General features: G+C 36.2%; 126 protein-coding genes, 1 pseudogene and 2 riboswitches (1 of these 129 running past the window's edge). Of the genes and pseudogenes, 8 read left to right on the top strand and 119 right to left on the bottom strand.

The genetic code is table 11. The features are described from left to right. From dinG to ACK4M9_RS15715, 12 genes are all read right to left on the bottom strand, one after another. Nucleotides 1-126 carry the start of an ATP-dependent DNA helicase DinG gene (dinG, locus tag ACK4M9_RS15770; RefSeq protein WP_409852547.1) on the bottom strand. The gene continues 2,688 nt to the left of window position 1, outside the view, so only the first 126 of its 2,814 coding nucleotides appear in the window; its start codon is at nucleotides 124-126; its stop codon lies beyond the left edge, outside the window. 108 nt (nucleotides 127-234) lie between these two features. Beyond that, nucleotides 235-1,281 (bottom strand): tetratricopeptide repeat protein, encoded by a 1,047-nt coding sequence (locus ACK4M9_RS15765; protein WP_409852545.1) that lies wholly within the window; start codon nucleotides 1,279-1,281, stop codon nucleotides 235-237. A 68-nt stretch (nucleotides 1,282-1,349) separates the two neighbouring features. Beyond that, nucleotides 1,350-1,733 (bottom strand): aspartate 1-decarboxylase, encoded by a 384-nt coding sequence (gene panD, locus ACK4M9_RS15760; RefSeq protein ID WP_409852542.1) that lies wholly within the window; start codon nucleotides 1,731-1,733, stop codon nucleotides 1,350-1,352. Nucleotides 1,734-1,760: 27 nt separating this feature from the next. After that, nucleotides 1,761-2,609 (bottom strand): pantoate--beta-alanine ligase, encoded by an 849-nt coding sequence (gene panC / locus ACK4M9_RS15755; RefSeq protein ID WP_409852539.1) that lies wholly within the window; start codon nucleotides 2,607-2,609, stop codon nucleotides 1,761-1,763. Next, on the bottom strand, nucleotides 2,606-3,442 hold the full coding sequence (gene panB, locus ACK4M9_RS15750) for a 3-methyl-2-oxobutanoate hydroxymethyltransferase (RefSeq protein ID WP_409852536.1): 837 nt from the start codon (nucleotides 3,440-3,442) through the stop codon (nucleotides 2,606-2,608). The genes panC and panB overlap by 4 nt, the downstream gene beginning before the upstream one ends. 277 nt (nucleotides 3,443-3,719) lie before the next feature. Beyond that, nucleotides 3,720-4,694 (bottom strand): biotin--[acetyl-CoA-carboxylase] ligase, encoded by a 975-nt coding sequence (locus ACK4M9_RS15745; RefSeq protein ID WP_409852534.1) that lies wholly within the window; start codon nucleotides 4,692-4,694, stop codon nucleotides 3,720-3,722. After that, entirely contained in the window at nucleotides 4,684-5,841 is a 1,158-nt protein-coding gene (locus ACK4M9_RS15740; RefSeq protein ID WP_409852532.1) for a CCA tRNA nucleotidyltransferase, read from the bottom strand. Before ACK4M9_RS15740 ends, ACK4M9_RS15745 begins: the two co-directional genes overlap by 11 nt. A gap of 16 nt (nucleotides 5,842-5,857) precedes the next feature. Beyond that, the gene (gene bshA / locus ACK4M9_RS15735; RefSeq protein ID WP_409852530.1) at nucleotides 5,858-7,000 is read right to left on the bottom strand and encodes an N-acetyl-alpha-D-glucosaminyl L-malate synthase BshA; all 1,143 of its coding nucleotides are present in this window, start codon (nucleotides 6,998-7,000) and stop codon (nucleotides 5,858-5,860) included. Further along, on the bottom strand, nucleotides 6,997-7,713 hold the full coding sequence (gene bshB1, locus ACK4M9_RS15730; RefSeq protein ID WP_409852635.1) for a bacillithiol biosynthesis deacetylase BshB1: 717 nt from the start codon (nucleotides 7,711-7,713) through the stop codon (nucleotides 6,997-6,999). Before bshB1 ends, bshA begins: the two co-directional genes overlap by 4 nt. Further along, nucleotides 7,710-8,108 carry a methylglyoxal synthase gene (gene mgsA, locus ACK4M9_RS15725; protein WP_409852527.1) on the bottom strand — a complete coding sequence of 133 codons (399 nt, stop codon included), beginning with the start codon at nucleotides 8,106-8,108 and terminating at the stop codon, nucleotides 7,710-7,712. The genes bshB1 and mgsA overlap by 4 nt, the downstream gene beginning before the upstream one ends. A 16-nt stretch (nucleotides 8,109-8,124) precedes the next feature. After that, nucleotides 8,125-8,931 (bottom strand): 4-hydroxy-tetrahydrodipicolinate reductase, encoded by an 807-nt coding sequence (dapB, locus tag ACK4M9_RS15720; protein WP_409852632.1) that lies wholly within the window; start codon nucleotides 8,929-8,931, stop codon nucleotides 8,125-8,127. Between the two features lie 13 nt (nucleotides 8,932-8,944). Beyond that, entirely contained in the window at nucleotides 8,945-9,274 is a 330-nt protein-coding gene (locus ACK4M9_RS15715) for a nucleotide pyrophosphohydrolase (RefSeq protein ID WP_409852524.1), read from the bottom strand. Nucleotides 9,275-9,477: 203 nt separating this feature from the next. On the opposite strand from ACK4M9_RS15715, the gene ACK4M9_RS15710 reads away from it, so the two are divergent. Beyond that, complete coding sequence (locus ACK4M9_RS15710; protein ID WP_409852521.1) at nucleotides 9,478-10,353, top strand: YitT family protein; 876 nt, start codon at nucleotides 9,478-9,480, stop codon at nucleotides 10,351-10,353. Between the two features lie 146 nt (nucleotides 10,354-10,499). Here the strand turns inward: ACK4M9_RS15710 and ACK4M9_RS15705 are convergent, their stop codons facing one another. The 42 genes from ACK4M9_RS15705 to ACK4M9_RS15500 form a co-directional block, all read right to left on the bottom strand. Then, the gene (locus tag ACK4M9_RS15705; protein ID WP_409852519.1) at nucleotides 10,500-11,180 is read right to left on the bottom strand and encodes a zinc metallopeptidase; all 681 of its coding nucleotides are present in this window, start codon (nucleotides 11,178-11,180) and stop codon (nucleotides 10,500-10,502) included. A gap of 112 nt (nucleotides 11,181-11,292) precedes the next feature. Continuing rightward, nucleotides 11,293-12,081 (bottom strand): sporulation protein YpjB, encoded by a 789-nt coding sequence (ypjB, locus tag ACK4M9_RS15700; protein ID WP_409852516.1) that lies wholly within the window; start codon nucleotides 12,079-12,081, stop codon nucleotides 11,293-11,295. A 56-nt stretch (nucleotides 12,082-12,137) separates the two neighbouring features. Next, nucleotides 12,138-12,734 (bottom strand): DUF1405 domain-containing protein, encoded by a 597-nt coding sequence (locus ACK4M9_RS15695; RefSeq protein WP_409852514.1) that lies wholly within the window; start codon nucleotides 12,732-12,734, stop codon nucleotides 12,138-12,140. Nucleotides 12,735-12,843: 109 nt separating this feature from the next. Further along, nucleotides 12,844-13,620 carry a menaquinol-cytochrome c reductase cytochrome b/c subunit gene (locus tag ACK4M9_RS15690; protein WP_409852513.1) on the bottom strand — a complete coding sequence of 259 codons (777 nt, stop codon included), beginning with the start codon at nucleotides 13,618-13,620 and terminating at the stop codon, nucleotides 12,844-12,846. Nucleotides 13,621-13,656: 36 nt separating this feature from the next. After that, nucleotides 13,657-14,328, bottom strand: coding sequence for a menaquinol-cytochrome c reductase cytochrome b subunit (gene qcrB, locus ACK4M9_RS15685; RefSeq protein WP_409852510.1), 672 nt, complete (start codon nucleotides 14,326-14,328; stop codon nucleotides 13,657-13,659). 13 nt (nucleotides 14,329-14,341) lie between these two features. Further along, nucleotides 14,342-14,842, bottom strand: a complete 501-nt coding sequence (locus ACK4M9_RS15680) for a Rieske (2Fe-2S) protein (protein WP_409852507.1) — start codon at nucleotides 14,840-14,842, stop codon at nucleotides 14,342-14,344. 117 nt (nucleotides 14,843-14,959) lie between these two features. Next, nucleotides 14,960-15,436, bottom strand: coding sequence for a YpiF family protein (locus ACK4M9_RS15675; RefSeq protein WP_409852505.1), 477 nt, complete (start codon nucleotides 15,434-15,436; stop codon nucleotides 14,960-14,962). A 119-nt stretch (nucleotides 15,437-15,555) separates the two neighbouring features. After that, on the bottom strand, nucleotides 15,556-16,107 hold the full coding sequence (locus tag ACK4M9_RS15670; protein WP_409852502.1) for a ReoY family proteolytic degradation factor: 552 nt from the start codon (nucleotides 16,105-16,107) through the stop codon (nucleotides 15,556-15,558). A gap of 233 nt (nucleotides 16,108-16,340) precedes the next feature. After that, nucleotides 16,341-17,375, bottom strand: a complete 1,035-nt coding sequence (locus tag ACK4M9_RS15665; RefSeq protein ID WP_409852500.1) for an ASCH domain-containing protein — start codon at nucleotides 17,373-17,375, stop codon at nucleotides 16,341-16,343. A 185-nt stretch (nucleotides 17,376-17,560) separates the two neighbouring features. Next, a complete protein-coding gene (locus tag ACK4M9_RS15660) occupies nucleotides 17,561-18,826 on the bottom strand; it encodes a tetratricopeptide repeat protein (protein ID WP_409852497.1) in 1,266 nt (421 codons plus the stop codon). Nucleotides 18,827-18,952: 126 nt separating this feature from the next. Next, entirely contained in the window at nucleotides 18,953-19,882 is a 930-nt protein-coding gene (locus ACK4M9_RS15655; protein WP_409852495.1) for a hypothetical protein, read from the bottom strand. A 242-nt stretch (nucleotides 19,883-20,124) separates the two neighbouring features. After that, complete coding sequence (aroA, locus tag ACK4M9_RS15650) at nucleotides 20,125-21,411, bottom strand: 3-phosphoshikimate 1-carboxyvinyltransferase (RefSeq protein ID WP_409852630.1); 1,287 nt, start codon at nucleotides 21,409-21,411, stop codon at nucleotides 20,125-20,127. A gap of 112 nt (nucleotides 21,412-21,523) precedes the next feature. After that, nucleotides 21,524-22,630, bottom strand: coding sequence for a prephenate dehydrogenase (locus ACK4M9_RS15645; RefSeq protein WP_409852492.1), 1,107 nt, complete (start codon nucleotides 22,628-22,630; stop codon nucleotides 21,524-21,526). Nucleotides 22,631-22,705: 75 nt separating this feature from the next. Beyond that, nucleotides 22,706-23,794, bottom strand: coding sequence for a histidinol-phosphate transaminase (gene hisC, locus ACK4M9_RS15640; RefSeq protein WP_409852490.1), 1,089 nt, complete (start codon nucleotides 23,792-23,794; stop codon nucleotides 22,706-22,708). 74 nt (nucleotides 23,795-23,868) lie between these two features. After that, nucleotides 23,869-24,672 carry a tryptophan synthase subunit alpha gene (gene trpA / locus ACK4M9_RS15635; protein ID WP_409852487.1) on the bottom strand — a complete coding sequence of 268 codons (804 nt, stop codon included), beginning with the start codon at nucleotides 24,670-24,672 and terminating at the stop codon, nucleotides 23,869-23,871. Then, the gene (gene trpB / locus ACK4M9_RS15630) at nucleotides 24,659-25,864 is read right to left on the bottom strand and encodes a tryptophan synthase subunit beta (RefSeq protein ID WP_409852484.1); all 1,206 of its coding nucleotides are present in this window, start codon (nucleotides 25,862-25,864) and stop codon (nucleotides 24,659-24,661) included. The genes trpA and trpB overlap by 14 nt, the downstream gene beginning before the upstream one ends. Further along, the gene (locus tag ACK4M9_RS15625; protein WP_409852481.1) at nucleotides 25,861-26,493 is read right to left on the bottom strand and encodes a phosphoribosylanthranilate isomerase; all 633 of its coding nucleotides are present in this window, start codon (nucleotides 26,491-26,493) and stop codon (nucleotides 25,861-25,863) included. Before ACK4M9_RS15625 ends, trpB begins: the two co-directional genes overlap by 4 nt. 2 nt (nucleotides 26,494-26,495) lie before the next feature. Beyond that, the gene (gene trpC / locus ACK4M9_RS15620; protein ID WP_409852478.1) at nucleotides 26,496-27,245 is read right to left on the bottom strand and encodes an indole-3-glycerol phosphate synthase TrpC; all 750 of its coding nucleotides are present in this window, start codon (nucleotides 27,243-27,245) and stop codon (nucleotides 26,496-26,498) included. Continuing rightward, on the bottom strand, nucleotides 27,239-28,261 hold the full coding sequence (gene trpD, locus ACK4M9_RS15615; protein ID WP_409852475.1) for an anthranilate phosphoribosyltransferase: 1,023 nt from the start codon (nucleotides 28,259-28,261) through the stop codon (nucleotides 27,239-27,241). Before trpD ends, trpC begins: the two co-directional genes overlap by 7 nt. After that, nucleotides 28,254-29,774: an anthranilate synthase component I gene (trpE, locus tag ACK4M9_RS15610; RefSeq protein ID WP_409852473.1), complete on the bottom strand. Its 1,521-nt coding sequence runs from the start codon at nucleotides 29,772-29,774 to the stop codon at nucleotides 28,254-28,256. Before trpE ends, trpD begins: the two co-directional genes overlap by 8 nt. 404 nt (nucleotides 29,775-30,178) lie before the next feature. Continuing rightward, nucleotides 30,179-30,562, bottom strand: a complete 384-nt coding sequence (gene aroH / locus ACK4M9_RS15605) for a chorismate mutase (RefSeq protein ID WP_409852471.1) — start codon at nucleotides 30,560-30,562, stop codon at nucleotides 30,179-30,181. Between the two features lie 20 nt (nucleotides 30,563-30,582). Then, nucleotides 30,583-31,659, bottom strand: coding sequence for a 3-dehydroquinate synthase (aroB, locus tag ACK4M9_RS15600; RefSeq protein WP_409852468.1), 1,077 nt, complete (start codon nucleotides 31,657-31,659; stop codon nucleotides 30,583-30,585). After that, nucleotides 31,659-32,834, bottom strand: a complete 1,176-nt coding sequence (gene aroC, locus ACK4M9_RS15595; RefSeq protein ID WP_409852466.1) for a chorismate synthase — start codon at nucleotides 32,832-32,834, stop codon at nucleotides 31,659-31,661. The genes aroB and aroC overlap by 1 nt, the downstream gene beginning before the upstream one ends. 214 nt (nucleotides 32,835-33,048) lie before the next feature. Continuing rightward, nucleotides 33,049-33,822: a CheR family methyltransferase gene (locus ACK4M9_RS15590; RefSeq protein WP_409852463.1), complete on the bottom strand. Its 774-nt coding sequence runs from the start codon at nucleotides 33,820-33,822 to the stop codon at nucleotides 33,049-33,051. Nucleotides 33,823-34,019: 197 nt separating this feature from the next. Further along, complete coding sequence (ndk, locus tag ACK4M9_RS15585; protein ID WP_409852460.1) at nucleotides 34,020-34,463, bottom strand: nucleoside-diphosphate kinase; 444 nt, start codon at nucleotides 34,461-34,463, stop codon at nucleotides 34,020-34,022. A 254-nt stretch (nucleotides 34,464-34,717) separates the two neighbouring features. After that, nucleotides 34,718-35,689: a heptaprenyl diphosphate synthase component II gene (hepT, locus tag ACK4M9_RS15580; RefSeq protein ID WP_409852458.1), complete on the bottom strand. Its 972-nt coding sequence runs from the start codon at nucleotides 35,687-35,689 to the stop codon at nucleotides 34,718-34,720. Between the two features lie 15 nt (nucleotides 35,690-35,704). Next, on the bottom strand, nucleotides 35,705-36,559 hold the full coding sequence (locus ACK4M9_RS15575) for a menaquinone biosynthesis protein (protein WP_409852455.1): 855 nt from the start codon (nucleotides 36,557-36,559) through the stop codon (nucleotides 35,705-35,707). Continuing rightward, nucleotides 36,556-37,158 (bottom strand): UbiX family flavin prenyltransferase, encoded by a 603-nt coding sequence (locus ACK4M9_RS15570; protein ID WP_409852628.1) that lies wholly within the window; start codon nucleotides 37,156-37,158, stop codon nucleotides 36,556-36,558. Before ACK4M9_RS15570 ends, ACK4M9_RS15575 begins: the two co-directional genes overlap by 4 nt. Continuing rightward, entirely contained in the window at nucleotides 37,158-38,021 is an 864-nt protein-coding gene (locus ACK4M9_RS15565; protein ID WP_409852452.1) for a UbiA-like polyprenyltransferase, read from the bottom strand. The genes ACK4M9_RS15570 and ACK4M9_RS15565 overlap by 1 nt, the downstream gene beginning before the upstream one ends. A gap of 23 nt (nucleotides 38,022-38,044) precedes the next feature. Further along, a complete protein-coding gene (locus tag ACK4M9_RS15560; RefSeq protein ID WP_409852449.1) occupies nucleotides 38,045-38,740 on the bottom strand; it encodes a demethylmenaquinone methyltransferase in 696 nt (231 codons plus the stop codon). Nucleotides 38,741-38,743: 3 nt separating this feature from the next. After that, on the bottom strand, nucleotides 38,744-39,565 hold the full coding sequence (locus tag ACK4M9_RS15555; protein ID WP_409852447.1) for a heptaprenyl diphosphate synthase component 1: 822 nt from the start codon (nucleotides 39,563-39,565) through the stop codon (nucleotides 38,744-38,746). Nucleotides 39,566-39,976: 411 nt separating this feature from the next. Next, nucleotides 39,977-40,198, bottom strand: a complete 222-nt coding sequence (gene mtrB / locus ACK4M9_RS15550; protein WP_409852445.1) for a trp RNA-binding attenuation protein MtrB — start codon at nucleotides 40,196-40,198, stop codon at nucleotides 39,977-39,979. A gap of 260 nt (nucleotides 40,199-40,458) precedes the next feature. After that, complete coding sequence (gene folE / locus ACK4M9_RS15545) at nucleotides 40,459-41,028, bottom strand: GTP cyclohydrolase I FolE (protein ID WP_409852443.1); 570 nt, start codon at nucleotides 41,026-41,028, stop codon at nucleotides 40,459-40,461. Between the two features lie 231 nt (nucleotides 41,029-41,259). Further along, nucleotides 41,260-41,532 (bottom strand): HU family DNA-binding protein, encoded by a 273-nt coding sequence (locus tag ACK4M9_RS15540; RefSeq protein ID WP_409852441.1) that lies wholly within the window; start codon nucleotides 41,530-41,532, stop codon nucleotides 41,260-41,262. A gap of 458 nt (nucleotides 41,533-41,990) precedes the next feature. Beyond that, a complete protein-coding gene (spoIVA, locus tag ACK4M9_RS15535) occupies nucleotides 41,991-43,469 on the bottom strand; it encodes a stage IV sporulation protein A (protein WP_409852439.1) in 1,479 nt (492 codons plus the stop codon). A gap of 449 nt (nucleotides 43,470-43,918) precedes the next feature. Beyond that, a complete protein-coding gene (locus ACK4M9_RS15530; protein ID WP_409852436.1) occupies nucleotides 43,919-44,626 on the bottom strand; it encodes a hypothetical protein in 708 nt (235 codons plus the stop codon). A 26-nt stretch (nucleotides 44,627-44,652) separates the two neighbouring features. After that, nucleotides 44,653-44,850 (bottom strand): DUF2768 family protein, encoded by a 198-nt coding sequence (locus ACK4M9_RS15525; RefSeq protein WP_409852433.1) that lies wholly within the window; start codon nucleotides 44,848-44,850, stop codon nucleotides 44,653-44,655. A 572-nt stretch (nucleotides 44,851-45,422) separates the two neighbouring features. Further along, nucleotides 45,423-45,683, bottom strand: coding sequence for a stage VI sporulation protein F (locus ACK4M9_RS15520; protein WP_409852626.1), 261 nt, complete (start codon nucleotides 45,681-45,683; stop codon nucleotides 45,423-45,425). 108 nt (nucleotides 45,684-45,791) lie between these two features. Further along, nucleotides 45,792-46,808 carry an NAD(P)H-dependent glycerol-3-phosphate dehydrogenase gene (locus ACK4M9_RS15515; protein WP_409852430.1) on the bottom strand — a complete coding sequence of 339 codons (1,017 nt, stop codon included), beginning with the start codon at nucleotides 46,806-46,808 and terminating at the stop codon, nucleotides 45,792-45,794. Between the two features lie 19 nt (nucleotides 46,809-46,827). Further along, nucleotides 46,828-47,427, bottom strand: coding sequence for a glycerol-3-phosphate 1-O-acyltransferase PlsY (gene plsY, locus ACK4M9_RS15510; RefSeq protein WP_409852427.1), 600 nt, complete (start codon nucleotides 47,425-47,427; stop codon nucleotides 46,828-46,830). A gap of 54 nt (nucleotides 47,428-47,481) precedes the next feature. Continuing rightward, a complete protein-coding gene (gene der / locus ACK4M9_RS15505; protein WP_409852424.1) occupies nucleotides 47,482-48,795 on the bottom strand; it encodes a ribosome biogenesis GTPase Der in 1,314 nt (437 codons plus the stop codon). A 272-nt stretch (nucleotides 48,796-49,067) separates the two neighbouring features. Next, nucleotides 49,068-49,676 carry a YphA family membrane protein gene (locus ACK4M9_RS15500; RefSeq protein ID WP_409852421.1) on the bottom strand — a complete coding sequence of 203 codons (609 nt, stop codon included), beginning with the start codon at nucleotides 49,674-49,676 and terminating at the stop codon, nucleotides 49,068-49,070. Nucleotides 49,677-49,826: 150 nt separating this feature from the next. On the opposite strand from ACK4M9_RS15500, the gene ACK4M9_RS15495 reads away from it, so the two are divergent. Further along, nucleotides 49,827-49,958, top strand: a complete 132-nt coding sequence (locus ACK4M9_RS15495; protein ID WP_409852418.1) for a YpzI family protein — start codon at nucleotides 49,827-49,829, stop codon at nucleotides 49,956-49,958. 104 nt (nucleotides 49,959-50,062) lie between these two features. Here ACK4M9_RS15495 and fni read toward each other — a convergent pair whose 3' ends face one another. The 21 genes from fni to ACK4M9_RS15390 form a co-directional block, all read right to left on the bottom strand. Continuing rightward, the gene (fni, locus tag ACK4M9_RS15490; protein ID WP_409852415.1) at nucleotides 50,063-51,124 is read right to left on the bottom strand and encodes a type 2 isopentenyl-diphosphate Delta-isomerase; all 1,062 of its coding nucleotides are present in this window, start codon (nucleotides 51,122-51,124) and stop codon (nucleotides 50,063-50,065) included. Between the two features lie 12 nt (nucleotides 51,125-51,136). Continuing rightward, nucleotides 51,137-52,285 (bottom strand): 30S ribosomal protein S1, encoded by a 1,149-nt coding sequence (gene rpsA / locus ACK4M9_RS15485; protein ID WP_409852412.1) that lies wholly within the window; start codon nucleotides 52,283-52,285, stop codon nucleotides 51,137-51,139. Between the two features lie 69 nt (nucleotides 52,286-52,354). Further along, a complete protein-coding gene (locus ACK4M9_RS15480; RefSeq protein ID WP_409852409.1) occupies nucleotides 52,355-52,942 on the bottom strand; it encodes a lysophospholipid acyltransferase family protein in 588 nt (195 codons plus the stop codon). A 2-nt stretch (nucleotides 52,943-52,944) separates the two neighbouring features. Further along, complete coding sequence (gene cmk / locus ACK4M9_RS15475) at nucleotides 52,945-53,610, bottom strand: (d)CMP kinase (RefSeq protein ID WP_409852407.1); 666 nt, start codon at nucleotides 53,608-53,610, stop codon at nucleotides 52,945-52,947. A 191-nt stretch (nucleotides 53,611-53,801) separates the two neighbouring features. Further along, a complete protein-coding gene (locus ACK4M9_RS15470; RefSeq protein WP_409852403.1) occupies nucleotides 53,802-54,014 on the bottom strand; it encodes a DUF5359 family protein in 213 nt (70 codons plus the stop codon). A 65-nt stretch (nucleotides 54,015-54,079) separates the two neighbouring features. Beyond that, nucleotides 54,080-54,748, bottom strand: coding sequence for a flagellar brake protein (locus ACK4M9_RS15465; RefSeq protein ID WP_409852400.1), 669 nt, complete (start codon nucleotides 54,746-54,748; stop codon nucleotides 54,080-54,082). A 259-nt stretch (nucleotides 54,749-55,007) separates the two neighbouring features. Then, nucleotides 55,008-56,354 (bottom strand): germination protein YpeB, encoded by a 1,347-nt coding sequence (gene ypeB / locus ACK4M9_RS15460; RefSeq protein WP_409852398.1) that lies wholly within the window; start codon nucleotides 56,352-56,354, stop codon nucleotides 55,008-55,010. A gap of 14 nt (nucleotides 56,355-56,368) precedes the next feature. After that, nucleotides 56,369-57,478, bottom strand: a complete 1,110-nt coding sequence (locus ACK4M9_RS15455) for a cell wall hydrolase (protein ID WP_409852395.1) — start codon at nucleotides 57,476-57,478, stop codon at nucleotides 56,369-56,371. A gap of 150 nt (nucleotides 57,479-57,628) precedes the next feature. Then, entirely contained in the window at nucleotides 57,629-61,069 is a 3,441-nt protein-coding gene (metH, locus tag ACK4M9_RS15450) for a methionine synthase (protein ID WP_409852392.1), read from the bottom strand. 21 nt (nucleotides 61,070-61,090) lie between these two features. Further along, nucleotides 61,091-62,941 carry a bifunctional homocysteine S-methyltransferase/methylenetetrahydrofolate reductase gene (locus tag ACK4M9_RS15445; RefSeq protein WP_409852389.1) on the bottom strand — a complete coding sequence of 617 codons (1,851 nt, stop codon included), beginning with the start codon at nucleotides 62,939-62,941 and terminating at the stop codon, nucleotides 61,091-61,093. A gap of 42 nt (nucleotides 62,942-62,983) precedes the next feature. Further along, nucleotides 62,984-64,135, bottom strand: a complete 1,152-nt coding sequence (gene metC, locus ACK4M9_RS15440) for a cystathionine beta-lyase (protein WP_409852386.1) — start codon at nucleotides 64,133-64,135, stop codon at nucleotides 62,984-62,986. After that, nucleotides 64,128-65,249, bottom strand: coding sequence for a methionine biosynthesis PLP-dependent protein (locus ACK4M9_RS15435; RefSeq protein ID WP_409852384.1), 1,122 nt, complete (start codon nucleotides 65,247-65,249; stop codon nucleotides 64,128-64,130). The genes metC and ACK4M9_RS15435 overlap by 8 nt, the downstream gene beginning before the upstream one ends. A 101-nt stretch (nucleotides 65,250-65,350) precedes the next feature. Next, nucleotides 65,351-65,458, bottom strand: a riboswitch (SAM riboswitch). A 253-nt stretch (nucleotides 65,459-65,711) separates the two neighbouring features. Further along, nucleotides 65,712-65,879, bottom strand: a complete 168-nt coding sequence (locus ACK4M9_RS15430; protein ID WP_409852381.1) for a hypothetical protein — start codon at nucleotides 65,877-65,879, stop codon at nucleotides 65,712-65,714. An 84-nt stretch (nucleotides 65,880-65,963) separates the two neighbouring features. Further along, nucleotides 65,964-66,614: a glutamic-type intramembrane protease PrsW gene (gene prsW / locus ACK4M9_RS15425; protein WP_409852380.1), complete on the bottom strand. Its 651-nt coding sequence runs from the start codon at nucleotides 66,612-66,614 to the stop codon at nucleotides 65,964-65,966. A 98-nt stretch (nucleotides 66,615-66,712) separates the two neighbouring features. Beyond that, the gene (locus ACK4M9_RS15420; protein ID WP_409852378.1) at nucleotides 66,713-67,678 is read right to left on the bottom strand and encodes an asparaginase; all 966 of its coding nucleotides are present in this window, start codon (nucleotides 67,676-67,678) and stop codon (nucleotides 66,713-66,715) included. A gap of 354 nt (nucleotides 67,679-68,032) precedes the next feature. Then, nucleotides 68,033-69,298 (bottom strand): Glu/Leu/Phe/Val family dehydrogenase, encoded by a 1,266-nt coding sequence (locus ACK4M9_RS15415; protein ID WP_409852376.1) that lies wholly within the window; start codon nucleotides 69,296-69,298, stop codon nucleotides 68,033-68,035. A gap of 222 nt (nucleotides 69,299-69,520) precedes the next feature. Next, nucleotides 69,521-70,444: a D-alanine--D-alanine ligase family protein gene (locus tag ACK4M9_RS15410; protein WP_409852373.1), complete on the bottom strand. Its 924-nt coding sequence runs from the start codon at nucleotides 70,442-70,444 to the stop codon at nucleotides 69,521-69,523. Nucleotides 70,445-70,854: 410 nt separating this feature from the next. Then, nucleotides 70,855-71,448 carry a genetic competence negative regulator gene (locus tag ACK4M9_RS15405; RefSeq protein ID WP_409852371.1) on the bottom strand — a complete coding sequence of 198 codons (594 nt, stop codon included), beginning with the start codon at nucleotides 71,446-71,448 and terminating at the stop codon, nucleotides 70,855-70,857. Nucleotides 71,449-71,679: 231 nt separating this feature from the next. Beyond that, nucleotides 71,680-72,591: a MerR family transcriptional regulator gene (locus ACK4M9_RS15400; protein WP_409852623.1), complete on the bottom strand. Its 912-nt coding sequence runs from the start codon at nucleotides 72,589-72,591 to the stop codon at nucleotides 71,680-71,682. Between the two features lie 101 nt (nucleotides 72,592-72,692). Next, on the bottom strand, nucleotides 72,693-73,460 hold the full coding sequence (locus ACK4M9_RS15395) for a metallophosphoesterase (protein WP_409852369.1): 768 nt from the start codon (nucleotides 73,458-73,460) through the stop codon (nucleotides 72,693-72,695). A gap of 20 nt (nucleotides 73,461-73,480) precedes the next feature. Beyond that, the gene (locus ACK4M9_RS15390) at nucleotides 73,481-73,858 is read right to left on the bottom strand and encodes a hypothetical protein (RefSeq protein WP_409852367.1); all 378 of its coding nucleotides are present in this window, start codon (nucleotides 73,856-73,858) and stop codon (nucleotides 73,481-73,483) included. A 145-nt stretch (nucleotides 73,859-74,003) separates the two neighbouring features. Here ACK4M9_RS15390 and ACK4M9_RS15385 point away from each other — a divergent pair, with 145 nt between their 5' ends. After that, nucleotides 74,004-74,144: a hypothetical protein gene (locus ACK4M9_RS15385; protein ID WP_409852365.1), complete on the top strand. Its 141-nt coding sequence runs from the start codon at nucleotides 74,004-74,006 to the stop codon at nucleotides 74,142-74,144. Between the two features lie 126 nt (nucleotides 74,145-74,270). Here ACK4M9_RS15385 and ACK4M9_RS15380 read toward each other — a convergent pair whose 3' ends face one another. From ACK4M9_RS15380 to ACK4M9_RS15355, 6 genes are all read right to left on the bottom strand, one after another. After that, on the bottom strand, nucleotides 74,271-75,950 hold the full coding sequence (locus ACK4M9_RS15380; RefSeq protein ID WP_409852364.1) for a formate--tetrahydrofolate ligase: 1,680 nt from the start codon (nucleotides 75,948-75,950) through the stop codon (nucleotides 74,271-74,273). A 279-nt stretch (nucleotides 75,951-76,229) separates the two neighbouring features. Further along, the gene (locus tag ACK4M9_RS15375) at nucleotides 76,230-76,817 is read right to left on the bottom strand and encodes a 2-oxoacid:ferredoxin oxidoreductase subunit gamma family protein (protein WP_409852362.1); all 588 of its coding nucleotides are present in this window, start codon (nucleotides 76,815-76,817) and stop codon (nucleotides 76,230-76,232) included. A gap of 3 nt (nucleotides 76,818-76,820) precedes the next feature. Continuing rightward, complete coding sequence (locus ACK4M9_RS15370; protein WP_409852359.1) at nucleotides 76,821-77,567, bottom strand: thiamine pyrophosphate-dependent enzyme; 747 nt, start codon at nucleotides 77,565-77,567, stop codon at nucleotides 76,821-76,823. After that, complete coding sequence (locus ACK4M9_RS15365; protein ID WP_409852357.1) at nucleotides 77,567-78,628, bottom strand: 3-methyl-2-oxobutanoate dehydrogenase subunit VorB; 1,062 nt, start codon at nucleotides 78,626-78,628, stop codon at nucleotides 77,567-77,569. Before ACK4M9_RS15365 ends, ACK4M9_RS15370 begins: the two co-directional genes overlap by 1 nt. A gap of 43 nt (nucleotides 78,629-78,671) precedes the next feature. After that, a complete protein-coding gene (locus tag ACK4M9_RS15360; protein WP_409852354.1) occupies nucleotides 78,672-78,902 on the bottom strand; it encodes a 4Fe-4S dicluster domain-containing protein in 231 nt (76 codons plus the stop codon). Between the two features lie 13 nt (nucleotides 78,903-78,915). Further along, nucleotides 78,916-79,593, bottom strand: coding sequence for a hypothetical protein (locus tag ACK4M9_RS15355; RefSeq protein WP_409852351.1), 678 nt, complete (start codon nucleotides 79,591-79,593; stop codon nucleotides 78,916-78,918). A 310-nt stretch (nucleotides 79,594-79,903) separates the two neighbouring features. Between ACK4M9_RS15355 and ACK4M9_RS15350 the strand changes: the two genes are divergently transcribed. After that, complete coding sequence (locus ACK4M9_RS15350) at nucleotides 79,904-80,356, top strand: DUF2663 family protein (RefSeq protein WP_409852349.1); 453 nt, start codon at nucleotides 79,904-79,906, stop codon at nucleotides 80,354-80,356. Between the two features lie 41 nt (nucleotides 80,357-80,397). Here ACK4M9_RS15350 and ACK4M9_RS15345 read toward each other — a convergent pair whose 3' ends face one another. From ACK4M9_RS15345 to ACK4M9_RS15325, 5 genes are all read right to left on the bottom strand, one after another. After that, nucleotides 80,398-80,682, bottom strand: coding sequence for a hypothetical protein (locus ACK4M9_RS15345; RefSeq protein WP_409852347.1), 285 nt, complete (start codon nucleotides 80,680-80,682; stop codon nucleotides 80,398-80,400). Nucleotides 80,683-81,002: 320 nt separating this feature from the next. Beyond that, the gene (locus ACK4M9_RS15340) at nucleotides 81,003-81,305 is read right to left on the bottom strand and encodes a hypothetical protein (RefSeq protein ID WP_409852346.1); all 303 of its coding nucleotides are present in this window, start codon (nucleotides 81,303-81,305) and stop codon (nucleotides 81,003-81,005) included. A 48-nt stretch (nucleotides 81,306-81,353) separates the two neighbouring features. Then, the gene (locus tag ACK4M9_RS15335) at nucleotides 81,354-81,932 is read right to left on the bottom strand and encodes a CPBP family intramembrane glutamic endopeptidase (RefSeq protein ID WP_409852343.1); all 579 of its coding nucleotides are present in this window, start codon (nucleotides 81,930-81,932) and stop codon (nucleotides 81,354-81,356) included. 14 nt (nucleotides 81,933-81,946) lie between these two features. Further along, the gene (locus tag ACK4M9_RS15330; protein ID WP_409852341.1) at nucleotides 81,947-83,461 is read right to left on the bottom strand and encodes a RecQ family ATP-dependent DNA helicase; all 1,515 of its coding nucleotides are present in this window, start codon (nucleotides 83,459-83,461) and stop codon (nucleotides 81,947-81,949) included. Nucleotide 83,462: 1 nt separating this feature from the next. Then, nucleotides 83,463-84,512, bottom strand: a complete 1,050-nt coding sequence (locus tag ACK4M9_RS15325) for a YpbB family protein (protein WP_409852339.1) — start codon at nucleotides 84,510-84,512, stop codon at nucleotides 83,463-83,465. Nucleotides 84,513-84,852: 340 nt separating this feature from the next. Here ACK4M9_RS15325 and ACK4M9_RS15320 point away from each other — a divergent pair, with 340 nt between their 5' ends. Next, entirely contained in the window at nucleotides 84,853-85,101 is a 249-nt protein-coding gene (locus ACK4M9_RS15320) for a ferredoxin (protein ID WP_409852337.1), read from the top strand. A 44-nt stretch (nucleotides 85,102-85,145) separates the two neighbouring features. Here ACK4M9_RS15320 and ACK4M9_RS15315 read toward each other — a convergent pair whose 3' ends face one another. The 16 genes and pseudogenes from ACK4M9_RS15315 to ACK4M9_RS15240 all read right to left on the bottom strand — a co-directional run. Continuing rightward, on the bottom strand, nucleotides 85,146-85,784 hold the full coding sequence (locus ACK4M9_RS15315; RefSeq protein WP_409852335.1) for a Crp/Fnr family transcriptional regulator: 639 nt from the start codon (nucleotides 85,782-85,784) through the stop codon (nucleotides 85,146-85,148). A gap of 150 nt (nucleotides 85,785-85,934) precedes the next feature. Next, entirely contained in the window at nucleotides 85,935-86,633 is a 699-nt protein-coding gene (locus ACK4M9_RS15310) for a FadR/GntR family transcriptional regulator (RefSeq protein ID WP_409852620.1), read from the bottom strand. Nucleotides 86,634-86,896: 263 nt separating this feature from the next. Further along, complete coding sequence (locus ACK4M9_RS15305) at nucleotides 86,897-87,970, bottom strand: M14 family zinc carboxypeptidase (protein WP_409852333.1); 1,074 nt, start codon at nucleotides 87,968-87,970, stop codon at nucleotides 86,897-86,899. 239 nt (nucleotides 87,971-88,209) lie between these two features. Continuing rightward, on the bottom strand, nucleotides 88,210-89,022 hold the full coding sequence (locus ACK4M9_RS15300) for a histidinol-phosphatase (protein ID WP_409852330.1): 813 nt from the start codon (nucleotides 89,020-89,022) through the stop codon (nucleotides 88,210-88,212). A 92-nt stretch (nucleotides 89,023-89,114) separates the two neighbouring features. Continuing rightward, nucleotides 89,115-89,510, bottom strand: coding sequence for a hypothetical protein (locus tag ACK4M9_RS15295; protein WP_409852327.1), 396 nt, complete (start codon nucleotides 89,508-89,510; stop codon nucleotides 89,115-89,117). A gap of 267 nt (nucleotides 89,511-89,777) precedes the next feature. Next, complete coding sequence (locus tag ACK4M9_RS15290) at nucleotides 89,778-90,668, bottom strand: M23 family metallopeptidase (protein WP_409852324.1); 891 nt, start codon at nucleotides 90,666-90,668, stop codon at nucleotides 89,778-89,780. 222 nt (nucleotides 90,669-90,890) lie between these two features. After that, nucleotides 90,891-91,850, bottom strand: coding sequence for a VanW family protein (locus tag ACK4M9_RS15285; protein WP_409852321.1), 960 nt, complete (start codon nucleotides 91,848-91,850; stop codon nucleotides 90,891-90,893). A 170-nt stretch (nucleotides 91,851-92,020) separates the two neighbouring features. After that, nucleotides 92,021-92,602 carry a cob(I)yrinic acid a,c-diamide adenosyltransferase gene (locus ACK4M9_RS15280; protein WP_409852319.1) on the bottom strand — a complete coding sequence of 194 codons (582 nt, stop codon included), beginning with the start codon at nucleotides 92,600-92,602 and terminating at the stop codon, nucleotides 92,021-92,023. A gap of 12 nt (nucleotides 92,603-92,614) precedes the next feature. Next, entirely contained in the window at nucleotides 92,615-93,055 is a 441-nt protein-coding gene (locus ACK4M9_RS15275; RefSeq protein ID WP_409852318.1) for a bifunctional adenosylcobinamide kinase/adenosylcobinamide-phosphate guanylyltransferase, read from the bottom strand. After that, complete coding sequence (locus tag ACK4M9_RS15270) at nucleotides 93,004-93,648, bottom strand: histidine phosphatase family protein (RefSeq protein ID WP_409852315.1); 645 nt, start codon at nucleotides 93,646-93,648, stop codon at nucleotides 93,004-93,006. Before ACK4M9_RS15270 ends, ACK4M9_RS15275 begins: the two co-directional genes overlap by 52 nt. After that, nucleotides 93,600-94,400, bottom strand: coding sequence for an adenosylcobinamide-GDP ribazoletransferase (locus ACK4M9_RS15265; RefSeq protein WP_409852312.1), 801 nt, complete (start codon nucleotides 94,398-94,400; stop codon nucleotides 93,600-93,602). Before ACK4M9_RS15265 ends, ACK4M9_RS15270 begins: the two co-directional genes overlap by 49 nt. A 98-nt stretch (nucleotides 94,401-94,498) precedes the next feature. Further along, nucleotides 94,499-95,071 carry a bifunctional adenosylcobinamide kinase/adenosylcobinamide-phosphate guanylyltransferase gene (locus ACK4M9_RS15260; RefSeq protein WP_409852309.1) on the bottom strand — a complete coding sequence of 191 codons (573 nt, stop codon included), beginning with the start codon at nucleotides 95,069-95,071 and terminating at the stop codon, nucleotides 94,499-94,501. Beyond that, nucleotides 95,065-96,141: a threonine-phosphate decarboxylase CobD gene (cobD, locus tag ACK4M9_RS15255; protein WP_409852307.1), complete on the bottom strand. Its 1,077-nt coding sequence runs from the start codon at nucleotides 96,139-96,141 to the stop codon at nucleotides 95,065-95,067. Before cobD ends, ACK4M9_RS15260 begins: the two co-directional genes overlap by 7 nt. Then, on the bottom strand, nucleotides 96,128-97,084 hold the full coding sequence (gene cbiB, locus ACK4M9_RS15250; RefSeq protein ID WP_409852304.1) for an adenosylcobinamide-phosphate synthase CbiB: 957 nt from the start codon (nucleotides 97,082-97,084) through the stop codon (nucleotides 96,128-96,130). Before cbiB ends, cobD begins: the two co-directional genes overlap by 14 nt. Then, a complete protein-coding gene (locus ACK4M9_RS15245) occupies nucleotides 97,081-97,788 on the bottom strand; it encodes an adenosylcobinamide amidohydrolase (protein ID WP_409852302.1) in 708 nt (235 codons plus the stop codon). Before ACK4M9_RS15245 ends, cbiB begins: the two co-directional genes overlap by 4 nt. Before the next feature lie 15 nt (nucleotides 97,789-97,803). After that, nucleotides 97,804-97,932, bottom strand: a pseudogene (locus ACK4M9_RS15240) (iron chelate uptake ABC transporter family permease subunit); the annotation flags it as partial. A 132-nt stretch (nucleotides 97,933-98,064) separates the two neighbouring features. After that, nucleotides 98,065-98,253: riboswitch (cobalamin riboswitch) on the bottom strand. A gap of 223 nt (nucleotides 98,254-98,476) precedes the next feature. Between ACK4M9_RS15240 and ACK4M9_RS15235 the strand changes: the two are divergent. Further along, complete coding sequence (locus ACK4M9_RS15235) at nucleotides 98,477-99,004, top strand: MogA/MoaB family molybdenum cofactor biosynthesis protein (protein ID WP_409852299.1); 528 nt, start codon at nucleotides 98,477-98,479, stop codon at nucleotides 99,002-99,004. A 176-nt stretch (nucleotides 99,005-99,180) separates the two neighbouring features. Here the strand turns inward: ACK4M9_RS15235 and ACK4M9_RS15230 are convergent, their stop codons facing one another. From ACK4M9_RS15230 to ACK4M9_RS15155, 16 genes are all read right to left on the bottom strand, one after another. Further along, nucleotides 99,181-100,965 (bottom strand): ATP-binding protein, encoded by a 1,785-nt coding sequence (locus ACK4M9_RS15230; RefSeq protein WP_409852296.1) that lies wholly within the window; start codon nucleotides 100,963-100,965, stop codon nucleotides 99,181-99,183. Next, on the bottom strand, nucleotides 100,965-101,681 hold the full coding sequence (locus ACK4M9_RS15225) for a response regulator transcription factor (RefSeq protein WP_409852293.1): 717 nt from the start codon (nucleotides 101,679-101,681) through the stop codon (nucleotides 100,965-100,967). The genes ACK4M9_RS15230 and ACK4M9_RS15225 overlap by 1 nt, the downstream gene beginning before the upstream one ends. A 198-nt stretch (nucleotides 101,682-101,879) precedes the next feature. After that, nucleotides 101,880-103,064 (bottom strand): c-type cytochrome biogenesis protein CcsB, encoded by a 1,185-nt coding sequence (gene ccsB, locus ACK4M9_RS15220; protein ID WP_409852290.1) that lies wholly within the window; start codon nucleotides 103,062-103,064, stop codon nucleotides 101,880-101,882. A gap of 37 nt (nucleotides 103,065-103,101) precedes the next feature. Beyond that, the gene (resB, locus tag ACK4M9_RS15215; RefSeq protein WP_409852287.1) at nucleotides 103,102-104,721 is read right to left on the bottom strand and encodes a cytochrome c biogenesis protein ResB; all 1,620 of its coding nucleotides are present in this window, start codon (nucleotides 104,719-104,721) and stop codon (nucleotides 103,102-103,104) included. Between the two features lie 10 nt (nucleotides 104,722-104,731). After that, a complete protein-coding gene (gene resA, locus ACK4M9_RS15210; protein WP_409852285.1) occupies nucleotides 104,732-105,262 on the bottom strand; it encodes a thiol-disulfide oxidoreductase ResA in 531 nt (176 codons plus the stop codon). An 84-nt stretch (nucleotides 105,263-105,346) separates the two neighbouring features. After that, nucleotides 105,347-106,069, bottom strand: coding sequence for a pseudouridine synthase (locus ACK4M9_RS15205; RefSeq protein WP_409852282.1), 723 nt, complete (start codon nucleotides 106,067-106,069; stop codon nucleotides 105,347-105,349). 252 nt (nucleotides 106,070-106,321) lie between these two features. Then, entirely contained in the window at nucleotides 106,322-106,858 is a 537-nt protein-coding gene (locus tag ACK4M9_RS15200; protein ID WP_409852279.1) for a spore maturation protein, read from the bottom strand. Then, entirely contained in the window at nucleotides 106,858-107,454 is a 597-nt protein-coding gene (locus ACK4M9_RS15195; protein ID WP_409852276.1) for a nucleoside recognition domain-containing protein, read from the bottom strand. Before ACK4M9_RS15195 ends, ACK4M9_RS15200 begins: the two co-directional genes overlap by 1 nt. Then, nucleotides 107,447-108,610 (bottom strand): D-alanyl-D-alanine carboxypeptidase family protein, encoded by a 1,164-nt coding sequence (locus tag ACK4M9_RS15190; protein ID WP_409852274.1) that lies wholly within the window; start codon nucleotides 108,608-108,610, stop codon nucleotides 107,447-107,449. Before ACK4M9_RS15190 ends, ACK4M9_RS15195 begins: the two co-directional genes overlap by 8 nt. 186 nt (nucleotides 108,611-108,796) lie before the next feature. Beyond that, nucleotides 108,797-109,654 (bottom strand): DUF421 domain-containing protein, encoded by an 858-nt coding sequence (locus ACK4M9_RS15185; RefSeq protein ID WP_409852617.1) that lies wholly within the window; start codon nucleotides 109,652-109,654, stop codon nucleotides 108,797-108,799. A gap of 39 nt (nucleotides 109,655-109,693) precedes the next feature. Further along, nucleotides 109,694-109,900, bottom strand: a complete 207-nt coding sequence (locus ACK4M9_RS15180; RefSeq protein ID WP_409852271.1) for a DUF1657 domain-containing protein — start codon at nucleotides 109,898-109,900, stop codon at nucleotides 109,694-109,696. Nucleotides 109,901-109,912: 12 nt separating this feature from the next. Further along, the gene (gene spoVAE, locus ACK4M9_RS15175) at nucleotides 109,913-110,263 is read right to left on the bottom strand and encodes a stage V sporulation protein AE (protein ID WP_409852269.1); all 351 of its coding nucleotides are present in this window, start codon (nucleotides 110,261-110,263) and stop codon (nucleotides 109,913-109,915) included. After that, nucleotides 110,260-111,276: a stage V sporulation protein AD gene (gene spoVAD, locus ACK4M9_RS15170; RefSeq protein ID WP_409852266.1), complete on the bottom strand. Its 1,017-nt coding sequence runs from the start codon at nucleotides 111,274-111,276 to the stop codon at nucleotides 110,260-110,262. Before spoVAD ends, spoVAE begins: the two co-directional genes overlap by 4 nt. 1 nt (nucleotide 111,277) lies before the next feature. Next, entirely contained in the window at nucleotides 111,278-111,757 is a 480-nt protein-coding gene (gene spoVAC, locus ACK4M9_RS15165) for a stage V sporulation protein AC (RefSeq protein WP_409852263.1), read from the bottom strand. A gap of 20 nt (nucleotides 111,758-111,777) precedes the next feature. After that, nucleotides 111,778-112,209, bottom strand: a complete 432-nt coding sequence (locus tag ACK4M9_RS15160) for a YhcN/YlaJ family sporulation lipoprotein (RefSeq protein ID WP_409852260.1) — start codon at nucleotides 112,207-112,209, stop codon at nucleotides 111,778-111,780. 146 nt (nucleotides 112,210-112,355) lie between these two features. Then, a complete protein-coding gene (locus ACK4M9_RS15155; protein ID WP_409852257.1) occupies nucleotides 112,356-112,559 on the bottom strand; it encodes a DUF1657 domain-containing protein in 204 nt (67 codons plus the stop codon). A gap of 159 nt (nucleotides 112,560-112,718) precedes the next feature. Here ACK4M9_RS15155 and ACK4M9_RS15150 point away from each other — a divergent pair, with 159 nt between their 5' ends. Next, entirely contained in the window at nucleotides 112,719-113,234 is a 516-nt protein-coding gene (locus ACK4M9_RS15150) for a hypothetical protein (protein WP_409852255.1), read from the top strand. 248 nt (nucleotides 113,235-113,482) lie between these two features. Beyond that, nucleotides 113,483-115,054, top strand: a complete 1,572-nt coding sequence (locus ACK4M9_RS15145; RefSeq protein ID WP_409852252.1) for an alkaline phosphatase family protein — start codon at nucleotides 113,483-113,485, stop codon at nucleotides 115,052-115,054. Between the two features lie 40 nt (nucleotides 115,055-115,094). Here the strand turns inward: ACK4M9_RS15145 and ACK4M9_RS15140 are convergent. Then, nucleotides 115,095-115,343: superoxide dismutase (locus ACK4M9_RS15140; RefSeq protein WP_409852250.1), on the bottom strand; the 249-nt coding region annotated here is incomplete at its 5' end.

The following is a 115,343-nucleotide window of genomic DNA, read 5'->3' as shown; positions in this document are numbered from 1 at the left end:
GCTAGAAAATCTATTGACGATTTCCCCTTCTTCAACGACGACGACGCCAATTTGAATAATTCGATCGCCTTTTCTAGGATTGTTACCTGTCGTTTCTAAATCTACCACTACATACTTTTGCTTCACTAGCTTCACCCCCTCTTTATGTAATTAATACTGTTTAACTACAGCGAAAAGTCCAAGGAAATATACCCCTGAACCTTTCGTTTTCAAATTGATTGTATAATCATACCATTAACTTAAGATTTTATCGATTAATGGATGTTCTATTTTTTTCTGTTTTGTTTTTTCAATAACAATCTTTAATCGTTCTTTGTCATCCCACTTAGATAATAGCCATAGATAAGAAATCCAAATATTAACCTCGTCCCCATTCGCTGCAATCAGACTTTCAAACATCGAGATCGCACGGTCTTTTTCTTCTAAAAGCCCATAATTCCATGCAATACCGTGGTCTACCCAACTTTCAGTATACCCTAACGCCTCGAGTCGTTTGTAACAATGAATTGCTGCACTGTAATAACCGTATCTTTCGAACTCATAGGCAATTGTTACGAGCAAATCCTTATATTCTAATAACTGAAGTGCAGAGTACCATGCTTCGAACGCCTTCGTTTCATTTCCAAGTTTTAAATAACAAGATCCTAGTAAATAGTGCGCTTCACCGTCTTCTACGTTTGCTTTTATAGCTTTTTCAAAATAAGGAATCGCGAGTTCATATTTTTTTAACATAACAAAAGCCATCCCTATATTATATGGTACGTCTACATTTTTATAAAGGGAATTTGCCTTTTCAAAAAAATGAATAGCATCTTCATATTGATGAATACGTCCATATAAACACCCTAATCCTACATAAGCAAAATGCTTTTCAAATGAATTGCTACTTGTATGAATGACAAATAAAAAGGCTTCTTTCCCCTCATCAATTTTCCCTTCATAAAGGTATGAAAAACCTAAATATAAATAAAGAATTAGCTCCTCTGGTTTTTCACTAGCTATTTCTGTTTTTAATGTTTTAATTGCTTTACCAAACATTTCAAGTTGAAAATAGGTTGGTCCTTCAAGATGTTTTGGTATCGAATTTGCTTTACCTTTTGTTTGTGCTTTTAACTCTTTAATATCATCTAGTTTGTCTTCCATTTCCATCCAAGTTTCTAATATTGCACCGCATTCTTTTGCCAATTCCTCATATAAGTTTTCATTTACTTTATCGCTATTTTGGATTGCTTTTTTTAATTTTTGATATCTGTAATGCCAATCATTCACCCATTTTTCCATTAAAAATCCCCCTAACGCTAAAACAACTTATGCTAAGTGTTTTACATTAGGGGAATTAATATTCCATATTACCGTACTGTAAATGCAGGTTCTGTACCAAGCATTTCAACGATTCGATTGTTTTCATCCATAATGGCTACTTTAGGTTGGAATGTTTTTGCGGCTTCATCCGTCACAAGACCGTATGAGATAATGATGACAATGTCTCCTTGTTGAACAAGTCTTGCAGCTGCCCCATTCAAACAAATAACACCACTACCTCGTTCACCTGGAATAATGTATGTTTCAAGTCTTGCTCCATTGTTATTATTAACAATCTGCACTTTTTCATTGGGCAGCATATCGACCGCATCTAATATATCTTCATCTATTGTAATACTGCCAACATAATTTAAGTTTGCCTCAGTAACTCGCGCACGATGAATTTTTCCTTTCATCATTTGTCTAAACATGGTTATACCCCCGTTTTCTCATTTTTATTATTGAACTGTTACGGTGACGTTATCAATTAAGCGAGCTTGTGAGAACTTCAAGGCAATTGCAATTATAAGCTCACCTTGAATAGTTTCGAGCACATCTAAGCTTGGATAAGCTAACACTTCGACATAATCAATGATGCCACTAGTCTGTGATTGTAAATAATTACTGATACGCTCTTTAATAGCAGAGGGATTTTTTTCACCAGAAGCTATTTGGGCTAATGCTTGTTGTAGACTCACAAAGATCTCTTTAGCTTCTCTTCTTTCTTCAACTGAAAGATAGACATTTCTGGAGCTTTTCGCCAAGCCGTCTACTTCTCTTAGTGTCTTACATTTAATCACTTCAACAGGTAAATTAAAATCGTTGACCACATTTTCAATAACTGCTACTTGCTGAGCGTCCTTCATTCCAAAATAAGCACGTGTTGGTTGAACGATATTAAACAGTTTTAAGACAACAGTTGCTACACCATCAAAGTGACCTGGACGTGATTTCCCACAGAGCACTTCAACTCCCTTTTGCACGGTAACACTACATGACATGATGTTTGGATACATTTCTTTGACGTCAGGGTAAAAAATGACATCTACTTCTGCTGCTTTTGCTAATTCTTCGTCCCTTTTGAAATCTCTTGGATAACGGTCGAAATCTTCATTAGGTCCAAATTGAAGTGGATTTACAAAAATACTTAAAATAATAAATTCATCATGCCTTTTGGCATTTTCTACTAATGAGATATGACCTTCATGTAAGTAGCCCATTGTTGGAACAAAGCCAATTGTTTTTCCTGCATGTTTCAATTTGGTAACTAGTTTTTGTAACTCGGCAATTGTCCGAATAATGATCATTGTTGGCCTCCATACAAGCGATCTAGCTCTTCGTTTTTCATCGTAAATGTATGCTGTTCCATTGGAAACTGTGCTTCTTTAACTTCTTTTATATAAGAGCTCACCGCATCTAAAATCGTTTCAGTAATATTCGCATACTGCTTTACAAATTTCGGTACATGCCCGTTTCCATAGCCGACTAAGTCATGATAGACAAGGACTTGCCCGTCTGTATCAACACCTGCACCAATGCCAATAACAGGAATTGTTAATTCCTTTTGAATAAATTGGGCAATTTGGGTCGGGACACATTCTAACACAAGAATACATGCTCCTGCATGCTCTACTTGTTTTGAGTCTTCAATTAGTTGCTTAGCAGTTTCTGCGTCTTTTCCTTGGACACGATAGCCACCCATGACACCCACTGATTGAGGTGTTAACCCTAAATGAGCAACAACTGGTACTCCTGCTTTTGTTAACAGAGCCATTTTTTCAATAACTGCACCATTTCCTTCTAGCTTCACAGCATGAGCCCCGGCTTCTTGCATAAGCCGCTTGGCATTGTTCATCGTTTCTTCTAGAGTTGAATGGTATGTTAAAAAAGGCATATCCGTCACAATAAACGTATCCTTTGCACCACGTTTAACTGCCTTCGTGTGGAGGATCATATCTTCTAGAGTAACAGGAATCGTTGAATCATATCCAAGTACGACCATTCCAAGAGAATCACCGACTAGAATAACATCAACACCAGCTTCTTCAATAAGCTTCGCTGAAGGAGCATCATAGGCTGTTAACATGGCGATTTTTTCTTTATTTTTTTTCATTTGTTTAAACGTTACTGTTGTTTTCATTCGATTTCCTCCTTTATTGTTTTAGAGGAGAAAAAATGAAACTATTCTTTCTTATTTTCTACAAAAGCAAAAAACTTCTCACCAAAAGGAGAGAAGGATTTAACTTGGCACAACAGAAAATAAGAGTTTCTGTGAATGGCAAATCATGTTAGTTTCATTATCCCTCTGTCCTAGTCCTACAGGATCAAGGCAGACTATGTTTTATTGAAAAAACTTTTCTTCGGTGATGGTGCAGTTCTTATGATACTGCCCATATCGCTCTGATTATATCATCTTTTTACAACTTTGTGCCATTAAATTCAATATCAGCTGAATAAATTTTATGTGTTGTTCCAAAATCATCTTCTAATAGGAGCACACCTTCATCTGTAATACCCTTAGCAAACCCTTCAATTGAACCGCTAATAGTTCTTGCCGTAATTCTCCGTCCAATTGTAATCGCATGAGCTTCCCACATTTGTTTAATTGGTAAAAAACCTGCTTCTAAAAACAATTCATAAAGCTGCTCAAATTGGGCTAGGATGTTATGTAAAATAGTCGCTCGATTTACTTCTTCACCTTTTTCAATGAATAAAGAAGTGGCAATATCGCTAATCTCTTTTGGAAATGAGGTTTGATTCACGTTAAGGCCAATTCCAATTATAACTGAATGAATTTGATCAGGGTCAGCTTGCATTTCTGTGAGAATACCTACTAACTTCTTGTCATTTAATAAAATATCGTTTGGCCATTTTATATCACAATGGACTCCTATAGCACTTTCAATACCACGAATTACAGCAACAGCCGTTAACAGTGTCAATTGTGGCGCTTGTTGCGGTGGGATTTTCGGCTTTAAAATTAAACTTAGCCAAATGCCTGTTCCAATAGGAGAGAACCAAGGTCTACCTAACCTTCCTTTACCACCAATTTGCTCATCAGCGACAACTACTGTTCCTTCCTCGGCACCATCCCTAGCAATCCGATGAGCAATTTCTTGTGTTGATGAAACTGTTTGTTCATATACGACAAATTTCCCAACATACTTTGTCACTAAACCTGCTTTAATTTCATTTTCTGTTAGTAAATTAGGTTGATGAATAATCCGATAGCCCTTTCTGGGTGCTGCTTCTAATTTATAGCCTGCTTTACGCAGCTCTTCAATATGCTTCCAAACTGCAGTTCTTGAACAATTTAACGAATTACTAATTGCTTCACCAGAAACAAATTCTCCTTGTTGCTCAATCAACATTTCTAATAGCTTACTCCGCATGAATAAACCCCTCCTTTCGTAACCAACTAATGATCGCATGCTTTTCATTTGCTACCTTCTTTGTCACGACAGCCTTTTCTGCAATCGTTAATAACTCACCAATTCGAGTTTTTGGCTCTGCTTTATTAAGGTATAGCATAACATCATTCCCACTCAGGGATAGCTCTTGTTTCACCTTAATCGGAAGCTCACTAAAAGCTAATTCAACTGCCCTTAGATTTGCTGTTTCATTTGAGAGTGCCGCCCTTATCCGCTCAGTTTTCATAGTTGTTTCTAGCCCTAAATAATAATAATCTTCTAATGAAAACCCACACTCTACTACAGAAGTGAGGCGACTCAAAATTAAATTTACTTCAGTAATGATTTTTTTGGACTGTTTCATAAGGTGGAGATAGTCAGTGGCTTCTTTATGATTGGACATAAACAGCAATAATGTCCATACTTCGGTGATACTCGCTACTTTCTTAACCATAGTAATAATCTTCTGACTCTGTAAGGCGGCCTGTAATGGGCGAAGGTGGTCAATTTTCGCAAGCAGCTTCGTATCCTGAAATTGCTCAAATGCCTTTTCAACAAATTTTCCAAGCCAGATCTTTTCTAACTCTACTGTAATTCGTTCAATAGCTACTTTATTAATATGATCACCACATGTCAAAATCGCCATTGCTGTTTCTTCTTCAATTGTAAAAGAAAGTTGACTGACAAACCTAATCGCCCTTAACATTCTTAGTGGATCTTCTTCAAAACGACTTTGCGGTTCTTCTACACCACGTATAGTTTTGCTTTTAATATCAGCTTCACCACAATAAGGGTCATATATTATGCCTTTACTATTGATCGCCATCGCGTTCATCGTGAAATCACGGAGCCTTAAATCTTCCAATAGCGAGTTCCCTCTGAAGCTCGTCACTTCAAAGGAAGCACCTTCATGAAAAATAACAACCGTTCCGTGTTTTACTGCAACATCAATCGTCTTAGGGAATAAACGTTTAATGGCAGCAATTGGAGCAGAGGTAGTAATGTCAAAGTCATGAATAGCGTTGTTAAGTAAAAAATCACGAACTGCTCCACCGACTATGTAACTTTCATAACCTGCTTCTTCTAATCTATTCAAAATCTCCTTTGCCTGACGAAAGAGATTTGTCATATGTTGTTCCTTCTTTCTATTCAATAGCTTTTTCCTCATTTAAAACGGTGTAATAAATGTCTTCATATTCTGAAACAATTTTTTCTTGACTAAAATACGTTTTTGCTCGATTAAAAGAGTTGTTTGCCATAGTTTCATGAAGCTGACGATTCGTTAGAATCTCCACAGCACGTAAAGCAATTTTATCGATATCACCAATTTCACAAATATATCCGGTCTCACCATCAGCAATTACCTCAGGTATTCCACCAGCCCGTGTTCCAATCACTGGAACCTGGCAAGCCATTGCTTCAAGTAATACTAAACCAAAGCTCTCTTTTTCTGATAGCAGCATCATTAAGTCACTAATAGACAGAAAGTCTGAAACATGCTTTTGATTTCCTAAAAATAACACTTTATCCTGAATACCTAGTTCCTTAACTAACCGACATACTTTCGAATACTCTGGTCCATCGCCTAATAGCAAGAGTTTTGCATCCACATGTTCAATAATTTTCGCAAAGCTTCGCACCACATCTGGAACTCGTTTCACAGGCCGAAAATTGGATACATGGATAACCACTTTTTCATCATCACGAATTTTATATTCACTTTTTAGACAAATGCAGTCTTTTTTGTAATAGACACGCTGATCAATAAAATTATATATAGGATATATTTTATTTTTTGTCTGTAAGCGTTCTTCCGTTTGCTCGATTAAATCATTTGATACCGCGGTAACAGCATCAGACTTCTCTATCCCCAATCGAATGATTTCACTTAAGGAATGGTCATTTCCTAACACCGTAATGTCTGTTCCATGAAGTGTTGTTACGATCTTCAAATTTCCACCGACGATTTCTTTGGCTAAATAGGCACAAATAGCATGTGGTATCGCATAATGAACATGAAGAAGATCAAGCTGTTCTCTTTTAGCTACCTCAGCCATCTTGTTAGCTAAAGATAAATCATAGGGTGGAAATTGAAACACCGAGTAATGATTAACTTCAACTTCATGGTAAAAAATATTAGAATAAACTTTATCTAATCGAAATGGTACCCCAGAAGTAATGAAGTGAATTTCATGACCCCGTTCAGCTAACAGTTTTCCAAGTTCAGTGGCTATAATTCCAGAACCGCCGACTGTTGGATAACAAGTAATTCCAATTTTTAGTTTCATCGCTTCTCCCTCAGTAATTGTTGAACAAGTATTGGTTGCTCAGTTATAAAGCCTTCACCATATTCAACCCCTAGTTCTTTTCCAAATAAACTTTCTCTAGCTAATACTGATGTTATGTAACCGTTTGTTAACGGTGTATCAACACCGCCTGGTTGCTTCAAAAATTGACTTTCATAAGCTTCCAACGCTTCAATTTTCAAATTTATTTCATTTGATATATCTATGACAAAGCTCGGCTTATGAAAACCGTTAATCATATAGTAATAAAAGGCTTCAGCCTTATGCGGTGGTAATTGCTGTTCATCCTCGAATTTTTTAATACCAGCTGAGAATACAGCTTCTTTGACAAGCCTGGCACAATGACCGTGGTCAGGGTGACGATCCTCGTAAAAAGGAGCAAAAATAATCTGTGGTCGATATTGACGGATCACTGTCACAATTTTTTTTATGTGATCGTTTGTAATCGTAATTCCGCGGTCTGGTATCTCAAGTTGAATACGTCTGTTCACACCAAGAATTTGTTGAGCGCGTTTGGCTTCTTTCATTCTAAGTTCAATATTGCCATTAGATGATAATTCAGCTTTTGTTAGATCACAAATTCCTACAGCGTAACCTTGCCGACTATATTGGGCAATCGTACCACCCATTCCGATTTCGACATCATCAGCATGGGCCCCGAAAGCTAACAACTGTAGACTGTTTTCACTAATCATGGATTGACTATTTTTCTCCATTCAAAATCTCCTCTTGCAAGACCCTTCACCAAGATTTCTCCCGTTGCCATATTTGTAGCTAACGGTATCGCATAGACATCACATAAACGAATTAATGCCGTAATGTCAGGTTCATGCGGTTGTGCTGCGAGTGGATCTCTAAAAAATAATACTAAGTCCATTTCATTTTTAGCAACTAGTGCACCAATTTGTTGGTCTCCTCCAAGTGGTCCTGATTGAAACCTTTCAATCTGTAGGTTTGTAGCCTCCATAACCCGCATTCCCGTAGTGCCTGTGCTATATAGTTGATGATTTTTCAAGATCGATTCATAAGCAATAGCAAATTGAACCATATCTGGCTTTTTCTTATCATGGGCAATTAAGGCAATCTTCATCTTTACATCCTCCCCTTTACTCTATAATATTCTCTAAGCCATATACTAATAGATCAAGCTTCATTACTGTTTCAACAGCTAAACGAATCCCTGGCATGAACGATGTTCGATCAATCGAGTCATGGCGAATTGTCAATGTTTGTCCTACTCCACCGAAAATAACCTCCTGATGGGCAACAAGGCCTGGTAAGCGAACACTATGAATTCGCATCCCCTGGAAATCTGCTCCTTTTGCTCCTACTAGCTCTTCTTTTTCTTCTGGGTTGCCTTGTTGTTTTGGCGCTCTCACTTCGGCAATCATTTGTGCCGTTTTTACAGCCGTTCCAGATGGCGCATCAAGTTTCTTATCATGATGCATTTCGATGATTTCTACGTCTGGCAAGAATTTTGCTGCCATTTGCGAAAATTTCATCATTAAGATCGCGCCAATCGCAAAGTTTGGAGCAATCACAGCACCCAGTCCTCTTTCTTGGGCGATTTGCGACAGTTCCGCCACATCTTGTTCAGTAAATCCAGTTGTCCCTACTACTGGCCTTACCCCATGTTCAAAAGCAATTTCCATATGCTTTCTACCAAATGTCGGGTTTGTTAAATCTATTAAGACATCGACTTCTTGCTCTGTTAAAGCTTTATGTAAATCTACATACATTAAAACATCGACATTAGGCATTCCATCAATTTCTGAAAGTAATTTGCCTTCGTTTTTAGTATCAATTGCCGCAACTAATTGAAAGTGTGGAGTTGATGTTACCATCCGAACTGCTTCCTGTCCCATTTTTCCGCCTGCACCAGTAATCGCAACTTTTATTGTTGATTGTGTCATCATTATTACTCCTTTACTCTTCTATTTTCGTCCAACGATCTTTATCACGAGTTTTGAATTTCTCCATCACAAGGTCGAAGGCTTCTTCTAAATTAATGTTTAAAGAATTCGCAAAACATACTAAGACAAAAAACATATCGCCTAGCTCTTGTTCCATCGATCGTTCTTCTTCGCTATTCTTCTTTGGCTTTTCCCCATAATGGTGATTAACCTCACGAGCTAACTCCCCTAGTTCTTCGGTCATCCTTGCGAGCATCGCTAAGGGGCTAAAGTAACCTTCTTTAAATTGCCCAATGTATTGATCTACTTCTCTTTGAATATCATTTAAACGTTTTTCACTCACAATATCACCTCATTTACTTCTAGTTTACATGTTAGCTAAATCTGCATGATTTGACAAATATTATTTACAAAGTGGAATGGGAGTTTTTAAATAACCTAAACTAAAATACACTTTCCATTATAACCTTCATTTATTTATTGTAAAAACTTCGTTATAATATAGTTCGCATGGTCATGAATAATTAGAAAAGGAATTTTGCCATTATGAACACACCAATTAAACTGAAAAACGTTTTTTATATTTTATTTGGCGCGGCAATTATGTCGTTTGGGCTTGTCTACTTTAATATGGAAAACAATCTTGCAGATGGCGGCTTTACTGGGATCACGTTAATTTTGTTTTTTATCTTTAACTTTGATCCAGCTTACACGAATTTGCTATTAAATATCCCGTTATTTTTTATTGGCTGGAAAGTGCTTGGAAGAAACTCGTTTATTTACACCTTAATCGGAACGATTGGTTTATCGTTGTTTTTATTTATCTTTCAAAGATATCGATTTTTGGAAATTCCACTACATGACGATATGACCCTTGTTTCTTTGTTTGCTGGGGTGTTCATTGGTGTTGGTTTGGGGATTGTCTTCCGCTTTGGAGGTACAACAGGAGGCGTCGACATCATTGCACGCCTTGGCTTTAAATATCATGGGTGGAGTATGGGAAAAACAATGTTTATGTTTGATGCTGCTGTTATTACTTCTTCCTTGATCTTCTACTTAGATTATCGTGAAGCGATGTACACGCTAGTTGCGGTTTTTATTAGCGCAAAAGTCATCGACTTTATGCAACAAGGTGCTTATTCCGGGAAGGCTGCATTCATTATTTCTGAGAAATCTCAGGAAATATCAAGCTGTATTTTAAAGCAGATGGATAGGGGAGTAACTGTATTGAAAGGTACAGGAAGTTTTTCTGGTTCTGATAAGGAAATTTTGTATTGTGTCGTAAGTAGAAATGAGTTGATTCGCTTAAAAACAATAATTGAAAAAGTTGATCCCCATGCATTTGTTACTGTAAATGACGTTCAAGACGTCATTGGTGAAGGTTTTACGTTAGATGAATATAAACGACCGATTGAACATTAGATTAATGTAGAATGGTCGTACTAGTAATTCAGTTTACTAGTATAGAGTTGTTAGTGTATATCAATTAGTTTCGATAAAAGCAAAAAAAAGGATTGATCATTTATGTAAAAATAATATGACCATCCTTTTTATTTTTGTTATTAAGTTTAATCGTTGCTTCTCATACCGATATACATTAGAACGAAACGCATAAGTTCCATTACAGCAACTACAGCTGCAGCTACATATGTTAGAGCTGCGGCATCTAATACCTTTTTTGTTTCTCTTTCTTCATTGTTGCGAATGACACCGACAGAAACTATTTGTTCCATCGCGCGACTAGAAGCATTAAACTCAACTGGTAAAGTAACAACTTGGAACAATACAGCACCAGCCATGAAGATAATACCTAAAAGAAGTAAATTTGCTAGGTCTAGGAAGATACCTGCTAAAATAACGAAAATGGCACTATTAGAACCAAAATTAGCAACAGGAACTAATGTATGACGGAAACGAAGGAATGCATAATCTTCAGCATCCTGCATTGCGTGTCCGACTTCGTGTGCGGCAACAGCCGCACCTGCTACTGAATGACCATAATAGTTTTGTTCTGATAAGCGTACCGCTTTGGCACGAGGATCATAATGGTCAGTTAGTTGCCCTTGAACTGGCTCAACTGTTACATTATAAAGGCCATTGTCGTCAAGTATTTTCCTAGCCACTTGAGCCCCTGTCATACCTGACGAAGCTGGCACTTGTGAATATTTTTTATAGGCACTCTTCACCTTCATCTGTGCCCATAGCGGGATAATGATAAGTATCGCAAAATAAATTAAAAATCCACCCATCGATCGACTAACCTCCGTAATTTTATTAAGTATTTAATGTAATTCATAAATTATCATTAATTTTAATTTTAGTGAAAGTTTTTAATCCTGTCAATTGAAAGGGGGATAATCATTACTGCTTCATCTTTACTTTGTTTTTCTCACCTTTATACTTCTTATACCCTACATAAGACAACGACAATAAGATCGTTCCGCCAATTGAGAAAATAACCCACCATAACGAAGGATCTGCTTGGTCTTTTTCAAAACCTTGATATAGTTTCGCAAAATCCTCTTCCATTACTTTCATTTGCTTTGCTTTATCAGTATCAGAAACAATGGTTGCCCGATATTTTTCAACATATCTTACATGTGAATCAATTTTTTGAAATTGATGTGGTAAGAGATCAATCATAATTGCCGGTCTAATTACTGCATAGCGTTGTAAAAAACCGTTAAAATGGTGTTGAAATGAATTTGAATCTTCACTTGAGATAGCTTCCCGCATTTTTGCAAAGTAATTCATCACTTGTGTTTCTGTATTCTTCCACAGTGGATGATGTTCTGATACTAGAGCATCAATAACTAAGCGAAATTCAGAAACGGCTAATACCCGTTCTTCATGACTAGCAGCAGCACTAGTTACAGCACCTAGAGCTCGTTCGTATGATGTTGTAATTAGGCGCAATTGCGTCATCGATAAGTTTTGATCGTCATAGCGAATCGCCAAAAATTGCTTCGAGAAAAAATCTAACAATTGCTTTGCCTCACTATATTTTTCTTCCTTCACAAGCTGGAGTACTTTGTCAGCTGTTTGGTTTAAATGTCGCCACTCTTTTTGATCTAAATCCTTTTCTGCATGAACACTAGTAGAGAAAATTAGAAAAAATAAACAAATTAAAGTGAGCATCTTCTTGTGCATGCCTGTCCCTCCTCTTCATCTAATTAAATCCTATGAAGGGGTGGACAAGAGTAGACCTACAAATTGAGCATAAAACGATTTTTTCTTACCGCAAACATATAAACTACAAAAATTGAAAAAACACTAAGCGAAAAAGTAAAATAACCAATTTCCGTAATATTATTCATTAAAACCCTTGCTACCCATGGATGCATACCATACACATAATCAATAATGTCATTCGTTATTGTCCAAATCGAAACAATGATTAAATGCCTAACTTTAATTCGAAAGTACGGTGCGAAAATTAAAGCTTGAATTGCCATAGCACCGTGAGAGGCGATTAACATATAATTCTCCCATGTTAATGTTGCCCCAGCTAGTCCTGCCGCAATATTCATCACAACAGCCCAGACTCCATATTTAATTAACGTTACAGCTGCAAACGCCTCCATTAGTGGCCAATTCTTTTTAAATAAGAATACTACTAACACAAAAACTAAAAATAGACTTGCCGTCGGACTATCAGGGACAAAAATATAAAACTGTCTTGGAGTAATTGCTAATTGTTCTTTGTACCACCAATATCCATAGATTGTTCCAACTAAATTTGCTATTAGTAAAAGTGAAAGGACCCATTTCTTCCTCAGCATATGAATAAAATAATTAACCATGGGCAAATCTCCTAACAGTAAGTATGTATTGCTAATATTAATGACGCTCGTACCAGTGCTAGCTTATTTTTGTGAAAAAAAAGCTGACATTATGTCAGCTTTTCCTAACTTATTCAGGTGTACCCTCAGCAGCAATGTACTCTGCTAAAATTTCAAGTTCTTCATCTGTGCCAGTAAATAAGCCACCTGACATGATCCCTTTACCATTGACAATAATATCAATGATTTCTTCCTTAGTATAACCATGTTCAAACATTGAAGGTGCAACACCTGGGTTTCCTACCATGTTTTCTCCATGACAGCTAATACAGGTCCCTTGTGTTAGATAAATTTGATAACCTTCATGTTCCATATCTATTTGCTTTTCTTCAACAATTGCTCCCTGTTTTGCCGCAGCTTCCCAGTCATGGTTTGCAACTGATTCCCAAGTTAACCAAATAATTGATACTAATGCTAGTAGCATTAACCCAGTAGCAATTGGTCTTTTAAATGGACGACGCTCAGGTCCTCTATCAATAAATGGAGCTAATAGTAAAGCACCAAACGCAACACCAGGTATAACTACAGCTCCGATAACTGTAAAGTCACCTGATGCGAACTCATATTTCAATAATTGATACAAAAATAAGAAATACCAGTCTGGTAATGGAATATAGCTTGCGTCAGTTGGATCCGCGACACGTTCTAGTGGTGAAAAATGTGATATAGTCAGCATTAAATATCCGACCAAGAAAACCGCACCAACCATCCATTCTTTTAGTAAAAAGTTTGGCCAAAACGCCTCAGTTTTCCCTGGAAATTCGGAGTAATCTTTAGGAATGTTTGGTTTTCTTTCAGCCGGAACACGAGAATCACCGACAAATTTCATTCCTTTGCCACGATGCATAGTTTTCCCTCCTTTTGCTTCGATAATGACATATTTTTATAAAGGTCCAGAAATCCCTTGCTTACGAATCATCACAAAGTGAGCTCCTAGTAAGCCAAGCAATGCTCCTGGCAAGAAAAATACGTGAATTGCGAAAAATCTTGTTAATGTTTGAGCTCCGATAATTTCTCCCCCCGCTAATAACGTCTTAGCAAAGCCTCCAATAACCGGTGCACTTTCAGCAATCTGTAACCCAACAACAGTTGCAAAATAAGCTTTCATATCCCAAGGTAATAAATAACCCGTAAAACCTAAACCTAACATAACAAAGAAAATAAGTACGCCCACAACCCAGTTTAATTCACGAGGTTTCTTGTACGACCCTGTAAAGAAAACGCGTAATGTATGTAAAAACATCATTACAATTACTAAACTCGCACCCCAGTGATGCATTCCCCGAACGATCACACCAAAGGTAACTTCATTTTGTAAATAGTAAACCGATTGATAAGCATTAATAATATCTGGTACATAATACATTGTTAAAAACATACCTGATAAAATTTGAATAACAGTAATAAAAAATGTTAAACCCCCAAAGCAATATACAAATGCTGAAAAGTGGTGCGCAGGATTTACATGCTCCGGCACTTCATGATCAGCAATATCACGCCACATCGGCGTAATATCCAGACGTTCGTCTACCCAATTATAAATTTTATTTAACAATGATTACGCCTCCTTACACCTGTGGTCTTGGTCTTCCTAAATAAACAGTGCCATCTCGAACATCTAAGTCATAGACAAATAGTGGCTGTGTTGGCGGAGTACGATCAACGTTTTTGCCATTTTTCTCAAAGGCTCCACCATGGCATGGACAAAAGAATTGGTTTTGGTGTGCTTCATTTGTATTCCAGTCAATTGTACAGCCCAAATGTGTACATACTGGCGATAAAGCAACAATCTCGCCATTCTCTTCGTAAATCCACGCTGAACGAGATACTTCTGACTCATACCAAGCATCAACTTGATCAATCTTATAGTCAAAACGCTTAGGTTCATTCGAAAGCTGACTCACTTGCGTAACAGCAACCATGTTCGTTTCAGCACCTGCTTTTAAAGCAGGATCTAGGGCAAAGCGAACTAACGGCAACGTTATACCAGCAGCCATAAATCCACCAACACCTGTTAACGTATAATTTAAAAACTGACGCCTTGAAACTTTATGTTCTTTTTCACTCACAAACATTTCCCTCCCAACATTTTATTATAAGTCCCTCCGGACTATGGAAATAATCATTATACTAGGACATTATCATGATACTTTAATAACATTATCACTGTCAATAAAATGATAGAGTTAAATGTCCTCAATTATTGCTTTTTGCCACTTACTAGTAATTATCGGAAGCATTTGCTTAATTTGACTAGAAAGCGTTTCCATTTTGTATTTTTGTTCCATATGCTCTAATGGGATCGAAGGTATCCAAAGCAGCGTATCATTCATTTTTGCTTCAATTTGTTTCCACTCAACATCAGAAGTTAAAAAAATAATATGTGAAATCCCATTGCTTTTTAAGTGTTCATCAAAAGCATTTAACCTAAGTAATCGCTCTTCTAACTTTTCACTTTTTAAATATGTAAATGATGGAAACTGAAAAACTCTACCTTTAAATTGTCGTTCTAATTCATCACTAATTAATGTGATAAATTCCCCCATTTGGACAGTAGATTTTAGCTCATCTCCCCAAGAAATTGGAACTAGTGGAATGATTGCTGTATCAACATACTCCTTTGCTTGTAAATAAAGATCAACTTCTTTTGCTTGCCATTTCATTTTTGCGGTTTCCCCCTCTATTTCTTCTATAACTGTAACTTTATATTACTGTAACATAAAATTTTGAATTAATACCAAAAATACGTTTCATTGTATAATATAATCAAATCTAAAAGCCCTTATTCTTTAAGGGCTTTTAGATTTCTTAGCATTTCACTATATTTTAGAAAATTGTCTTTATCTCCCGTGTCTAAAGCTTCATCAATTAATTGAAGCAATCTCTTTTTTTCAAATTGATATTTAGCCTGGTCAATAATTAAGTCAGCGAATAGGCTGAATAATTTTTCAGTATCCTTGTCAATCGGAATAAACGGGTTATCTTCAAGCACTGACACGTATTGGGGATTTTTCTTTGCATCTTTAAAATTTAACTGAATATAAATTTCTTCTTCTTTATTTAAGCGTATATCATGAAATGATTTTTCAGCGTCCATCGTAACATGTTGGCGTTTCTGAAAGCTAAATGGAATACTGTCAACATCATTGGCTGATATGATTAACGATTTAGGACAGTACTCAGCACTCTCGACAAAATGTACTTTCTCCATTAAGTCGTCGTCACTCATCAAATAATTTAACAACCATGCACACTCTCTTCGTTTTAACTGGTAATTATTTAAAAACCACTTCAAAAAATCTTTCTTTTCTAAAACTGAGATCGTGCTACTCATATCGTTTACCCTCCCCTATTAGAAAGAACTTGGATTTTCGCCAAGTTTTTTTAATTGGCGAAAGCCTCAGTTTTTTTATAATTTAATGCCTAAAACATAAATTTGTACTTTTCTAAACAAGACTACGGGCATGCATTTACTTTAACTTAAAAAATTTCCCTTACTATGTATTTATTCGTTTACAAGGGCAAAATTCCTTTTAAAAACAGAAAAAAGTTGAAATATTTTCACAATTATTTCAAAAAATTTAAACTTGGCCCTACAGTATAGCCAATAAAATAATTCAATTCAACTTTCTTAATGATATTTAAATAATTTAATACATTTATAAAACGTTTTTTTACAACATCCTCTTTTGTATCAAAGTAATATTCAGTAACAAATGGTGAGAGTGTTGATATAATATGCTCCTCTTCAATTCCTTCGCCCTCTCTTAAAGAATTTAGGACGAGTTCATATAAAATACTTACATTAGGAAATGGTCGACGGTAAAGCTTCTGCCAGTAGATGATTATACTACCAATTAGCTCATGAATTCGCATGTTATAAAGTTCTTCGACTTGTTTCTGAACGGTTAGAGTACTTTCATTTTCAGAAAGCCATCCTTTATAAAAGCAAAAATCATAGATTAATGAAAAGCGGTCAGGGTATTGAGAAAAGCGACGACCATAGCCAAAACGCCATTGCTCTTTTGGTAGTTCTTCTTTATAACTAAAATCTTTCATCACCAGGTTAAAGTCCTTTTTATACATTACACCGGTTTTGGTCAACGATAAAGGTTGCCCTGCCACATAATCGATAAAAACAAATATATCATTAACAATCGTAATTTCTTTGTTGTCATTTGAAAAAGGTGGCAAGATTAAACTACCTTCTTCCAATCTCGTTTGAATTGAGTGTAAAAGCCCCTTCTTAATCTGGCTTGGGACTAGATAATTTCTGTCAACATAACTAAATAAAAAACCATTTGTCGTCAACTCTTCCATCAATTCGTCAAAAGGTTTTCCTTTTAATCGTGGCGAAAAACCATTTAACTCTTCCTTGGAAAGCATTATTTTTTTATCGTAACAAAGTGCTAACGCCATCTTTTGAGCTTCAGTTGTCAAACAGCGAAACCGTTCACTTACGTGCTCATCATTTACTAAACTTGGATAAATCACTTCAATCAATTCTCGCTTTGAATTAATATTAGGAGAAACATCACAGTCTTTCACTAGTTTGATTAATTCATGCCGATCTTGAAATAGTAAGACATCCATTAAGTTCATACTAACCACCGTCTTTTTTTCGGATTATAAATGTATAGTTAATGAATTTCATCATTCAATATTTTCGCTATTAAGTTCTAAATGTAGTTGCCTAGAAACCATTCGCAACTACATTTAGATTGATATAGCTCGATTAAGGTAATAATGAAATTCACTCATAGTATGAACCAATTTTTAAATTCTATTTAAACTTCATTCTCTAATTCCCAAAGTAATTGTTGTAAATCGACTTTTGCAGAGTCTAACTCATAGGCTCTCTTGAATACTTCTTTCGCTTTTTCTTTTCTACCATATTCTAAGAGAACTTGTCCGAACTCCTCTAAAAAGTCACTGTCATGAGCGAGTTGGTCATAAATCTGTTCATATAATGGGATATAGTTTTCATCTTCCTCCACATTACGTTTAGCTGTCGCTAAGAACCAATCGAATAATGGATCTTCTTCGCCTTGGTTCTTTAAATACATAATTAACTCTAATAGCTCGTCAAAACGTTCTTCTTTTTTTAACAAGCTTGCTAGCATTTTCGCTCCTTCAAAGTTGCTAGGATTAATCGCTAACACCTTTCTTAAGTATTGTTCACCTTCTTCTACTTGGCCATTGTTTAACGAGACTCTAGCCCCTTGGACATACAATGCTTCGTTATACTCATCAATTTCTATTCCTTTTTTAAATATTTGCAGAGCCTCATGTATTTTTCCTTCTTCTTCGTAAGCTTCACCTAAATATGGGTAGACACTGGAGTAGCTTTCGTCCATATCAATCACTTTTTCAAACTGAATAATTGCTACCTGAAATTTTTGAATTTGAAAAGCTGTATATCCATAACCAAAGTGAGCGTCAATAGTCGCATCGTTGTTCATGCCATCTTCATAGAAAGTAATGGCTTCTTCAAAGTAGCCACTAGCACTATAAGCTTCCGCTAGTCTTAAAGCAATATTTGTTCCATCTAATTCTTCTTGAAATGGTAGTACTCTTTTGTAGTATGGAATTGATTTTAAATAGTCACCTCTAGCTAAGTAAAACTCTCCTAGCCCAAATAATACAACAGGCTCATCAGGAACTTTACTTTCAGCATTTAATAGTTTAAGTTCAGCTACTTCATCTAAGCCTTGTAGTTGATATAAATCTGCCAAAAGCAATTGCCCCTGAACATAGACCGGATCATCTTCTTTAATTTCCAATAACATCTCAATTGCTTCATCTTCCTCATCTAAATCAATTAATAGTTCCGCCATAAACGTATACAATTCACCTTCGTCTGGATAAAACATTAAAAGCTCTTCTATGATTACTTTAGCTAAATCAACTAAACCTAATTCATAATAAATTTCAGCGATTGCGTACTTTGTTTCATGGTCAGCAGTCTCTTTGACCTCTTGTAATTTTGCAAGAGCTTCTTCCATTTTCCCGTTATCAATCAGCGTTATCGCTTGTTTTAATCCAATATTCATAATTGCAACTCCTAGTCTTTTATTAATTTTGTACGGTTAACTAAGTAATACCCTAATCTATAAAAAAGAAAAGCCACCTAAAAGTTGGTGGGCGATAGTTTATTATTTTAATTATAGTCATTTCTATTAATAATAATCAACATATATAGTTGCTGGCTGAAAAGCATGACTTATTTGCGTGAATTGTCTTGGTACTGCTACAGTTAGTTCTTTTCCGACCCCAGGCTGTATATACACTTCTATCCCTGCTTTTTTTACTACCCCGTTTGCAACGACTACTTCAGGATGAATATCCTTATAGTCTTTTTCATCTCCATCAAGTTCAGCCTTTGAGAAAAGCAAATAATCAGCATCTGTGCCTACTTTTAATGCGCCCTTCTTTGGATACAAGCCAACGTTTAATAAAAACTGTTTCGATAACGGAGCATGTTCAATTGGAGCATCAATTTGTGTCGTTATTTTATTCACCGTCAATATTTGTTCCCATTCCATTTTAAATCTTTGTAACGTCCGTTTTGAACCTGGAATATTCCATATTGGCACAATCATCGTATGGTAAGGAAATAACTCTCCTCGAATCCATTGCCAATTAACGTCATTGATTTCTTCTGGATCAATTATTTCTGCAAAAATAAGCGGAACTTTGTGTTTACAACACATTCTAACCATTGTTGGCGTAAGCTTTGAGAGCGGGATTTTCGCACCTAGTAAATAATCAATACTACTATTTATTAACGCATGCTTAGCTTTTTTTAGCTCGGTGCGAAATTCATGCTCAAGGAAAACATTAAAAGCAGTTATTAACGTTGTGCAACCAATGCTTTGTAAATGCTTCATTCGTTCTTTAAAACTAGAAAAGTGACTTATGGAAAGAATACTAAAGTCGACCATGGCATACCCAGGTGTTAGAACAAATCGATCTGTGTTTATTCTCATGTGATTATATTGGGAAAAATGGTTTGCGTTATACATGACTTTAGATCCTTCAATTAAATAAGAATTCCTCTGTTCTTCACCATATATGTTTGTTAAAGCATTTTCGATGATATATTTCACTTTACCCCTCCTCCTCACATATCTTATAGACAAGCTATGTGAGGAAGCACCATCCTATGCCTTATTTTTCCCCAAAAAAAATTCCTGTCAAATTTGACAGGAAAAAAGTTGGTTGGAGTGGAGAATTGGAGTTATACCTAAGTATAACTAAACTGAAAAACAACTTAAACTTGAGAACTTATTGTTTTTATTATAGTACGCCTCAAAATCAATGTCAACTAATTTTCTGAATATTTTTTATATTATATTAATTCAGCGAGGTGTTGAAAGAAATTTGGGTAAGAGACGTCTATCGCTTCAATTTCTTGTATTTCTATTTCTTCACTTGAAACTAAACCAGCAATAGCCATCGCCATTCCAATTCGGTGGTCACCGAAACTTGCAACTTGTCCACCAGTTAGTGGAGTCGGTCCATGAATAATCATGCCATCCTCTGTTGCTTCAATATTGGCCCCTAATTTTTGTAATTGGCTGACTACCGTATCGATACGGTTTGTTTCTTTAACTTTTAGTTCTTCTGCATCTTTAATCAATGTTGTACCATTTGCCTGTGTTGCTAGTATCGCAATAATTGGAATTTCATCGATTAAACGAGGGATCAGCTCTCCACTGATTTCAATGCCTCCAAGCTCGGATGTACTTATTGTTAAGTCGGCCATTTTTTCTTCGTTAATGACCCTCTCATTTGTGATCTGAAGTTTCGCCCCCATTTTTCGTAGAACTTCAATGATCCCTGTTCTTGTAGGATTTATCCCAACATTCAATAACGTGATTTCACTATTTGGAACAATTGCCCCTGCTACTAAAAAGAATGCTGCTGAGGATATATCGCCAGGGACAACAACGTGCTGTGCTTGTAAAGATTGGCCACCGCTGACAGAGACGGATGTTTCATCTTCTTGTAACTGAACGCCGAACGCTTTTAACATTCGCTCGGTATGATCTCTGGATTTATGTGGTTCTGTAACTGTCGTGACCCCTTCACTTTGCAAGCCTGCAAGCAATATCGCTGATTTCACTTGAGCACTAGCAACAGGTGAATGAAAGGAAATCGCCTTTGTTTGTCCACCGCGAAGTGAAAGTGGTGTGTAATTCCCTTCACTACGGCCATCAATTTTTGCCCCCATTTGTTTTAGGGGAACTGTTACTCTTGCCATTGGTCTTTTCGCAATAGAGGCATCACCAATGACAACTGAGTGAAATGGCCTTGTCGCCAATATACCTAACATCAATCGCGTCGTCGTTCCAGAATTACCTACATCTAATATTTCAGAAGCTTCCCTTAAGCCATCCCAACCTTTACCATAAACAGTAACACGGTCTTCTTCTTGTTCAATTTCTATCCCTAGTTTGCGAAAGCACGAGATTGTACTCAAGCAGTCTTCCCCAGGTAAAAAACCTTCAACCGTTGTTTTGCCATTTGCAATTGCGCCGAACATAACTGCTCGGTGGGATATCGATTTATCACCAGGAACCTTAATTTCTCCTTTTAATCGGTCTACACGTTTTACAATTTTTGTTGACAAAATAACAACTCTCCTTAGATTACGTAATAATAAGAAAGAGAGAAATTAACGGCGCTAATGATGCCAAAGCAACATTAGCCCTTATATTTCCCCCCTTAGTTTTTAAAACTAACTGCTATGAGACTATGTATCCCTCGTACAGGTGATCTTTTAAACAAGCTAAGGCCCGATCACGATCTTGGTCAGATCTAAAACTTAATCGTAGGACCCCCATAATATCTTCCCGAGTTTCCAAAATTCGAATGTTCGTTATACTGATTTCTTCTTTAGCTAGAATTCCCGTCACATCAGAAATAACACCAGGGTGGTCTGGGACATCGACATATAAATCATAAAAGGATGGTATCGCCCCTTTTTGTTTGAGTGGAAGATCATCCCTAAACGTTTTTGCTGTTTCAAAGTAGTCGTAAATACGATTTTCTTCAGCTTTTTCAATTAATTGCTTAACATAGTCCATTTCCAGTTGCCACTGTGTAAACAACCTTATTAACGTTTCTTTATTATGAATAAGAATATCACGCCACATCATTGGACTCGCAGAAGCAATTCTGGTAATATCTCGAAATCCACCTGCAGCTAATTCAGAAAGCAACGGTTCCTCTTTCTCCATTTTCGCTACTTGATGGACAAGACTAGCTGCAATAATATGTGGAAAATGACTAATTACACCAGCAAGTTCATCATGTTGATTTGGCGACATTTCAATAAACTTCGCCCGTGTTCCTTTAAGCCAATTTTGCAATTGAATAATTTTATTCATATTCGTTTCTACTGTAGGAGTCAAAATATAAAAGGCATTTTCAAACAGATGTGCTCTTGCAGCTTCTACTCCTGTCTTATGAGATCCTGCCATTGGATGTCCACCAATAAACGTTACTTTTTTCTGTTCTAGTATTTTTGCTTTTGCAACAATTTTCCTCTTAGTACTTCCAACGTCCGTAATAATCGCTGATGGTTTTAAATCATACTTCAAGAGATCTTCGATAAACTCTTCTGTTTTTGTGACAGGCGTTGCTAAAATAACTAAATCGGCATTAACAACCCCGTCTTCAATAGTTTCTACAGCCTTATCAATGACACCTAAGGACATCGCCATTTTCAACTGATCTTCTTTTATATCAAAGCCGTACACGATTGCATTCGAATGTTCCTTCTTAATCGCTAAAGCGATCGACCCACCTATTAAACCTAATCCAATGACAAACACTTTCCTACTGCTCAACGTGCTTTCCCTCCCATAAAAACGTAGAATGTAAATTGTAGAACTAATCTTTCAGGAGGACTTTCGAAGCAACTCTTAATTCTTAGCAAGGAAGGTCTTCAACTGCTCAATAATTGCTTTATTTTGTTGAGTATTCCCCACCGTAATTCGGATTGATGTCGGGAACCCTAATGCTTCTCCTGAGCGAACGATAAATCCTCGTTCTAATAAGTATTGAAATATTTCATTTCCAGGTCTTTGTATGTCAATTAAAATGAAATTCCCTTGTGAAGGGTAATAGTGTAGGTTAAACTCCTCACAAAATTGATAAAATTGCTCCAGGCCCTGACGGTTACGATCTCTACAGTCAATAATAAATTGCTGATCTTTTAAGGCAGCGCTTGCCGCAGCTTGTGCTAATAAAGACGTATTAAATGGCTCTCTTGCTGGTTCAATCTTTTTGATTAGGTCGGAATTTCCAATCCCATAGCCAATTCGCAAAGAAGCTAAACCGTATGCCTTAGAGAATGTTCGTAAAATCATCAAATTATCGTATTGCTTAAGGAGCGAGACTGTTTTTGGATAGTCTTTGGCAACAGCATACTCAAAGTAAGCTTCGTCACTTACGACAAGTACATCTTTAGGAACTTTTGCCATGAACTCCTTAAAATCTTCATCGCCTACGTAAGTCCCTGATGGATTATTAGGATTGCATACCCAAACGATTCGCGTATTTTCATCAATTTGTGAGAGCATTCCATTTAAGTCATGAACTCCATCAACTAAGGCCACTTCTCGAACTTCTGCGCCTTCAATGACGGCATTATGTTTATATTGTGGAAAAGATGGAACAGCACAAACCGTATTTGTTTTGTCATTTAATAATGCTCGAGATAAGATGAGGATTATTTCATCAGATCCGTTTCCGAAAATGAGTTGATCTTCACCCACACTTACCATTTCTGCAACATCGGCACGAATTGACGCTGCATAACCATCAGGATAGAGCGCTAAACTTTCTAACGCATGACTAATTGCTTGTTTTGCCTCACTTGAACACCCGAATGGATTTTCGTTTGAAGCAAGCTTAATGACTTCATTTAAACCAAACTTTCTTTTTACTTCTTCGATAGGCATTCCTGGCTTATATGGAGAAAGCCCGATTAGTTGCTGTTTTACTTTCATTATTTAACACCCCGATCTCCTATAATGATTAATTGTGTCTCGTCTAATAAGCTTTTCAAACTTTTCTTTCTATGTTACGACGAAATGAGTGAATAGACAAATGTTTTTATTTCTAATAAAGCTTTTTCCTTTGTCTCATTGTCTAACATTTCAGTCTTTTTTGATTCTATCATTTTTATTACTGCACTACCAACAATTATTCCATTACAGTACGGTTTTAACTTCGCTACTTGTTCACGGTTAGAGATACCGAACCCTACAGCAACAGGGACTTCACTATGTGTTTTTACTTCTTTTAAAAATTGATAAATCCCTTCATCGATTTCTTTTCGAACACCTGTAACCCCAAGAGAAGATACACAGTATAGAAAACCTTTAGCTTCCTTAGCAATCATTTCAATTCTTCGTTCTGACGTTGGTGCAACTAATGAAATAAGCGGGACACCAGACTGATTACAGCGTTCGCTTAAATTTCTACTCTCTTCAAAAGGCAAATCCGGGATTAAAATTCCATCAATTTCGTTTTCTTTCATTAAACTAATAACGTTTTCTTCCCCTAATTGTAAAACTGGGTTGTAATACGTAAAAATAATTACGGGTATAGTGAGACCACGCTTACGCATCTGTGGGACTAAACGCATCGCAGTCTCTAGGTTCATTTTATGCTCTAGAGCCCTTAGAGCAGCCCTTTGAATAACGGGACCATCTGCTAAAGGGTCTGAATAAGGAACACCTAATTCTAAAATATGGGCACCAGCTTCTTCCATCAATAGTGCTAAATCAATTGTCAAATCCAAAGAAGGATCTCCGGCCATAATAAACGGAATAAACAAATGCTCGTCCTTATTAATCATTATTTCTAACCTAGTATTGGCCATTTGTAAATCCCCCTATTGTTTCAATTAACGTGTGTACGTCTTTGTCGCCCCTTCCTGATAGGCAAACAAGGATTGATTGTTCACTCGTAAGCTCTTTTGCTCTTTTAAACGCATGCGCCAATGCATGAGCGCTCTCAATGGCTGGAATAATCCCTTCTAACCTAGAAAGTAATTGAAGAGCTTCTAATGCTTCATCGTCAGTAACACTCTCATAGTTAACTCTACCAATGTCTTTTAAATGCGCGTGCTCTGGACCAATACCTGGGTAATCTAGTCCCGCAGAGATCGAATGTGGTTCTATTATTTGTCCATCCGCTGTTTGTAATAAATAGGTTAAAGAGCCGTGGATGACCCCTTTCGTCCCCTTCGTTAGGGTAGCAGCGTGTAAATTGGTCTCTACACCTTTACCTGCTGCTTCAACGCCAATTAATGTCACCTCATCGTCAAGAAACGGATAAAATATCCCCATTGCATTACTTCCGCCGCCAACACAAGCAATAATTTCATCAGGAAGCTTATCTTCAAGCAACTGAAATTGTTCTTTTGCCTCGTCACCAATAACCCGTTGAAAATCACGGACCATTTGCGGGTATGGGTGTGGGCCGACAACAGATCCTATCAAGTAAAAAGTGTCTGTTACATTTGTGACCCAATACCGGATCGCTTCATTTGTTGCATCTTTTAACGTCTTACTACCACTGCTGACAGGAATGACTTCTGCTCCCAACAACTTCATTCGAAAGACATTTAACGCTTGTCGCTCAATATCTTTTTCCCCCATAAAAACTTTACACTGTAAGCCAAACTTTGCCGCTACGGTTGCGGCGGCGACGCCATGCTGACCGGCACCTGTTTCTGCAACAATTTTCTTCTTGCCCATTCTTTTTGCAAGGAGCGCTTGGCCAATGGCATTGTTTATTTTGTGTGCACCAGTATGGTTTAAATCTTCACGTTTTAAGTATAGCTTAGCCCCATTATAATAACTGGTAATATTTTCAGCGAGCGTTAACGCAGTAGGTCTTCCCGAGTATTGTTTTAGTTGTTTCATATATTCAGATAAAAAGACTTTGTCATTTAACGCTACTTTAAATGATCGTTCAAGTTCATCTAAGGCATTCATTAATGTTTCAGGGACAAACTTTCCACCAAATTGACCAAAGCGCCCATTATCATCAGGGAATTGATAGCTCATATAAATAACCTCGCTTCAAATTGTTTTTTTATTTTTTCAGATTTTTTCCCGTCTTCTTCAATACCACTAGATAGGTCGATTCCTACTGGACGATATTGCAGAAGTTTTTTTACAGAATGGCTGTTTATTCCACCTGCAATAAAGCACGGAACTTGTTGATAATTAGCCTCTTGCTGATAGGACGGGATTGCCTCCCAGTCAAATGTGACACCTGTTCCACCTCTTAGACCTGCTACTCTACTATCTATGACATATCCGTCTACTAAACCTCGATATTCCTTCATCGTTTTTAGGCCAATCTCACTGTGGTGAATAACTTTCCAAACCAGTTTATTATGGTGAGCTTTCAAGGCACTAATATAATCAGCTGTTTCTTCACCATGACATTGAATGACATCAAGCGGAACTTGCTCTAAGACATCTTCAATTTCTAGTAATGAAGCATTCACAAAGACACCGACAATTTTTTGTTGAACGTTTATTTCGGCAAGCCATCTTTTTACTTCAACAGCAGTCACACGTCGTTTACTTGGTGCAAATACAAACCCTAAGTAGTCAGCAGGACTATTCGCTGTTACAACTACATCTTCAAAACTATGGTTTCCACAATATTTAAGCAATGTTTTCATTTTCATTCTCCAAATAAAGATCGAATACCTAGTAGTGGTGTTTTAGCTCGCATTAGCGTCTCGCCAACTAAGACTGCTTTTGCATAACCTTCTAGTTGCTGTAAATCATTGACGGTCCCAATCCCACTCTCACTAATAACAAACTGAGCTTCTGGTAGTTGCCTACTAATATCAATCGTCTGTTGAAGATTCGTTTTAAACGTTTGCAGATCTCGATTATTAACCCCAACCATTTGCGGTTTAAAGACCGAGTATACTTTTTCAACGTCGGTTAACGAATGAACCTCAACAAGACACTCGATTCCTTTTTCGTACGATTCCTCATAAAATTCATGTAATTGATGTTTATCTAAAATAGCTGCAATAAGTAAAATAGCATCTGCGCCCATCCGTATGCTATCCTCAATTTGCTTAGAATCGATAATAAAGTCTTTTCGTAGCACCGGTAGTTTCACTTGTTGTTTTATCGCTGTTAAAAATGAATGGTGCCCTTTAAAAAACTGTTCATCCGTCAATACTGACAAAGCATCGGCATTGCCTAACTCATATTGCTTTGCGATTTGTATCGGCTCAAAATCTTCTTTAATAATTCCTTTAGATGGTGAAGCTCTTTTCACTTCGGCAATTAAACCTATTGTTCGATTTGGCTTACTTAGTCTCTCAAAAAGGGAATACCTAACAACATCTACGCTTTCTCCAAATCGTAAATTCGCAACTTCTTGTTTTTTTACTGCGACAATTCTATCTAACATCGTATTGCCCCCCTATTTTTTTGCAGCAAACGTAATTGTTCAAAGCCCTTTCCCGAGCTAAGAATTTCCTTCGCCTTTTCTACTCCCTCTCTAATTGTTTCAACTTCCTCAGCTACATAAAACGCAGTTGCACTATTAAGGACGACGATATTTTCAGCGGTTTTATTCGCATTATTCGTAAATATATTTTCAATTAGTTGGGCACTATCTTCAACACTTGTAACTTGAATTTCTGCTACTGGACCACGCTCAAGTCCCACCTCTTCTGGGGTTAACTGATAGCGAACAATATTACCTTTGACTAGCTCAATTATATCTGTGTACGTAGAGATTGAGCATTCATCTAAGCCATCTCCACCTGTCACGAACAAGGCCCGTTCAGTCCCCAACTCTCTAAGAGTTTTCGCCATTTTTAAAGCAAACATCGTATCATATACACCGATCATTTGCCGATTAGCTTTTGCAGGGTTTACTAGCGGCCCTAATAAGTTAAACACTGTTTTGAATCCTAGTTGTCTTCTAACTTCTGCGACATGTTTCATAGACTGATGATAGAGGGGTGCAAATAAAAAGCAAAGCCCCTTCGTTTGTAAAGCTTCAACTGCTTCTTTTGGAGAAGATTGAACGGCTATTTGTAATTTTTCTAAAACATCTGCACTCCCGCTTTTCGAAGATACCGCTCGATTTCCGTGTTTTGCTACTTTCACACTACTAGCTGAAAGCAAAATCGCTGTTGCTGTTGAGATATTAAAAGTAGCTAGTTCATCGCCACCAGTACCGCAAGTATCAATTAGCATATTTTCATTATGTTGAACCGAAATCGCATGTTCTCTCATGGATAATGCAAATCCAACCATCTCGTCGATCGTTTCCCCGCGTAAACGCATCATTGATAATAGACTGGCAACTTGAGGTCCATCAACATTACCTGACATCATTTCATCCATGATCGCTTTCGCCTCATTACGCGTTAACGTTTTTCCTTCTGAGCACTTTTTTAATATCGTCTTAAACATGAGGAACAGACTCCTTTCCGTTGGAGAACATTTTTTCAGCAACTGCAATGGCTTTAATCAACGCTTTTGCCTTATTACGTGTTTCCTCCCATTCCTTTTCCGGGACCGAATCAGCGACAATTCCAGCTCCTGCTTGCACAAATGCCTTATCCCCTTTAATAACCATCGTTCTTATCGCAATACAAGAATCGATATTACCTTCGTAACCTAAGTAAGCAATCGCTCCTGCATAATACTCTCTTTTTGTTGGTTCAAGTTCCTTCAAAATTTGCATTGCCCTAATTTTTGGTGCTCCAGAAACAGTACCCGCTGGAAAAGATGCGAATAATGCATCAATTGGATGAGTTTTTTCATCAAGATTTCCTGTGACTTTTGAAATCATATGCATCACATGTGAGAACTTTCCAATTTCCATAAGGACAGGCACCCGGACAGATCCGTAGCTCGCTACACGTCCGACATCATTTCTTGCTAAATCAACTAACATATAATGCTCAGCTCGCTCTTTTTCATCTTGTAAGAGATCTTCTGCAAGAGCATGATCTTCTTCCTTTGAATTCCCACGTTTTCGCGTTCCAGCAATTGGATGGATTTCGATATGTCCATCTTGTATCTGTACTAACCGTTCAGGCGAACTACCAACAATTTCAACTTCATTTATTTTTAAATAAAATAGGTAAGGCGAAGGATTAATCATCCGTAATACTCGATATAGCTCCAACCCACTTACCGAAATGTCAATTTCAAACCGTTGTGAAAGTACAGCCTGAAATACGTCTCCAGAACGAATGTAATCTTTAATTTGTTCAACATGTTCTAAAAATGCACTTTTTTCGTAATTTGATCTGACATTACCAAACGATACTTCTTCCTCAAGAGGCGGCTGATAAAGCTTTGAAGGAATGTTAGTTTCTGAAACTTTCTTTATAATTAATTCAATCTTTTTGTTGGTCTCGCGAAAAATCTCTTTTAACCGCTCCTCATTTTCATCACCAGTAATATTAACGTGATGGATGACAAATAGCTCTTTTTTATGGTGATCATAAGCTAAAATAGTCTCACAGAAAACAAAGTGCATTTTTTCATGCTCAGCAATGTCATCACTGCATAAAACTGGCTCCATTACTTCCACCGCATCATACGTAATCGCACCAACAGCGCCACCACGAAACGGGATTGGTAGTTCCACTTCCTTGACTTGCAAAAAAGAAATCGCCTTTTGAAATGCCTCTTTAAAGCTTTCAAAAGTAAAGAGCACGTCTTTCTTTGAATTAAGAAAGCAGTATTGGTTTTTCTTTTCTATTAAGTAAAACTTTGGTTTTAAACCGATAAAAGAAAATCTCGACCACGGTGACTGTTCATCTTTGCTTTCTAGCAAAAATACAGCCTCTTGTTCAAGTTGCTGAAAAATTTGAATCGGTGTCAATGTATCAGCAAAAAAATGGGAAGTAAAAGGGATTGTTTTAAATTCTTTAGCAGCTTCTAAAAATTGCGTTATTGATAAATTTTTCATTATGCTCACCTCATTATTAGGGTGAAGAAAACGAAAAATGAAATTTGAGGTTGAGTTTGTTAGACTAATAAAAGTCATCACAAAATGGGGTAGTTTTTTAAACGAAGTTCTTCTTCGGCATCTGCCTTGGCTTTTTTATCCTTTACATCATTGCTACTATAGGATAAAAAAGAGGCTGTCCCCCAAAAGCAAAGCATCAGTCACGTCGGCTACTAAAGATAGATTGTGTACAAACATACACTTCTATATAAAGTAGCACGTCGAGGTGCTCTGACACTATGGGGACAGCCTCATACTTAATAAACTATACCTCTGCTCAGCTCATCTCAACTTTTCTCATTCTCTTCTCATCTCAACTAAATTAACTAATCTAAAAATTCTAAACTCTACTCTTAAACGTCATATTACACTTCTTGATGCCGTTCTGTCAACCTTAAATCCGGTCTTAAAGAAACAGCCTCTTCTAAGTAGATGTGTTTAATATTTTCCTGTGGTACCTCTGTATTAACAGTAAGCATAACTCTAATACACATTGGTAGGCTATTTGGTACCGGAATTTCTTGCGAACAGATAACAGGTACATATTTCCAATCATTGAAAGAACGTAATGCCTTTGCTGGGAAAGTTGCGTTTAAATCTTCAGTAACAGTCATCAATATATGAGCAACCATAGTTGGATCAATGTTATTGTTTTTTACAACTTCCATTAAAAGGCGTTCCGTTGAAAGAATGATCTCTTTCTCTTCATTTTTCTTAACAGTAATGGCACCGCGTATTCCTCTAACCATGATTTCCCTCCCGCTTCTTTTTAGAAATCGCTTAATAAATCTCTTAATCGCTCTTCTGAAACGGAAACGACTTCTGCTTTTCCAATCTCACTTAATAAGACCATCCGAATAATACCTTCTTCTGACTTTTTATCCTTTTTCATTACTTCAATCAGCTCTTCAACAACTAAATTAGAAGGTAACGTGACATGATAATTATATTTCTTAAACCAGTCAATCATGCTTGGCACATCTAAATCGTTTTTAAAGTGATCTTCACTAACTATTAAGGCAAACACCATCCCAATAACAACTGCTTCACCGTGAGTAATTTTACCGTATCCTAGCTTGGTTTCGATAGCATGTGCTAATGTATGACCAAAGTTTAAAAAAGCCCGGATGCCCTTTTCAGTTTCATCTTCTTCAACAACTGCTTTTTTCACTGAAATGGATCTGATTAATAGCTGTTCTGCCAATGCACCTTTAATTTGTGAAAAACGACTAATGTTCTCCTTTAGCCAATTTAAGAAGTCCTTATCCCAAATAAACCCGTGTTTTAAAACTTCAGCGAAACCTGAGCGCCATTCTTGTTCCGATAATGATTGTAATGTCATCGTGTCGTAAATAACCGCTTCGGGTTGATAAAAGGTTCCAATCATATTTTTACCTAATGGATGGTTTATCGCAACCTTCCCTCCAACGCTACTATCATGAGCTAGCAGTGTTGTTGGGACTTGAACAAAAGGAATTCCTCTCATATACGTTGCAGCCACAAAACCAGCTAGATCTCCGACAACACCACCCCCAAGTGCGATAATAAGTGAACGGCGATCGAGCCCCTTTTCTAGAGCAAAACCTTGAATATCATAAAACATTTGGAACGATTTAGAAGCTTCACCACTAGGAAAGATATATTCATATACCTTGTTATAATTCGTAAGTGCGCTTTTCAGATCTGATAAATAAAATGGCGCTACTTTGTCATCAGTAATAATCAATATAGACGTAATCGGCTCTTTTAAGTAAGTGCATAAAAGCTTCCCAAGATCAAAGCGAATGTTCTCGCCAATGAAGAGCGGATATTGCTTAGTACTAGTCTTTATTAATATTGTTTCCATTAGAAGTTTCTCACCCGCTCGCTATAGCGTTGGATATTGCCAGCAATTTCATCAATAAAGTCACTACCAAATTTGTCTAAGAGCGCTACAGCTACTTCCCATGCTACGCAAGCTTCAGCAACAATTGCGGCTGCAGGTACTGCACAACTGTCTGATCGTTCAATGCTAGCTTCAAAAACTTCTTTTGTATCAATATCAATACTTTGTAACGGTTTGTAAAGAGTTGGAATTGGCTTCATAACACCGCGAACAACGATCGGCATACCATTTGTCATCCCACCTTCAAAACCGCCCATATTGTTCGTTTTACGTGTATAACCATCTTTTTCGTTCCAGATAATTTCATCATGAACCTGGCTTCCAGGTTTACTAGCAGCCTCAAAACCAATTCCTACTTCGACTCCCTTAAAGGCGTTAATCCCCATCATAGCACCTGCAATTTTAGCATCTAACTTTTTATCGTATTGAACATAGCTACCTAAACCAGCTGGTACTCCTTCAATAACAACTTCGACAATGCCGCCGATTGAATCACCATCTTTTTTTGCTTCATCTATCGCTGACATCATCTTCTTTTCAGCATCACGATCAAGACACCTTACAGGTGAATTCTCCGACTTCTCTTGGAGCTCCTCGATAGAGTTATAAGAAATATTTCCTGCCTTTACACCACCAATTTCTAAAACGTGACTCCCAACCTTAATTCCGAACGTTGACAAGATTTTTTTTGCAACTGCACCGGCAGCGACACGGACAGTTGTTTCTCTTGCCGAAGACCTTTCTAGTACATTGCGCATATCACGATGATTGTATTTCATTGCGCCAACTAAATCTGCGTGACCAGGACGAGGACGGGTTATTTTACGTTTGATCTCTTCTTCTGTCATTGACTCTTCTAAAGGTTCAATACCCATAATCTGTGTCCAATGCTTCCAGTCATCATTTTCAACAATTAATGTTATCGGCGCACCAGTTGTTTTGCCATGTCTAACACCGCTTGTAATTCTAACTAAGTCTTTTTCAATTTGCATTCTTCTGCCGCGACCGTGGCCTTTTTGACGCCTAGCTAAATCTACATTGATATCTGCTGTTTCTAAAGTTAAGTGGGCAGGAACGCCTTCTATAATTGTCGTTAATTGTGGTCCATGGGACTCACCTGCAGTTAAATATCTCATATTATGGTTCCTCCTAATTTTCTTTAGCGCTTTTATGTGCTAAATTATAACATGCTTTTCTACTTTTGTCTTACTTTTACAAAAACTTTTTTTCTACATTTTATGTATCAGTTTATATGGAAAAAGTTTTGAGTGTTGGTAGTTGATGAGGCTGTCCAAAAACAAAGTATTAGACAGCCTCATCAACTTAAGATCAACCTTCAAAACTCAACTATTAACCATTTTTTTTATAAAAGAATGTATCTTCTGTATCAAGTCCATAAACGCTTGGATTGAAGATTTGCTCAGTACTGCCTACAAACAAAATCCCATCCTTACGCAATGCCTTACTAAATTTATGATATAATTCATGTTTAGCTTCTTCCGTAAAATAAATCATTACATTTCGACAAACGATTAAATCAAAGTTAATATCAAACCGATCCGCTAATAAATTTCCTTGTTTAAAGGAAATCATCTTCTTCAAATCTTCCTTTATCCGATAACCCATACCATCATTAATAAAATATTTTTCAAACATATCGTTTGGTACATCTTTAATGGAACGATCAGTATAAATACCAGCCTTCGCCCTTTCCAAAATAGCACGATCTAAATCAGTTGCTAAAATTGAAAAACTACCTGGCGGTGCTAACTTTGACATAATCATCGCCAAAGTGTAAGGTTCCTCTCCTGTAGAGCAAGCAGCACTCCAAACTTTCAGTCTTTTATTCGATTGCAACAAACTAGGCAAGATTTTTTTTTCTAAAACTTCCCAACGTTTCGGATTGCGATAAAACTCTGAAACATTAATTGTCATTCTTTCTAAAAACTCATCAAAAAGTTCTTGGCTTTTTATCATTGATTGATAATAACTAGTAAAGTCTTTAAAACCACGTTTATCCCTTAAGGAAGTTAATCTCCGCTTCATTTGTGCTTCTTTATATAAACCTAAGTCAATCGCTGTCTTATTTTTAACACTCTGAATAAATCCTTGATAATCATCCATTTTATTTTCTCCTCTTGAAAACCTACCACGCTGGATTTCTTTGTTAATAGTTTTTCCTTTAGATCATATTTTACTATACCTAGTCACACGATACTAGAGACAATTAATTTTCCAATGGCATGATAGCTTCCATCAAAAAAAGACTAAGCTTTCGCCTAGTCTTAAATATTTCGATGTGTCCCTGAGATCTTACTTATTTAAACCCAAGAGCTAATTGTTTTTTCGTAATTATTTAGCTCTTCTTCCTTGAAGAAAATTCCTATTTCACGAGACGCACTTTCAGGTGAATCAGAACCATGGATAACATTCATGCTTAGTTTAGCTGCAAAATCGCCACGGATTGTTCCAGGTAGAGAGTCTTTAGGGTTTGTTGCTCCCATCATTTGACGGGCAATACTAATGACATTTTCCCCTTCCCATACCATTGCAAATACAGGTCCTGATGTAATAAAGCTCACGAGTTCTCCAAAAAACGGACGTTCTTTGTGCTCTGCGTAATGTGTCTCTGCCATTTCTTTTGTAACCGTTAACAATTTTGCCCCTACTAATTGAAAACCTTTTCTTTCAAATCTAGAAACAATTTCCCCTATTAAGTTCCTTTGAACACCATCAGGTTTTACCATTAAATATGTTCTTTCCATAATAAAAAACCTCGCTCTCTATGTATTTTATGTAAACGTTATTTGGATTAGTCTAGTAACTAGACCAACATTGAGAATTATAACAAATATTCAAAACTTATTCAATATTTACGAAAATAGTTAATTGTATTATTAACGTAAAAACGTTGAAAAGACCCCACCTAAGCTTACCTAGGTTTCGTCAACACTTGTGTTTCCCAGTTTAAATAAGAAAAAAAACAAATACTTTAAAGTATTTGCCTAAAACTTATATTTTAATATTTTCTTGTCCCAATATATTTTGCAATTTGATAATATGACTCTTTCGCCGGTATATCGGGAAGCTTTTCTAGTTCCTTAAACGCTTTATTTAAATAGCGATCACTAATTGCAAAAGAATGGTCAATACCACCAGTTGCTTTAATCGCTTCAATGATTTCACTCATAAGCTGCTTATCAGAGCTTTCACTATTTATCATACTGACTATATCATGACGTAATTTTTCATTACGACTCATACTATATAAAGCTGGTAAAGTTACATTACCTTGATGTAAGTCACTACCTGCTGGTTTTCCAAGCTCTTTTTCTGTGGCGATAAAATCTAAGATATCATCGGTAATTTGAAAGGCCATGCCGACATTGTATCCATAGCGATACAAGCTTAATTGAACATCTCTCGGAGCATCAGCAGCTAGTCCACCTAACCTACAACTAACAGCGATGAGTAGCGCGGTTTTACGCTTTATCCTTCGCAAATACATTCTGAAATTTTGGTTCCAGTTATATTGATCGCGAATTTGCTCTACTTCCCCAATACACATTTCGACCATAGCATCTGATAGAATTTGGTGAACTTCCGGTTTTTCACAGTTAGTTGCCATTTCGATCGCTCTAGCAAAAATATAATCACCTGTATACATAGCAACACGATTATCCCACTTTGACTTAATCGTTTTCTTTCCTCTACGTAAATCAGCATCATCAATGACATCATCGTGTACAAGTGAAGCCATATGAATAAGTTCTAACGGTACGGCGACTTGCTTAATCTTTTCGATATCGTAGTCACCAAATTTGGCAGCGAGCAAAACAAATACAGGTCTTATTCGCTTACCACCAGCCTTCAGTAAATGGGCCGAGGCTTTCTTCAATATCGGATGCTTAGCATCAATTGTCGCCTCTAATTCTTTTTCTATTTTTGCTATGTCTGAGCGTAAATGCCAATATATATCTGTTAACTTCATGCTTTCCACCTTAAATTAAATGGAATGACAGTGATCCAATGCACTCCATAATGATATTTTGTTAACTTTCTTAAGCAACCCTAATTCTGTTGCTTTATCATAAAAAAGATAAAGCCCCTCAATATGTTTGTCCGTTAAGTCATGGTTCAAACCTTGAAAATAATTTTCCCAATATGTTTTTGAACCATTGAGGTCTTTCCTGATTGAGGATATCATTTCTGAATAATTGTTTTCAAGACATTTATTCTTACTTGTCATAAATCCATCATACAATATACTGATGTTCTCATTTTCTCTTTCTAATATCTCATTTCGAACTGCTAATACAGCAAATGTCATTGGTAATTTGGTATGTTCATACCAAATTTGCCCTAAATCATAACGATGGATATTAGGTGACAATCCCCATAATGTTACAATTGCATCATCACCAATTAACAAACAAGCTTCATGGTTCTTTAACATTTCATTAAAATCAGGCTTCATAATCGTATAACTAACATCCATCTGATAAAAAGATTGCAATATTATCTTCAATAAATTTACAGATGTAGCTGAACTTGATGTTAATGCTACATTTTTTCCGTCCAATTGGGTTATTGGTACCTTAGAGAAAAGAAAAATAGATCCTACACTTTTGGGTGCAGATACAGACAAATTTGGTAAAAGAGTATACTGATCTACATGTTCACCGTAAGAAAACGAAGATATACCTCCAACATCAATCATTCCTTTTGACATTGCTTCATTTAACTGTGAAGGAATTTGAGGTATGAACATACAGCCAAGACGATTCAAATAATCACGATCTAAATAGTAATAAAGTGGTAGCATATTCGTGTAAGAGATTTCGCCTACAACTAAACTCATGAATGATCCCCCCAGCGGGTGAAGAGTTGATGATCAACACCAATATTATCAAGTACTTTCCCAACAACAAAATTTATTAAGTCTTCCATCGTTTTAGGAAGTTGGTAAAAACCAGGCATGGCTGGAATGATCTTACCGCCTACTTTAGAAACCTTTAACATATTTTCTAAGTGAATTTGATTAAAGGGAGTTTCTCTTGGAACGAGAATAAGCTTCCTACCTTCTTTTAGCATTACATCTGCTGTCCGCTCTAGTAAGTTCCCTGAAGCGCCATTAGCGATACCTGATAACGTTCCCATTGAACAAGGTACAATCACCATTCCCTCATTCCGGTAAGAGCCACTAGCAATTGGTGCTGTAAAATCTCGTAACGTATGATAATGTAACTTTCCAATCGTATGAGGAAATAGTTCTTGAATAAGCTTTTCACGGTCACTCGTCTCAAATAAAAGTTCCTCTTTAAAAACCTGCCACCCTGCTTCAGTAACAATTAAATGCACTTTATAATCAGCCTTTAATAGTTCTTGAACGAGTCTCACACCATAGATAGCTCCACTTGCGCCAGTAATTCCGACAGTGAAAATCTTCTCTTTTGGCATCATAGCATTAAATCTCCAATCGTGAAGACTAGCATTACCATACTTAAAATACCATTCATCGTAAAGAAAGCTACATTTACTTTTGAAAGATCATCAGGTTTCACCAATGAATGCTCATAAATCATGATTACTCCAGAAATCAGAACTCCTATTAAATAAATCCACCCGAGTGGTGTGATAAAGAATAAACTAATGAATGCGATAAAACTTAAAATATGAATGCACTTTGCTATTATTAGAGCCTTTGGAGTACCGAAGTAACTCGGAATCGAGTATAACTTAACACTTTTGTCATAGTCAGCATCTTGAGTCGCATAAATGATATCAAAACCAGCGATCCATAGGGCCACACCAAGAAACAACACAAATGCTGCTGCCGTTAATGTACCAGTAGCACCAACCCAACCGCCTAACGGCGCAATCCCGATTGTTACCCCTAAAACTAAATGGCAAGCCCATGTGAAGCGTTTAGTGTACGAATAAATCACTAAGAAAAATACTGCTAATGGTAATAAATAAACTGCTAGCATATTAAGCTGGTATGCTGAATAAAAAAGTAGTGCAAAAGAAACAATAATAAAAATGGTTGATTCAAAATTCGAGATCAATCCCGCCGGAATGGCTCGATCCTTTGTCCTTGGGTTTTCTTTGTCAATTTTAGCATCAATCACGCGATTTAAGGCCATGGCAGCACTTCTAGCCCCTACCATAGCCAATGTGATCCAAACCCAATCTGAAGCAGTTGGCCACGTGCCGTTAATTAATAAACTTCCTAACACAGCTCCTAGGAATGCAAATGGCAAAGCAAATATTGTATGTTCGAATTTTATCATTTCAAGGATTATTTTTATTTTTCTAATCACAGTTCGCTCTCCAGTCTCCCTCGTTATTTCACTCCAAGATGCATGGCAGCAACTCCGCCTGAATAAGATTTGATCTGTAAATCTTTAAATCCTGCTTCAATAAACATCTCTGCTAGTTTTTCTTTATTAGGAAATGACATTGTCGACTCTTGAAGCCATGAATATTCTTCATAACTCTTGGCAAATAATTTACCAAATAGAGGCATTACATGTCTAAAGTAAAAATTGTAAAGTTGTTTAAAACCAATAGTCGTTGGTTGCGATGTTTCCAAGCAAACTACTTTCCCCCCAGGTTTTAAAACCCGATTCATCTCTTTTAACACTTGCATATAATCTGGAACATTTCTTAAACCAAACCCAATTGTAACGAAATCAAACTCATTATCGCCAAAAGGTAGTTCCATAGCATTTCCATGAATAAGTTCAATTTGAGGGATATTACGGACTTTCTCCTGGCCGATTGAAAGCATGTTTTTACTAAAATCTAGGCCATATACTTTGCCCTCATTACCTACCGCTTGTCCTAAAGCTATTGTCCAATCTGCAGTTCCACAACAAACATCAAGGGCTCTATTCCCTTTTTGAACATTCATCCGCTTCATTGTATCTTTACGCCAAGCAATATGGCGTTGGAAGCTAATAATCGAATTCATCTTATCGTATTTTTCATAAATCGTCTCAAAAACTTGATGAACTTTTTGCTCTTTTGATTGTGCCATTTTTTAACCTTCTTCCGCAACTTCTTCTTTTAGTAGATCAGCATTCATTAGCATTTCATCAATTCTGACCATAATAAACGAGCTTAAGGGCGAAGCTTGCCTACATAAAGAATGTAACTGACTTTTTGAAAGGAAAATATATTTGTCGCACATCTCTATGCTATGTTTTAAACGGGCATCTCCGTGTAACTTTGAATTAATAGAACTGTTGTCTTTAACAATCGTCTCAATTAACAATCCATCATGACCTTGCAATAAAGCTTCTCTTTCAGTAATTAATCTCTTGAAAAAGAAAAACTCACTTACGATTGCTTTCCAATTTGGTAATTTAAAGTGCTCAGCTATTTTCTGAATTAAGGATGAATCAATTATTTTAATATGTGCAATCGATTGTGATATGCTTTGGGTATCTTTATAAAAACTCATTTTTGATTCGTTAATTTCTTGAATTGAATTCGCTAGCAGGCGAATCATTGTTATATCATTTATTTTGGCTAACAAAAAGTAGTAGAGGCTACTATAGTAATCACCTGCTAAGACCTTTAGCTGTCTTTCTTTTTTAACTCTTTCTGAACTAACGTTTGAGACCGAAACCTTTTGATGAGTGTCTAATGCCGCTTGGACTAAGAGGGTAGTAATTACATATTCATCTAACTTTTGCTTAGCAAGCTTCTTTTCTTCAAGCATTGAATAGAGAAGATATAACATATCTTCATCTAAAACAGGCGCTTCTAAAAATTTTGTAATGTATGGATGCTTAATTCTTTCGTAAAAACGATATTTTATTTGTTTTATTTCCTCGTTTATATAATTAATTAAAATCATCTTAAGTCCCCCAGAAACCAAAACAATTTTCCCCTAAGTAAAATATAATTATGGTTTAATTTTATTCGTACCATAATAAGCGAAACCAATTTTGTAACACAATAAGAAATTTGTTAAAAGTATAACCTTATCATTTATAAAAAAGAACATAACTAGTATAACATAATTTTAAAACAAGGAAAAAGCCTGATATACAATTAGCAAAACTTGGGCTTTACGTGATTCATTTAGTTTTTCAAATAGTTTATGCATAAGAAAATTTTCAAACACTCATAAAGTGAGTGAATTGCTATATTGTTCTAATTGTAGTTGCGAATGGTTTCTACGCAACAACATTTAGAACAATATAGCGAAAGTAATGAATTATGAAATTCATTAAAGTATAAAAAAAGCAGGGTACGTCCTGCTTTTTTAACTATCAGTCTCAACCTCGCCGTGTTTCGTTTGAATAATTGCTTTACCACGTATTTTTACCGCGGAAGTATGTTCTGTGAATTGGGCAATCATCACTTCCCCTTTATCAAGTTTCTCCGAATGATGAAAGCGTGTATCCGAACCTCTTGTTAAACCGATAACATTGACGCCATTTTCCTTTGCCTTAATAACTATGAAATCATCGTTACTTGCCATCATGATACCTCCCCTATGAAAACGCTATAATTATCTCTTCTTTACTATTACCTAAGTATAAATGATTGTCAATAAGGTACAACTACATGATCATTATGTATGCTACGTAAACACCAATTAGTATGATTACTATCGGAATAATCCAACTTAATAGTTGTGTTCTCGAATTATTTCTCATATAAATCACCTCTAGTAGTAACATATCCACTTCTGTATATAAAAATGTAAAAATGAACGGTAACTAACAGTGTCATTAGTAGAGATTATTTAATATTTATTAAAGACAAGACTTCTGCTCTTGCAGCTGGATTATTTGCAAAAGCACCACGAACAGCAGAGGTAATCGTTGATGAACCTGGTTTTTTCACGCCACGCATTGTCATACACATATGTTCTGCTTCTACGACAACAATAACTCCAAGTGGTTGCAAAGTTTCAACCATAGCTTCTGCAATAGTTGAAGTGATCCGTTCTTGTAGTTGCGGGCGTTTAGCCACCGCTTCAACCGCTCTTGCCAATTTGCTCAGACCGGTAACTTTCCCTCCTTTAGGGATATAGCCGACATGAGCCTTTCCGAAAAATGGCACTAAGTGATGTTCACACATTGAATAAAAAGGGATATCTTTAACAAGAACCAATTCTTCATGGTCTTCACTAAAAACTGTAGCAAAATGTTCTTTAGGATCTTGGTGTAAACCTTGAAATACTTCCTCATACATTTTTGCTACTCGTTTGGGCGTATCTAATAAGCCTTCCCGACTAGGATCTTCCCCTATCGCTTCTAATATCATTTTAACCGCTTCTTCAATTTTTTCATGATCAAATTTATTCAAACGAGTATCCTCCATTCATAATCATTAACTTTGTAGTAAAAATCATAGCATAGCAAACATTACAAGCGCAAATGCGAAACTCAAATCTCCTAGGTACATCTCATATAAACAAACTTTCTTTTAGTAGGATAACCACTTTCCAAATATTCACTAAGCAAACACGAAAACATGAAAATCCTGAAAAAAAAGAAGAGATGTTTTCACATCTCTTCTTGCCCTATATGTATGAGATTATTTTACAGCATCTTTAAGGGCTTTACCAGGTTTAAACGCTGGAACTTTACTAGCAGCGATTTCAATTTCTTCACCAGTTTGTGGGTTACGTCCTTTACGAGCAGCACGTTCACGTACCTCGAAGTTACCAAATCCGATTAATTGTACTTTATCCCCACTTTGAAGAGAGTCAGTAATTGCTTCGAATACAGCATCAACTGCACTTGTTGCGTCCTTCTTAGAAAGACTTGATTTCTCAGCAACTGCATTAACTAATTCTGTTTTGTTCATGGAATTCACCTCCTCCCAAAATTTCACGTTATTCAATTACTTGCACATTTTTACAAATTTTATACTTGTTTTATGAAATTACTTGAATAACAAGACTTATATTAAACGATCATCAGCAATAATTCAATATCTTTTTAAACAATTCATTACAATTTAAGACTTTTTTCCCTAAAAATTCTTCATTTAGCAAAACAATTTATAACAGTTTAGGGAATTCTATCATACCTCAATAACATAAGCAAACATTATCTAGTCGTTAGCATATATCCAATGAAAAGTCGCTGAATTTCCTTTCTCTTCGCTGTAAAACTCTAACTAATTTTAGGGGCTCGTTTAAGGAAATCCAGCGACATCTATTTGAAATTTGTTTTGTTCTGTATATGCTTAAAACGTTTTTTTATACAAAAAGACTCTCCTAAGTAGCAAGGAGAGTCTCACAATTTAATGATCGTTATTTACTATAAAATGATGGCGATTAAGCCTCCTGATCCCTCGTTAATAATTCTTTCGAGTGTTTCTTTCAACTTATATCTAGCATTTTCTGGCATTAACGATAATTTCGCTTGAATTCCTTCACGAACAATCGAATTTAATGACCGTCCGAAAATGTCTGAATTCCATATTGACAATGGGTTATCTTCGAAGTCCTGCATTAAATATCTGACAAGCTCTTCACTTTGCTTTTCAGTACCAATGATCGGTGCAAACTCCGATTCTACATCAACTTTAATCATGTGAATTGATGGTGCAACAGCTTTCAAACGGACTCCGAACCTAGAACCTTGACGAATAATTTCTGGCTCATCTAAGCTCATATCACTAATTGTTGGTGCTGCTATACCATAACCTGTTTGCTTAACCATCTTCAGAGCATCGGCTACATGATCATACTCTGCTTTAGCATGGGCAAAATCTTGCATAAGCTGCAGTAAGTGGTCTTTCCCTCTAATTTCAACCCCGACTACTTCTTTTAGGATTTGATCATATAAATCATCCGGAGCATATAGGTCAATTTCTGCTACACCTAATCCCATTTCAATACCAGCTAAACTAGCATGATCAATGAACTCAAATTCCCCGAACAAACCTACGACACGGTCTACATCGCGTAGTCTTTTGATATCCTTTACGGTATCACGAACTGATTCTTCGTAGCTTTGACGTAACCAGTGTTCTTCTTTCAATACCATTACCCAGCTAGGAAGATTGACATTGACTTCATGGACTGGGAATTCGAATAATACTTCTCGTAGGACACTATTAATATCTTGTTCATTCATACTTTCAACACTCAATGCTAGAACTGGAACATCGTGCTTTTCCATTAGTTCTTGTCTCATTGCTTCAGTATCGGGATGTTGAGGACGAACCGTATTAATAATGACGATAAAAGGTTTGCCAACTTCTTTTAGCTCATTAATTACTCGCTCCTCAGATTCGATATAATTAGCGCGCGGAATATCACCGATTGAACCATCTGTTGTGATGACAACTCCTAATGTTGAGTGTTCCTGAATAACTTTTCTAGTTCCAATTTCAGCAGCTTCTTGGAATGGTATTGGCTCTTCATACCAAGGAGTACTAATCATTCGAGGTCCATTTTCATCTTCATAGCCAGTTGCACCTGGAACTGTATAGCCCACACAATCAACTAATCGGATGTTAACTTCTAGACCTTCTGAAACATGGATTTTTGCAGCGTTATTAGGTACAAATTTCGGTTCTGTTGTCATAATTTGCTTACCAGCTGCACTTTGAGGCAATTCATCTTTGGCTCTTGCTTTTTCAGACTCATTCTCAATGTTTGGAATGACCACAAGTTCCATAAACTTTTTAATAAAAGTCGACTTACCTGTTCTAACGGAGCCCACCACTCCTAAATAAATATCGCCACCCGTTCTTTCAGCGATATCTTTAAAGATATCAACTTTTTCCACGTGATCCCCTCCCGAATCAATTGTTTAAATTATTTCATCCACGACTAGTAAAATAATTACTAAATCTAGTAGTACAAAGATTAATCGTGGAAGCTTCCAATTGCCATTGTTCTAATCTCGGACATTATATACTTATGATGTTGTCCAACAAATATGACACTAGTTTCCAAAAAGTTTATATTTTAAGTTTTTATTTGGTAACTTTTTTATGCTCTAATCATCACCTACTCACCCCAAAAAAGTCATTGCAATAAGGAATGTTAAAGGTGTAATAGCAGTCAAGCTACGGCATACACACCCCAACACTCTCTTGTTACTAGATGGTTCTTCATAACTTTCGTAGTTTTCGGCTTTATGTATTAACACTAGCTGAACACAAAAAAGCCCCTTCCTTTTTGTATGTATATGTGGAAAGAGACTTAATATAACTATGAAATTAATTATTCTTTTTAATTTTCTGTAAAAATTACCTCGCCATCTCTAACGGTATAGGGAACGGAATAGGCAGGAACAAATGGAAAGTTTTCGATGAGGATTTCCCTAACATCATCTCCATCTGTAAAATCATGTTCAAACTTATTTAAAGCATAGTTGAGATCAATCGTGTAATCAACGATGACTTGTCCATTTCCATCGATATAAAGCGGTAAGCGATGATCAGGATGAAACGGACTTTTCACAGTAGGAGACTCCTTCAACTTAAGTTTCTCATGATCTAGTAGAAACACTCCTGTTGCAACTACTTCCTGCACAGGGGCAAAACGATTTTTACGACGATAATCATTTACTTTTCTTTGAAATTCTTGTATTCCCTTCGTCATCGTCAAGTCAATAAGCTTTACTTGTGGATCTTCTTCTACCTTTACTAACACATACTGGTATACACCGCCATTTTCAAATGAGTTTCCTGGCGGTTGCTGCATATATTTTGGGACTAGTTTTTGAAAATTGATTAAATTTTGTTGAAAAATATTGGTTTCTGTTTCTCTATGATGAACTGGCAATGCTTGATTCTCAATGCGGTACTGAACAACAGCCTGTTGAACCGATAGTATTTGATCTTGGTACGGCACTTGATTTTCTACCCTTTGTTCATCAGGATAAAGACAGCCTGTCAGTATAAAAAGAATGAACGTTAGTAGTAATAACTTCTTCAATGCAATCAACCTCGATTATCCTATATTTATACAGTAGGGACGTTTATTACAAGTAAAAAAATAATAATACCAGCAAAAATAATACTTATAAACGTAATTCCTAGTATTATTTTTTGAATAATTCCAGTTAATTTTTTTCTTGCAAAAACCGTACCAAATACAGCAAAAAACATTAAGCCCATTGCGATAAACGATAGCCACATTTTAATTAAACCTTCAGTCATATTTTATCCTCCATTTATCTCATTGTCATATAATATCTTAAAGATAATTGCCGGATTATTATAGCATAAATTAAAGTCTATTAGAATTAATAACTCTTTCACACTACTTATATTGAAATCATTGTACTAATGTGAGCTTAAGGAGTCGTTCGATAATTTTCACAGAGAACACAAATGGTGGTGAAAAAAAATTGCTCCTTCAATGAGTTGTCGCTGTCTTCCCTTTCTCTTCGCTGTATAACTCTAATGAATTTTAGAGGCTCGTTCAAGGAAATCCAGCGACATCTTATAGAAGTTACTCTTAATGTAATTATAAATTGGCGATAATAGTGAATCATTGCTCAAATACCTTATATCATAAAAAAAGATGATTGCACAAATTGGGCAACCATCTAGTACGTATAAACTAGCAACAATGCGGCAAAGATTTCTATAAACTAACAAAAGAAGGGGCGTTTCTAATGTTAGCTAGCTAAATACTATCTCCTAAAAAGAGCCCTTGTTAATGTTGGTACCGTAACAGTATATGCAGAAGTTAATTAAAGCGTAGATAACACTAGCCTAATAAAGGATTATTTTTTCCCAAACATTTTAGCAAGAGATGCGAAATCTAGTGGGAGGTTGTTGTTTACGATCGTATTTACAAGCTCATCCTCTTTTTCTTTTGAGACAGGTTTATTAGCTAAATTAGCTACTTGTTGAATTAAGTTACGTACTGTCTGCTCATCTTTAAAATTAGCACCGCTAACAGAATTAGCTAAGTTAAATATGTCTTGTTGTTTTACATTCGTTTTCTTTTCTAGATTATCAAAGAAATTGTTTCTTTCCACAATGACGTCCTCCCTAAAAGTAAGTTTTCAACATATCATATGCTAAAGGAGGACTATTGTGAAAAATAACGAAAAGATAATTTGGAATTATCCAGCTTGCTTTTTTAGGGCTTACAAACTTAAATCTTCAACCTCATGAGTTTTAACACGACCCATTAGTTCATCAACCGCCACTTGGGGTTGTTTGTTATTAAATAACACATCGTACAAGACAGAAGTAATTGGCATTTCAATACTTTCGCGAATCGCTAATTGATAGGCAGCTTTTGTTGTTCTTACACCCTCAACAGCCATCCCCATACCCGTTAGTACCTCGTCTAACGATTTGCCTTGTGCAAGTAAATTACCAGCCCGCCAATTACGGCTATGAACACTTGTGCATGTTACAATTAAATCACCTAAACCTGAAAGACCAGCAAACGTTAGCGGATTAGCACCTAACTTAATCCCAAGTCGAGCAATTTCAGCTAATCCTCTAGTCATAAGAGCCGCCTTAGCATTATCGCCAAATCCTAAGCCACTAGTTAAGCCCGCTCCAAGAGCAATGATATTTTTCAAGGCTCCTCCAAGTTCGACACCAATTAAATCTGGATTTGTATACACTCGAAAATGCATATTCATAAATAAATCTTGGACATACTCTGCTTCTTCGAGTAGTAAAGATGAACTAGTCACAGTAGTTGGTTGGCGCAAACTTACTTCCTCAGCATGGCTTGGACCAGATAAAACAACTACAGATTTGCGTAATTGTTCTGGAATTTCCTCTTCAATCATTTCTGATATACGTTTTAAACTGTCCGGTTCAATTCCTTTACTTGCATGAATAAAGGTAACTTTTGTTTTTAAAAGGAGCCTAACTTCCCTAAGAACTTCTCGGAACGCATTTGTAGGCACAACAAGCAAAATCGCTTCGACACCACTTAATGCTGCTTCTAGATTTGTAAAACCGATCACATTTTCCGGTAAAGTTACACCCGGTAGAAATCTCTCATTTGTATGTTTCTCATTAATTTCTTCGATCTGCTCTTCTTCTCGTCCCCAAATTCGGACTTGATGGTTATTATCCGACAAGACAATACTTAAAGCACTTCCCCAACTTCCTGCACCTAATACAGCAATATTAGCCATTTTTCCATCCTCCTTGGTTTCACTTTTTGCCAATTTTATTTTCGTTTCCTTTTATGAGCCTTGATATATTGGCTCGATGACGCCAACATGATAAAATCGTCACTACAATTAATAAATATGTATATTCAATCGGATAGACGAAATAATCGTGAAAAACAATCATAAACAAGGTTGTTAACAGCAAAAACAATAATGAACCCAGTGAAACAAAACGTGTTATGACAATGCTAATAATTGCAATAATTCCCGCATATAAAGCTGGCCAGAAGACAAGAGTTGCAAGGACACCAATTGTTGTTGCAACTCCTTTACCACCCTTAAAACGTAAAAATACAGGCCAATTATGACCAACGATAGCAGCAAGCCCTGCAGCAGCTGGAACAAGTCCATCGCCAACCAAATACAACGCTAATAAAACGGCAACGATCCCCTTTAATGCATCCAACAATAAAACCGCTATCGCTGGGCCAATCCCTAAAACTCGAAGGGTGTTTGTTGCCCCGGCATTTCCACTTCCATGTTCACGAATATCTACCTTTTTAATTTTTTTCCCAAATACATAACTAAAGCTAATAGATCCGAGTAGATACCCAACTATGATCGAGATAATTATTTCCATTTTCCCTCTCCCCTATGTTTACTTTTGTTCATACGTTATTTTAGGAGAAACATTTTAATCGTTCTTTTTCCTTGGGATTATTTTTATTGGTGTTCCTTTAAACTCAAATGTCGCACGAATACGATTTTCCAAAAAGCGTTCATACGAAAAATGTAACAATTCTGGTTCATTAACAAAGATGACAAACGTTGGTGGTTTAATTGCCACTTGAGTTGCATAATTGATTCTTAATCGCTTGCCTTTATCAGTCGGTGTCGGATTCATCGCAACAGCATCCATTATCAGATCATTCAAAACGTTTGTTGGCACACGTAGACTATGGTTTTCAGCAACAATGTTCACCATCGGTAAAATTGTATTTAAGCGTTGTTTAGAATGCGCTGATACGAACAAAATTGGTGCATAATCTAAAAACAAAAAGTGATCTTTTATCTTTTGCTCAAACGTCTGTAAAGTTTTATCATCTTTCGTAATTGCATCCCACTTGTTAACGACAATTATTACAGCTCTTCCAGCTTCATGGGCATAACCAGCAATTTTTTTATCCTGTTCTAGAATTCCTTCTTCAGCATTTAATACGACCAACACAACATCAGAACGTTCAATTGCTTTTAAAGCTCTTAGTACACTATATTTTTCGGTGCTTTCAAACACTTTCCCTCTTTTTCTCATTCCGGCAGTATCAATTAGGACATATTGTTGATCATCAACCGTAAAAGGCGTATCAATCGCATCTCTAGTTGTCCCTGCGATACTACTTACGATAACTCGCTCCTCGCCTAAAAGGGAGTTTACAAGCGACGATTTCCCAACATTTGGTCGTCCAATTAATGAAACACGAATCGTTTCTTCATCATAGCCTTCGTCCTCATCCTCAGGGAAGTGTTTTATAACTTCATCAAGTAAATCACCTAAACCTAATCCATGAGAACCAGAGATGGCAATCGGATCACCCATTCCTAAAGAGTAAAATTCATATAGTTGCTCACGCATTTCCGGGTTGTCAATTTTATTAATTCCGAGTACAATCGGCTTTTTAGAACGGAATAATAACTTTGCAACTTCTTCATCTGCACCGGTTATTCCTTCACGTCCGTTTACGATGAAGATGATCACATCTGCTTCTTGAATTGCTAGCTCGGCTTGCTGCCTCATTTGCGTTAATAACGGTTCATCAGTTATTTCAATACCACCTGTATCAATCAGATTAAAGTCCTTATTTAACCATTCTCCCGAACTATAAATACGATCCCTTGTTACTCCTGGTATATCTTCAACAATTGAAACTCTTTCCCCAACAATTCTGTTGAAGATCGTAGATTTCCCTACATTTGGTCTACCTACAATGGCTACTACTGGTTTTGTCATAACGTATTACCTTCCTTTTTCCTACTTATATAAGTTGATGTTAACGCAGAAACTTAACGCTTACTGTTGCTTACACAAGTTATTTGCACTGTTTAGAAAAACCTTACTCTCCGCAAGTGGTCTTTATTTTTCTACTTTTTAAAGTATAAACCAAAAACTATAGCAAAACCCCTCTATGTAGTTAGAAGGGTAAAGTTTCCTTTAAATCTTAGCTTATCCATTTTAACAAAAAACAATATAAAGAGCCAACATTTTTCTTTCATTGGGTACAACTATCTTCTTTGTGAGCTTAAAACTGTTCGCTGTTTAACATAATCATCTAACAATGCAACCATTTTTTCAAAAACTAACCACAGGTAAGAAACAGCTATTGTAATTGCAACAATATCCAAGCTTTCTAAATGACCAATTACAACTACGTTTCCGACAATACTATTTAAAAATAACGAATAAATAATTTCTCCTTGAGCAACTGTGATCAACAAAAGAGCTATTCTTATCTGATGTTCTCTAATTAACACTAATGTTAGTAATATTAAAATTGCCGCTAATTTGATTGTTGGATTAAACATCACCCACACTGGATCATATAATTGAAATAATCTAAACGATACATAAGAACAAGTTAATATCAAGCTTATGCTTAAGTAATATAAAATGGTTGTAAAATGACTTTTTGAGATGAAATAATATCCAATCAGTAAACCTAATAATGTTGAACAATTTACTATTATATCATTTATAATAACGTGTCTTGTTGAAAATATGATTAGAAATAGAATAGCAACTGTCACTGCAATACGCTTTCTTGTTTTATCTAACATAAAAGTACAATAAATCCATCCTATCCAAAAAATCCAGTAAAAATATATTCCCTCCATAGTCCAACCCCTCCATTCACATTATAGGAAAAAAGGAAAAGAAATAATCAAAGTAATAAAAATTTCTGACAATTACTATTTCCTATGTAATTAAAAGTACATATACTGATCTTTTTTAACAAAAACTATTTGTGAAAGGATGTGATAAGAATGGGAAAAGATCGCCAAGAAACAAAACTACGAAAGTCTGGGAAAGTCGCGTCAGATCGTGATCAAAGTCTAGGCTATGCAGGTGCAACAAAACTAGAAGGTCCAGAATCAGCAAGAAAGCGACAGCGTTAAAACAAAAGGCTACAAACCTTTGCAAAACTAGATATCATTTATTAAAAACTCGTAAAAAAGAGGTGACGTATTAATGTCACCTCTTAAAACTATATTAAGTTCTTTTAATGTGGATAGACTCTCTGAGCATAATTCTTTGTAGGAATGCCTCTTTGCTTTAACCAATGGAAAGTTTCTCCACTAATGACGAGTGGAACCTTTCTTAAATCGTCAATTTTCTTAATGCCTAAAACAGTCATAACCATTTTTAATTCTTCGTGTAACCGATGAACAGTAAGTTCCAATCCTTCATCACCACTTTGATGCAACTCTTTTAAAAATAACCCTGCAACTCCGACTGCAGCCGAACCTAAACTTAGCGCTTTAGCAATATCTAGCCCTGTCTTCACTCCACCAGTAGCAATTACGGATAGAAAGGGCTGTGAGGTTTTCACTTCACATATCGCTGCAGCAGTTGGAATACCCCAATCGTTAAAAAGATCAAAGGATTTATCTCTACGAAGATTTTCGATTTTGGCGAAATTTGTCCCACCAGATCCACCAATATCAATAATATTAACGCCAATGTTAGCAAGCTTTGTAGCGGTTTCTTTACTCATTCCAAAACCGACTTCTTTAATGATAACTGGAATTGAAAGGTTTTCCACAATGTCTCTAATTCTGTCAAGAGCTCCTGAAAAATGACGATCACCTTCTGGCATGACAAGTTCTTGGACTACATTTAAATGAATTTGCAGGGCATCAGCATTTATCATTTCAACTGCTTCTTTCGCCTGCTCTACAGTTGCTTCGCTCCCTATATTACTAATGACAATCCCTGAAGGATTTTCATGTCTTACGACTTCAAAAGTAGCACGTTCATTTTTATCTCTAATAGCAGCCATTTGTGAACCTACAGCCATGGCCATATTATACTTTTTAGCCATTTTCGCTAATGATCGGTTAATACTAATGGTACGTTCTCCGCCCCCACCAGTCATTGCATTGATAAAAATCGGTGAACTTAGAGATAGTTCACCGACATTTGTATGAATTCCTACATGATCAACATCTATATTAGGTAAGCTTTGATGGACAAACTTAATATCATCGAAAGAGTGAGACTCTTTTGATGGGAGCTTTAATGTATGCTCAATATGTTCTATCTTTCTTGAAGTTCTATCCAAAACTTTCACCTACTATTTAAACTTTTTTAATTGGTCCCCAATAACGTCAGCCAGAGAGAAGCCACTAGTTTCTTCGTTGCGCTGATATTCTTGAGTTGGAATGTTAGCCTTTTCCTCTGCTTCTAAGAGGTCACGAATACTTAAAGAAATACGCTTATCTTTTATATTTACATCAAGAACTTTTGCTTTTACCACTTCACCTTCTTTTAGTGCTTCACTAGGTGTTCCAATGTGGCGGTTAGCGATTTGAGAAATATGGACAAGACCTTCGACACCAGGAGCAATTTCTACAAATGCACCAAATGACGCAAGGCGCTTTACTTCACCCTCAACAACATCACCTGGATGGATAGTTTCGGAAACGTCTGCCCATGGACCTGGCAATGTATCTTTAATAGATAATGAAATTCGACCATTATCAACATCTATAGAAAGAATTTTCACTTTAACTTTGTCACCCTCGTTAAGAAGTTCTGACGGTGTCTCAACGCGTTGATGCGAGATTTGCGAAATGTGCACTAAACCATCTATCCCACCGATATCAACGAACGCACCGAAATTTGTTAAGCGTTGCACTGTACCTTCAACAATTTGTCCTGGTGTAAGTTGTTCGAATGCTGTTTTCTTTTGTACTTCAATTTCTTCATCTAAGACATCTCGTTGCGATAAAATTAGCTTATTGTTCTCCTTATCTAATTCAATAACTCTTAACCTTAATGTTTTTCCTTTGTAATCCGAAAAGTCTTCTACAAAATGTCTTTCAACTAATGAAGCTGGGATAAATCCTCTAATCCCTACATCAACTACTAAGCCACCTTTAACAACATCAGCTACCTGAGCTTCAAAGATTTCTTTAGTTTCAAGTTTCTTTTGTAAGTTCTCCCAAGCTTTTTCTGCTTGGACAGCTCGCTTTGAAAGTAAAATTTCCTCATCTGTCACCTTGATAACTTTTAAATGAAGTTCTTCACCTACACTAACAGCCTCATTAGCTGTTTCGATATGTAGACTTGAAAGTTCACTTATTGGGATAATTCCATCTACCTTATAACCAACATTCACATACACTGCTTTGTCTTCTACTTTTGTTACAGTACCTGTAATAACATCACCTTCACTCAAAGTTCTCACTTGAGCCATTTCTTGATTCATTTGTTCTGACATCACTAATTACCTCCCTTATTAACTATCAATTATAGAACATTTTATAAAAAAAATTGTTTTTATTAAGATTTAGTTACCATTGTGCTCTTCAATAAGTTCCGCTATTGCTTTCATAATATAATTGGTAGCTTCCTCAGAAGAAGCTTTCTCTTCTCTTAGTTTATCAAAATTAAGGGGCTTTCCGTAAACAACTTTTAATGGCTTAAACAGTTTATATGGACCGATTATCGCACTAGGTACCACTTGGGCATCTGTTTTTAAAGCAAAAAAACCTACGCCAGCAAGCCCTTTTTGTAATTGTCCTGTTTCACTTCTTGTTCCTTCTGGAAAGATCCCCAAGATTTTCTGCTCTTTTAATATTCTCAGCCCTTGTCTTAACGCTTGTTTATCACTCATTCCACGTCTGACTGGAAAGGCATTAAGTTTTGGTAATATAGATTTTAAAATTGGAGCTTCAAAAAGTTCAGCCTTTGCCATATAGTGAATGGGTCTTTCAATATATGAACCTAAAAAAGGAGGATCCATAAGGTGAATGTGATTACAACAGAGCAAAACACCTTCATGATTGGGGATATTTTCCTTACCAATTACTTGGACCTTATAAAAAGTAGATAAGTAGCTTCTACAAATAGTTTGCCCTGCAGTGTACAAGTTCACGCTCATCTCGTCCTTTCAGCAACTATTTGTAAAATTGAGGTAACTACTTCGGTGATCGACAATTTTGTCGTATCAATTTCAATTGCATCTTCGGCTTTTTTTAATGGCGCAGTTTCTCTTTCCGAGTCTCGCTTATCTCTTAAGGAAATTTCTTGCTTTAATTGTTCAAGATCCGTTGGGTATCCTTTCGCGATATTTTCTTCATACCTACGTCTTGCTCTTTCTTCTACTGTAGCTATTAAGAACACTTTTACCTCTGCATCTGGTAAAACCGCCGTTCCAATATCGCGTCCATCCATGACAGTGCCACCGTTAACAGCCATCTCTCGCTGTCTATCTAGCATTTCAAAACGAATGGCACTATGGCTAGCAACAAATGAAACCGAATTTGTCACTTCCTGAGATCTAATTAGTTCTGAAACATCCTCTCCATCAAGATAAACTTTTGCGGATGTTGTTAACTCGATTTTAGTGTCATTCAACAAGTCACTAAGCTGTTGTTCTTTCTGGAGATCGACAACATTTTTAATTGCCTTATATGTAAGTGCTCGATACATTGCCCCTGTATCTATATAGATAAATTCGAGCTGCTCAGCTACTAACTTTGCTACTGTACTTTTACCGGCTCCTGCTGGACCATCAATTGCTATGTTAATCTTGTTTTTCATAAGTGCACCTCTTCATACGTAAACTAAACCTAAACCCTAGTTATGCTCGTACTTTCCTTTAAACGGCTCAGAAGATTATTCTTTTATAAAGTTTATCAATTTCATAATTCATATTTTCTCAACTATATAGCTCTATGAATTTCACTCAGAGTGAAATATTTAAATTTCCTACGCTAGGCAACTAAATATCTTTAGATATAATACCATATTGTAGTAAGTTGGTCTAATGTTTCCATTGCCCGGAGTGCATATTCTAAAAAGACACCTTCCGAAAAAATCGTCCTACTTAAGTAGGGCGATAGTTCTTTTTTATATAGAAGGATTTGAGCTAGAATTAAAAAGAAAAACTGCAGAAAAGTAATTTTCAGTAAAATTGCTTCAAGCCTTTTTAGATAATTACTCATTTTAAACTATCCCTTCATACAACATTTGGTAATATTATTGATAGTTTAATTCAGTTTGCACTGTTTTATTCTGCGATTCCCTTTTTTCTTATATAAAGTTGCCTTTCAAAACAATAACGAACGATTATTTGTCGATCATTTTCATTTATTTCAGTGAATTGTAATGAGGCTTTTTCCCTTGGACTGTCTTTTGTTGAGATAATTCGGATTACATGACAATCAACTGTTATGTATTTTATTTCCCCAGTTTGCATGTGTAAACAAAGCCAACAGGTGATTTCCTTGCCAACAGGTATATTATGAATTTTAGGTAAGACAAGCGCGATGCCACCTCCACTAATATCAGCTGTAACGGAGACAAACGGAGCAAACTCACTATTCTTTGGGTGAACTGCCACATCAATAGTAGCTTCAACCCTAACATGCTGTCTTCTTTGTATTCTAATATACTTTTCTAGCCCCGGGTCTTTTATTACAAGCATAGGGATTTTTGCCTTTTTTCTTCCTAGTATTTGTGTTTGAAATAAATAGACAGCTTGGTCTTTTCCATTGAATGATGCGCTAAATTCAGTGCCATCATGGAAAAAAGCAACCTTTTTTGTTTTATCATTGATCGGGTAATCAATGAAAAGATATTCCCTAACTCGGTCAACTAGTCTACATTTAAAACGTTGCTTCCCCCCTTCTTGATCATCGTCTAAGTCTAAATAAATCGTATCACCGATATTAAGCAAGATGACTACTTCCTTCCAAAGTTGTTTTCCATTTATGAACTATCGTTTATATCTTATATTAGCAAAAAAAAAACCTTCCGGATATAAGTTAGTTTTAATTAATAGATCTTTTTTGCATTTAAACTGGTTTCAAGTAAAAGAGGCGATCCCAAAGTCTCAATTTCCCTCGAAGTGATACCATAGTAGAAGTGTAAGTTTGTACACGGTCTGTTAATAGTAGATGAGGTGATTGATTGCTTTGGAATAGCCTCTATTTTAGTTACGCAGATTTATATACTGCTTCTGCATTTTTTAATTTTTCAACTTTCTCTTCGTTACCAGTTTCTGCATTTATAAATATTCTGTACGTGTCATCTTTAATAACACCAAAAAATTCATATGTTAAAACATCTTCCCCTAAATCATTTTTAATCATCGCTATATGATGTTCCATTACCTCAAGGGCTGGATTTAAGCTTTCTTTAGCCTCTTCCATCGTAAGAGTCGGTTCCAAAACGTCTCTTTCCTGGTGGTTCGTTAAGTAAGCTGATGCCTCATAGCCAATGATTTCGCCATCTTGTAATGAAACCTCAATAACGATCGCATCGGAATATACTCTAACGTTATCTTTTAAATAGGCAAAATTAAATACTCCAACCGCATTATACTGCTTACTATCAACTAACTGCATATCGTTTATTTCATTTTTCTCCAATAGCTCTTTCGCCCGTTCTGAAGCTTCATTTAAGCTAATAGTCGCTTCACCAACTTGGCGATCTTGTAATAGCCAAATTGGATGACCACCTTTTTTAGAAATATCCATAAAAATATTAGCCTCATGTTCAGGATCATTGATCATCACTGTATACGCTTGGTATGCAAGACCATCACCTGTTTCCTCAACTTCAACTTCTGCGTCTTCCATTTCACAGAATTTTAAAGCTATTTCCTTCGCTTCGTCAGCCGTTATCTCTTTACCATTTAACCGCTCGTTCAATGCTTCATCATTCGTTTGTAACTGTGGTGAATCAGCCCCCCAGTCAACCTCACTGAACCCTTCAACTTTTTCGTTAACGATGTGAAAACCATTAACTATAGCATTATTTAGAGGTTCATCCTCAGAAGCAAGGGCCAATTCTACATCCATCCAACGCAGATCTTCTTCTAAAACCATCGACTGAACTTTACGCATTTCTTTTTGGATATCGCCACTTTGCCCATATAAACTCTCCAATGTTTCATATTCACTTTTCGATAATGGTTCATTTTCTAGATCTCTAACAGCGTTTCGGTAACTAAAGTTACCGACTTTATAAAGATATTCTTCAGTTTTACTGAATGGCATTAATGTTAATGGTAATTGTCCTAAATTCAGTTGTGCCATTGATGTCAATCGCCACACATCAGCAAGCGAAGGAGAAAGATGCTCCCTTGAATTCATTGCAAGTGTAGCACCGATTTCGTCATGGAGTAAATCTAAGTTATATGTTAAGTCATGGAAAGCCCTTTGATAGTTATTCTCTGCTTTTATTAAGATTGAATTTTTTTCTTGATGCTCTTGGTAGCCCCAATACGCTGTCGAAACAACGGCTACGCCTAGTACTGCTAATAAAATTGTTCGTATCATTTACCTCACCTCCATTATTTACAGAATATATGTTTACCAATTTTTTTAATTTGCGGTCTCGTCCAAATCCAACCTGACGTTGCAGTATCAGGGTTAAAGTAATATAGCGCATTGCCAGTTGGATCTTGCCCATTAATAGCATCTAAAACTGCGCGACGAGCTGTTTCATTTGGCTCTAAATAAATTTGTCCATCGGCAACTGCTGTAAAAGCTCTTGGCTCAAAAATTACGCCTGAAGGAGTGTTCGGGAATGTTGGACTATTGATCCGATTTAAGATTACCGCTGCTACGGCTACTTGACCAATGTATGGCTCACCACGAGCTTCTCCGTATACAGCTTGTGCCATAATACGAATGTCATTATCTGAAAAACCTGCAGGTACATTTATAGCTTGTTCTACATTTGGAGTATCTCCTGCTGTAGCATCTGGGACAGGCTCTTCCTCAGGTACAGGCTCGCCCTCAGTAGCTGGAGTTTCTGGTGCTGGCGTTTCACCTGGTGTTGCCTGTGGTGACCCTGGCGCCGGTGTTTCACCTGGTGTTACCTCTGGTGACCCTGGCGCTGGTGTTTCACCTGGTGTTGCCTCTGGCGATCCTGGCGTTGGTGTTTCACCTGGCGTTGCCTGTGGCGACCCTGGTGCTGGTGTTCCTCCTGGCGTTGCTGATGGCTGCTTCGTTTGTTTCTGTTTCCGTCTCTCTTGCTCTAATGGTGGAATTTTACTTCCTTTAGGTCCACTTTGTATTTCTTTAGGCGTCTTTCCATAGTGAGTAAATTTCCTACCTTCATAAAATTGCTTGTGAACCCACTCATAATCAAAATCTGTACTTTTCTCTAACATTGCTTTCATTTTTGGTCCAACTAGACCGTCTACCTCAAGACCAAATTCATCTTGATATTTTCTAACTGCCCAATACGTTCCCCATCCGTATACCCCATCTATGGTTCCATTATAAAACCCAATATATTGGAGTCTTGATTGCAACTCTACAACATCATCACCTGTAGCCCCGCGTTGAATAATTTGATCTGAAAACGCTCCGACTTGTGTTGCCTGAAAAAATGTCGGGAATGCAATAAAGCACATCATGATCAAAAGAGGAATTTTTCTTAAGTTCTTATTCATGTAGTCAAACCTCCCTATAAAAAATACAATCTAACATTTTTTCTTCATAACGCTAGTGTTTGTCGTTTACCAATTTTTATACAAAAAAGCCTATATTACTCATAAAATGAAGAGAAAAACGCCACTGGAAACCAGTGACGTTAATACTTCCTATTCAACATTAAAATAACGACCTTCAGGATGAGCAAAGACCATTGCCGAAACAGATGCTTCAGGATCCATCATATATTCTTCAGTCAAATCAATACCAATTTCCTTTGGGTCTAGTAATCGAAATAGTTTTTGTTGATCTGCTAACTCAGGGCATGCTGGATATCCAAATGAAACTCTTACACCTTGATACTTTGCCGAAAATCGGTCTTGCATTGTTAGATCAGGATCGTCAGGAATTCCTAACGAATTTCTCATTATATGATGAAGATGCTCTGCAAAAGCTTCTGCCATTTCTAAGGCCAAGGCCTGGATGAGATGACTTTTTAAGTAGTCTCCATTCTCTTTCCATTCAGTCGATAAATCTCTAACTCCTACTCCAGCAGTGACTACAAAAAATCCGACGTAGTCGATCTCGCCACTTTCTTTAGGACGAATAAAATCGGCTAAACATAAATACGGGGACTTTCTCTGACGCACAAACGTAAACCGTTCAATTTCTACCGAAGGATTGACAGGGTCAAAGATAATAATATCATTCCCCTCCGACTGAGCCGGAAAAAATTGATAGACACCTCTTGCTTGTAACAATTTCCCCTCTACAATTTCTTGAAATAATTCATCAGCTTTCTCTTTTAATTGAATCGCTTTTTCATTTCCTTCCTTAATTAAACGGCTTACTTTTCCTTTTAGGCCAAGATGTTTCCCTAGTAAAGTCTGAAAATTAATATAAGGTTTAATATGCGTTAATTTATAATCTAAAAATGAATGTTTCTTTAAATCACTAGGAATGGCAATTTTATTACTTGTTGAAACATTTGAACGACGTTCCCCAATACTATCAAGTTTTATTTCTATTTGTTCTTCACATTCATCAGCTTCTTGTATTGCTGTTTCTGTTTTCACGATTACTTTTTTGAATTTATTATCTTCATGAAAAAGACGATTAGCAATCTCTAAGCCATTCATGGCATCACTCGCGTAAAGCACGTTTCCATCATAATGTTGCTGAATTTTTGTTTCAGTAAATTTCCGTGTTAAAGCTGCTCCACCTACCAATATTGGAATAGATATTTGTTGTTCCCTTAAATCAGCAGCAGTTAAAACCATTTGTTGTGCTGATTTCACTAACAAACCCGATAAACCAATCGCATCTGGGTTTTCTTTTTTTATTGCTTCAATAAGTTGGTTAGATGTAACTTTAATTCCTAAATTAACAACTTTAAAACCGTTATTACTAAGAATGATTTCAACTAAATTTTTTCCAATATCATGGACGTCACCTTTAACTGTGGCAAGTAATATCTTCCCTTTTCCACTATCATCCTTCTTCTCCATAAATTGTTCCAAAAATTGAACAGAAGCTTTCATCACTTCAGCACTTTGCAAAACCTCAGCTACAATAAGCTCATTATTATTAAATAGCTTACCTACCTGATCCATTCCTGCCATTAACGGTCCATTTATTACTTCTAAGGGTGTGTCATATTTTTCTAAAGCCAGTTCAAGATCAGGGATTAACCCCTCTTTTGTTCCTTCAACCACATAGCTTTGAAGTCTCTCTTCTAGCGTTAGATTTAATTGAGGCTTTTTATCGTCTTTCTTTTTGCCACGATAGAACGCTGTAAATTCTGCCAAATTTTCATCTGTTGTCTCGAATAGAACTTTTTCCGCTAGAATTCGCTCTTCTTCTTTAATAGAGGCAAATCGTTCTAGCTTCTCTGTATTAACGATCGCGTAATCGAGTCCTGCTTGTGTACAATGATAGAGAAATACAGAGTTTAAAACCTCTCTTCCAACCGGTGGTAACCCGAAAGAAACATTGCTAACCCCTAGAATAATTAAGCATTGCGGCAATTTTTCTTTAATCATGCGAATTCCTTCTACTGTAGCTTTTGCAGAACCAATATATTGTTCATCACCTGTTCCTACCGGAAATACTAGTGGATCAAAAATAATATCTTGAGGCTTCACTCCATACCGTGTGACTAGTAAATCATACGATCTTAAGGCAACTTCAAGCTTACGTTCTGCAGTTACCGCCATACCAATCTCATCAATCGTTCCTACAACAACAGCTGCACCATAGCGATGAACAAGAGGTATGACACTTTCAAATCTCTCTTCACCGTCCTCTAAATTGATTGAGTTGATGACAGCTTTCCCTTGAGAGTATGTTAAAGCCCTTTCAATGACCTTTTCATCTGTTGAATCAATCATTAGTGGGACCTTGACTTTGTTGACAACGTAAGGAAGGAAGTTCTCCATATCTTCAACTTCTTCACTATCAGGGTCAGCTAAACATATATCAATAATATGAGCCCCTCTTTTAACTTGGGCCCTTGCAATTTCAGATGCCTCCTCAAATTTCCCTTCTTTAATTAATGTTTTAAATTTTCTAGAGCCGATCACATTTGTCCGTTCTCCAACAAATAGCGGGCGCATCGTTTCATCATAGATTAAGGGCTCGATTCCACTTAACGCATGAGGGTGGACACTCGCTAGTTGCCGTGGCTTTAACCCTTTTATCGCATCTCTGATTGCGCTAATATGTTCTGGAGTCGTTCCACAGCAACCACCGACAACGTTTAACCAACCATTACTAGCAAATTGTTTCAGCTTTCTCGCTAACATCTCAGGTGACTCATGATAATGACCTTCTTCATCTGGCAAACCTGCGTTTGGAAAACAAATAACTGCTGTAGATGAAAGATTTGCGAGCGAACGAAGATGATCTTGCATGAATTCAGGACCTGTTGCACAATTCAAACCTACAACAACTGGGTTCATATGTTCAATTGATAAATAGAAGGCTTCGATATTTTGTCCTGCTAACGTTGTCCCCATTGGTTCTATCGTTCCAGAAATCATTAAGGGGACCTTTTTTCCTACCTTCTCAAACGCCTTTTCGATACCTACATATGCCGCTTTAACATTTCTCGTATCTTGACTCGTTTCAACAAGGAGAACATCAACACCTCCAAGAAGAAGGCCATAGGCTTGCTGTTCATACGCTTCAATTAAATCTTCAAAAGTTGCCCCCCCTGTTACTGATAACGCTTTTGTTGTCGGCCCCATAGAACCTGCTACATAGCGTGGCCAAGCTTCAGTTGAATATTTTACAGCAGCTAGTTTGGCAATTGCTGCTGCTTTTTCGTTTATTTCGATAGCTAAATGCTGGAGATCGTAATCAGCTAAAACAATATTTGTTGCACCAAAAGTATTCGTCTCAATAATATCTGCGCCGGCTTGTAAATAAGCTTCATGAATATCTTGGATCACATTAGGTGCAGTGATATTTAAATATTCGTTACACCCTTCGTAATGTTCACCACCGAAATCTTCAGCTGTTAAATTTTTATTTTGCAACATCGTTCCCATCGCACCATCTAAAACTAATATTTCTTTTTGTAACCGTTCTTGAAATGATTGTTGTTTCATGTAATCTTTCCTTTCAGGTACTTAATTGGTTGCACTTTTTTTGCCACTTACTACCTCATTTTTCATGTTCCAATACTTTGTTAACTCGACAGTCGTTTCATACCGTAAAAAAGGAGTAATTAAATATAAGCCATTAAAATAATGATGGACTTCATCAACTAGTTCTTTTGCAATTTGTAGCCCTTCATACTGGGAGGCCTCTACATCATTTGAAACCCTCGCCATTCGTAGACGAGTTTCCTCCGTTAATTTAATACCCGGAACTTCATTATGAAGAAATTCAGCATTTCTGCTACTAGTTAATGGCATAACACCTAAATAAATCGGTGCTTTTATATGTTTGGTCGCCTCATATATTTGGCCTACTTGCTCTTTTGAAAATACTGGTTGACTTAAAAAGTAGTCAGCTCCACACTCAAGCTTTTTCTCCATTCTCTGAACCATTTTCTCAATATGCTTCACATTAGGATTAAAGGCAGCACCCACAGAAAAATTCGTTTTTTCTCCTAAATCTTTACCCGAGAAAGAAACCCCCTGATTCATCTGCTTAATTAAACGAATTAAATCAAATGAAGCAAGATCGTACACTGATGTCGCCCCCGGAAAATCACCAATTTTAGTTGGGTCACCTGTTACAGCTAGCAACTCGTCAATGCCAAGAGTGTGTAATCCCATTAAATGTGATTGCAAACCAATTAAATTGCGGTCACGACATGTAATGTGAACGAGTGGCCTGACGTTATATTCTCTTTTAATAATCGATGCTAATGACAAGTTACATATTCGCGGTGAAGCCAGTGAATTATCTGCTAATGTAACAGCATCAACACCCGCTTCCCTTAAATTCCTTGAACCTTCAAAAAAACGCTCAGTATTCAACTTTTTTGGTGGATCTAACTCGACGATTACTGATTTTTTCCTTTTGGCAATACTAGAGAGCCTTTCATGTTGCTCTTTTTGAAGAATAATGACAGACTGCTTAGGTTTAACTTTTATTTGCTTTTCATTGATCGGCTTTTCGTCTTTCACTGCCTTGGCAACTGCTCTTATGTGATCAGGCGTCGTGCCACAACAGCCACCAATAAGTCGAATACCCTCTTCGACAAATGCTTTGGCACTATCACCGAAGTATTTAGGGTTCGTTTGATAAACTAAGCGACCATCTTTGTAATCTGGTAAACTCGCATTTGGATAAGCTGATAAGAATGCCTTGTTTAATAGTGGCACTTCTTCGAATGATTGTAGCATATGAAAAGGACCCATTCGACAATTCATTCCTACTACATCTGCACCAAAATCCTCTAAAGCCGTTAAGGCTGCTTTTAATGGTATACCACCATGTAGTACTCCAACTTCATCTAACGAAACATGGGCAATAATAGGCAAATTCGTATTTTTTCTAGCTATTTTTAAACACGCTGAAAGCTCTTCAAAGTCATAGAATGTTTCTAGTAATAATCCATCAACCTCAGATTCAAGGAGACTATTCATTTGCTCTTCAAAACTACCGATGATATCAGCTATTGAATGAGCTCTTTTTTGAAAACCTCTAATTCCACCAATCGTACCTAACAAGTAAGCTTCTTGATTAGTAATAACCTTCTTTGCACAATTTACCGCGGCTTTATTTATCTTTGCAACTTTATCCTCTAAACCGTAGCGTGACAGTTTTATTTTATTTGCTGCATATGTGTTTGTTTGAATGAGCTGAGCCCCCGCCTGAAGATATGCTTGATGAACTTCTTGAACCTTTGACGGATCAGTCAAATTCAATTCTTCAAAACAACGATCTAGTCCTTTTAAGTACAGAAATGTTCCAATAGCTCCGTCTCCAATTAACGTCCTCGTTTTCATTTCATGCAAAAAACTCATTTGTATCTTCCTTTCTATTAGAGCTAGAACATTATTCTTAGTTTATTTAGCATTTAATGCCTGTTGGAAATCGTCAATTAAGTCATTTACATCTTCTAAACCTACAGAAAGTCTTAATAAACCGTCAGTGATGCCTCGTTTTAATCGCTCTTGTTCAGGCATAGAGCCGTGGGACATCGTTGCCGGGTATGAAAGGATTGTTTCAACTGCTCCTAAACTGACAGCAAAAACAGGTAACTTTACATTTTCAACAAAGTCTTTTGCATTTTTCTTTGTTGGGAATTCAAACGATAAGACCGCTCCATGACTAGTAGCTTGTTGTTCCTGAATACTTCTACCAGGATGGTTAGGAAGTCCAGGATAATATACGGCTTTTACTTCTTTTCTCTCGCTTAGCCATTTAGCAATTGTTAAGGCGGCTAAGGAACTAGCATTCATCCTGACTTGTAATGTTTTTAAGCCTCGCAATACTAACCAACTATCTTGAACACCTAAGATGGCCCCAAAAGAATTTTGTAAAAACGCAAGTTGTCTACCAAGTTCTTCATCTTTAACAATAGCAAGACCTGCTACAACATCACTATGCCCTCCTAAAAATTTCGTAGCACTGTGAAGCACAACATCAACACCCAAATCTAGCGGTTTTTGGAACACTGGTGTTAGAAACGTATTATCACAAAACGTTAAACAATTGTGAGCTTTCGCAATTCCAACAATCGCTTTTATATCTGTTATTTTTAATGTAGGGTTAGAAGGCGTTTCAATATAAATCAATTTTGTATTTGCTCGAATTTTGCTTTCAACTTCAGTTTCATTTGTCATGTCAACAAATGTGTGTTCGATACCAAATTTTATAAGGATCTGGGTAACGAAACGATACGTTCCGCCATAAACATCTTCAGTAATTAACACGTGATCGCCCTTTGAAAGAAGCATAAATGCAGTTGAAATAGCAGCCATTCCTGACGAAAAGGCAAAACCACGTGTTCCACCCTCCAACTGCGCGATGACTTCTTCAAGAGCTTTGCGAGTCGGATTAGCCCCTCTTGCATAATCGTATTCACCAAACTCATCGAAGGAAAATTGGTGAAATGTAGACGAATGATGAATTGGCACACTTACGGCACCAGTTTGTTGATCGACTTTATGGTTATTGTGCAAGAGTTTTGTTTGGATATGGTATTGATCAGCCAATGTTAGCTCCCCCTTCGATACATGCCAATGCTTGCGTCAAGTCATCAATTAAATCTTCTTTATTTTCAACACCTACGGAAAAACGTAAAAGTCTTTTACAGACTCCAAACTTTTCACGAACATCCTCTGGAATATCGGCGTGCGTTTGGGTTGTAGGATACGTCATTAAACTTTCTACGCCACCAAGACTTTCTGCAAAGGTAATTAGCTTCAAATTTTGTAATAGTTTATTTACAGATTTAGGATCTTTGATCCTAAAAGACAGCATTCCCCCACGACCTGGGTATAAAACATCTGTAACCAGTGGATGCTCTGTTAAAAAACTGGCCACTACTTTTGCATTTTCTTCGTGCTTCTCCATTCTTAAAGCCAACGTTTTCAACCCTCTAATTAATAACCAAGAGTCAAACGGGGATAATGTCGCACCAATACCATTATGGAAAAAGCCAATCCTTTCAGAAAGACCATCACCTTTTGCAACAATCAGACCTGCTAAAACATCATTGTGGCCACCTAAATATTTCGTTGCACTATGAATTACTATATTTGCCCCCTCTTCAATTGGCCTTTGAATATAAGGGGTATAAAATGTATTATCGACAATTAGTAACAGTTCATATTTTTTTGAAATATCACTTACTCTAGTAATACTCAACTCTTGCATTAGTGGATTTGTAGGAGTTTCAATAAAGATTGCTTTCGTAGCTTTAGTAACCAAAGCTTCCAACTGTTCGAAATTGACTCCATCCCAATATCGGAAGTTCACACCCCAATGTTTCCAGCCTTGTTCAAACAGGCGATACGTCCCCCCATATAAATCCTGGCAAACAATAATTTCATCTCCTTGTTTGAATATAGACATAACGGTTTGAATTGCAGCCATCCCTGAACTGCATGCAAAACCGCGATCCCCACCTTCTAATAAAGCAATCCCTTCTTCTAAAATATGTCGGGTCGGATTTCCAGTCCTACTATAGTCATATCCTGTTGACTGACCAATTCCTTCATGACGATAGGCTGTTGAAAAATAAACCGGTGGATTAACCGTACCTGTTTTTGTATCACTTCTATTACCTAACTGTACTAACTGCGTTTCAAGATGCTTAAATCCCATATTCTCCACCCCTTTAAATTAACGCTTTAAATGACTAAAAATTAACTAAATAAAAAGACTTCTTCTAAATTAAGAAGAAGTCACTGATAGCAGTTTCCTTCTTCTTATCTTTCAAGTTTTGAAAAACTTGATGGATTTAGCACCTGACCACTATAGGCTGGTTGCTGAGATTTCATAGGGCCACTTCCCTCCATCTCTCTCGATAAGAATTAAACGAATTATATGAATTTTTATTTTATATTGATTATTAAACTACACTATTTCGAGAGCAAATGCAACTCTTTTTGCGAAATAGGTTTTAAAACATTAATAAATAGACTATTATCGCCAATTAAAAATAACCTTAAAACAACTTTTTACTTTTTTAGAAGATGTCGCTGAATTCCCTTGAACAAGCCTCTAAAATAGTTAGAGTTTTGAAGAAAGCGAAAGGCAGCGACTTTTCATTGAAGATGGTGTTTTTTATTGCGGTTGTGCATCTATTTGTAACCCTTCTTCATTTCCACAGACACATCGTTTAAACCCAGTTTCATAATTCCCATCCCTATTTAATTTACCGCGCAAAATAAACTTCTCGCCACAATCATAGCACCTTACAGTTACCTTATACCTTTGTTTAGGTTCTAACAATACTTTCACCTCTTTAACACACTTCTGTCTATAGACTATTTATACCCTATTTTTGGCGTTTTTTTCACTATTGGAAATCTTTTTTTACTGTTTTTCGTTAGCTAGTTTAACTTTCTTTAACGCTAGCCACCATAAGAAAATCATAAACGGCAACATCATATACACCCAATAATTAGAAACAAAAAGAATATAATCATACATACCATGCAATAACCACGGTATTAGGAAGGCAAATAACAAAAGCTTTTTCTCATTACTTTTATTACTAAACTTAGCCTTACCAAAGTAATAACCCATAATAACACCGAATAACGCATGCCCTGAAACTGGCAACAACGCTCGAACTAATGCGAGATCGACTCCATATCCATAAGCGACCAGATAAAAAATATTTTCCATCGTAGCAAATCCTAACGAAACACTAACGCCATAGACAATCCCATCGTAATGTTGATTGAACTCGGCGTGTTTGTATGCAGTATAAAATAAGATAAACCACTTAAAAAACTCCTCAAATAAAGCTGCAGAAATAAAGGCTTGTGAAAGTGTATTTATTAAGTACCCCTCTTCTTGAAAGGCATATTGAATAACCAGCACTGGAAACACTAATAAAGCTCCAAAAATAAAGCTTCTAAATACCATGCCAAGAGGCTCAGAATTATATTTATCTTTTAAATAAAAAAAACAAAGTAGAGCTAGGCTAGGAGCTAAACTTGCAAAAATGATACTAACCATTACAACTAGGTTCCTCTCTCTCTTTTTTCTAATGGTAACATGTATCTTAGTTAGATGAGAAGTAAAAAAACATAGACTTTACTCTATGTTTTTTACTCTCATTCAAATTTTTCTTTAACTTGTTCATTTGCTAATAATAAAACAATTAGTTTAATCCTAGCTTTCTTACTATCTAAGTCCCCACCTAAGATAACACCCGCTTTAACTAAGTCATAGGCACTTCCTAAATATTCATAAGTTGGATACACATAGCCCTCTTCACTAGCAGTGGTAATTAAAATGTATATTCCTTTGCTTAACGCTTCACCAATCGCCTCCATCATGAGAGGCGAAACTTGCCCACGGCCCGTACCTTCTAAAATAATTCCACACGTTTTTGACTCGATTGAAGCTCTTAAAAATTTATCATCTGCATTTAAATAACTCATAATGATATCTACATTAGGAATTTCTCTAGGACTTTCAATTTTATAAAATTCGCGGTTAGCCGGTTTTTGATATAAATAAACTTTATCGTTATCAATAATACCTAGATAACCAAAGCCAAAGGCATTAAACCCTTGGATATTTGAAGCGTGTTCTTTCTTCACGTATTTCGCAGCGAATATACGTTCATTAAAAACAACGACTGTTCCAACACCTTTTAATTGGTGATCACATGCTGTATAAATAGCATGTCGTAAATTAATATAAGAGTCACTTCCAATTTCATCGGGAGCGCGTTGTGAACCTGTAATAACAATTGGTCGTTCATCAGCAATGACCAAGTCCAAAAAGTATGCCGTTTCCTCCAACGAATCAGTTCCATGAGTGATGACAATCCCGTCAATTTTGCTATTTTTAAAAATTTCGTCTATCTTTACTTTTATATCTAATAAATCTGCAATTGTAATATGCATACTCGGCTTTTGAAGGATAGAAATGACTTCAACCTCAATATCATTTGGTATTCCACAAATTTTGGCTAGTTCATTTCCTGTTAATTCCCCTGCAACAAGTCTACCTTCTTTATTAGGTTTACTTGCAATTGTACCCCCAGTGGCTAATAACACTACTTTTTTCATTGACCCACAACCTCTTTTATTGATTTCATACCGCTTCTAATTATAGCAAAGAGTGAAAATAAGGTAAAATTACACCTCACTGAGATTAAGAATTATAAGTTTGAGATACTTTCATGAATTCCATAATTCAATATTTATCGCCATTAAGATACTATATTTAGTTGGGTAAAGTCGCCACAACTAAACATAGTTTGATATGGCTCGTTTTTGATAATTATGAAAATCATTCACTTATCTTCAAAAAAAATGAAATTGAAACTGCAAAGTCATCAGTCTCAATCTCATTTTCATCATCTTCAATAAAGCTATAAATACACTAAACGTCAAACTAATATTAAACACTTCTCTATTTGATTAGATCCACCCTCTAAAGCGTGAGGCTTCTGCCATTTTACGAACACCAACCATGTACGCTGCCAAACGCATATCTACCTTACGAGAACCTGAAAGTCGGTAAACATTTTCAAATGATGTGACCATCACCTTTTCTAACTTTGTCTCAACTTCTTCTTCTGTCCAATAGAAGCCCTGATTATTTTGAACCCATTCAAAATAAGAAACTGTTACGCCTCCAGCACTAGCTAACACGTCTGGAACTAACAGAATGCCACGGTCAGTTAACACCTTTGTAGCTTCTAATGTGGTCGGCCCATTGGCAGCTTCAACGACGATTTGAGCTTTAATGTTGTGAACATTTTCTTCTGTAATTTGATTTTCAATTGCAGCTGGTACTAAAATGTCACAATCCAACTCTAATAGTTCTTTATTTGAAATTGTATCTTTAAATAACTTCGTTACCGTTCCAAAGCTATCACGACGATCTAGTAAATATTCAATGTCCAATCCTTCTGGATCGTGGAGTGCACCGTAAGCGTCTGATATACCAATTACTTTAGCACCGGCATCGTGCATAAACTTCGCTAGAAAGCTCCCTGCATTTCCGAACCCTTGGATGACAACTCGTGCTCCTTCAATAGGAATACCTTTCTTTTTCGCAGCTTCACGAATACAAATGGTTACACCTTTTGCAGTTGCTGTTTCTCTGCCGTGGGACCCCCCTAGTACAATTGGTTTTCCGGTAATGAAACCCGGTGAATCAAACTCTTTAATTCTGCTATATTCATCCATCATCCATGCCATAATTTGCGAATTTGTAAAAACATCTGGAGCTGGGATATCTTTTGTAGGGCCCACAATCTGACTTATTGCTCGTACATAACCTCGACTTAATCTCTCTAATTCACGGAAAGACATTTCACGTGGGTCACAAATAATTCCACCCTTACCACCGCCGTATGGTAAATCAACGATTCCAGCTTTTAAACTCATCCAGATAGAAAGAGCTTTTACTTCTTTTTCTGTAACATCAGGGTGGAACCGAACGCCACCCTTTGTAGGACCAACAGCATCATTATGTTGAGCACGATAACCTGTAAAAATCCTAATTGAGTCATCATCCATTCGAACTGGAATTCGCACAGTCAACAACCTTAGTGGTTCTTTCATTAATTCATATACTTCATCAGAGTAACCTAGCTTATCTAGTGCCAGTTTAATTACAGTTTGTGTTGATTTTAAAACATCTGTTGATTCTAGATTATGATCCGTGTTACTTGCCATCAATCTCACCTCAAATTGTTTTCTCTATCTATAATTTATTTTATGAAAGCACTTACAAGTCTACTATAAAGAATTACGACCGTTTTTTCCACTATACTTTCACATTTTCGAAAAATATTTTTAAAATTACCTATTTACTTTTTCTTTTTTTACTTTTAAAACCGATCAAAAAAAGGTAACTCAATTTCCGATCATCGAGTTACCTAATTTCTGGTATCTATATTATTTTTGTAAAGATAGTTGGACTAACTTTTCGATCATGTCTTCATAAGACAATCCAATTTCTCTAGCAGCATCTGGGTAAAGGCTTGTTGGAGTCATTCCTGGTAAGGTGTTTACTTCTAAAATTACTGGCTGAGAGCCATCATTCGGGACAATAAAATCGACTCTCGAATAAATATCACAGCCTAAAGCTACATGTGCAAGCACTGACTGTTCTTGTAATAATTTTGTTGTTTCATCACTAACTCTAGCTGGAACAATATGTTCACTCATTCCAGGAGCGTATTTTGACTCATAATCATAGAAGGCATTTTTAGGAACAATTTCTACGATTGGTAATGCCTTAACATCACCCTTATTGCCCATTACCGCAACTGTCACTTCTTTACCTGAAATAAATTCTTCTAAAAGGACTACGTCATCGTGTATAAATGCCGCATCAATGCCCTCTAAAAGTTCTTTTTCATTTTGAGCAATTGTTAAACCAATAGTAGATCCTTCGTGGTTCGGTTTAACAACAACTGGATATGATAATTCGTGTGAAAAATTGGCTCGAACAAATAAGTGCCTTTCCACGAGCTTTTCATTTGCAACACGAATTCCTTTTAGTGCAAACATTTTTTTCGATCTAGCTTTATCCATCGCTAAAGCAGAGCCAAGTACGTTAGAACCGACATAGGGAGTTTTCAATAAATCCAACAACCCTTGAACTCTACCATCTTCACCAAGTCTTCCATGTAATCCAATAAAAAATAAATCAACATCTAAATCCATAATCTGACGCAAACACTCTTTGGTTCCCTGAAAGTCAATACCAATGACTTCATGTTTTTTTTTCTTTAGTGCTTCAATAATCCCTTTTCCACTAGACAAGGATACTTCTCTCTCGGCAGACGTACCACCATAAAGTACACATATTTTCATTACTCTAAATCACTCCCACAACTGATTATGTAAATTAGTATATTCGCCTAAATTTAAATTGTGTCTTTTTTCCATTCCATACATTATGAACAAATACAAAAAGATCAATTCGGCCAAAAAAGCAATTAATTTAAATCTGAAAGCTACTTTATCTATGATAACATTGTAGGTAAAAAAATCAATTCTAAAGATAACAGTGAAAGAAGTTAGGCAATTTTTTCATTCAGGGTTGAGAGCGGAAAATCATGTTTTGTATTAGAAAAAACCTCAAGATGAGGTTTTTGGTCATTATTTTAATGAATTTCATAATTCTATATTATCGCCATTTAGATACTATATGTAGTTGCGTAAAACCACTCGCTACTACATATAGTTTGATATGGCTCCTTTTTGGTAATTATGAAATTCACTCATTTATAAAAAGTTTTATATATTTGTTCTATAGCATTGTTATCGATAATTTCTTTCGCGTATTCAATTAAACGAAAAATAGTTATTGTCGATGGATTGCCGAACTCTGATAAGAGAGCAATAAATGCATCCATATCAACTCCAAATAAATCTTTTTCCTCAAAAGTTAAAAAATAATTATTTTCGAAATAAAGTAAACACCCAGTTGAAACACCAAAACTTATCAGTCTAGGGGATAATGATATGACATCTTCAATGTTTTGGAATTCGTAAATAATTTCTTCACTTTCATCTAACGTCACTTGCATTTCAATATAGCCATCATCAAACTCTTCTTCTATATCATCATCTTTTTTGGATTTTGTAACGATGATAACCATTCCTTGAGCTGGTAAAGAAAACACTTCAATTGCAATTGGACCGTCTGCTTCAAATCCTAATTCATCACTAGCCTCAAGCATCATATCTCTAAAAAGTTGATGTACTTTAGGAATGTCTTGCCACATTTCTTCCTTAGTTATTCCACGTTCACTGAGATCATCAAAGGTAAGAAAAATTTTTATTTTATCAAAATTAAGCCTCTCTAAGCGCATATTTTTTCCCCTCCTTTTTACACAGTTAGAAAACTCGGCTTTTTGTTAATTTAGCATAAACCTTCTAAAATTCACTTGATTGAAACTAGTTATTAGATTGTTTATCTTGATAGCAAATAAAAGCAACAATCTTTTATCCACTAAATGAAATTCTCACTGTATATAGATAATATTAAGATATGAAAAAGGTTGGCAATAGGTTCATTTAAAATAACACTAATTTAATTAACATCACGTTTTTAAAAGTCTTTCTCTCAACCATTCATCCCAGTCATCTTTGGTTGAACCAACCAGGAATCTGCTATACTCTTCTCTTTTACGCTTGGATAAATGCTCAACCGCTTTACCTCCAAGGCCAATGTGTAATGTTGTCTTATACTTATGGAGATCACTAATGACTGCTAACGTCTCTAATAAATTTTCAACAATTGTACAAGATAAGAAAATATATTTAGCTTCAATTTCTTCAATTACTGACTTCAAGTCTTCATTAGGAATGCCCGTCCCTAAATAAATCACTTCGAAGCCCTTTCTTCGTAAATATAAAGTGAAAATTAATAAGCCTAATTCATGACGTTCACTCGGGCCACAAACCGCAACGACTTTTGGTAACAACGGGTCAACCCGGAGGTTATTAAAAATCATTCCAATTCTCGTTCTTAAATATTGAGTAGCATAATGCTCATGGGCTACAGTAATCTGATTACTTTCCCACGCTTCACCAATCTCGATTAAGACTGGTCCAATAATATCAAGTAATACTTTTTCAACAGTAAATACACTAAAAGCTTCATCCAAAATAGAATTTGCGCTTGTTTCACGAAAGCTTAATAAGCTTGCTTTTAACTCAACAGCAAGTGTATGTAATCTATCTGTGTATTGTAATTCTGCTTGCGAATCTAAGTTAACGCTCCCTTTTTCAAGAAGACCAACCGCCTGTCCGATAGTAAATCCTTTATTAACTTTATCTAATAGCCAACGTAAAATAGCTACATGTTCGTCAGTATATAAGCGATGCCCAGAGTCATTACGAATTGGCTCAATAATATTATATCTTCTCTCCCAGGCTCTTAAAGTTCCAGGTTGTATCCCCAGCATATTTGAAATTGCTTTAATATTATATTTTGCTTTATCATTTGCCATCATCTTTAGCCCCCAAACACTTTCACGACGAAATAAACTATAATTAAGTATATACATAAAACAGACACTGTGTAAAATTTGTATAACCTTTGTTAAATAGATTAGTTTTTTCTTAATGTGATGACATGAGCCTCTGCCGGTGCGCATAGTCTTAGGGGGAGCCAAGTCGTACCATAACCGTTACTCACGAGAATAAATAAGTCATCTCGTAAATTTGCTAAACCGGCCTTCTCAGTAATCCCCCATCCAAAGAGCCTTATTTGCCCTCCATGAGTATGGCCACTTAAAATTAACTTAATTTTTGAGTTTTCTGGAACTTCATTTTTTATATCGGGATTATGACTTACTAAAATTTGAAATCCATTCTCACAACCATGTAAGGCTTTTTCCAGGTTATCGAGTTGCTGACCATAATCATCTACTCCAATTAAAAAAACGGAATCGCTTCCACCTTTAATTTCTGTTGACTTATTAACCAGTGGCCTCACTCCTTCACGCTTAAACAAGGCTTGTAATTTGAATTGATCAATCTCATAGTCATTATTTCCCCATACAAAGTAGGTTGGCGCAATAGCTGTAAGGGCCTTTATATTTTTTTCAATTCGAGAAAGAGGCACTCCTTTTTCAGCTAAATCACCACCAATAATAATCATATCGACACTACCGCTAATTTGTTTTAAGATTACATCACTAACTTTTCGGTGGTGAATATCCGAAATAAAAAAAAGCTTCATTCCACAGAGGTGGCTTGGAAAGCTCGAAAATGATAACTCTGTATATGTAATTCTATTTTTCCGACCTTCAAGCCACATATACAATAGGAAGAATAGCAAAATCACACCGATTATTCCTAATATTATTAGTTCCACAACTTTTCCTCCTAATAAGCTTAGCTATTAAAATAGCGACTTTTCCGTTGAGTATTAGCATCCATTATACCATAAAATAGGGAAAATCCAATTGCGGCTAGTGCCACCACTATACTCTGAAAACCAATATAAATGAAGATCGAGGCTATTAAGACGATCCATAGCCATTCTTTGGACAACCGATTTTTTTTCATTTGCTCGCAGATTTCTGTGATAACCCTTGCAATTGCTAAAAAGCCAAGGATAAATAGAAGTATAGCCCCAAACCATTTAAAAGGTTCAAAAACTAACTTTTGCAAAAGTATTTGCTGCGAATAACGTTCAAAAGTAGGAAACATATTTACGGAGGTTTTCAAAAACCAAAAGCCTACTATCAAAAAAAACAATCGCTTCTTCACCGAAACAACTCCTCACTAGAAAGAAATACCTTTGTTACATTCTTATTCCTAGAATCAATAATTCATTATATATAGCTGTGAAGTAAATTGTTAATAATAAGACTGGTGTGAACTGTTTTACTTAAAAGAGATTGGAGGAAAACAAATGAAAGACTTTGAAATTGAGGATATTCGAGAAAATCAAGAAATTATCGAAGAAATTACACAGTTAGAAAAAAAGATCGCTCGGCAACTCGGTAAACACGTAGCATTAATTGCCTATACTGAAGATGATGAGGTAAATTAAGAAAAAGACTATCCCATAAGTTTCTCTTCACCTCATAGCTTATTCTATAGAATGTTTGTTTACGATCTATAGAGTAGTAACTGAGGTGACTGATCATTTGCTTATGGGATGGTCTCTTTTGTCATTTTAAAATAAGCCGATTGCCTTACCATCTTCAGCAACATCCATTCGTAAGGCTGCTGGTTGCTTTGGTAATCCAGGCATTGTCATTACATCGCCAGTTAAGGCCACGATAAACCCCGCTCCGATAGACGGCCGCAATTCACGAACCGTAATCGTAAATCCCTCTGGTCTACCAAGTCGAGTTGGAATATCTGATAAAGAATATTGAGTTTTAGCCATACAAATTGGCAACTCCCCCCAACCTTCTTTTTCAAACTGCGTTATTTGTTTTAAAGCCTTAGGAGAAAAATCAACCCCTCTAGCTCCATATACCTTTTTCGCAATTTTTTCAATTTTTTCTTGTATTGAAGTGTTCAACGGATAAAGATGTTCGAAATGATTTTCTTCTTCTTCAATTAATGAAACAACCTTTTCTGCTAGTGCTTCTGCACCTTCGCCACCTTTCTCCCACACTTCAGTAAGCACTGCTTCAACACCGTGTTCTTTACATAACTGCTGTAAAGCCACCACTTCTTCATCAGAATCTGTAATAAATTTATTGACAGCTACGACTAATGGCAAACCAAACGTTTTAATAGTTTCGATATGTTTAAGTAAATTGTCGATTCCACGTCTTACTGCGTCAACATTCTCCATCTTTAGTTCGTCTTTTGGAACGCCACCATGCATTTTCAAAGCTCTAATTGTAGCTACCACAACAACAAGACTAGGTTTAATGTTAGCGTATCTTGCTTTAATATTTAAGAACTTCTCAGCACCTAAGTCCGCTCCAAAACCAGCTTCTGTTACGACATAGTCAGCAAGCTTTGCTGCCATTTTGGTTGCAATGATACTGTTACAACCATGGGCAATATTAGCAAATGGTCCACCATGGATAATTGCTGGGGTATTTTCAAGGGTTTGTACTAAGTTAGGTTTCAAGGCTTCTTTTAACAATAACGTTAACGCTCCTTCAACACCTAAATCTTTAACCGTTACTGGCTGTTGCTCAAAGTTATAGGCAACAACGATTTTTGAAAGTTTTTCTTTTAATTCTTTTAAATTATTAGCTAAACAGAGGATCGCCATAATTTCAGAAGCTACGGTTATATCGAAACCACTTTCACGGGGGACGCCTTGAATTGGTCCGCCTAGTCCAACAACAACTTGTCTGAGCGCTCGATCATTTAGATCGACTACTCGTTTCCAAACTACCCTTCTTACATCGATGTTCAATTGATTGCCTTGATGAATATGGTTATCTAATAATGCTGCTAATGCATTGTGTGCTGTTGTAATCGCATGAAAATCACCTGTGAAATGGAGGTTTATATCTTCCATCGGAACTACTTGAGAATACCCTCCTCCAGCTGCTCCACCTTTAATACCCATACATGGCCCTAAAGAAGGTTCTCTAAGTGCAATAATTGAATTTTTCCCTATTTTAGATAAGCCTTGACCGAGACCGACTGTTACCGTCGATTTCCCTTCACCAGCAGGAGTAGGAGTAATCGCCGTAACTAAAACGACTTTACCGTCTTGTTTGTTATGTAAGCGATCTAATACTTCCAGTGATAATTTTGCTTTATATTTTCCGTAAGGCTCCCAATCGTCTTTCGTTAAATCAAGGTTTCCCACGATTTCCTCAATTGGTTTCATCGTACACTCTTGAGCAATTTCTATGTCTGATTTTACTTCATTCATTTTACAGCCCCCTAGTATTTATTTTCCCTTATGAAGTCTTTCTAGTTATGTTAGTCAAAGAATAGTATTTTTTTAACATTATAGACTTAAGCATGTCTTTACCCAACACATCTCATTTTAACGGAATACGAAGTAAATTACTATTACCTATTGAATAAAGACTGTCCCCTAAATTTCATCCTCCCTCGCCAAACTCAGTAGAGTGTATGTTGTACACAATCTATGTTTATAGAAGAGGTGACTAATTCATGTTTTTGGAACAGCCTTAAATTCGTAATTTCACAAGCTACATTCTCGATTTATATCTCCTAAAGCCTTCTTTGCATTTCTGGTTCGCACAAGGTTTGCACCTTTGTTTAGCGCTTCTTGATTTGCTGGTATTAAATATTGTTTTCTTTCTGATAAGACTTTTTTCAGCGATTTAATAACTGCTTCTTCGGGAACCGCTTGAGAATATTGTAAAAACGCTCCTAGAATAACTGAATTAGCAACGCGAGCACTTCCAATCCCACTAGCAATTTCAGTTGCCGGAACTTCGATAATTGTAATATCTCGACGGCTACTTTTTAAGTCAATGATTGATTTATTGACAATAAGAACTCCGCTTGGGCGAACCTTCGGCTCGAATTTTTGGAAAGAAGGGTTATTTAACACAATCGCCACAGTAGGATCCTGGATAACCGGGGATCCAATTGGCTGATCACTAATTATAACCGAAACATTTGCAGTTCCTCCACGTTGTTCTGGTCCATAAGAGGGTAACCATGATACGTGGAGATCTTCAATCATTCCTGCGTACGCTAGCAACTGCCCCATTGACATAACTCCTTGACCACCAAAGCCAGCAATAATGATCTCATGTAACATCGTTTAGTCCCTCCCCTTATCTTTCTTAACTCCCAATGGATAATAAGCAACCATCGCATCCTCTACCCATTTTAACGATTCTTCTGGATCTAGTCCCCAGTTTGTCGGACAAGTCGATAAGACTTCAACAAAACTAAAACCAATTCTATCTTTTTGATAGCTAAATGCTTTTTTAATTGCTCTTTTAGCTTTGATGATGTTTGCAACATTATGGGTGGAAACCCGTTCAATATAAGCAACGCTATCAAGAGTCGCTAACATTTCAGATACTCGAATTGGTGCTCCTTGAATACTCTCATCTCTTCCTAGTGGTGTCGTTGCGGTTTTTTGACCAATTAGAGTAGTTGGTGCCATCTGTCCCCCAGTCATTCCATATGTTGCGTTGTTTACAAAAATAACAGTAATATGTTCTCCCCTAGCAGCAGCATGGATGATTTCAGCCATTCCAATAGAAGCTAAGTCGCCATCTCCTTGGTACGTAAAAACAATTCTATTTTTCGGAACTACACGCTTTATTCCTGTAGCAACAGCGGGAGCGCGTCCGTGAGCAGCTTGGGTCATGTCACAATTAAAGTATTCATAAGAAAGAACCGAACACCCTACAGAAGCAACACCAATTGTATCCTCAAGTACATCCAATTCTTCTAAAGCCTCAGCGACTAAACGATGAATAATACCATGAGTACAACCCGGGCAGTAATGTGTTTCTTTGTCTTGTAAACCTAACGTTTTTTGGAAAACAAGCTTCATTATTGCTCACCTCCAGCTAGATCTAAAATTGCCTTTAATATCTCTTGATGATTTGGAATTACGCCACCTGTTCGGCCAAAAAATGTAACCGGAGCTTTTCCATTAACAGCTAGGCGAACATCTTCTACCATTTGACCAGTACTCATTTCTACTGATAGAAACGCTTTTGCCACCTCTCGATATTCAAAAAAAGGTTCTTGGGGAAATGGCCATAGTGTGATCGGTCTAATCATTCCTACTTTTAGTCCAGCATCCCTAGCTGCATCTATGGCATTTTTAGCGATTCGGGAAACTGTTCCATATGCAACAATGAAATACTCAGCGTCTTGGGCACGATAAGTGTCAAAACGTGCTTCTCTTTGTTTAATTGTTTCATACTTTTTCTGCAAGCTGTAATTGTGATTTTCGAGATTAATGTCATTTAGTTGCAATGACGTAATGTGCCGAGGTGGACCATCGCCTCTCGTACCAGTTGTTGCCCAATCCTTTTTTGGATCATCCGTTAATTGTACGCTTGAAAATTCAACCGGTTCCATCATTTGACCGAGCATTCCGTCCCCCATGAGGATTACAGGCGTACGATACTCGTCTGCCAAATCAAAAGCCACCTTTGTTAACTCTACAATTTCCTGAAGCGTACTAGGAGCAAGCACTGGTGTATAATAATCTCCATGGCCGCCCCCCTTCGTCGCCTGAAAGTAATCAGATTGGGAAGGTTGAATATTCCCTAGCCCAGGTCCCCCTCTGGCAATGTTCACGAGAACTGCTGGAAGCTCGGCCCCAGCTAAAAAAGATATCCCCTCTTGCTTCAAGCTAAAACCAGGACTTGAGGATGATGTCATCACTCTAACACCAGCAGATGCAGCGCCATAAACCATATTTATTGCAGCAATTTCACTTTCTGCTTGTAAGAAAAGTCCATCTACCTCTGGCAACCTCCGCGCCATGTAAGCAACAAGTTCACTTTGTGGTGTAATCGGATAACCAAAAAAATACTTACATCCAGAATGAATTGCTGCTTCAGCTATGACCTCGTTCCCCTTCATTAAAACCTTAGTCATTGTTTTTTCTCCCCTCTAAAGTTCATTCTTTTCTCTCTCTATTTTATGAAGCTGTCTTTTTCTCTATAGGACGATACACAGTAATAACACCATCAGGGCAAATACGCCCACAAGCTGCACAACTTATACACGCTTCCTGATTATCAACGTACGTAGAATGGTAGCCTTTTAAGTTGATAGTTTCAGAAACTTTTATAATACTTTTAGGGCAGACATTTACACATAGGCCACAGCCTTTACATATATCTTGTTTAAAAACAACTCTATTTTCCATCTCAGTCTCCTCCTTAATTCTCCCAAGGTAAAGTCATAAAACGTTTTATATAGTTTATATTAGTTAATGCATCAAAACCTTCGCTGTTTCCAAGATAATCTGACAAGGTAGTGTACAAAAACGGTATATTTAAGTTTTTACTAACTTCTTCTGAAATCTTGCTACCTAGTACCACATTATCTAATGTCGTTTCGTTGCACCCAAGGTTCGTATTATTAATTAAGCCAGTTACAGATAATCTTGATACCGCCTCAATTTGTCTAATTGTATTAATAACACCTTCTACTGAACTGACATAAGGGCGATTTGCATTAATAATAAATAAAAGCTCGTAGTCTTCATCTTTTAAATGATGATAATACTGTCCTAAAGCAGTAGCACCATCCTTGTCACCACCAACATCAATAATTACTCGGTAAGATTTATCGTTTAAAACCCGATATATTTCTGGTGAAACAATTGGCAAATCAGCAGTAGCTAAAACTCCCTTTGGTGCAATAAGCTCAACACCCAGCTTTTTAAGATGCTCCCCAACATCCCTTGATCTAAAGTAGGGGTTAATCACATCAAGATCGTTTAATGCTACTTTAGGATACTTTTCTGATTCTTTTATTGCTAAATTGATCGCAATTTCAGTCTTCCCACTGCCGAAATGGCCTGTAATGATTTTTATTCTTTTTTTATGCTCCACTGTTCTCCCCCCTTGTAGAATAGCGCAAGTAGTAGCCCTGCTTGTGCTAGACAAATGTTTATATCATATCTCTATTATACAACTGCTGAAAACGCTTTCAATGGTTGTGGGTTAATTTTAAAAAAACTAAATAACAAGAACCTTCTGACTCTTTTCTCGCTTTAAATTAGTAAATAATAGATTTATCTCCTTTACTTTTTAGTTAGATACTAATGAACTAATTTCAATTCAGTCTAATTCCGAAGAACTTGTACTATTTTTTTTATTGATTAATAAATATGTAAGTAAAGAAAGAAATGAGGTGACACGTGTGAAGGACCTTGAAGAATTTTTAAAACAAATAAAGATTTCTGATCTCTCAAAAGCAACATTGTTATTATTAATGAAAAAGAAAGACAAAGAAAATAAAATGCAAAAAGCACTTAATTTTATTGGCATCGTAACAATTGTGATAATTGTCATTTTCACCACATATTTTTATTATAAACTGAGAGTAAATGGTGGGCTTGGTAGCTCAGTCTTAACATTTATTGTAAGTGATATCATTATTTTAGCTTTCCTTGCCGCTCTTTCATTTTTGTTATATTCAATGTCTTATTTTAAACGAAAGTTTGATAAGGCCGAAAAGGATGTTGATAAAATTAGAGAGGATATTATGGATAGAAGTACAGAATTTTGGAAGACAGAAGAGGAATTACAAGAACGTTATAAAGTATTTACGTATTTAAAAGATAAACAAGATATCAATTTATTTCATAAGTAATAAGGATGGGGTCGACTTCGAGTCAGCCCCATCCTTATTACTTATAGAAATTGAGCAGGAAAACCAAACAAAACATATTGGTCTCGACTATAATGATTACCATTAATACAAATTTGACCATTTGTAAATGATTGAATTTTCCCAAAGGCAATCGTTTGTTTTTTCTCTAGACAAAAAACTTCAATTGGCATTCCTATTCGTTGATTATATCCAAGATCATCATCAGTAATTACCGTTTTATTCCTAAGCTTCGTTAAAGTCATACTGATCACTCCTTGCTGTTTATTTAGTAGCTCGAGCTGACTATCAATAGCATCATCAAACAATCTACATTCACCGATCACGCAATTGTTTTCACTACACCAACTAACTTTGAAAGCGTTTACTAAATACAATTATAAAGGAAATAGTTTAAATTTTCAATCAACTTTACATTAAAAGGATGTTACAAAAAGACAGAACGTTCGTTCTACAGTAGACAAAAAAAAGAAAGCTTTTAATAAGCTTTCAACAAAGAGAGAAAAATAAGAGGTCATTTACAATTATTACTTTACTACATATTCGCACTAAAGTAAACAAAAGTTTTTGAAAATTCAAACATATATAAACAACTACATCTTCCTTTATCTCTTACATGAAATCCACTTTATAAATTTAGTCTATCCATCCAGGTCGGATAGGTAAGTACTAAGACAACAAGTAATAAAAATAAAATTAACAACACTCTTACAAGGGGAAATCTTACTCTATGTCTCTTCCGCTTGCTTTTTTTTTCAGTTTTCTCCAGCTGCTGGACTTTAGTATCTGGCTTAGTTTTTTTAAACTTTTCTTTTCTTGATGGTAAGCTTAATACGTCAATAATATCTTCTTCAGTCTCGGAACTTGTATTATTGTCTTCGAAATGCTTTCGCAACTCTTCGGCTTGATCCTCTTTAAAGTCTGATGGCATGTTTTTGTATTCACCTCAACTATCAAACTACTGATTTTTATAATTTAATTATACCCGAATTTCTTTCTTTCGAAAGCGTAATATACAACCTAATACAAAATCTATTGTGAAATGGGTAAAGATTGGGACAAGTAAATTTTCTGTGATTAAGTAAAGCCAACCTAAATAGAAGCTTAGACTAACTGTAATCATAAATAAAACAATTTTCCTTAAATAACGAACATGGATGATCGCAAATAGAAGACTTGCAGGAATTATTCCAAATTGAGTTTGTAATACCCCCCTAAATAATAATTCTTCGGTTAAAGATATGATTATTACTAAGATAAAAATGTGGAAAACGCTTCTTTTTTGAAAGACACGCTCATTTATGCCCCCATCATCGAGCATTTTTTTTGGAAAAACCTTCTCAAGCAAAAGTTCAAACAAAATTATTACGAGAGCTGATCCTCCACCAATAATAAATATCTCGAAAGGTTCCCATTTAATTTGAAGGAAATCCTTCCAGTCATCAAAGAAAAACCATCCTAAACCAATAGCAACGCCAAGCATGATGAACTGGGTAATATATAAATTCACCAAAATCTCTTTGTCAGTCATATTCTTAATCAAATCTGCTTGCTTCATAAAATCAACCCTTATTAGATGTGAAATAAACTTTTAAGTTCGTCCTGCCAAGATTGAAAACGATTCTCTTGATGGGAATTATCTTTGGCAAAATAACTGTCCAGTTCGATCCCACAAACATCACAACAATAGACATTTTTGCTAGTTGATGTTTCATTAAACTGCTTTAGGATCGCGTTTCTTCGACAATGCTCTTGATTATTTAGCCATTTTTGAAAAATAACTAACTTTTTCTTTTTATAAAGTATCCGATTTGTTATTGTTTCATTAATCATTTTAATCACTACCTGTCCTTCCTCCGGACTGAATAGTTTACAAAAATTATCAATAACAATATTCTGTTCTTCTAAATGAAAGCGAATAAATCTCCACATTATCTCGGTTATGCCTGTTTCAGAAATTAACTTATTTTCATTGATTGTACCCTCTTTGGAGTTATGGCTCAAATATCTAAATACTTCATTTAATTGTTCAATACTTGGATGTTCTCTAGTTATTAATGACAGCTGTAACTCTGATTCTGCTTCGCTATACAGAGTTATTGCAATGCTTTTCTCTCCATCTCGCCCTGCTCTTCCTATTTCTTGTAAATACGATTCAATTTGCAATGGAAAATGAAAATGAATGACATAGCGAATGTTTTGTTTATTTACACCCATACCAAAAGCACTCGTGCAACAGATAAGCTGAAGTTCATCGTTAATAAATTGTTGTTGTATTAAAATTCGATCTTCATTACTCATCCCACCATGGTAGGCAGATATACGCTTAATCCCGTTGTTTTGTAAAATCTTAGTTATTTCTTCAGTCCATTTTCTAGTAGAAGCATAAATAATCCCAGGCCCCTTTAGATTTTGTACTAACGAAACTAGATCAGCAATTTTCTCTTCGATAGTGTAAGATCCGCTACGGACGACCATTGCGATGTTAGGGCGATCGATGCTATAAACATGAGTTTGATAATTGGTTAATGCGAGCATCTCAATAATATCTTGTTGAACTTCTTCCGTCGCGGTCGCTGTTAGCGCAAGACAGGGAGGGTTACCTAACTGTTTTCTTGCCTCACTTAGCTTTAAGTAATCGGTCCGGAATTCGTGACCCCATTGCGAAATGCAATGAGCTTCATCAACTACAAAATATGCGACTGTTAATTTTTTCAATTTATTCATAACATATTTGGATTGTAGAATTTCTGGAGACACATAAATAATCTTTTGCATGTGTAATTGTTGATACGCTATTTCCCGTTCCTCTCGACTTAAAAAACTATTTAAAGCGATTACTTTCCTTAATCCTTTACTTTTCAATTGTTGAACTTGATCCTCCATAAGCGAAAGAAGCGGGGAGACAACAATCGTCACTCCCGGTGTGATAAATGCAGGTAGCTGATAACAAATCGATTTCCCCGCCCCTGTAGGTAGCATTGCGATTACATCACGACCTTTTAAGAGATCAGTAATAATCTCTCTTTGTCCAGTGCGAAATGTCGATAATTTAAAATGAGCGTTTAAAGCTTTCAAAATATCCATTTTAAAACCCTTTCTTAGCCAACGTTAAACGGATTTGGAAATAAGAAATTGTATGATGAAGTCTATCTTTAATTTCTTTTAACCTCCTTGTATTTAGTTCCGAAACAACTGCCATTATCGCTCGTTGTTGTTCAGGTGATACAAACCGCTCAATCGGATAATCATGACAATTTAAAGCTACTTCTACGATATGGTCTTCAACTGTATTTTCTTTTAAAGAACGTATTGAACTAATTTCTCTAATATCCAAACCTCTTTGCAATAGCGTATAGGTCCTTTTAGTTGTTTCAGTTAAAAGAATTGTTGTATTATCCTGATCTATAATACTAAAGATGGTTGGATACTTGCTTTTGTTTTCAATAGACTTTTTCATTATTCCATGAAGGACATTTATAAATAAAAGCTTTGCATAGATACGGTCTATTTTTAGTTCGTCTGCGACTTGATCTATTGTAAGGCCAACACGTTTTGTACCACTTAGCCTTAAAACAAAAACCGATGCTTCAAGACTGGAAAATTGTTGCAACATCGTTTCCATTTCAAAATAAAACTTATCTGCAAGCTTACTAATATTAGTTTCACTGCTGCGGAGTTTATTTTTGACCCATAATTGTGTCCTAGTATCTTTAATAACTGGGAAGAATTCAAGAATATTTGCTTTAAGATTGGAAAGACACTGTGTTAATAGCGACAGTCTTGTCCAAAAAACACCAGTAGTATCTCTATAAGCAAATCCATTTAAGTGAACTGGTAAGGGTTGTTCAGTTAATTTTCTTTTTAAAAACGTATCACCTTCTGGAGTCAGGACAAAACGATTTTCGCCACAAGCCCTTATGTAATTCTTTTCGACTAAGTAATTCACCACCTCCATGACCGCAGCTCTTTCCAACTGTTTAAGAACACCAAATAGGTTTGTAAGTTGAAACAGACGACAATCTTGCAATGTCTGTGATGTTTTTTTACCTTTTAAAATATGATAAGCGCCAAATACAGTTCTATTCCCATTCAAATTATTAACCATATATAGAAACAATATTTGTAAAAAACCCAAAATGATCACCTCTAAAACAAAATCGATTTAGTTTATTGAAAACAACATTTATCATGTGAAATAGAGCTATGGCACCATTATTTCTTCTTTTCTAAAACTTATCTTACCTAATAATTATATATCAAGACTCTTTGATATCAGTGAAAAAACTTCATAAGTTACCAAAACCCTTGTTTGATAAGCATTCTCAATATACTTTACTATTGAAATGTGTACAATTTATTTATACAATATGGTTAGGGGACATTAATTCCTTTCAAAATGTTTTCGCTTTTGATTTATACATATTCATTTTGTAAGGGGATTTAATCTTTCACAAAAATTAGGGAGGTTTTTGTTTATGGCAAAGTACACAATAGTAGACAAAGATACTTGTATCGCATGTGGAGCATGTGGAGCAGCAGCTCCAGATCTTTATGATTATGATGATGACGGAATTGCTTTCGTAATTCTTGATGACAATCAAGGAACTGCAGAAGTACCAGAAGAGCTTTATGATGATATGGCTGATGGTCAAGAAGGCTGTCCTACAGATTCAATTAAAGTTGCTGACGAGCCATTTAATGGTGACGCATTAAAGTTTGATTAATTAGTATTAAAGCTTCCACTCGTGTGGAAGCTTTAACTTTTTTGCTAATCATCAGCTAATGATATGTGGTCTTTTTTGATCTTAATTTTTCCTTGCTGTTCTAATTTTTTTAATTGCCTTGTAACCGTTTCTCTTGATGCACCAACAATATTACCTAATTCTTGATGGGTTAAATGGATTAATTCTGTTTTTGACAAATTATTCATCTGCTTCAAAATAGATAAAAGCCTTTCTTCAACATTTAAAGATAGCATTTCATTTAGTTTTTGTTGCAAAGAATAAATTTTCTTACTCATTACTTTAATGATTCGAAATGCTAAATGCGGATGAGCCTCCACAAATCTTTCAAATGCATTTATTGGTATCATTAAGACATCGGCTTGTTTTTTCGCTGTTGCAGTCCCAGGATATGGCCGGTCATCAAAAAAACCTGTATGTGGGAATATCTCCCCAGTTGTTAGGATATTAATAAATGATTCTTCACCATCTTCACTTAATTTACTAATTAGGACTGTTCCTTTTCCTAACACAAATAAATAATTACGCTGATCGCCTTCAGAAAACAGTACTTCTTTATCCTCAAAACTTTTTTCAACAGCATGAGATAATAATGGTCTTATTTCCGCTGTTGTTAAGCCTACAAAAAACTCCATCTTTTTCAAAATTGCTTCCCAGTCTTTCATTTGTCCAACTCCTTACTACAAATAAAGCATGATTTATTAATTTTACCATTATTAACGGGAGAATTACGAATCCTAGTACAATGGCGTATTGAACTTAACAGCAACTAAAAAGGCTGACTAAATGTACAAAGTTGTCAGCCTCTCTTCCAATTAAAATAATTCTACTTCAATTCCTACGATATGTTCTAACATTTTATCGTAAGCTAATTTAGAGTCTTTGTTTTTAATTGCTAAAAAGATTGCATAATGCTCATCATAAAGCTGCTTCATTTTTTCTTCATTTGAATAAAGAAAAAGCTGTCTTGCCTCACGCATTGACTCCTGCATTGTTTCCGATATTGTTGTCATTAATCGATATAACATATCATTTTTTGAGGCTTTCACAATCGCCATATGAAAATTAATATCAGCTTTTTCGCCTAACTCTCCATCACCTTCTGCTATCTTCATATCTGCTAATATACTTTCTAGATCTAGTAAATCTTCGGCATTACGGTTTTCAGCTGCTAATGAGGCGGCACCTGTTTCATTAAACTTCCGAATTTCAAATAGTTGACGAATATCTTCTTTTTGAAGGATTTGCGGGATCATTTGATTTGCGACGTCAAAATCTACCTTCTTTACAAACGTTCCTTCACCTTGACGAATTTCAATATATCCCATCGCTTTTAAAGCACTAAGCGCTTCTCTAATGGCAGATCTTCCAACATTAAAATCTTCTGCTAGCTGCTGTACAGAAGAAAGTCGATCACCAGGCTTAACTTCACCACTTAAAATTAGTTCTGTTAGCTGTTCAGCCACAATTTCATAGATCTTTTTTGGTTTTACTTGTTTAATCAAATCCCCCAGTCCTTCCACTTATGCGTAATGAAACCAGTATGGTCTAAATCTTCTATATTTAAAGATAGTTTACTAGGATAGCTAGTAGAGTCATCTGACGACACAGTTATCTAATCTAAATTGTACCTATAAAACTATAAAGATTCAAACATTATTGTCGTTTAATTTTCATTTTAAATAATTGTGCTATAAAACATGAGAAGGGCTTACTCATGTTCATCCACCATAAACCTTCAGGTCTGATGAGTACACTAGTAAGCTCCTATTCAAACTTATAAAATTAATCCTTCTAATGCCAATAAACTATTATTTGACCAGACTTCTGAGAAAGCCGAAAACGGTAATGGATTTGTACCTACTCCTACTTCAATCGTAAACCCTGGTCTTCCTGTTTCTTGAATAAACCAATCTTTATAGCCACCATCACTATCAGCTGTCCTTACTGGTTGATATGAGCTTACAAGCGACAACCGCTGTACCATTTCTTGACTTTTTGATGGTTCAAGATTTTTATAGCCCCAGTAAATCACTTGTCCCTGAGAATGAAATGCTAAAACATACGCAAAATTCTGCTTTTTCGTTAGATGATAAACACTTTTCACCTCTGGTTCGGTTAACGGCGCTTTTCCACTATAATGCCTAGGCCATGGAACTTGCGGACTTTCCTTCGCCTCTAAATCCCAACCTGCTGGCCATTGGTGGTTTAAATCTACCCCTCTTATGTTACTAGACCAGTGCTCAAAACGTCTTGCGCCTTTATTAATATTTAACACAGAATAAAAAAATGGATGTTCTTCATAGATCCCTTGCTGGACAAGTTCTACCCCATCGGGATTAACCATTGGCACAATATACAGTTTAACGTCTTCTAATATTTTACTTACGTGATAATGAAAAAACGGCAAATTGGATTGATAATGTTGCAATAACATTTTTAAAAACAATATTAGAAACTTCGACGTCATCCACTCATTTGCATGCCAGCCACCAGAGTAAAAAACTTCTTTCTTCCCTTTTCCAATGACAAAAGCATAAATAGGTTTGCCCATTACTGAATGCCCAATTTTCTGCACTGATACTACTGAAGGATAATTTTTTCTAAGTGTTTTTACATCCTCTTCGAGATCACTCGGGCCATATTCCTTTTTACATTCAAATGGAGCCTCATTTTTATTAGTAATATTTGTTACTTCAGGGATAAAAAGTAATTCTCCTGGATAGATATACTGAAATTCATTCTCTAACCCCTGATTATTAAACAGTAAATCAATTACACGAATCTGATATTTCTGAGCAACCTTATGAATAGTCTCTCCCTCTTTTACAAGATGCTTTAGCAAAGACATCCACCCCTCTTATATAAAAATAAGTAAGTAATTTACATTAATTACAAAAAAAACTTATTGATAAGTCCTTTTTCATTAGTACCTCGAACTAATCTTTATGCACAATGTAAAAACTTTATGTCATTCGGGAGAAGGATATGGTTTCGAATATAGTAAAAAGAGGCCGATTTTGGCCTCTTTTTCTCTGTTACTATTTCTATTGTCGTTCATTCGTTGAAAACTCTTTTATTATAGACTATCTACCCCAAAGGAACTTCCTTGCGTTTTCCTTTCTCGAAGGTCATTATTGATGAATAACCAACGCTACGTGCTAGCTCGATGGCTTTGTCAAAATCTTTTCCTACATCTGTGGGCACATGAGCATCTGATGACAAAACAATCGGAATAGCTTTTTTGTAGCACATCTCTAACAGTCTTGGATCAGGATATAGCTTTCCAACTTGCTTGCGTAATCCTGCAGTACTAACCTCAACGCATGTCTTTGAATTAGCGAGTGCTGTTGTAGCACGTTCATATTGAGCTAAAAGAAATTCTTCATCCGTGGGAATATAATTAAATATTTTTACTAAATCGATATGACCAATAATATCAAATAAATTAGACTCAGCTAATGTAACGACTTGATCGAAATACTTAGTGTATGTTTCCTGTAAGTTACGCCGTTCCCACTCATGCTTGTACTCCCCTAAATCAATCCCAAAATCATCAATCCAATGAATTGAGCCAATAACATAATCAAAATCATAGCTTTTTATAAATTGTGCCATTTCATCATGTTTACCAGGTGTATAGTCCATTTCAATGGACATTTTCACATCAATATGCGCATCCCAAGCTTGTTGAAATAACTTTATGTAATCCTCCATATCATAGTAGCGACGTTCATTTACCCAAGGATTACTTAATATATCTTTTGTTTGATAAAAATGATAGGCATGTTCAGAAATGCCAAAATGATCAATTTTTTTAGCGTTCGCTTGATCGGTAAATTGTTTTAAATAATCTAAAGTTAACGTACCTCTTTCTAAATGATTATGATAATCTGTTAGCATAATTAACCCCTCTCAAATAAATACTAGGCAACATCAATTATTTCATTGAGAACAAAGATAGTATGTATCGTGTATAATTCATTAAATTACAATTACCAAATCTTGCTTAAAAGAAAACTTAATTGTTCTTCATAGGGCAGCTTTAAAAAATCTAACCCTTTCTCCGTTATTTTTGCTCGTCCATCTTCTAAGTATATAAGCCCTTCAGATAAGGAAATACCATAGTAAAATTTATACAAGGCAATCGACATTTTCTTCTTGTTCCGGAGTAAACCATAGTTCAAAGTTCGATCTAAACTTTTCCAGAAACGTTGATGAAAAAAATTATCCTTTCTGAGCCGCACTGACTCTTGTAACTTTATCTTAGAGAGCATAAATGTAAAGCCGTCTAATATAATAATTCGGTGATTAGAAGACTTTGTTTTTTTATTCAGCCATTGGACTACCTCTGCATTTAGTTCTGCTTTGTTCGTGTTGTACATGTTCATAAACCACTCTTTTGAAGTTTGTTATAAAGAATTTTTTCATATATCTATATTCAAAGATTATTTTATCATAAAATGTCGCACCCGTTTATAAAATTTTCGTTACAAATAATCAGAAAATCAACAAACTAACCAAATACAACATGGAGATAAGCTTAACACAGAACAGAGAGTAAATTGTAGGTTAACTTCCGTAAAGTATAGAGGGCTGTTTAAAAATAACCGCCTTTCAATTTAGAGAGGTGATCTATTTTAACAGCCCTAGTTACGTTATTTATTTACAGTTAATGAAGTTCCAACTTGTATGAGATCACCTTTAAGGCCATTCATCTGCTTTATGTTAGAAACCGTAGTACCCGTTTGTTCAGCAATTTTCCATAACGTATCTCCGCGTTGAACAATATATTGGCTACTTTGACCTATTTTAAGTTCTTGTCCAATTTTTATTTGATCTGAAGATAACTCATTCCAACTTTTTAATTGCTCGATTGTTACTTGATAACTTTTAGCAATACTCCATAAGCTGTCACCTTTTTTTACACGTAGATATATAGTATTACTGTTTTCATGAGTATCTTCTGTATTTATAGTTTCCGAAACTGATGCTACTTGATATCGTTCTTTTTCTAGCTCTTCTTCGGAAAGAACAAAAAAAGTATCTTTGTTCTCTCCTAACACTAGTATCGGATCAATCGCGTCTTTTTTCGACATAGCCCAATTTCCATCGTGGACTTCAAAATGTAAATGGTCTCCTGAAGACCTCCCCGTATTCCCAACTAGTCCAATTTTCTCGCCTTGTTCAACGACCGCTCCTTCCGAAACAAGTCGCTTATGTAAATGAGCATAGACAGTTTCATATCCATTCGCATGTTCAATGAAAATGACATCACCATACGTACTAGAGTAATATGATTTTGTGACAACCCCAGCTCCTACTGACACAACTGGTGTCCCACTAGGAGCTGCAATATCAATTCCATAATGTTTTCCGTTTCTCGTTCCAAACGTATCAGTTACATGACCAACAGTTGGCCATATAAAGTTCACTTCATTGATTGTGTCGTTTGCGTTTGCAAATGATACTGTAGTGCTTATAAATAAAATCCCAATCGAAAGGGCAATCGCCATTACAATTAAAAACCGCCTTATATAATCGTACATGTGATCCTCCTGTTTTTTAAACATTCTTTTTCTACAATCCTATCCTATGGAAACTTAGATCAATTTATAACAACTTTATGGCTTTTAAGACGAAACGTTTATAAGATTCCCCATATAATGATTAAATTATTCATTATAGTGCCAGTTAGTCATTGTATTAATGAGCCAATGACAGTATTTATAATAATGAATTGCTAAACTGACACTATATGATCAATCACTTCAATTCGATGCTATTAAATTATCAGGTAGATTAGACCCGAATACTTGAACCTCAACCTTTCCTGTTTGTAGATTTGTTTCTATACTAATTAATATTGGAATATCATAATGATTTCGAAACTTAAAATCTGGTCCGCCCCACGAAACTGTAGCATCGCGATTTTTTGGTACGTACCCGATTTCTCTAGAATGGCTATGTCGCTCGATGATTTCTAGTCCAGCTTGATCAACCGCATTGTATAACGTTGATGAAGTTTGGCAAATCCCACCACCAATGCCCATGACAAATTCTTTATTTACAATTTCTTTTGCCTCCTGATAACCTCTTTCTATCGTTCGTTGTCCTACAACTTTATTAAATGAAAATATTTCATTAGGTCCAAGTACATAATGATCAATTGCTTGCGATGATAGCTTTATGTTTTGAGACCTTCCAGTTACGCTAGGATCAAAGTAAGTCGTATACGTACTTAATATCGTATTTTTTATTATTTCTAAGTCTTCGATTGTGACTTTGGGCTCTTCTTCATAGATCGGTAAAATTAATTCCTTATTATAATAGGCCAAACTCATCATTATCTCTACCAACTCTTGCTCAGATAAAATCACCCTATTTCTACCAGGTCTAATTTCTCCATCACGTGTAATAGATGGGTTAATAAGGGATTGATCAATTCCTAACGCTAATTGCCTTGCTACAAGGGCAGCTTTATCTTTATTAATTCCCTTATCAGCTTGGAAATCTAACTCTGATACCTCCAGCGTTAAAAGAACCTCACCGGTACGTCCATCGATAAGCGACCAAAGAAGTTCAATTTCACTTTTTTCTTGTAGGTGAATTTGTCTTAGTAAATAAGCCTCTTTACTTTCTTTATTACTTTCTTCCCCTACGTTATTATTAACATCAAAACAGCCATTTAAAAGGAACAGTGCCGTAAAAGCAATAAATATATTCTTCATCTATGTCCCACCCCTTCAAATTCCTACGAAATAATATATGGAATAGGACATTATTTTGATTACAGAAAATAGGATTAATTTCATAATTTTTTTGAATCATTCAGTATTTCATCATAAACAAAAAAAAGATGCAAACCTTTTTAGGTCATACATCTCCTCTTGCTTTTTTATTATTCTTTCTCTTTTGGCTTCTCACCTCTAAACACCAAGGCACTTCTCTCATATTCAACATCTCTGACCCCGTAGCGATAATTTATAACTCTTGCTATAGCAAAGAAGTAATCCGATAAACGGTTTAAATATTTTAAAACTATCGGGTTTATCTCATCTATTTTTTGCAGTTGAACAACAAGTCGCTCAGCTCTTCGAGTAACTGTTCGACAAAGATGAACAGTAGCAGCTGCTTTAGAACCGCCAGGTAAAATAAATTTCTCAAGTTCAGGTGCTTCTATAATATATTCATCAATTCGTTCCTCAAGAAAGGTAATCATTTCATCTTTTGCTTTAAAGGGATATTTCCTAGAAACGATCGCTAAATCACCTCCGCAATCAAAAAGCTCATGCTGAATTTTTTCTAACTCGCCTAGAATGTCCCCAAATAACTTCTCATCGAGCAGTGTTACAGCAAGACCTACAAAACTATTAACTTCATCGATTGTCCCATACGCTTCAACACGTACATGATCTTTGTCTAATCTGCCACCAATAACACTTGTTTTACCTTCATCACCGGTTCTTGTATATAGTTTCATTTCGTCGCCTCCTCAATTTTTTAAAACTTGCTGCAAACCATACCAGATTAATGAAACTTTTGTTGCCTTTAACGATAATTCTTGAAAACAACGTCCGACATCATCGCGAATTATTCGCTCTAGTTTTTCTGTTGGAACAATCCCTTTACCTATATCGGTTCCAATAATTATAAGTTCTCGTTTACCTGATTGTTTCTCCCAATTTAAAAGTACTTCAAGCCAATTTTGAAATGACGGAAGTGCAGATTTTTTGTTTTTGATAAGGTCGATAACAATTTGCTCTGCTCCCTCTATAACTATTATATTCGTATCGATACTGTAAGCTAGCAGGTTAAAATGACTTTCACTTTGCTCATAACAGTTAAACCAACTACAGTTTTGCTCATTTAATTGATAATTCTTTATGACCCAGCTCTTTTTGCCGTGAAAGGCTCCACCAGTGACGAAGTGCATCTCCATCCTCCTTCCAACAACAGTTGACGTTGCCAACTCAACGTGTATCCACCAAAATAATCTATTTCCCAGTCCCACCAGGATTTATGAACATACTCGGGGGAATATTCATCTAGCAAAAGGCGTATCGTTCCACCGTGAGTTACGATAAGGATCTTTCGATTTTGCATTTGACAGAATTGAGCAATTATTTCACGCCAGGATTGTAATACTCGTGTTTTAAACTGAAGAAACGCTTCTCCCTCTGGTAGGTCTGTATGAAATGGTTCATTTATCCAATTTTGATAATGTTGACTATCTTTTAACTCTTGATACGTTTTCCCTTCCCATATACCAAAGTTTATTTCTCTTAGTCGTCGATCCTCTATAATAATAGCTTGGGAAGAAGTAACTAGCTCCGCTGTTTCTTTACATCGCTTTAGGTCACTTGTATAAATAACATCGAAAGAACCATAAAGTTTAGAAACGTAATCTGATTTTAGAGCGTCTTCATCGAGGCATACGTCCATCCAACCAATATACTTTCGCTCTTTATTCTCTTTTGTTATCCCGTGACGAAGCAGAGTAATAGATACAATGTCATCCATAACCATAATTCCCCTCCCTCGACACTAGCACCTAAAGTATCGCCAGTAATTCCACCAAAAAAATGTTCGTCAATTTTAGCTGAGATAAAATAGAAGCAGACACTACTAAAAAACAAAATTACGACATACACAAATAAATGTTGAAAAAATAATACGTTAATTAAGAATAGAGTTAGCATCATAAGAAAATAACTAAAACTATCTTTTTTCTGAATAAACACTTGCATTCCGAAAGCCATTCCTTCTTGTCTGGCTGTAACCCCATAATATAACTTCATTCCCAAGATCACTCTTGTAAAAATAGGTATTAGAACAACAATAAGATAATCTTTTACATCAAGTATCATAATGACTTCATAAATAATAATAATTTTCCAAACTAACAATAAAAACAATGAAATAGCTGCAAATGCACCAATACGAGAATCTTTCATAACTTCTAATTTACCCTGCTTGCTTTTGTAAGAAAAAAAAGCGTCACTACAATCCATCCAACCATCTAAATGGAGGCCACCTGAATAAACAATTGACAAAGTAACTAACAATAGTGCAATAACTAACGGTGACACATTTGTCCACTCGTTCATAATAAACAATAAGCCAAACAGTAATACACCTAAAATCGCACCAACAACAGGAAAGGCGGCAACACAAACACGTACTTGCTTCTGCTCATAAGGAACCTGTTTTTTTAATGGCACTGTTGATAAGAATTGAAATGAACAAATTAAGCCTTCAATAACTACTTTCCATAACATTCCAGATTTTCTCCCCATTTTTGGACAATTTAAGCGAAATTTGATAAAGCACTTTATTTAGAACTTTCTTTCCAACATTACAGCAGCTATTACACCAACTAATGTTCACTTTTGACACACCCTTTTAACTTTAGAGGAATTCCCGCCTCAACTAAATAAACATCGTCTGCAGTTTGAACAATCTTTTGATGCAGTTCACCAATGAGTTTCATATAAGTTAACGTTGCTTTGCTGTAATACAGGCCACCATTTAATAGTTCATTAGAAACAATAAGCAAAGTAAAGTTGTTTTTTTGAGCATCAATTAAAAAATTCATAATTCGTTCAGAAATATCCTGTTGAATACTGAGATTATCCCAGCTTTGCAAATTGCGAAACAATTCATTTGCTATAAGAGTAGTTAAACAATCTATTAAAATAACTTGATTTTGCTTTAAATTAGTATAGATAAGCTCGAGCCCCGTCGACTGTTCCCATGTTTCCCATGTAAATCCACTTTCGTTCCGCTGTTCTTGGTGCTTTTGTATTCGGATTTCTATCTCAGTATCATATTTTTTACTAGTAGCGATGTATATCAGTTTATTTCGTACTGGTGTTACAAGTGAATAAGCTAATTTCTCAGCGAATGAGCTTTTGCCACTTCTCACTCCTCCCGTAATAAAAACTAGCATCGCTGTTTCCACCTTTGTAATACCGTTAGTAGTTGATTGTTTTCTTCCACAGTCTTGATTGCCAACCTGAGATATCGACCTTCTAAAGTAGGGAAATTGTATGTATGACGTGGAATTAAGCCGTTCTCAATTAAATATTTCATTAATATTAAGCAGTCTTCTTGCTTTTCTACTTCGCGCAAAAGGTAAAAATTCACTTGTGAATTTGATGTTTCATAACCTAATTGTTGTAAGCGATAAAAAACTCGCTTACGTTCTACTGTAACAAACTCTTGTACGTTCTTTACATACTGCACATCCTCTATACAGTCGCACCCTAACAATTGTGCAATCCCGTTTACACTCCAGGGATTTTGTAACTTACTTATGTTTTTAATAATTATTGGATTAGCTGCCATATATCCTAAACGAAGACCTGCGATACCATACATTTTTGTTAACGACCGTAACACGATTAAATTAGGGTACCTCTTTATTAACTGAATAAGAGTTTTCCCTTCTTCTTGAAAATCGAAAAATGCTTCATCAATGACGACAGTAATATCAACCAAAGCTAAACTTTTAATTACATCTTCTAATTGTCTCAAGGGGTAGGCCACACCTGTTGGATTGTTTGGATTACAAATAAATAATAATTGACTTTTCAAACAGCCTTGAAGTATTTTATCTACATCAAATAACCATGGTTCATTGAGTACAATGGCTTCGATATCGCAGCCAAAAGTTCGGCAAGCGTCCCGATACTCTGAAAAAGTCGGTTCAACGATTGCAACTCGTTTTCTTTGGAAATACATTGCAATTAAAAATATTAATTGGGCTACTCCATTTCCTACTAATAGTTCATTAGTAGCGAGATGTTCTTTTTCAGCAATTACCATTTTTAATTTTTCCGATGTTGGATCAGGATATTTTGTTATCACTTCTAGATAATTGTTCCAGTTGTCAACTACATGCCTTTGTATTGGAAGGGGTGTTGTATTTACACTGAAATCAATCGCGTTTTCTTGAAGCGGTAATTGTAAAAGCTTTGTTAAATGTTTTGGATTAGCTCCATGACTAGGTAGTTGCATAAATTAATCCTCCTACCATCCATAAAAAAATTAGAAAGCCTATGCATGTACGAACCATGATATTATTAGCAAAAATGATGTGATCACGTTGCAATGGAAAAATCGGATCGCCCATCAATGCTCTTAAAGACTCAATTCCTTTATACGTATTCCTTCCCCCTAGCTGTACAGCTAAGAGCGCTGCCATCGCTGCCTCAAGCCAGCCGCTGTTAGGGCTTGGATGTTTCTTGGCATCACGAATTACTATTTTAAAACAACCAACCTTGCTTACCTGTGAACGATTAATAAGCACCATAATAACCCCTGTAATACGACTAGGTAGTAGATTTAACAGGTCATCTAAGCGTGCTGAAGCCCAACCAAAATCGTAGTATCGCTCATTTTTATAACCAACCATCGAATCACATGTATTAACCGCCCGATAGACAATCGCTAATACTCCACCACCCAAGAGAGCATAAAAAAGTGGGGCAGTAATCCCGTCACTTGTGTTTTCAGCTACTGTTTCAACTGCACCGCGAACGATATCTTCCTCATTTAAATTTTGAGTATCTCTACCTACAATCATCGCTAATTTTTTTCTAGCTGTAATAAAATCGTTTCTCTTAAGAGGTAAATAAACTTCCATGGCAGCATCCTTTAAACCTTTTGTAGCAATAGTCGTCGAAATGATAAATGCTTCAACTAATACGCCTATCCCCCAATGCAATTGATAACTTACTAATATAAGGGAACCAACAATTAAAGTAATAATCGTTAAATAGAAAAGCAAAAAGACTATCCCTTTCGGTTTTCTATTTTGGCCTTGATTAAGCCGCTGCTCAAATATAGTTATTAATTTACCCATCCCTCTAACAGGATGTGGTAGCCACTTCGGGTCACCAATTAGTAAGTCAATAATAAATGCTAGCGTTAGTGCTATTATATGTGTTTCAATGTTCATTGACCTACTCCACGCTTCCTGTTAGAACGAATGGCATCTAATGTGGCTTCATAAACTGCCAAACCAATCGTTTTTCCTAGGCTGGTAATTGTTCCGGCATAATTAAATTCAGTTCCTGTTTGTGTTCCAGCAATCATCATACTATCAGTTGATGTCCCTGTAGCGATCGTCTTCATGACTGGATCTCTAACTTCTTCATCTTGTAAAGCTTTAACTTTTGCTTCTGTTGCAGTCATCATCGCCTGAACAAAGGCTGCTTCGGTTAGGTTACCCTTAATAAAAATCCATGTGTTTATGGTGCCAACTGTCTTTCGTCGCTCATTTTGATAGTAAGACCTAGAAGCATCAACAGCATTTGATAATCCCGCAGTAACTACAACAAAGACAGAAAATTCTTTTTCATTTTTTTGAATGAATGATACATCTTCTAGCTTAGCAGCTGTCATCATACCAACCGTTTCAGTAAAATCTATTTTTTTTGCCGATAAATAAGTTTTAAATTCAGCTTCAGCATCATCATAATTATACTCTTTATCTACATGTCTATTTACAAAGGTTCGCACCCAGTTAAAACCAGCCCCTATTATAGCAGATGATAACGTCTTAAGAAGGACTGGACTTTCAACTATGATCATTTCAATTGATTGGGTTATCTTTAAATTTTGTAAGATGTTTTTGTCATCATCTACCTGCTTTTCTTTCATAACACTGGTTCACCCCTAATTTCTAGACTTTCCTTGCCTTATCCAAGATAACTCGAATACAGGTCCCCCAATTAAGGTAGTAATTACACCGATTGGTATTTCTGTAGGCACAATAATAGTTCTTGGAAGTAAATCAGCCAATACTTTTTTTGCAAAGCAATAAACCTATAAGAAAAATAAAAAGTTCCCGAAAACGGGAACTTTGGTTAGTCAGATATATGCCAAGTTACTAATAGATAACTAAGTACATAACTGCTTCACCTTTTCCGCGAAGGTTTCACATATTTCCTTAAGGCAGGTCTCCTGACTTACGCATAGCAAATGTTTTTCCTTCCCATCACAGGGACGTGACAGTGGATCAAATAAACATTCTAGCGTTTACAGTGGCGGGACCGTGCTGGACTTACACCAGCTTCCCTATTAACACTTTACCTAAATAAAGTGACCTTAAAGATTTTATTATTAATTTAATAATCTTATTATACATAAAATTCTTCCTATAAGAAAAGCTTTTTGTTTTCTTGTGGATTTTGGCTGATGATTTTTAAACAAGCCAATTTTACAGGTATAAGCATAACAGTGCAGGGAAAGAAGTTCCTAAATTTAACACTCTGAGTTACGAGGTAGAGCTCCTGAATGTGTAATATGTTATAATTTAGCTGTAATATCTAAAATTATTTGGGAGGTTATGCAAGTGGGAGTAGAAGAACATCGAAAAGAAGCACCTAAAACCGTTAACTGTATGATCATCACTGTTTCCGATACGCGAACAGTTGAAACTGACAAGAGTGGTCAACTAATGAAAGAATTATTAACAGAAAATGGAAATTATCACGTTGTTGACTATCATATTGTTAAAGATGAGTATACACAAATTCAATCCTTAATTCGGGAAGCATCGGAACGTCCTGAAGTCGAAGCTGTCTTGCTAAACGGAGGAACTGGAATTACGTTTAGAGACACTACATATGAAGCAGTAAGAGACATGTTAGATAAAGAGATGCCTGGTTTTGGGGAGATCTTTCGATATTTAAGCTATGTAGAAGACATTGGTCCTGCTGCAATTTTAAGCCGTGCAATTGCCGGTGTACGTGGAGCAACTGCCGTTTTCTCAATGCCCGGTTCGTCTGGTGCAGTAAAACTTGCTATGAACAAAATAATCGTTCCAGAATTAGCTCATGTTATGCGTGAAATTTACAAAGATGCTAAAAAATAAATAAAATTAAAGTCGCTGTCTTCCCTGTCTCCTCGCTGTAAAATTCTAACGAATTTTAGATGCTCGTTCAAGGAAATCCAGCGACTTTTAGTTAATACTCACTCAAAAGCATTTTTCATACAAAATTCTCTACAAATTGTTTCATAAGAAACAATTTTTTTCGTAGTAATTGTTTATCATTCATCATTTTTCGAAGGGATAAAGAAGGAAAATGTCGTTCCTTCACCTAATTTGCTGTGAACTGATACATGTCCATTATGAGCTTCAACGATGTTCTTAACGATAGCTAGTCCAAGTCCTGTACCCGATCTTCCCCTTGTCCGCGCTTTATCAGCTTTATAAAACCGTTCAAACACGAATGGCAAATCTTCTTCAGGTATTCCTGAACCAGTGTCATGAACGTCTACTTTTATGCCATCTCTAAGCGGAGAAACTGCTAAAATGACGGATCCTTGATCACTTGTATGGCGCATTGCATTATCAATCAAGTTTGTTAATACTTGCTCAATTCGATCTGCATCTATTAAAATTTCTTGCTCAATATCTGCAATTTCAGCTTTTAGCTGAATATTATGGTCATTTGCCATACCTTGGAACTTTCTCAACACTCTTCTAGAAAATTCTCTAATATTAATTGGCTCAATATTTAATTGAATATGACCAGCTTCCATTCTTGCTAGATCAAGGAGCTCATTAACTAGGCGTCCCATTCTTAAAGATTCATCATAAATGATTTGCGCAAGTTCTTTATTCTCTTCTTCCGAACCAGCGATATCATCAATAATCGCCTCACTATAACCTTGTAACATAGCAATAGGTGTGCGCAATTCATGAGAAACATTTGCAATAAAGTCTTTTCGCAACTTATCATGTAATCGTTCTTCAGTCATATCCCGAAGAACTGCAACCGCTCCCCTGACAAAGTTTTCATCATAAAGAGGTGTCATTAATACAACCCATGTTCTCCCTTGAACATCGACTTCCGCCATTTGTTCTTTTTCTAAGGCTACAACTTGTTGAAAGAGCTTTTTGATGGCCTTTGGCAAATCATCAGTACTTTCAATACTATTTGTACTTTGCTCAAAATGCCATGCTTGAATAAATTGCTTAGCAGGAGGATTTGTTAACACAATAGATCCCTTTCGATCTAAGGTAATGACTCCATCTGCCATACTACTAAGAATTCTCGATAACTGTTCCTTTTCTTGATTTAGAGCAGTTAAATTTGTGTTAAGGACTCTTCCCATACGATTAAAAGCCATTGCTAGTGACCCAATTTCATCTCGTGTTAAAATTGGCACCTTCGTATCAAAATTTCCTTTCGCCACTTCTAAGGAGGCTTGGCGCATCTTCCTCAGTGGGGCAGTAATTCTTGTTGATAAGAAAAAAGCAAAAATTGTAGTTAATACAATGGCAATACCTGCAGCTAGAAAGATAATATGCTTTGTCTGAGCTAGAGCTTCTTCAACCACTTCCAGATATTGGTATACATATAAGACACCAGTACGATTTTGAACTAAGTCTACAGGCATTCCAACGACTAACACTTCATTATGAATTTCCTCGCCATTTAAATAAAATGGAAAGTCTCCCCTTGTAATCACTACTTCCTTATTAGTGATTACTTTAGCTAGACTAGGATTCGATTGGAATATTTCTACAGGAATTTTCTCGTCCTCATCTGGATAATACAAAAGTTCACCTTCATCTAAGACAAGTAGCAATTTCATTGAGTAATTATCAATTAACCGCTTACTTGTTGAAAGGGCTACTTCTTCTGTTTCATATTCTTCTAAAATCGAAGCAATCATAATTGCATGATTTGTAAGCTGTTCTTCAGCCTGATCAGTATGGAATTTTTCAAAGTATTGTAAAAGCATAATTGTTAGTATCGTTAAAACAACGGAGACTAACAAAAGAATTGTAAACCAAAGCTTACCTACTACACTTCTCCAAAACATTACTCTTTCACTGCCTCAAACTTATAGCCAACACCCCAAACAGTAGAAATCATTGCAGCTGCTTCTGGAGAAATGCGGTTTAATTTCTCACGTAGACGTTTAATATGAGTGTCTACCGTACGTAGATCTCCAAAAAATTCATAATTCCAAACATCCTTTAATAATTGTTCACGAGCAAACACTTTATCCGGAGATTGTGCCAAATAGTAAAGTAACTCATACTCCTTTGGAGTTAAACTAATTTCAGCGCCATCGACAGTAACTCGGTGTGCATCGTTATCAATTGTTAAATGTGGGAATACTAAAACATCTTTACTGGATGTTTCCGTCTGTAAAAATTTGGTAGAAGATGATCTTCTAAGTAATGCTTTTACACGAAGAACAACTTCTCTTGGACTAAATGGCTTAACAATGTAATCGTCTGTTCCAGCTTCGAATCCTTGAACCCGATTAGCTTCTTCACCTTTTGCCGTTAGCATAATAATTGGAGTAGCCTTTGACTTACGCAGTTCTTGACAGACTTCAATTCCGTCCATTCCAGGCATCATAATATCTAATAAAATTAAGTCATAATTATTGTCAACGGCCATTTGAAGGGCGATTTCCCCATTTTCTGCGTCTTCTACTTCATAATTTTCTCTTTCAAGATACATTTTTAAAAGACGGCGGATACGCTCCTCGTCATCAACTACTAAAATTTTTGCTTCCTTTGACATAAATAACTCCCCCTCAAGCTTTTAAAAATACAGGATTAAAAAAAATTATACCTACTATAAGTATATTACATAATAATATATTTTAACATAACATCTACATTTGACTATAAAAAATTGTCTCTTGATTAATTATTTCGGTTTCTTATCACAAAAAACGCTTCGGTTAAATGCCAATCCGAAGCGTTTTACTTTTAGAATTTAAGCATAGGAATGTAACCCTGCAATAACCAAGTTGACAAAAATTAAGTTAAACATAATAATCGCAAAACCAATCACGCATAGCCATGCCGACCTTTCGCCATGCCACCCTCTTGATAACCGCAAATGAAGGTATGCTGCGTAATATAAAAATGTAATTAACGCCCAAACTTCTTTAGGATCCCAGGCCCAAAAGCGTGTCCAAGCAATTTGTGCCCATATCATTGCAAAGATTAATCCACCTAAAGTGAAAATTGGAAAACCAATAGCAATGGCACGGTAACTAATTTCGTCTGCAGAATGCGGACTAACTCCACGAAGAAAAGGTTGAAATAATTGACCAACTTTCCTTCTCGTTAAAATTCTAACAAGATAATACAAGATTAATCCGGTAAATAATGACCAAATAACTGTATTTAAATCACTACTCTTAATATTAGGATGGACATTAAAAAGTGGTGACAATCGCCCTTCTGTTAAAAGCACACCCTCATTAGGTCCGACAAGAGCTGGCAAGTGATAGAGCATTTCTGCCTCATTTCCTTTTTCATTTATATAAGTAAACTGTGCCTCATAGTTCAACGCATTAAATGTAGAAGTTATTAAGATAAATCCGACTAAACTTATGATTGAATACAGTACAAATTCAATTGCCTTCACTTGCTTATCGTTCTTCTTAAAGTCAATAGTTCTTAACAAATAAATTAAGCCGCCCGCAAAACCTATCGCTAAAATCCCCTGACCTAGCGCAGTTGTTATAACGTGAATTTTTAACCAATAGCTTTGCAGTGCTGGAATGAGTGGTGATATCTCACTAGGGAACATTGATGCATAAGCGATAATTAGCATGACAACTGGCATTGTAAAAAAACCAAGGACATTCGTTTTATATATTGGATAGATAATCACAAAAGCAAGTGACATCATAATTCCTAAAAACGTAGTGTACTCAAATAGATTACTAACAGGAGCATGTCCAGCAGCAATCCAACGAGTAACAAAATACCCTACGGCAAACAATAACGCCACAATAGATGAAGTATAGCCTAATATTCCAGCTCGATTTTGTTCTTCTCCCGCTTTGTTTTTAAACTTTTTTCCAGTTAGCGAAACAGCAAAAAAGATTGTAGCGATTAAATAAACGAAAAAAGCAATTAATAATAAATTACTACTTAACTGAGCCACTTTTTGCCCTCCCTTTTTCTAATGGTAAATTTGAAATTTACACTTTTTCTTCTGCTTCTACTTTATCAATTGGCATTGTCAGTTGTGTGGAATTGACGATAGCTTCAATGTCCTTCTTTAATCCGTACCAGTTTTTATTCGTGTGAGCAGAAAGCCATACCTCATCGTTCACCTTTTGGATCCATATTCGACGATGTGTCCAGTACATTCCCTGAATTAAGCCAATCATAAAGATAATCCCACCAACAATCAGTATCCCTAATGTGTGATCTTTTCTAACAACTAAGTTGGTCACATCGTTCATTTCAATATCAACAAATCTCATTCGATGTGTGTTTTCTCCATTAATATCTTGATTCGTTTGAATTCCGACAAAAGAGATTTCACCTTCTTCATTATCGGGAGTGATCATCTTAAAAATGAAAGCCGGGTTATTCGGTATTCGAGATTTCGATGCCGGAGTACGGTTTTCGTCAAAGTGAAAATCAGGAAAATATTCAATGATTTCGATTTTATAACCATTATCTAAGTCATAGACAGAGCTAGGGTCATATGTTGAAACATCAATTCTACCAAAACGATTTCCAGTCTCTAGTTCTTCTAGCTCAAAGCTCATTTGACTTATTTCATTTTGCTTAAAGGCATATTGGTATAAGGCATAGCTATTAAACTTGAACGGATCATTTACTTTAATGTCATGCTTTGCTATTTCAACTAGTTCTGGTTCTCTCCCAACAACACCATCGTCTACTCGTTGAAACAACGTTGCCGAAGTTTGATACGTTTTCACGACTGGGCTGCCTACTCTTGTTAATGCGTCTTGAAAGCGCTCATCCGTATCATCATAAAATTCGACGAGAAACTGATCATTTCTCAGAAAGAATTCACCATCAGTTCCTCGAATTACAACAGTTTCTCCTTCTCTAACCCAAATGTTTTCATCAACATACATCCCTGGGAAAAAGCGGAGCATACAACCTATTAGAAAGATAATGAGACCGATATGATTGACATAGGGACCCCATCTTGAAAATCGACCTTTTTCGGCGACGAGATTACCATTCTCTTCAGTTATGTTGTACTTTTTTAATTTTGATTTTTGCTTCGCTTGTTCGATAGTTTCACTAAAATCATTTACTTTTGAAATCCCATGAACTCTTTGCTTTTGCAAAAATACCGCGTGACGTGTGACACGTTGTGTTTTTAAGGCACGGTGTAATGGTACAACGCGATCAAGACTACAAATAATTAATGAGACACCTAAGGAAGCAATTAAAAGCATGTACCACCAAGAGTTATATAAATCATGAAAACCGAATGAATAATATAATTGACCTAATGTACCGTATTCGTCCTGGTAAAATAAACTTGGGTTAGCACCTGGGGGGATATACATTTCCTGAGGAAAGATTGTTCCTATGCTTGATGCTAACAAAGTAATAACAATTATCCAAATCCCAACTTTGACACTTGAGAAAAAGTTCCAAACCTTATCTATAATTGTCTTATTATACGTTTGCGACCGCCTGGCGACACCTTCATAACGCATATTAATTAATCCCTTTTCTTCTTCCTCAAAGAAAGGTTTTCCACAAGACTCGCAAATTACTGTGCCGTATGGATTTACATGACCACACTCACATTTTACTTTTTCCATTTATGACACCTCATTGTGGAGTAGGTAATAGTTTTTGAACATAGTTTTCAACCATTTGCTCTGTCATACCACCAATTCTACGTTCAATCACAACTCCGTTTTCGTCTATTAAAAAAGTTGCCGGTAATTCTCTAACTCCATAAACTTGACTAACTTGCAAACCTTTATCCAATAAAATCGGAAATGACAAGCCATAACGTTGTACGAACCGATCAATCGCCAAAGGTGCTTCATCAAAGTTTACAGCGAGGACAACAATTCCCTGGTCTTTGTATTGTTGGTAGCTGCTTTCCATATAAGGCATTTCATCACGGCACGGTGGACAAACAGTAGCCCAAAAGTTTAGAAAAACACCTTTGCCTTTTAGGTCGGCTAATTCTATTTCTCTTCCCTCTAAATCTGTTAACACAAAATTAGGCGCCAAATCCCCTACACTAACAATATCTTTCTGATTTAAAAAGCTTGTATAAAATGTATAGCCTAAAGCTAAAGTAATTCCTAGAAGTACGACGAGGCGGGTGATAAAACGCCGGTTTTTCATGTTGTACCTCTCCTCCCCCTAAAACTTTTATTTTAACCATATCTATATTAACACTACTTTAAGGTTAGTAACAATTTTATTGCACTACTTATTTTCTGCCAATTCTCGTAATTGCTTGATCTCATGTGGTCTAAGCTCTCTTGCTTCACCAGTATTTAACCCTTTTAATGTTAAAAACCCATACATTTCTCGCTTTAATTTCAGTACCGGATGGCCAATTGCTTCGAACATCCGTCTAACCTGCCGATTTCTGCCTTCATGAATTGAAATTTCAATAATTGAAGTACCCGTTTTCGGATTACCAGACACAAACTTGACTCTAGCTGGGGCCGTTTTTCCATCTTCTAGCATAATTCCTTTTTCGAGCTGCTTTAGTTTCTCCCGACTTGGAACACCTTGAACTTTTGCCATATACATTTTTGTTATTTTATATTTAGGGTGCATCAAAATATTTGCCAATTCACCATCATTGGTCATTAACAGTAAGCCAGATGTGTCATAATCTAATCTTCCAACTGGAAACAACCGGTGTTCATTACTGAAAAAGTCAGTGACTACTCTTCTGCCTTTGTCATCACTTACACTAGAGATAACCCCTGTTGGTTTATATAGCATATAATAGACAGGCTCCTCACGATCAAGAGGAACCCCATCGACCTCTACTTTATCTTTTCTAGGTGTTACCTTTGTACCTAACTCAGTAACAACCTCACCATTAACTGTTACTCGACCTTCTTTAATAAGCTCTTCTGCTTTTCTTCTCGAAGCAACCCCTGCTTGAGCAATAATTTTTTGTAAACGTTCCATTACTTCCACCTCATACATATTTAAATTTTTTCATTTTAAAGAGATTTGTCTTTATCCACGATAGTAAAATGACAGAAAAATAAAGCTGATAAAACTTACTTTCATTGTTCATTGTACATCATAAACGGACCATTACCTATTATAAGCAATACTACCATGTTTTTAACAACTTTATTTTTATTTATGGTAAGTTCTGATCAAAAAAGAAAGGCCTACAATTTGTAGGCCTCCAAGTTTCACTTTTTTATTTACTTACATTGAGCCAAAAACAATCGTTACAACAGCAATTGATGCAATAATTCCAACTACATCAGCTAGTAATCCAACTTTTAAAGCATCACCCATTTTTTTTATTCCAACCGCTCCAAAATAAACGGTTAAAACATAGAATGTCGTGTCAGTACTTCCTTGCATTGTAGACGCTAATCTACCTATGAACGAGTCTGGTCCATATGTAGCAATTAAGTCTGAAGTCATCCCTAAGGCTCCTGTTCCTGATATAGGACGAATAAACGCCAGTGGAACAATTTCAGTAGGAACACCAATGGCTTGCAAAGCTGGTTTTAATAAATTTATAAAAAAGTCCATTGCTCCCGAAGCCCGAAAAACGGATATTGCGACTAACATCCCAACTAAATAAGGAATGATTGAAATTGCCATGCCAAACCCTTCTTTAGCTCCGTCCACAAATGTTTCATATGTAGGAACTCGTTTCACTGTTCCATATAATAATATAAATATAATTAATAACGGAATAAGCCAAATTGAAATTACACTAATCCAAGCCATTACAAATCCCTACCTTTTTTGACACGACGATAATAAAAGAAGCGATCAATCATTATTGCTGCTAATGTCGAACAAGTCGTTGCGATTAAAGTTGTTCCAACAATTTCTGTCGGATTTACAGAACCATAATTCATCCGAATCGAAATCACAGTAGTTGGAATTAGGGTAATGCTAGCTGTATTAATGGCAAGCAACGTAATCATTGAACGACTTGCAGAATCTTTATTACCGTTCAATGCTTTTAACTGTTCCATTGCTTTAATACCCATTGGCGTTGCTGCATTTCCCAAGCCAAATAAATTTGCCGTCATATTCGATAAAATGTAGCCCATCGCTGGATGATTACTCGGAACCTCAGGAAACAGCCTTGTTGCAATTGGTTTCATTATTTTCGCTAACCCGTCTAAAAGTCCAGAAGCTTGGGCAATTCGCATTAAACCTAACCAAAACACTAGAATACTAATTAAGCCAATGCATATGGAAACTGCATCCTGCGCCCCTTTAAAAATGGCTTCATTGACCGCATCCATTTTGCCATTTAATGCGGCAAAGATGATACCGATGATTAGCATTAACATCCATATAATATTAACCATCTTTGTTAACTCCTAGTGTCATAGAAACTAACTCAATAAACTTAGACCAGAAGTTTTTTTTCTCCTCTTGTAAATTACCAATAAATGAGAGCGGCACTTCACCAATAACTGTTCCATTAAGTTCGATGCTGATTTTCCCGACAGGATTAGGAATGCCATTTTCTTTCCATTCGTTCGCTTTTGGCGGGGTGTATAAAGTTATTTTTTTACTAATCGCTGTTTTTTCTCCGGCTGTTAACGGGTACTCGAATGTATAATTTGCACTTACTTTATCTTTATAAAATTCATCTTGAAGGTTATCAACAATCCCTTCTTTAACAACAGGGTACACTTCGAATGTATCAAAACCCCAATTATACATATACATGTGGTCCTGCCAATCACTAGGTGCATTTATTGTTACGGCAATTAAATTGACATCATCTTTTGTAGCCGTTGAGACTAAAGTACGCTTTGCCCTTTTTGTATAGCCTGTTTTTCCACCTGTACAATACTTATATAGTTGCGTAAGAAGCCGATTTTTATTTTGCCAAATACGGTCCCAGTTTTCCCCTTCTTGTGGTGCTCGGTAACTTTTAGTTCCTGAAATTTCCCGATACTTTTCATCTTTCATCGCATACCTAGTAAGAAGTGCCATGTCATATGCAGTAGAATAATGTTCTTCATGGTCATCTAAGCCATGGGGATTATTGAATACCGTTTTATTCATTCCAATTTCTTTCGCTTTTTCATTCATCAGATAAACAAATCCATCTAAACTACCGCCTACATGTTCAGCAATAGCTACTGCTGCATCATTTCCAGAACGGAGCATGAGTCCGTATACTAAATCTTCAAGCTTAATTTTTTCCCCTAGTCTTAAGTAAAGTGAAGATCCTTCTGTTCCAAATGCATTACTACTTACTGTTACGATTTCATCCATTTCCCCTGATTCGATTGCTAAAATGGCTGTCATTATTTTCGTTATACTAGCAATACGCAGTTGCTTATGAGCATCCTTTTCGTAAAGCACTCGTCCACTTTCTTGCTCAATTAAAATCGCTGCTTGCCCTGATACGGATAAATTATTTGCTCCTACGTTTACTGTTGATATTGAAAATAGTAACAAAAATACTATAACACCCAAGTTTATTTTCTCTAATTTTTTTTTCACCATTTTCGATACCTCGTCCCTTTGTCTGTTTTGTACAAGTGTATGCACAAAAAAAGACGTTATGATTACAGTTTCGAATAATATAAAAAACTCAAGCACTTTATATTCGCCTAACATCGTTCAAACGAAAAAAAGTAAACCCGCTATTTATGCAGATTTACCTTCTAAATATTTCTTGATACTTTTATATTAGTGTAAATATTTATTTACCTTTTTTAGTACATCGTTCATTTCGGAAGCACAATTTATAAATAAAGCTTTGGCATCTTGATTTTCGGTTTGGAGCGAAAAAATTTCTAAATCTGCTTGAACTTTTTTTATCGAAGCTAATAACAGTGGCTTTTCTTTAGGCTCAGGGACTTTTATTTTATCATCAAAAAGATCCACGGAAAGTTCTCCGAAGCTATCAACTTGTCCAAGATAAACATTTTCAATAGCAACCCCTTGTTTTTCTAACTCTCCCTCAAGCCAGCCACGATTTAAGCCAATGGTTGCTAAAGCTTCATCGATTACTTTTCCATCCATAGCTATTGTTTGTGGTTCTTTAATTGGTGCAACTGGAATTAACATATCTTTTGCGGTTAATGGCTGATTTTCTTTTTTTAGTAAAACGTTAATATCACCGCTCGATTCAAGGACGGCAAATTCTACATCTGCGACTTTAAAAACATTTTTTGCTCGTAGTTGCTTCAATAGATCATCAGTCGTAAAACGTTCTTTCTTTAAATTATCTTCTAATACTTTGCCGTCTTTAATTACTGGTATCCCTTTACCAAAGATAAAGTTTCGAAACGCAATACTTTTCAAGGAAATGTAGTTTACAATCCCGACAATCGCAAGCCATGTGATAAGCGCTGTTAGCGAATATCCTACTGGAATTGCTATATTAAAGGATCCAATTGCCAATATAACACCAATAATGAACATCGATGTTGCTTCGAAATAAGAGAAATGAGCAATTGATTTTTTGATAAAAAGCTTTGCTGTAATTAATAAAATGAAAAATGCGACTACCGATCTAATGATTATTTCTACCCAACCTGGTATGTTCATGAGACCCTCCTTTCTTTAGTTAAAGAGGTATAGTTAAAACCCTTTATATTGCGGTTCTTCAAACTCTATTTCACCAACTCTTGCTTCCATTTGTTGAATGACTTTACGGGTTTTCAAACAAGTCTCATGAAAGATTTGACTTGCCTCTTTTTCCTCTGTCTTTAGGGCTAGACTGTTTAAGTTTGCTTCGATACTTTTTAAACTAGCTAGACATTGTTTAACTTGTGATCCCACTGTCATAGTCTTCACTCCTTATCCTTTTGGCTTGAAAATTAGTGAAGCAATAAAGCCAAAAATAATTGCTGCAGATATACCTGCACTTGTTACTTCAAATATACCTGTAATCACACCGACAAGCCCACTTCGCTCTGCCTCTGCCATCGCCCCATGAACGAGTGCATTACCGAATGAGGTGATTGGGATTGTCGCTCCTGCGCCTGCAAAATCAATCAGTGGTTCATATAGACCAAAGCCGTCTAGTATTGCACCACTAACTACTAATGTGCTCATCGTATGGGCTGGTGTTAGCTTCATGACATCCATCAACACTTGTCCAATCACGCAGATAATCCCACCGACAACAAAAGCCCAAAAAAAGATCATTTCAGTCCACCTCCAACTTCAATAGAAACAGCGTGAGCGATACAAGGGATTGTTTCATTTTGTTGAAACGATAACGGGGAAAGTAAAGCTCCAGTTGCTACTACTAACATCCGCTTAATTTCCCCTTGTTTCATACGATTAAGTAGATGGCCATACGTCACTCCAGCAGAACAACCGCACCCACTTCCCCCCGCAAACACCGGTTGGTCCTCATTATAAATAAGTAAACCACAATCTTGAAAGCGTTCTTTATTAATAGATATTCTATGCTTTTTAAATAAGTCGACGGCAATTTCACGGCCAATTTCCCCTAAATCACCTGTGAAAATGTAATCATAATAGGAAGCGTCAATATTCCTGTCTTTCAAATGAGCTTCAATCGTATCAACCGCAGCCGGAGCCATTGCCGCCCCCATATTGAATGGATCACTCATACCCATATCGATCACTTTACCTAACGTAGCGGATGTAACGACGGGACCTTCACCTTCGGTACTTACAATTGCAGCGCCAGCGGCTGTCACAGTCCATTGCGCGGTTGGTGGTTTTTGACCGCCATATTCTGTCGGATAACGAAATTGTTTTTCAGTAGCTGTATTATGGCTTGCTGTTCCTGCTAATACATTTTTTCCAAACTTGCTATCTACGATTAAAGCTGCTAATGCTAAACCTTCCATTGAAGTTGAGCAAGCGCCAAATAATCCTACGTGTGGTGCACTTAGCGATCTACTTGCAAAGCTTGTCGGTGTAATTTGATTAATTAAATCGCCAGCTAAAATAAAATCGATGTCCTGTTTTGTTAAACCTGCCTTCTCGACAGCCTTTGTACAAGCTTCTTCAAACATCACCTTTTGTGCCTTTTCATAAGAATCTTGTCCAAGCCAAAGGTCACCGTGAATCGTATCAAAATCATTTGCGAGTTTACCTTTGCCTTCAAAAGGACCACAGATTGTCCCGGTTGCAACTATTTTTGGGTTGTTCTCAAAAAGCCACGTTCGATGTCCTAACTGCATTTTACAATCCACCCCATTGCACAATAATCGTTTTAATAATAGCGATAACAAAGGCTGCAAACGTACCGAAAACGATAACAGAACCTGCTAATTTAAACATATTACCGCCGACACCAAGTACATAACCTTCGGATCTGTGTTCAATCGCCGCTGAGGCAACTGAGTTAGCAAAGCCTGTAACCGGCACTGCACTACCAGCCCCAGCAAATTGTCCAATACGGTCGTAGACACCAAAACCTGTTAATAAAACCGCAACAAAAATCATTGTAGCAACAGTTGGATTACCTGCCGTTCGTTCGTTAAATTCAAAAAAGTGAACATAAAATGTCTGGACGAACTGTCCGATGAAACAAATAAATCCACCAACCAAAAAAGCTTTTAGACAATTTTTAAGTATTGGTCGAGGGATTTCGCGCTTTTTGGCTAAACTATGGTATTCTTGTTGAACTGGTGTTAAGTTCTTCTTTTTCTGATCTGACATTCTCCCACCCCTTTGAATTATTAACCCTTCATAAAGTCCTCAATTTTTATCCACTGTTTTTCAACATCTGCTACTTCTACCTTATTGTTATTTATTTGTTGTTCTAACTTTTCTAACTCGAGAAATACTTTTTTATCAGTTGATACATGGACCTTTGCATCAGGGAAGCGTTTTTTTACTTTGTCATGAGCTTCTTTACGTATCCGGTCTAAAAAAAACCGATCAAATTGCTTAACACTGACAGCGATATAAATGTCTTCTTTAAATGTAGCTCCCCTTACTGCAATAACTTCATCCATAGATAGAACAATTTGTTTTGCTTCATCAGCCTTTGTTTGGTCAATGACTTTATTTGCCCCGATATAAAGAGGCTTAACTTCTCCTTGCCCAGCCATATTACAGCCTGGTAAAAAAAGAAGGGAAATAAGGAAAAGGACAATTACCCTACTCATCTAATCATTCCAATCTTTAGTTGTTAGTGGTTCTTACTATGTTAGTTTTTTACAAAATGATATTTTTATGTAATATTAAAAAAAGAGGTGACATAGCTCTTCAGAAGTTTGACTATCTAAAAGCCTAATTCCACCTCTTTTCTTGCTTAATTTTTGTATTGAGGCTCTTCTTGTTCCATTTCCTGTACTCTTGGTGATAAAGTGTCTACAATCATTTGTGTTTGTTGGGCACAATTTTGATACATTTGTTTCGCTTGTTGATTATCTGTTTGTAGTGCGAATGTCTCAAAACTTGCTTGAGCACTCTTTAATCCTGCTAGTGTTTGTTTTACTTGCGCTGCTACCGTCATTAAATACTACCTCCTATTTTTTGTATTTCATGTATCAGTTCATATCTTGTTTTTTAATTGCTAAATTATCCTGTTAATTTTTTTCAATTGGGTAATTAATTTCTATAAAGGTTGATTTTTGATAAAAGTTTAGTTAATTCAAATTCCAGGAGGTTAAAAATGACGAGCTTTCAGCTTATAATCATTGGCTTAATTTCCGTCACATTTGTCGCAGTTATAAGCCAACTACTACTTTCAAGAAAGCTTTTTAAGGAATTAAACTATCTTAAAAGCTTATCTAGTAAAGAACCATTAAATAATGAAAATTTGAAAGACGAACTTACTGCAACGCTACTATTAAAAATGTTTGCAATCCGCAATGCTGTCCAAAAACAAGGAACAAACATTCATGTAAAAGTAATCGAAAATGCACCTAAAGAAATTGGGATTGATGCACAATTACTCAAAAAATACTTCTCTAATCAAAACATTGCCATAATAAATGAATATTGGCAGCTTTTTGATGATTACTTAAACAACTACTGGGTTGCTAAAAATGGAAAATTCAAAACCGTTTTTTCAGGTGTAATAGAGAAGAAAAGCGGAGATGTCGGGGAACTAATGCGTGGTTCAGAACAACTTGTTTTAAAACTAGATCAACTTCTTGAGGATTTTCAAAAACTAAATCACTCTTAACCTAATAAGAGCTGTCCAATAAGGAAGTATCAGTCAACTCATCTACTAGAAATAGAGCGTGTACAAACACTTCTATTCCAAGCTTCAATTCGAGGGGATCATACACTTATGGTATAGTCTCTTTTTTTTATACCATTCAATGAGTAATAACCTTTGTTTCCGAACAAAATAAAAAACAATGGATTTAGGGAAAATTGACTTTTTTCAAAGAGTCAAAATCTTTCGGACAGAAAAGGAGTTATTTATTGATGAAAAAATTAATTTTTCTCTTAGTCATTTTTTTACTACTATTTTCAGCATGCCAAGCGTCTCCTGAAAACAATGCCTCAATTAAAGGTCTTGAAAAAAACGGTAAAGATCCACATAAGAAAGTCATTTTAGTAATGATCGATTCGATGACAGGTTCGGTCATTGATCGTACAAAGGAAAAGGGGACAATCCCTTCATTGCAATTCTTAATGGAAAACGGCCAGTATTACAATGACTTAGTAGCTCCGTTCCCATCGATGTCTGTAGTAATTGAAAGTACGTTGCTAACGGGACAAATGGCTGATGGCCATAAAATTCCGGGTCTAAATTGGTATAACAAAGCTGAAGATCGCTATGTCGATTATGGAACATCTATCGAGAAAACCCTTAAGCTAGGTCCTAAACAATCAATTGAAGACTCTTTATATCATTTGAATAATACTCATTTGAGTCAAAATGTAGCAACTATATTTGAAGAATTGCATAATAAGGGCTACACAACTGGTTCAGTCAATTTTATCGTTTATCGTGGTCATAAATCTCATCCTGTTAATATCCCACCTATATTTCATGAAGTATTAGACTTACCTGAGGCTATGCATACTAATGGGCCAGATCTTTTAGCTTTCGGACAGTTAGTAAAGCCAAAAGCATTAAAAAATAAACGAATGCCAGAATCAGTCTTCCGTAAACTTGGTTTAAATGATGAATATTCAGTAGAAGCAACCAAAGCATTAATCAAGGCAGGAGAACAACCTGATTTTTTAACTGTATTTTTACCTGATTTTGATCGAGATGCACATGAACATAGTATTCATTATTTAAAAGGCTTTGAAAAAGCCGAAACTTTTTTTCAGGAAATTCTAAACAGTTATGATAGTTGGGACAAAGCACTCGAAGAAAATATATTCATTGTTATGGGGGATCATGGTCAAGACAAGCTTTTGGATAACGATGAACAATTAACCATTGATTTAGAACAAATCTATGAGGGTTTTGCTGTAGCTCCATTAGGGGAAAAAGTAAGTGAATACGAGTTAGCATTTGCAAATAATCATCGTATGTCATACGTATATGCTCCTAACAACCCTAGCGCCTTGCCGCAATTAGCTGAATTGGCTATGGTCGATCATCGCATTGCTCTTGCTAGTTGGGTTGAGGGCGATTGGATATACGTTACATCTCCAAATTCGAGCTCTTATTTCCGCTTTAAGCCAGGTAATAGCTACCGAGACCGTTATGATCAAGGCTGGGAGATTGAAGGTGATGAAAAGATCGTCTCACTAAAAATTGAAAAGGACAAATTGAGCTATGTTGACTATCCAGATGTGTTAAATCAGTTGCAATCTGCTTTATATAGTCACGACATACCAACCTTAGTTTTGGCTGCGAAACCAAGCTATCAATTTTATTCAGAAGGGGCCCCAGTTCATGAAGCTGGTGGCGAACATGGTGGCATTCATGCCAATGATACACTTGCAGCTCTCATAATAGCTGGTACAGATAAGAAGCCAAATAAATTACGAATCGTCGATTTAAAAGAATATATCCTAGATTTAATTGAAAACTAGATAATCGAAAGGGGCGGCTTTAATAAGCCGCCCCACTCAATTAAAATGGTTGCCATTGGACTTGTTTAGCAGTTGTAAAGCGCTTATTTGCATGGATCCAATTAACGACATTCCACCAATTATCCACATATAAATCACGGTTATTTTTATACTGTAAATAATAGGCATGTTCCCAAACGTCTAAAGGTAATATTGGAATGACATCCCATTGACTCAAGTTTTGATGTTTTTCTGCTTGTAAAATTTCTAACCTTCTAGCCCGTGGTGCCCAGACTAAAATCGCCCAACC

The sequence above is a fragment of the Anaerobacillus sp. genome (assembly GCF_046314235.1).
Taxonomy (GTDB): Bacteria; Bacillota; Bacilli; order Bacillales; family Anaerobacillaceae; genus Anaerobacillus.
The sequence above is the reverse complement of the archived record's forward strand: the minus strand, read 5'-3'. Positions and strand labels throughout refer to the sequence as shown.

Excerpts from the sequence above, each read along its gene's own strand:
- ACK4M9_RS15765 (WP_409852545.1), bottom strand. The coding sequence starts at position 1,281 with ATGGAAAAATGGGTGAATGATTGGCATTACAGATATCAAAAATTAAAA.
- panD (WP_409852542.1), bottom strand. The coding sequence starts at position 1,733 with ATGTTTAGACAAATGATGAAAGGAAAAATTCATCGTGCGCGAGTTACT.
- panC (WP_409852539.1), bottom strand. The coding sequence starts at position 2,609 with ATGATCATTATTCGGACAATTGCCGAGTTACAAAAACTAGTTACCAAA.
- panB (WP_409852536.1), bottom strand. The coding sequence starts at position 3,442 with ATGAAAACAACAGTAACGTTTAAACAAATGAAAAAAAATAAAGAAAAA.
- ACK4M9_RS15745 (WP_409852534.1), bottom strand. The coding sequence starts at position 4,694 with ATGCGGAGTAAGCTATTAGAAATGTTGATTGAGCAACAAGGAGAATTT.
- ACK4M9_RS15740 (WP_409852532.1), bottom strand. The coding sequence starts at position 5,841 with ATGACAAATCTCTTTCGTCAGGCAAAGGAGATTTTGAATAGATTAGAA.
- bshA (WP_409852530.1), bottom strand. The coding sequence starts at position 7,000 with ATGAAACTAAAAATTGGAATTACTTGTTATCCAACAGTCGGCGGTTCT.
- bshB1 (WP_409852635.1), bottom strand. The coding sequence starts at position 7,713 with ATGATTAGTGAAAACAGTCTACAGTTGTTAGCTTTCGGGGCCCATGCT.
- mgsA (WP_409852527.1), bottom strand. The coding sequence starts at position 8,108 with ATGAAGATTGCCTTAATTGCCCATGATAAGAAAAAGCCAGATATGGTT.
- dapB (WP_409852632.1), bottom strand. The coding sequence starts at position 8,931 with ATGACACAATCAACAATAAAAGTTGCGATTACTGGTGCAGGCGGAAAA.
- ACK4M9_RS15710 (WP_409852521.1), top strand. The coding sequence starts at position 9,478 with ATGAACACACCAATTAAACTGAAAAACGTTTTTTATATTTTATTTGGC.
- ACK4M9_RS15705 (WP_409852519.1), bottom strand. The coding sequence starts at position 11,180 with ATGGGTGGATTTTTAATTTATTTTGCGATACTTATCATTATCCCGCTA.
- ypjB (WP_409852516.1), bottom strand. The coding sequence starts at position 12,081 with ATGCACAAGAAGATGCTCACTTTAATTTGTTTATTTTTTCTAATTTTC.
- ACK4M9_RS15695 (WP_409852514.1), bottom strand. The coding sequence starts at position 12,734 with ATGGTTAATTATTTTATTCATATGCTGAGGAAGAAATGGGTCCTTTCA.
- ACK4M9_RS15690 (WP_409852513.1), bottom strand. The coding sequence starts at position 13,620 with ATGCATCGTGGCAAAGGAATGAAATTTGTCGGTGATTCTCGTGTTCCG.
- ACK4M9_RS15675 (WP_409852505.1), bottom strand. The coding sequence starts at position 15,436 with ATGAAATGGCAAGCAAAAGAAGTTGATCTTTATTTACAAGCAAAGGAG.
- ACK4M9_RS15670 (WP_409852502.1), bottom strand. The coding sequence starts at position 16,107 with ATGAGTAGCACGATCTCAGTTTTAGAAAAGAAAGATTTTTTGAAGTGG.
- ACK4M9_RS15665 (WP_409852500.1), bottom strand. The coding sequence starts at position 17,375 with ATGAACTTAATGGATGTCTTACTATTTCAAGATCGGCATGAATTAATC.
- ACK4M9_RS15660 (WP_409852497.1), bottom strand. The coding sequence starts at position 18,826 with ATGAATATTGGATTAAAACAAGCGATAACGCTGATTGATAACGGGAAA.
- hisC (WP_409852490.1), bottom strand. The coding sequence starts at position 23,794 with ATGAAAGTAAAACAGCAACTAATCGGGCTTTCTCCATATAAGCCAGGA.
- trpA (WP_409852487.1), bottom strand. The coding sequence starts at position 24,672 with ATGGCCAATACTAGGTTAGAAATAATGATTAATAAGGACGAGCATTTG.
- trpB (WP_409852484.1), bottom strand. The coding sequence starts at position 25,864 with ATGAGCTATCAATTCCCTGATGATAATGGGCGCTTTGGTCAATTTGGT.
- ACK4M9_RS15625 (WP_409852481.1), bottom strand. The coding sequence starts at position 26,493 with ATGAAAACATTGCTTAAATATTGTGGAAACCATAGTTTTGAAGATGTA.
- trpC (WP_409852478.1), bottom strand. The coding sequence starts at position 27,245 with ATGTTAGATAGAATTGTCGCAGTAAAAAAACAAGAAGTTGCGAATTTA.
- trpD (WP_409852475.1), bottom strand. The coding sequence starts at position 28,261 with ATGTTTAAGACGATATTAAAAAAGTGCTCAGAAGGAAAAACGTTAACG.
- trpE (WP_409852473.1), bottom strand. The coding sequence starts at position 29,774 with ATGAAAAATTTATCAATAACGCAATTTTTAGAAGCTGCTAAAGAATTT.
- aroH (WP_409852471.1), bottom strand. The coding sequence starts at position 30,562 with ATGGTTAGAGGAATACGCGGTGCCATTACTGTTAAGAAAAATGAAGAG.
- aroB (WP_409852468.1), bottom strand. The coding sequence starts at position 31,659 with ATGGAAACAATATTAATAAAGACTAGTACTAAGCAATATCCGCTCTTC.
- aroC (WP_409852466.1), bottom strand. The coding sequence starts at position 32,834 with ATGAGATATTTAACTGCAGGTGAGTCCCATGGACCACAATTAACGACA.
- ACK4M9_RS15590 (WP_409852463.1), bottom strand. The coding sequence starts at position 33,822 with ATGGATGATTATCAAGGATTTATTCAGAGTGTTAAAAATAAGACAGCG.
- ndk (WP_409852460.1), bottom strand. The coding sequence starts at position 34,463 with ATGGAAAGAACATATTTAATGGTAAAACCTGATGGTGTTCAAAGGAAC.
- hepT (WP_409852458.1), bottom strand. The coding sequence starts at position 35,689 with ATGAAGTTAACAGATATATATTGGCATTTACGCTCAGACATAGCAAAA.
- ACK4M9_RS15575 (WP_409852455.1), bottom strand. The coding sequence starts at position 36,559 with ATGAGTTTAGTTGTAGGCGAAATCTCTTACACGAATATGCTACCACTT.
- ACK4M9_RS15570 (WP_409852628.1), bottom strand. The coding sequence starts at position 37,158 with ATGCCAAAAGAGAAGATTTTCACTGTCGGAATTACTGGCGCAAGTGGA.
- ACK4M9_RS15560 (WP_409852449.1), bottom strand. The coding sequence starts at position 38,740 with ATGGCACAATCAAAAGAGCAAAAAGTTCATCAAGTTTTTGAGACGATT.
- ACK4M9_RS15555 (WP_409852447.1), bottom strand. The coding sequence starts at position 39,565 with ATGATTTTAATTAATTATATAAACGAGGAAATAAAACAAATAAAATAT.
- mtrB (WP_409852445.1), bottom strand. The coding sequence starts at position 40,198 with ATGATGGCAAGTAACGATGATTTCATAGTTATTAAGGCAAAGGAAAAT.
- ACK4M9_RS15540 (WP_409852441.1), bottom strand. The coding sequence starts at position 41,532 with ATGAACAAAACAGAATTAGTTAATGCAGTTGCTGAGAAATCAAGTCTT.
- ACK4M9_RS15525 (WP_409852433.1), bottom strand. The coding sequence starts at position 44,850 with ATGACTGAAGGTTTAATTAAAATGTGGCTATCGTTTATCGCAATGGGC.
- ACK4M9_RS15515 (WP_409852430.1), bottom strand. The coding sequence starts at position 46,808 with ATGGCTAATATTGCTGTATTAGGTGCAGGAAGTTGGGGAAGTGCTTTA.
- plsY (WP_409852427.1), bottom strand. The coding sequence starts at position 47,427 with ATGGAAATAATTATCTCGATCATAGTTGGGTATCTACTCGGATCTATT.
- der (WP_409852424.1), bottom strand. The coding sequence starts at position 48,795 with ATGACAAAACCAGTAGTAGCCATTGTAGGTAGACCAAATGTAGGGAAA.
- ACK4M9_RS15500 (WP_409852421.1), bottom strand. The coding sequence starts at position 49,676 with ATGGAGGGAATATATTTTTACTGGATTTTTTGGATAGGATGGATTTAT.
- ACK4M9_RS15495 (WP_409852418.1), top strand. The coding sequence starts at position 49,827 with ATGGGAAAAGATCGCCAAGAAACAAAACTACGAAAGTCTGGGAAAGTC.
- rpsA (WP_409852412.1), bottom strand. The coding sequence starts at position 52,285 with ATGTCAGAACAAATGAATCAAGAAATGGCTCAAGTGAGAACTTTGAGT.
- cmk (WP_409852407.1), bottom strand. The coding sequence starts at position 53,610 with ATGAAAAACAAGATTAACATAGCAATTGATGGTCCAGCAGGAGCCGGT.
- ACK4M9_RS15470 (WP_409852403.1), bottom strand. The coding sequence starts at position 54,014 with ATGAGTAATTATCTAAAAAGGCTTGAAGCAATTTTACTGAAAATTACT.
- ypeB (WP_409852398.1), bottom strand. The coding sequence starts at position 56,354 with ATGATACGAACAATTTTATTAGCAGTACTAGGCGTAGCCGTTGTTTCG.
- ACK4M9_RS15455 (WP_409852395.1), bottom strand. The coding sequence starts at position 57,478 with ATGAATAAGAACTTAAGAAAAATTCCTCTTTTGATCATGATGTGCTTT.
- metH (WP_409852392.1), bottom strand. The coding sequence starts at position 61,069 with ATGAAACAACAATCATTTCAAGAACGGTTACAAAAAGAAATATTAGTT.
- ACK4M9_RS15445 (WP_409852389.1), bottom strand. The coding sequence starts at position 62,941 with ATGAGTTTTTTGCATGAAATGAAAACGAGGACGTTAATTGGAGACGGA.
- ACK4M9_RS15435 (WP_409852384.1), bottom strand. The coding sequence starts at position 65,249 with ATGGGATTTAAGCATCTTGAAACGCAGTTAGTACAGTTAGGTAATAGA.
- prsW (WP_409852380.1), bottom strand. The coding sequence starts at position 66,614 with ATGGTTAGTATCATTTTTGCAAGTTTAGCTCCTAGCCTAGCTCTACTT.
- ACK4M9_RS15420 (WP_409852378.1), bottom strand. The coding sequence starts at position 67,678 with ATGAAAAAAGTAGTGTTATTAGCCACTGGGGGTACAATTGCAAGTAAA.
- ACK4M9_RS15415 (WP_409852376.1), bottom strand. The coding sequence starts at position 69,298 with ATGGCAAGTAACACGGATCATAATCTAGAATCAACAGATGTTTTAAAA.
- ACK4M9_RS15410 (WP_409852373.1), bottom strand. The coding sequence starts at position 70,444 with ATGAAAATATGTGTACTTTATGGTGGTACGTCTGCCGAGAGAGAAGTA.
- ACK4M9_RS15405 (WP_409852371.1), bottom strand. The coding sequence starts at position 71,448 with ATGCGCTTAGAGAGGCTTAATTTTGATAAAATAAAAATTTTTCTTACC.
- ACK4M9_RS15400 (WP_409852623.1), bottom strand. The coding sequence starts at position 72,591 with ATGGCAAATGATAAAGCAAAATATAATATTAAAGCAATTTCAAATATG.
- ACK4M9_RS15385 (WP_409852365.1), top strand. The coding sequence starts at position 74,004 with ATGAAAGACTTTGAAATTGAGGATATTCGAGAAAATCAAGAAATTATC.
- ACK4M9_RS15380 (WP_409852364.1), bottom strand. The coding sequence starts at position 75,950 with ATGAATGAAGTAAAATCAGACATAGAAATTGCTCAAGAGTGTACGATG.
- ACK4M9_RS15375 (WP_409852362.1), bottom strand. The coding sequence starts at position 76,817 with ATGTTACATGAGATCATTATTGCTGGCTTTGGTGGTCAAGGAGTTATG.
- ACK4M9_RS15370 (WP_409852359.1), bottom strand. The coding sequence starts at position 77,567 with ATGAAGCTTGTTTTCCAAAAAACGTTAGGTTTACAAGACAAAGAAACA.
- ACK4M9_RS15365 (WP_409852357.1), bottom strand. The coding sequence starts at position 78,628 with ATGACTAAGGTTTTAATGAAGGGGAACGAGGTCATAGCTGAAGCAGCA.
- ACK4M9_RS15360 (WP_409852354.1), bottom strand. The coding sequence starts at position 78,902 with ATGGAAAATAGAGTTGTTTTTAAACAAGATATATGTAAAGGCTGTGGC.
- ACK4M9_RS15340 (WP_409852346.1), bottom strand. The coding sequence starts at position 81,305 with ATGCCATCAGACTTTAAAGAGGATCAAGCCGAAGAGTTGCGAAAGCAT.
- ACK4M9_RS15335 (WP_409852343.1), bottom strand. The coding sequence starts at position 81,932 with ATGAAGCAAGCAGATTTGATTAAGAATATGACTGACAAAGAGATTTTG.
- ACK4M9_RS15330 (WP_409852341.1), bottom strand. The coding sequence starts at position 83,461 with ATGGATATTTTGAAAGCTTTAAACGCTCATTTTAAATTATCGACATTT.
- ACK4M9_RS15320 (WP_409852337.1), top strand. The coding sequence starts at position 84,853 with ATGGCAAAGTACACAATAGTAGACAAAGATACTTGTATCGCATGTGGA.
- ACK4M9_RS15315 (WP_409852335.1), bottom strand. The coding sequence starts at position 85,784 with ATGAAAGACTGGGAAGCAATTTTGAAAAAGATGGAGTTTTTTGTAGGC.
- ACK4M9_RS15305 (WP_409852333.1), bottom strand. The coding sequence starts at position 87,970 with ATGTCTTTGCTAAAGCATCTTGTAAAAGAGGGAGAGACTATTCATAAG.
- ACK4M9_RS15300 (WP_409852330.1), bottom strand. The coding sequence starts at position 89,022 with ATGCTAACAGATTATCATAATCATTTAGAAAGAGGTACGTTAACTTTA.
- ACK4M9_RS15295 (WP_409852327.1), bottom strand. The coding sequence starts at position 89,510 with ATGAACATGTACAACACGAACAAAGCAGAACTAAATGCAGAGGTAGTC.
- ACK4M9_RS15290 (WP_409852324.1), bottom strand. The coding sequence starts at position 90,668 with ATGTACGATTATATAAGGCGGTTTTTAATTGTAATGGCGATTGCCCTT.
- ACK4M9_RS15285 (WP_409852321.1), bottom strand. The coding sequence starts at position 91,850 with ATGAAGAATATATTTATTGCTTTTACGGCACTGTTCCTTTTAAATGGC.
- ACK4M9_RS15280 (WP_409852319.1), bottom strand. The coding sequence starts at position 92,602 with ATGAAACTATATACAAGAACCGGTGATGAAGGTAAAACAAGTGTTATT.
- ACK4M9_RS15275 (WP_409852318.1), bottom strand. The coding sequence starts at position 93,055 with ATGCACTTCGTCACTGGTGGAGCCTTTCACGGCAAAAAGAGCTGGGTC.
- ACK4M9_RS15270 (WP_409852315.1), bottom strand. The coding sequence starts at position 93,648 with ATGGTTATGGATGACATTGTATCTATTACTCTGCTTCGTCACGGGATA.
- ACK4M9_RS15265 (WP_409852312.1), bottom strand. The coding sequence starts at position 94,400 with ATGTTATGGAAAGTAGTTATTGAAGGCTTAATTTGTTCATTTCAATTC.
- ACK4M9_RS15260 (WP_409852309.1), bottom strand. The coding sequence starts at position 95,071 with ATGCTAGTTTTTATTACGGGAGGAGTGAGAAGTGGCAAAAGCTCATTC.
- cobD (WP_409852307.1), bottom strand. The coding sequence starts at position 96,141 with ATGCAACTACCTAGTCATGGAGCTAATCCAAAACATTTAACAAAGCTT.
- cbiB (WP_409852304.1), bottom strand. The coding sequence starts at position 97,084 with ATGAACATTGAAACACATATAATAGCACTAACGCTAGCATTTATTATT.
- ACK4M9_RS15245 (WP_409852302.1), bottom strand. The coding sequence starts at position 97,788 with ATGAAAGAAAAGCAGGTAGATGATGACAAAAACATCTTACAAAATTTA.
- ACK4M9_RS15235 (WP_409852299.1), top strand. The coding sequence starts at position 98,477 with ATGCAAGTGGGAGTAGAAGAACATCGAAAAGAAGCACCTAAAACCGTT.
- ACK4M9_RS15230 (WP_409852296.1), bottom strand. The coding sequence starts at position 100,965 with ATGTTTTGGAGAAGTGTAGTAGGTAAGCTTTGGTTTACAATTCTTTTG.
- ACK4M9_RS15225 (WP_409852293.1), bottom strand. The coding sequence starts at position 101,681 with ATGTCAAAGGAAGCAAAAATTTTAGTAGTTGATGACGAGGAGCGTATC.
- resB (WP_409852287.1), bottom strand. The coding sequence starts at position 104,721 with ATGGAAAAAGTAAAATGTGAGTGTGGTCATGTAAATCCATACGGCACA.
- resA (WP_409852285.1), bottom strand. The coding sequence starts at position 105,262 with ATGAAAAACCGGCGTTTTATCACCCGCCTCGTCGTACTTCTAGGAATT.
- ACK4M9_RS15205 (WP_409852282.1), bottom strand. The coding sequence starts at position 106,069 with ATGGAACGTTTACAAAAAATTATTGCTCAAGCAGGGGTTGCTTCGAGA.
- ACK4M9_RS15200 (WP_409852279.1), bottom strand. The coding sequence starts at position 106,858 with ATGGCTTGGATTAGTGTAATTTCAATTTGGCTTATTCCGTTATTAATT.
- ACK4M9_RS15195 (WP_409852276.1), bottom strand. The coding sequence starts at position 107,454 with ATGGTTAATATTATATGGATGTTAATGCTAATCATCGGTATCATCTTT.
- ACK4M9_RS15190 (WP_409852274.1), bottom strand. The coding sequence starts at position 108,610 with ATGGTGAAAAAAAAATTAGAGAAAATAAACTTGGGTGTTATAGTATTT.
- ACK4M9_RS15180 (WP_409852271.1), bottom strand. The coding sequence starts at position 109,900 with ATGACAGTGGGATCACAAGTTAAACAATGTCTAGCTAGTTTAAAAAGT.
- spoVAE (WP_409852269.1), bottom strand. The coding sequence starts at position 110,263 with ATGATCTTTTTTTGGGCTTTTGTTGTCGGTGGGATTATCTGCGTGATT.
- spoVAD (WP_409852266.1), bottom strand. The coding sequence starts at position 111,276 with ATGCAGTTAGGACATCGAACGTGGCTTTTTGAGAACAACCCAAAAATA.
- spoVAC (WP_409852263.1), bottom strand. The coding sequence starts at position 111,757 with ATGTCAGATCAGAAAAAGAAGAACTTAACACCAGTTCAACAAGAATAC.
- ACK4M9_RS15160 (WP_409852260.1), bottom strand. The coding sequence starts at position 112,209 with ATGAGTAGGGTAATTGTCCTTTTCCTTATTTCCCTTCTTTTTTTACCA.
- ACK4M9_RS15155 (WP_409852257.1), bottom strand. The coding sequence starts at position 112,559 with ATGACGGTAGCAGCGCAAGTAAAACAAACACTAGCAGGATTAAAGAGT.
- ACK4M9_RS15150 (WP_409852255.1), top strand. The coding sequence starts at position 112,719 with ATGACGAGCTTTCAGCTTATAATCATTGGCTTAATTTCCGTCACATTT.
- ACK4M9_RS15145 (WP_409852252.1), top strand. The coding sequence starts at position 113,483 with ATGAAAAAATTAATTTTTCTCTTAGTCATTTTTTTACTACTATTTTCA.